We start from the raw sequence: 105,581 nt of genomic DNA on the forward strand, positions 1-105,581 counted from the left end.
CGTAATGCGTATGGGCGATCACGACCGTCAGGCGATCCCGGCTATCTCCACTGGCTCTCTGGGTCTGGACATCGCGCTCGGCATTGGCGGCCTGCCAAAAGGCCGTATCGTTGAAATCTACGGTCCTGAATCTTCCGGTAAAACCACCCTGACCCTGTCGGTGATTGCCCAGGCACAAAAAATGGGCGCCACCTGTGCGTTCGTCGATGCCGAGCACGCCCTGGATCCAGAGTACGCCGGCAAGCTGGGCGTCAACGTTGACGACCTGCTGGTTTCGCAGCCGGACACCGGTGAGCAAGCGCTGGAAATCACCGACATGCTGGTGCGCTCCAACGCCATCGACGTGATCGTCATCGACTCCGTGGCAGCCCTGGTTCCCAAGGCTGAAATCGAAGGCGAAATGGGCGACATGCACGTAGGCCTTCAAGCCCGTCTGATGTCCCAGGCCCTGCGTAAAATCACCGGTAACATCAAGAACGCCAACTGCCTGGTGATCTTCATCAACCAGATCCGGATGAAGATCGGCGTGATGTTCGGCAGCCCGGAAACCACCACCGGTGGTAACGCGCTGAAGTTCTACGCTTCGGTCCGTCTGGACATCCGTCGTACCGGCGCGGTGAAGGAAGGTGACGAGGTTGTAGGTAGCGAAACCCGCGTCAAAGTCGTGAAGAACAAGGTGGCTCCGCCGTTCCGTCAGGCCGAGTTCCAGATTCTCTACGGCAAGGGTATCTACCTGAACGGCGAGATGATCGACCTGGGCGTGCTGCACGGTTTCGTCGAGAAGTCCGGTGCCTGGTATGCCTACAACGGCAGCAAGATCGGCCAGGGCAAGGCCAACTCGGCCAAGTTCCTGCAGGACAACCCTGAGATTGCCACGGCGCTTGAAAAGCAGATCCGCGACAAGCTGCTGACCCCGACGGCCGACGTCAAATCGACGTCTACCCGGGAAACGGCTGACGACATGGCTGACGCTGACATCTGAGCCAAACGATGAGCGTTGTACTGGATACACCCGTCGCCGTAAGGCGCACTGCAATGGACCTGCTCGCACGACGCGAGCATGGTCGAGTCGAGCTGACGCGAAAACTGCGTCAGCGCGGCGCAGATCCCGAGATGATCGATGCTGCCCTTGACCGTTTGACGGAAGAAGGGCTGTTGTCCGAATCCCGTTACCTTGAGAGTTTTGTGTCCTACCGAGCCCGATCCGGCTATGGCCCCGCGCGAATTCGCGAAGAGCTAAGCCAGCGTGGCCTGCAACGTGCTGACATCGAACTTGCCTTGCGTGAGTCCGGTATCAGTTGGCAGGCGCAGTTGGAAGATACCTGGCGTCGCAAGTTTGCCGGGCATCTGCCTATTGATGCGCGGGAACGTGCCAAGCAAGGTCGCTTCCTGAGCTATCGCGGATTCTCGATGGAGATGATCAGCCGCTTGTTGAGCGGTCGGGATATGGATGACTGAAAGTGGCGCCTGGTAAATGGGCTCCTCTGGTTATTGCGGAGCTTGGTGTGGCGAGGGAGCTTGCTCCCGCTGGGCTGCGCAGCGGCCCCAACCTGCGACATCGTTCTACCTGACACAACCAAAAAGGCCCGCTATGAAAATAGCGGGCCTTTTTTGCGTTTCAGGGGCAGGTCACGCCGTCTCCGTCACCCGCTGCTGCGTTTTCCCCTGGGCCTGTGCCCAGTTCTCCGGCAAGTTGATGTAATCCACCAACTCCCGCAACCGCCCCTGGTCGCGCCCGTTGAAGTTGAACACCAGCCGCGTCAGATGGCTGAAGCTTGGCTCGTCGTGCTCCTCGCCAATGTACGCAGTTTGTTGGAACTCCCCACTTAGGCGAAGGCTGGCAAATGCTTCCTGCAAGTGAGCCAGCGCATGGTCACTCAACGGATGATGCATGCGAATCACAAACTGGCGCTTCAGCCAGCGGGTGGAGTGGAAGTTGGCGTAGAACTGGTTGATTTCGTCCACCGCCTCTTCAGCGCTGTACACCAGGCGCACCAGCTTGAGGTCGGTGGGCAAAATGTAGCGATTGGCTTCAAGCTGGCTGCGGATAAAGTCCAGGGCACCTTGCCAGAAGCTGCCACCCGGTGCGTCGAGCAGTACCACTGGCACCAGCGGGCTTTTGCCGGTCTGGATCAGGGTGAGTACTTCGAGCGCTTCATCCAGGGTGCCGAAACCGCCCGGGCACAGTATCAAGGCATCGGCTTCCTTGACGAAGAACAGCTTGCGGGTAAAGAAGAAGTGGAAGGACAGCAGGTTCTCGGTGCCATCGATGGTCGGGTTGGCATGCTGCTCAAAGGGCAGGGTAATGTTAAACCCCAGGCTGTGTTGCAGGCCGGCGCCTTCGTGGGCCGCCGCCATGATGCCGCCGCCACCGCCGGTGATCACCATCAGGTCCGAGCGCGCCAGAACCGCGCCCACTTCCCGCGCCAATGCATACAGCGGGCTTTCGACCGGCGTGCGCGCCGAGCCGAACACCGTGACTTTGCGTCGTCCCTTGAACTGTTCCAGTACACGGAAAGCGTGGTCCAGCTCATGAATCGCCTGCAAGGTGATCTTGGCGTTCCAACGGCTGCGGTCGTCCTGGGCCATGCGCAGCACGGTGAAGATCATGTCGCGATAAAGGGGAATGTTCGGGCTGTTGGGCGCAATCAGGTGGAGTTGCGCGTCGACCTGCTGCGTGAGGTCGGTGCCGTTTTCTTGAAATTGACGGATCAGGAGTTCATTCGGTTCGTAAGGCATTCAACTTCTCCTTCTTCACAGAACCCTGGGTGCCGGCGAGAAATTCGTCGGGACCACGACACTGCATGTGTCGTTGCCTCTGATTAACGAGGTGGGCGAAACCGGTTCTGTATATTCCTTATGATTAAAAACCTTTGCACTGCACGCTCAGGAGGGCAACCCTCTTTTGCCCTGAAAGTGTTACAAAACCGTGTGAAAACCCGATGTTCAAGGCTTTCAAGATGAATTGATCATGAGCCTATAAAGTCTTGGCTGGCAACCGCTTATTGATCACTTGTGAGGGAGTTTAGACGCTGCCGCGAACGGGCAATGGCGGATAGTTCAGAGGGGGCATATTGCGCGCCGCTGATCAGCGGCGCGCGACAGGGGGCATCGCTTACTTTTTCTTCTTCGCAGCAGCCGGCGCCGGGCAATCTGCTTCCTGGAACTTAACCGACGCCACCGGGCGGTTGGTTTTGTTCTCGGTGATTTCGTAGCGCATCACTGCACCCTTGGCCATCAACTCGCGATAGCCCTTGTTCAAGCACACGCTTTGCCCCAGCTGGAAGTACACAGCCTTGGGATTGGCGCGCATTTGCTCAGCGCGGTCAGGCTGTACGCTGAGATGGTCAATCAACTGCAAACCTTCAACGGTGTAGGCCACTTCCAGGGTCTTGTCGTCAATTTCCCGGGGCAGGTCTTTATTGCTTTCCTCTGCGACGCTTTGCAGCTTCTTGTTCAGTTGAGCCTCCAGCAGCGAGGCCGCTTGGGCACCCAAAGGCAAGATCAGCGCCAGGGCGACGGACGGAACTAGAACACGTGGCATAAGACGCAGCATGAAACTCTCCTGATTCGGTTACTGGTGCATAGACCAGCCACTGCGCTGTGCGTTCAGTGGCGCGCGATTATAGGTGACCGGTTGCCACTACGGCCAGCGTATTGCCGGGAAGTACAGGTAGGCGCGGGCGGCTCTGGTAAACTGCGGTAACTTTTGCCTTCCCGAGTTCTGTCCGTGTCGATTCCCACTTTCCTGCGGCGCACCCGATGAGCCACGCCGTCTCCCGTTTGCGCACCCAGCGCCTGGCCCGCGCCGTAAAGCCGTTTGTTGCACGGGGCTCGCGTGCCGAACGCTGCCCCGGCTGCCGGGTGATTCCCGAGTATTGCCTGTGCGCCTGGCGGCCCAAGGTCGAGGCGAAATCCGGCATGTGCCTGCTGATGCATGACGTAGAGCCGATGAAACCCAGCAACACTGGCTGGCTGATTGCCGATGTGATCAACGACACCACGGCGTTTCCCTGGTCGCGGACTGAAGTTGAGCCCGAGTTGCTGACCTTGCTGGCCGACCCGCAATGGCAGCCGTACATCGTGTTTCCCGGCGAATTCGTGGCACCGCAGCGGGTGGTCAGCCAGGTCAAGCTGGAGGAGGGCAAGCGCCCGCTGTTCATTCTGCTGGACGGTACCTGGAGTGAGGCGCGCAAGATGTTCCGCAAGAGCCCGTACCTGGAGCACTTGCCGGTGTTGAGCCTGGCGCCCGAGCAACTGTCGCGTTACAAGCTGCGCCGCTCCAAGCGCGATGACCACTTCTGCACCGCCGAAGTGGCCGCCCTGTGCCTGGAACTGGCTGAAGACCTGGCAGCCAGCGAGGTGCTGGATGCCTATCTAGACGTGTTCAGCACCCACTATCTGGCCGCCAAGTTTCAGTTGGCGCTGGACCCGGCCGATAGCGTCCATACTCGCCTTGCACCTTATCTATAGGCGTCATGGCCAGCAGACCTTGGCATGATGGCCGCGCAAATGCGCAGCCCGCTAAAATGGCCGCGGGCGTAGCGCTTGACCACCCAGGCTACGCTGGGCATGCTTGGCGCCGATTGGGGCGCTGTCATAGATTAGAAACGTCGTTTTTTGACGTTGAGCGCGCCCTCTGGTGACTGCTGGCCTGGCAGTCACGTTGCGCGTTGGCGAGCACTGAACCCATCAGTGCCTCCATAAAAAACAGGATCATTTAATAAATGGCCACATACGAAATCCTGATTGCCGATGACCACCCGCTGTTTCGCAGCGCACTTCACCAGGCGGTCACGCTGGGCCTGGGGCCGGATGTACGCCTCGTCGAAGTCGCCAGCATTGCCGAGCTGGAAACCCGCCTAACCGAAAAATCCGACTGGGACCTGGTTCTGCTCGACCTGAATATGCCCGGCGCCTACGGTTTTTCCGGGCTGGTACTGCTGCGCGGCCAATACCCGCAGATTCCGGTGGTGATGGTGTCGGCGCAGGAAGAGGCGTCGGTGGTGGTGCGCTCCAAGGAGTTCGGTGCCAGCGGTTTCATTCCCAAATCCAGCTCTATGGAAGACATCCAGAAAGCCGTGCGCACGGTGTTGGACGGTGATGTCTCCTGGCCGCCGCAAGCCTTTGAAGAGATCAATGTCTCCGACGAAGCCAAGGCCGCCCGCGATGGCCTGGCCAGCCTGACGCCCCAGCAGTTCCGCGTATTGACCATGGTGTGCGAAGGCCTGCTGAACAAGCAGATTGCCTACGAATTGAGCGTGTCGGAAGCGACCATCAAGGCCCACGTCACGGCGATCTTCCGCAAGCTGGGTGTGCGCACGCGAACCCAGGCGGCGTTGCTCTTGCAACAACTTGAGTCAATTTCGCAGCATTAAGACGCTGTTCATTCACGTTTTTTTGACTTTGCTTGCTCTAGTTTCCCCCCACCTTTTTGCTCAGTTGCCTACTCTATGTCGCCTTTCAAAGGTCAAACCGGTATCAAACGTATCTTCAACGCGGGGGGATATTCCCTGGATGGCCTGCGTGCGGCTTTCACCGGCGAGGCGGCTTTTCGTCAGTTGGTGTTGCTCAACGTCATCCTGATCCCGCTGAGTTTCTTCCTGAATGTCAGCCGGGTGGAGCGGGCGTTGCTGATTGCCGTGTGCCTGCTGGCGTTGATCGTTGAGCTGCTCAACTCCGCGGTGGAAGCGGCGATTGACCGTATCTCCCTGGACCTGCACCCCTTGTCGAAAAACGCCAAGGACATGGGCAGCGCCGCTCAGTTCGTCGCGCTGACCATCATCGCTCTGGTGTGGGCCGTCATCCTGATCTAGGCAATGGTCGGCAGCACAATCTCGTCGCTGCGCTGCACCCCGGCGGTGAAGGAACGGCACAGCTCGAGGAATTCGCGCATGGCCGAGGTCTGGTATTTCTGCTTGTGCCAGATGAAGTAGAACTGCCGGGCCAGGTCCAGGTCCGGGGTTTCCACCGGTACCAGGCTGCCGCGCCGGAACGCGTCGCGCAGTGCCAGCCGAGAAATGCAGCCAATCCCCAATCCTGATTCCACCGCGCGTTTGATCGCTTCGGTGTGTTCCAGCTCCAGGCGGATATTCAGCGCGCTGCGGTGATGACGCATGGCTTGGTCAAAGGTCAGGCGCGTGCCGGAGCCTTGTTCCCGCAGGATCCACGCCTCATGGGTCAGCTCTTCCATGGTCGCCTGGCCGCGCTTGGCCAGGTGATGCTGGGGCGCGCAGAACACCACCAACTCGTCTTCCACCCAGGTTTGCACCTCGATGTCCGGGTGGCTGCAGTCGCCTTCGATTAGACCCAGATCAATTTCGTAGTGCGCCACCTGATGCACGATATGCGCAGTGTTCTGCACATGCAGCTTCACCTGGCTCTCGGGGTGCTGCTGCATGAAGCTGCCGATCAGCAGCGTGGCCAGGTAATTGCCGATGGTCAGCGTGGCGCCGACCGCCAGGGAGCCGAAGCCCGACTTGCCGTTGAGCAGGTCCTCGATCTCCTTGGCCTGGTCCAGCAGCGCCACCGCCTGGGGCAATAGCTGGTGACCGAGGGCGTTCAGGCTCAGGCGTTTACCGGCGCGGTCGAATAATTGGCAGCTGGATTGGCGCTCCAGCTCGGTAATCGAGGTGCTGGCGGCGGATTGAGATAAGGCCAGAAGGCCAGCAGCGCGCGAGACGCTTTCCTGCTGGGCGACGGCGACGAAGACTTGCAGTTGACGTAGAGTAAATCGCATATCGATATAACCGATAACCCTTATCTTAATAATCCAGTTAACAGATATTGTCGCCGCCATTAGAATGCTGTGCAATCGCGCATCCAACAGTTGGCGCAGACCCATTTCCAGGAGTTCCCCGTACATGAGCAACATGAACCACGAGCGTGTCCTCAGTGTTCATCACTGGAACGACACTCTGTTCAGCTTCAAGTGCACCCGCGATCCGGGCCTGCGCTTCGAGAACGGTCAGTTCGTGATGATCGGCCTGCAACAGCCTAATGGCCGCCCGCTCATGCGCGCTTACTCCATTGCCAGCCCGAACTGGGAAGAGCATCTGGAGTTCTTCAGCATCAAGGTGCCTGATGGCCCGCTGACTTCCCAATTGCAGCACTTGAAGGAAGGCGACGAGATCATCATCAGCAAAAAACCGACGGGCACCCTGGTGCTCGACGATTTGAAGCCTGGCAAGCACCTGTACTTGCTCAGCACCGGTACCGGCCTGGCGCCGTTTATGAGCGTGATCCAGGACCCGGAAACCTACGAGCGTTTCGAAAAAGTGATCCTGTGCCACGGCGTGCGTTACGTCAACGAAGTCGCCTACCGCGAATTCATCACCGAGCACCTGCCGCAGAACGAGTTCTTCGGCGAGGCCCTGCGTGACAAGTTGATCTACTACCCGACCGTGACCCGCGAGCCGTTCGAAAACGAAGGCCGCCTGACCGACCTGATGCGCAGCGGCAAGCTGTTCAGCGACATCGGACTGCCGCCGATCAATCCTGAAGACGACCGCGCCATGCTGTGCGGCAGCCCGAGCATGCTGGATGAAACCAGCGAAGTGCTGAACAGCTTCGGCCTGAAGGTTTCCCCGCGCATGCGTGAGCCGGGTGACTACCTGATTGAGCGTGCGTTCGTCGAGAAATAAGCGCGACGCAAAAAAATGTGGGAGCGGGCTTGCTCGCGAAGGCGGTGTAACAGTCACCAGATGTATTGACTGATCCACCGCCTTCGCGAGCAAGCCCGCTCCCACAGTTGTTTCCGGCTTATCCAGCCGACACCACTTCCAGCACACAAATCATCCCGGCCTCGGGATAGTGCCAGCGCACATCCACATCCCAGAACTGCGCCCCATATTCCCGTTCAGGCCCCGGCGTCTGGTACGCAGGCCGTGGATCCTGTGCCAGACACTGCTCGATCAACGCCACCAATGGCTCCTCAAGGCGCTGAGCATGGCCCTCTGCCTGTTGCAGTGCAGTCTTCAGCCACTGCACGGGAATCAGCTGCGGCGCGGCGCTGGCGATGCTGTTGCTGGCTGTGTCAACGATGTCTGCGTACGGCACATACGGTTTGATGTCGAGAATCGGTGTGCCATCCAGCAGATCGATGCCGGAAATCCAAAGACGGCCGTCTTCCACCTTGTCCAGCTTGACCACCGATTGGCCAATCCCATTGGGCCGGTGGGTCGCGCGGGTGGCAAATACGCCCATGGACTTGTTGCCGCCCAGACGCGGCGGGCGCACTTTCAGCCGTGGCTTATCTTCCAGCGCCTGGTGGAACAGGAACAGCAGCCACACATGGCTGACCTGCTCCAAACCCTGCACCGCCTCACCCTGATCGAACGGTGCCACCAATTCCAGCACGCCCCGGGCAGCAGGCGCCAGTTGTGGCTGGCGCGGGATGGCGAACTTCTCCTTGAAACAGGAGCGGACAAAACCGATGGGCGAAACACTGTAGGTCATGGTCTGGCGTCGAAGCGGGGTGAGGCGGGCATGATAACCCGAGCCACGGCCCTCAGAGGCTGAAGCCGCCATCCAGTGGAATAATATTGCCGGTCATGTAGGCGCCCGCAGTGCTCGCCAGGCTGATGGCGAGTGCTGCCATCTCTTCCTCTCGCCCCCAGCGTTTCATCGGGATCAGTGCGGTGTCCTCCGCCAAAGCCTGCTCATCATTGCCGATATGCTGGGTCATCTTGCTCGGAAAGCGCCCGGGAGCGATCACGTTGACGTTGATGTGCTGGCTCACCAATTCCCGCGCCAGAATCCGCGACAGCTGGTGCAGCGCCGCCTTGCTCGGCCCGTAGGCATACGCCTGCTCACCAAACGAGGAAATACCTGCCACCGAGCCGATATTGATGATGCGCGCCGGATTGGCTTCAGCCCCGGCCTTGCGCAACAGCGGCAGCAACTGCTGGATACAGTTGAACACCGACGTCACGTTCAGTTGCATGACCTTCTCCCAGCCCTTCACCGGGTAGCTTTCCAGTGGCGCCCCCCACGTGGTGCCAGCGTTGTTCACCAGAATGTCCAGTTGGCCGATACGCTCAGCCAGGTGCGCAGCTAATTGCGCAACGCCTTCTTCCTGGGCCAGGTTGGCCGCCAGGCCATGGCACTCGCCAAATGCACTCAATTCGATGGCGGTTTGCTCGCAGGCCTGGGCATCACGGGCACACACGTAAACGATGGCGCCGGCCTCGACAAACGCCTTGGCGATCATCTTGCCGATACCACGGGTGCCGCCGGTCACCAGGGCGGTGCGGCCTTGCAGGGAGAAGTAAGGGTGCATGGGCGATCCTGAACGAAAGGGTAAGAGGGTTCACCCTAGTCGCCAGCCGCCTTGAGCGGAGCCACTATTTTTCTACGGAATGGACGGTCATGCGTGCCTGCGGGGCCCGAAGGCCGCCGCAAGCCCATCACTCAGGCGCGAACGCGCAGGGTCAGGCCCTTGAGGAAGTTGCGCAGTAACTGGTCACCGCAGGTGCGGTAGTTGGTGTGGCCGAACTTGCGGAACAGTGCGCTCAGCTCTGGCTTGGATACCGGAAACTCGGAAGCCTTGAGGATCGCGTGCATGTCGTCTTCCTTCAGTTCGAAGGCCACGCGCAGTTTCTTCAGGATGATGTTGTTGGTCACCGGCAGTTCGATCGGCTGCGGTGGGCGGCTTTCGTCCTTGCCGCGCTTGAAGATCACCAGGCCATCGAGGAAATGCGCCATGACTTCGTCCGGGCAGAACACGAAGCCTTCTTCCTCGTCTTTCTTGAGGTAGGTCAGCAGGTCGTCCTTGGTGACTTCCATGCCGCCGAGCTTGGTGATCTCGACCATCTTGTTGTCGCTGATGTCGAGCATGTAGCGCACGCTGCGCAGTACGTCGTTGTGAATCATGTGGGCAATCCTGGTCATTCAACTGTGGACACCGCCCAGGCAGGCGGTATCGAGAGATTCGGCGGCGGAAAAAGTCTTAGAACTTTTCTTTGCCGGACAGATAGCGCCATTGGCCTACCGGCACTTTGCCGATGGACACTCCGCCGATGCGGATGCGTCGAATGGCGACGACTTTCAGGCCAACGGCTTCGCAGAACAAGGCAATCACACCCGGTTGCGGGTTTTTCAACGCAAAGCGCAGGCGGTTCTCGTTCTGCCAGCTGGCTTTCACCGCTGGCAATTCCTTACCTTTGTAGGTCAGGCCGTGGTTCAGGCGGTTCAGGCCGTGGGCGACCATGTCGCCGGACACCTCCACCACGTATTCCTGTTCGATCTTGTTCGCGTCAGCGGTCAGCTTGCGCAAAATTTTCCAGTCCTGAGTGAACACCAACAGGCCGCTGGCCTTGGCTTGCAGGTCGCTGCTGGCGGTCAGGCGCAGGAAGTGGCCTTTGAGCGGGCGCTTGCTGAAGCGGTGTTCTTCCGACAGGGTCTCGGCGTTGATCGACGCCATGGCCGTCTCGGCATCCACGCCAGCGGGGGCGTGGAACAGAATGGTCACCGGCTCCGGCGCAGTGGCCTTGGCCTCAGGGTCAAGCTCGACCTTCTGGGTGGTGACCTTGAACTGCGGCTCGTCGATCACTTCGCCGTCCACCGTGACCCAGCCGCCTTCGATGAACAGCTCAGCCTCCCGACGGGAGCAACCGACCAGTTCGATGAGGCGTTTGGAGAGGCGTAGGGGTTCAGTCATGACAAGGGCCGAAACAAAAGGGGGCGGCTATTGTACCTGTGTGGCGCCGGTTAATCCCGGCTCCATTTCATTTAGCCGCGGCGCGCCTGTTGCTGCGCCTGGCGTAAACGCATGTGCAGCAACGGATAAGGCTGGCCCATGCCGTCATGCTCCGTGCGTCCGATCACTTCAAAGCCCTGCTTGAAGTAAAAGCCCAGGGCCTGCGGGTTCTGTTCGTTGACGTCCAGTTGATCGGCGTTCATGGATTCGATGGCATAGCGCAGCAATTGCCGGCCCAGGCCCTGGCCACGGTGCGCGGGGTCGATAAACAGCATCTCGACCTTGCCTGCGGCCACCCCGGCAAACCCGGTGATGCGCTGGCGCGAGTCCTTGGTGCAGATCAGCATCACCGCATCGAGGTAGCGGGTCAGCACCAGGTTTTTCAGCAACTCGATGTAGCTGTCCGGCAGGAAGTCATGGGTGGCCCGCACTGACGCCTCCCAGATACGGGTCAGTTCCTGATAGTCGCTGGATTTGGGTGTATGGATAACCGAATGCTGACGCATGCCCGCCGCCCCTGCCTGGATTTACGTTGATGGGCAAAACGATAGACCTAAAAAAGCCCCGCATCTTGTCCAGAGGCAGGGCTTTTTCAATTCTTTACATCTTATGCGCGCTTTTCAGCCCACAGGTCGTACTCGTCGGCGTCGGTCACGGTGCACCAGACCTTGTCGCCCGGCTTCAGGTCGCTGGCATCGTCGATGAATACGTTACCGTCGATTTCCGGGGCGTCGAAGAAGCAACGGCCTACAGCGCCTTGTTCGTCGACTTCGTCGATCAGTACTTCGATCTCACGGCCGATGCGCAGTTGCAGGCGCGCCGAGCTGATGGCCTGTTGATGCGCCATGAAGCGCTCCCAACGGTCTTGCTTGACGTCGTCGGGAACAATGGCAGCGTCCAGCAGGTTGGCCGGAGCGCCTTCAACCGGCGAGTACTGGAAGCAGCCGACGCGGTCCAGTTGGGCCTCGGTCAGCCAGTCCAGCAGGTACTGGAAGTCTTCTTCGGTCTCGCCGGGGAAGCCGACGATGAAGGTGGAACGGATGATCAAGTCCGGGCAGATCTCGCGCCAGTTCTTGATGCGCGCCAGGGTCTTGTCTTCGAAGGCCGGGCGTTTCATGGCCTTGAGGATTTTCGGGCTGGCGTGCTGGAACGGGATGTCCAGGTACGGCAGGATCTTGCCGGCGGCCATCAGCGGGATCAGCTCGTCAACGTGCGGGTACGGGTAAACGTAGTGCAGGCGCACCCAGACGCCGAGGCTGCTCAAGGCTTCGCAGAGTTCGGTCATGCGGGTTTTCACCGGCGCGCCGTTCCAGAAACCAGTGCGGTACTTGACGTCGACGCCGTAGGCGCTGGTGTCCTGGGAGATCACCAGCAGCTCTTTCACGCCGGACTTGACCAGGCGCTGGGCCTCGTCCAGTACGTCGCCCACCGGGCGGCTCACCAGCTTGCCGCGCATCGAGGGGATGATGCAGAAGCTGCAGCTGTGGTTGCAGCCTTCGGAAATCTTCAGGTAGGCGTAGTGGCGCGGGGTCAGCTTGATGCCTTGTGGTGGCACCAGGTCGATCAGCGGGTTGTGGTCCTGGCGCGGCGGCACCACTTGGTGCACGGCGTTGACCACTTGCTCGTACTGCTGCGGGCCGGTCACGGCCAGCACGCTTGGGTGCACCTTGCGGATGTTGCCTTCTTCCACGCCCATGCAGCCGGTGACGATCACCTTGCCGTTTTCCTTGATGGCTTCGCCGATCACTTCCAGGGACTCAGCCTTGGCCGAGTCGATGAAGCCGCAGGTGTTCACCACCACCACGTCCGCGTCCTGGTAGGTGGACACGACGTCGTAGCCTTCCATGCGCAGTTGCGTAAGGATGCGTTCGGAGTCGACCAGAGCCTTTGGGCAACCCAGGGATACAAAGCCGACCTTGGGGTTGGCTTTTGCGATGGTGGTGGACATGTCTAACCTCGGTATTGAATGACGCCGCCAGTCGTGCATGAAAGGCTGCGGACGGGCGCTTGGTGCGCCTCTGATCAAAAAGTGCGCAATTCTATCGACGGGAATCGCTCTTGACCAGCTTTATGCAGGGAAATACGACGAGTGCTGCGCTATGCTTCGCGCCGTTGCACCTGAGTGAATTTCCTCGGTCAATAAATCGTCTGTAACGAGAAGTAAAACAGCGCATGCTGTGGACAGCATAGGCGCCCGCAGCAGGCGCGCTGTTTATAAAAGACCGCAGGTCAAAGGGCAGGAGTGGTTGATGGGTCAGGCAAGTAGTCAGGCAGCAGGTGCCGAGCATTCCAACGCAAAGCCGATCGGCATGCTGGTGGCGGCGGTGGGGGTGGTTTACGGCGATATCGGCACCAGCCCGCTCTACACCCTTAAAGAGGTGTTTGCTGGCGGTTATGGGGTTCAGGTCAATCACGACGGGGTCTTCGGGATCCTGGCGCTGATTTTCTGGTCGCTGATATGGGTCGTTTCGATCAAGTACGTGCTGTTTATCCTGCGCGCCGACAACCAGGGCGAGGGCGGCATCATGGCCCTGACGGCACTGGCCCGGCGCGCGGCGGCGCCGTATCCCAAGTTACGTTCGGTGCTGGTGATTCTCGGCCTGATCGGTGCGGCGCTGTTTTACGGCGACAGCATGATCACCCCGGCGATCTCGGTATTGTCGGCGGTCGAGGGCCTGGAACTGGCGTTTGATGGCCTTGAGCGCTGGGTGGTGCCGCTTTCGTTGGTGGTGCTGGTGGGGCTGTTCCTGATCCAGAAGCACGGCACTGACCGCATCGGCAAGCTGTTCGGCCCGGTGATGGTGGTGTGGTTTCTGGTGCTCGGGGGGCTGGGTGTGCATGGCATCAGTCAGCACCCTGAAGTGCTCAACGCGCTGAACCCGGTATGGGGCGTGCGCTTCTTTACTGCCCACCCTGGCATGGGTGTGGCGATTCTCGGCGCCGTGGTGTTGGCGCTGACCGGTGCTGAAGCGCTGTACGCCGACATGGGCCACTTCGGGCGCAAGCCGATTGCCCGTGCCTGGTTCGCCTTGGTGTTGCCAGCGCTGGTGCTCAACTACTTCGGCCAGGGCGCGCTGCTGCTGGACAACCCGGACGCAGCCCGTAACCCGTTCTATCTGCTGGCACCGGAATGGGCCTTGGTCCCGCTGGTGGCGTTGTCGACCCTGGCCACTGTGATCGCTTCCCAGGCGGTGATCTCCGGGGCGTTCTCCCTGACCCGCCAGGCAATCCAGCTCGGTTACATCCCGCGCATGCACATCCAGCACACTTCCAGCGCCGAGCAAGGCCAGATCTACATCGGCGCGGTGAACTGGTCGCTGATGGTGGGTGTGATCCTGCTGGTGCTGGGCTTCGAATCTTCCAACGCCCTGGCCTCGGCCTACGGGGTGGCGGTGACAGGCACCATGTTGATCACCAGCATCCTGGTGTCGGCGGTGATGCTGTTGCTGTGGAAATGGCCACCCGTGCTGGCGATCCCGGTGTTGATCGGGTTCCTGCTGGTGGACGGGCTGTTCTTCGCCGCCAACGTGCCGAAGATCGTCCAGGGTGGTGCCTTTCCGGTGTTGGCGGGGATTGTGCTGTTTATCCTCATGACAACCTGGAAGCGCGGTAAAGAGCTGTTGGTGGATCGCCTGGATGAAGGCGGGCTGCCGTTGCCGATCTTTATCAGCAGTATTCGCGTGCAGCCGCCGCACCGCGTGCAGGGCACGGCAGTGTTCCTGACTGCGCGCCCGGACGCCGTGCCCCACGCCTTGTTGCATAACCTGCTGCATAACCAGGTGCTGCATGAGCAGGTGGTGCTGCTGACGGTGGTCTATGAAGACATCCCGCGTGTGCCGGCCCAGCGTCGCTTCGAGGTCGATTCCTATGGCGAAGGTTTCTTCCGGGTGATCCTGCACTTTGGTTTCGTCGACGAGCCGGACGTGCCCGAGGCGCTGAAGTTGTGCCATCTGGATGACCTGGACTTCAGCCCGATGCGCACCACCTACTTCCTCAGCCGCGAAACCGTGATTGCCTCGCGCATCAAGGGCATGGCGCGCTGGCGCGAGGGGTTGTTCGCCTTCATGCTCAAGAACGCCAACGGCAACCTGCGCTTCTTTAAGCTGCCGGTTAACCGGGTGATCGAACTGGGTACCCAGGTAGAAATGTAAGCCCAACAAAAAGCCCCCGGTGCCTTGCGGCAGCGGGGGCTTTTTTGTGGGCGCTTATTCGGCCGGGGTCTTGCCCTGGCGCTTCTCGATGATGTCTACCAGGCGCTTGGCCAGCGCCGGGTAGTTCTCGTCGAAGTGATGGCCGCCAGGCAGCTTCACCGCCTCGCCGACTGCAGTCTTCTCGGTGCAGCCGCTCTCGTCGACTTCTTCGGCACCGTAGATGCACACCACCTTGTCGGCGGGCAGCTTGGCCATTTCCGGGCCGGTAGCGGCTTCTTTACCGGCATTGCCCAACCAGCCTTCCACTTCAATTTCGAAGCTGCCGGTGCGGGCGAAGGCCAGCAGGATGATCGCGTCTACACGCTGCTGCTCGCTTTCCGGCAGGCGGTTGTAGATGGCCGGCAATACATCGGCGCCGAACGAGTAACCGGTCAGCACAAAGCGCTTGGTGCCCCATTTCTGCCGGTAATGCTGCATCAGCTCGGAGAGGTCTTTGGCGCTTTGTTCCGGGCTCTTGTGCTGCCAGTAGTAGCGCAGGGTGTCGATACCGACCACCGGGTAGCCGATCTTGGCCATTTCCCCGGCCACGTCGCGGTCCAGGTCACGCCAGCCGCCGTCACCGGAGAGGAACAGGGTGACAGTGTCCTTGGCCTGGCCGGCAGGCACTTCGACCACCGGGATCGCCAGGCCGCCGTTGTCCGAACCCACCAATTGCTTGCGCAGTTCGTTGTTCAGCACTTGCGGGTAGTGAACGTCGTAGTCGCTGATGCTGGTGGTGGCGCGCGGCGTGTCGCGTACGAAACTGGCAGCATCATCGTCAGGGTTATCGTTCCAGGCCACCAGCCAATTGCCGTGGGCCGAGGTTTTCGGCAGTGGGTCGTTGCAGCCAGGTTGTACCAGCGCGAAGCCGACGGAGATGGCGTTGGCCTTGTCATCGTTCTGTGCGGCCAGCCAGCGCCAGGCCAGGGCTGCGCCAGGGCCGATGCCGCTGACCAGGGTCGCCGGGCCGGCAAGCTGGCCCAGGGCGGTTTGCAGGGCCTGTTCCTGCAGCTTGCAGTCGTCCTTCGGCAGGATCACCTGAACGATCTGCGCTGCGCCGCCCTGGCTTAGGGCGATCAATTGGCTGTCGGTCAGGGTTTCGTCGGCCAGCACGGCCACGGCCACCCGGGCCTTGGGTGCGGTGCCCGGGGTTACGCGGGTCAGGACGGTGCCGTCGGCCTGTGGCAGTTGTTCCAGAGTCGGTTGCGGTGCAGGGCGGTTCCAGTACCAGTAACCGCCACCAAGGATCAGTGCCAGTACCACCAAAAATGCCAATACATACCGCCAGGAGCGTCGAATCATCAGCGTTTCACCAATCCAGTCAAGCCGCCCGCAATCAGGGCGGCGGTGTCGGCCAGTGCCACCAGCGGATCAAGTCCTGCGGGCACGGCCATATAACGGGGTTCCCAGTCAGGCTGGAACTTGTCTTTGAAGCGGCGCAAGCCTTGGAAGTTATACAGTTGCTCGCCACGGCGGAACACCATCGAGCCCAGGCGTTGGGTCAGCGGGGCGCCACGTCGTGGTTGCAGGCCCGACAACGGCACCATGCCGAGGCTGAAGCGGGCGTAGCCATGGTTCTTATAATGTTGAATCAGGCCGACCATCATGAATTCCATGGTCAACTTCGGCGCGTCCGGGTGCGCACGCATCAGGTCGAGACTGGCCAGGTCGTGGCTGTAGGTCTCAAGCAGGTTCGCAAACGCTACCGGGTGCCCTTCGAAGCGAATGATCGCAATACGAAAGTGCTTGAGGTAGTCGTCGCTGAATCGTCCGAGGGAAAAGCCTTTTTCCCGCACGTTCTTGCCGGTCAGCCACGCGTCGGAGATGACTTTCAGCTCCTCCATCGGGGCCTGGCCGGGCTCGTGGATCTCCAGGGACAGGCCGTCGCGGGTCCCGCGGTTCCAGGTGTAGCGCAGGTCCTTCATCTCTTTGCCCTTGGCTTCCAGGTCAAAGCGTTTCAGGTCTACCCGGGCTTCTTCGCCCAGCTTGATCGCGGTCAGGCCGATGTCCATGTAGTACGGCAGGTTCTCCGCGCGCACCTGGTAGAACACCGGACGGGCGTGGTGAATGTCGCACAGGTCACGGAACTGCCAGATCATCTCGGCCCGTTGCAGGGTCGGGCCGATCGGGTCATACAAGGCCACCAGGCTGCGACCGCGACGAGCGTACATCAGGAACGCCTCGTCGTTGGGGTGAAACAGCAGGGCTTTGTCGCCGGTCAGCGCCAGGCCGCCATCGGGTTGCGCCGAGTTCATCAGGATCTTGGTGGCGCGTTCCAGCTCGTCGGGTGTCGGCAAGTGGATGATCGGGCGTGCGGTGCGCAGCAGCCAGGTCAGCGAGACAACCACCAGCACCACGGCAGCGCCCAGCAGCGAGCGCAGGCCACGCGGGGCGTTCGCGTCGAGGGTGAACTGCCACCAAAGCTGATGGCTGTAGGGCACGTCCTGGTAGGCGAACAGCAGCAGCCAGATCGACGCACCCAGCACGCACACGCTGGCCACCAGGTACAGCGGCGAGAACGGCAGCTCAGTCAGGCGGCTGGCGCGATAGAACGAGCGCCGGAAGATCGCCAGCAGCACGGCGGTCATGGTCATCAGGCTGGCTTCTTCCCAGTCGAAACCCTTGAGCAGCGAGAGCAGGGCACCGGTCAGCAGCAGCACCATGGTCAGCATCCACGCGGCCGACAACCGGCGACGCAGGCCCTGGGCCAATAGCAGGCAGAGCACGCCGATCAGGCTGGCACCAAAGTGCGAAGCGTCAATCAGGCGATGAGGAATCAGGAAGCCGATGTTTTCCAGGCGTGAGTCGATCTCCGGGGTTGCGCCGGAAAACAGCAGGACCACGCCGGACAAAAAAACCAGTACGGCCAGGATCGGTGCAGCGAGGCCCGAGGCCGCCCGCAGGCTTTGTTGTGTCTGGAACAGGCGCTGGGCTTCATTGACCAGCAGGAACACACAGGCGATCAACAGCGGCAGCACCACATAGATCATCCGGTACAGCAGCAATGCGGCGGCCAGTGGTGCGGCGCCGAGCTTGTCGGCAAAGGCCGCCAGCAGAATCGCCTCGAACACGCCGACACCGCCCGGTACATGGCTGAGCACGCCGGCGGCCAGGGCCAGCAGGTACACCAACAGGAACGGGCCAAAGGGCGGCGCTTCCGGTAGCAGCAGATACAGCACGGTAGCGGCAGCGGCGACGTCGAGGGCGGTGATGATCAGTTGCAGGAAGGTCAGGCGACGGCCCGGCAGGCGCAACGTGCGGCGCCCGGCCTTGACCAGCAGGTTGTCCGGGTAAGGTTGTTCCGGCAGGCGGCGGCGGTAAATGCCGATGCACAGCGCTGCGGTCAACAACAGCACAGCGCCTGCGATACCACCGAGCAGGCCGGCCGGTAAATGCAACGCGTTGGACGCGGCGGGCAAGTTGCTCAAGGTGGCCAGCGCAGCGAGTGGCGGCAGGGCGCAACCGAGGGCCAGGCTGGCAAACACGGTCATGCGCGCCACTTCGGAGGCACCGATGCCATAGCGTGCATATAAACGGTAGCGTACCGAACCGCCCGAGAGCATCGACAGGCCAATCGCGTTGCCGATGGCGAATGCGGTAAAGCCGCCGTAGGCCAAGGTCTTGGCAGGCAGCTTCACACCGGCATAGCGGGCGCCGGAAAACTCATAGCCCAACAAAATGATAAAGCCTGCGACCGCGGCACCGAAGGCACCCAGCAGTGCAGGCTTGGGCACTTCCAGGATCGAATCGTGGAGCGCGTACAGGTCCAGCTCAAGCAGCAGGTGGCGACAAGCGATAAGGGCGATTGCGAACAGCAACAAGGTGACGGCCAGCCCGATGGGTTGGCGGTATTTGCTCAACAGATCCAGCCAGCGCAAACGGGTGGGAGTGATCGGTTGTGTCGCTGTGACAGTGTCTTGTGGTTCAGACGAGTTGGCGCGCATCAATCACCTCTTGGATTGTGCGCGACAGGATGGAGGTATCCAGCCAAGTTACCAATCCCTATGGACAAAATAATTACAAATATTAACGCGTATCGCGCGGTGCAGCGACAGCGCCCATTGGTCGTAGAAGGACAGTGCTTGAAGACTTAGCATAGCTTGCAATGAGATGGACTCTACAAACCGTGTACGGTTTCATGAAAGATGCCATGCCATTGTTTCAAAAGGGCTTTTTCGTCAGATACAAAAAAGGCCACTCTTTCGAGCAGCCTTTTTTGATGTTTGGTTGCGGGAGCCGGATTTGAACCGACGACCTTCGGGTTATGAGCCCGACGAGCTACCAGACTGCTCCATCCCGCGTCTGTGTGGCGGCATTCTACAGAGCAACGGCGGGGTGTCAACCGTTAATCGGCCAATGGGTCAAATAAGTGCAAATTAGCCTTGGATTGTCACGCGCGAGCGCTAAGTGCGCGATTGGGAAAGGTTTTTTGTCAGACAATCGAAAAGAGGGATAAAACAGACACGCACAAAAAAGGCCACTCTTTCGAGTAGCCTTTTTTGATGTTTGGTTGCGGGAGCCGGATTTGAACCGACGACCTTCGGGTTATGAGCCCGACGAGCTACCAGACTGCTCCATCCCGCGTCTGTGTGTCGGCATTCTACAGAGGAACGCGAGTGTGTCAACCGCTGATTCAAAGAAAAGCGCTTGTGGTTCAATCGGTTAGCTCTCCAAGGCGGCCCCTTGATAGGGCTCGGGGCCAGTCTGGCCAAGGCTTTCAGCTCTATTGGGGGGTGGGTTTCGATTGATAAAATGAATTCATCTCTGAATTTTCCTACCGCTTAGGCGGAAGATTCAAACTACTGGTGCTATATACAGGTGTGAGTGAGATACTGCCCGCCTGTTCGTTTTCTGCCCTGAACCACTGCCTTATATATGACGCAGCGCAAAATCATCCACGTCGACTGTGATTGCTTCTACGCCGCCATCGAGATGCGCGACGACCCGACCCTGGCGCAAAAGCCCTTGGCGGTTGGTGGCTCGGCAGACCGTCGTGGCGTGATCGCGACCTGCAACTACGAAGCCCGGGCGTACGGGGTGCGCTCAGCCATGTCGTCCCGGCACGCCTTGAAGCTGTGCCCGGACCTGACCATCGTCAAGCCGCGCATGGATGCTTATAAAGAGGCATCAAAGGAAATCCAGACGATCTTTCGCGATTACACCGACCTGATCGAGCCGTTGTCGCTGGACGAGGCCTACCTGGACGTCTCCGACAGCCCGCATTTTGGCGGCAGCGCCACGCGCATTGCCCAGGACATTCGTCGGCGGGTCTCCAACCAATTGCACATCACCGTTTCTGCAGGCGTGGCGCCGAACAAGTTTCTCGCCAAGATCGCCAGCGACTGGAAAAAGCCCAATGGGCTGTTTGTGATCACCCCGGACCAGGTCGAAGACTTCGTCTCGGCGCTGCCGGTGAAAAAGCTCCACGGCGTGGGCAAGGTGACCGCCGACAAGCTGACGCGGCTGGGGATTGAGGATTGTCTGCAACTGCGCGAGTGGAACAAGCTGGCGCTGGTGAGGGAATTCGGCAGTTTTGGCGAACGCCTCTGGAGCCTGGCCCGTGGGATCGATGACCGTGTGGTGCAGAACGATAGCCGCCGGCAATCCATCAGTGTGGAAAACACCTACGATGTCGACCTGCCGGATTTGCCCAGTTGCCTGGAAAAACTGCCTGAACTGATGGACACCCTGGCCGGGCGCATGGCGCGCATCGACAGCAGCTATCGGGCGGGCAAGCCGTTCGTCAAAGTGAAGTTCCACGACTTTACCCAGACGACCCTGGAGCAGGCCGGGGCAGGGCGGGATCTGGAGAGTTACCGGCAGTTGCTGACCCAGGCGTTCAATCGCGGCGGCAAGCCGGTGCGATTGCTGGGGATAGGCGTGCGTTTGCTGGATTTGAGCAACGGCAATGAACAGCTGGAGCTGTTCAGCCGTTAACTACCTTGCCCCGGGGTCCGCCACCAGGCGACCAGCATCCTTGGTCAATGCCTGCAAGAATTCCTGCTGCAACTCCGGATCATTGCGGGTCAGCTCGATCAGGCTTTGCTCCAGCTCGCTGGCTTCTTCTTCCAGGCCCAACTCCGACAGACGCTTGACCCGGTGCACCCACTCGTTGACCTCGTCGTCTTCCAGGTCGTCGTAGATCAACCCGTGAGCTTCGAGCAATTTGCCCCGCAGGGTGCTGCTGATGGCCAGGGATGAGTCCGAGTGCACGTCATCCTGGGCATCTTCAACACTGATCTTCAGGGTGCTGATGCGGTTCAGGTCCTGCTCGGCAAACGGGCTGTCCAACAGGTTGAGGCGCAGTACACCATTACGGTCGGTGGTCAGCTCATGGGTTTGCTTGCCAGCCGTTACCTGTACCGGGCGCTCGCTCCAGGGCAGGCTCGAATACTCCACGCGCTTGTCGCGCTGGACTTCATCGATACCTGCCAGGTTCTGCTGCGCACGACCGTTGGATTGCACGTTCATGAACGGGTTAATCCCGTCCACGCCGTAGCTGAGCCAATCGCGGGTCATGCTGGCAGGCAGGTTGCCCAGGGCGAAGATATTCGCCACGTTGGCGCCGACGCCCGCCACCAGCGCGACCGCGCCAAAGGGCATCTCATAGAGTTTGCGCCAAGGCTGGTAGGGCGTGTAGCGGTCGTAGCGACGGCTGACTTCGAATTCGGTGACCTCAAAGGTCTTTTGCTCGTGAATGCGCACCCGGCGTTGCGGCAGCTCCAGCACTTTGGGTTCGCCCACATCGATCTGCAGGCTGTGATCGAGCAATTTGCGCTCGATGCGTTCCTCGTGCTCGCTGCGTTGGGACATTTGGTTGGCGCAGCCGCTGACCAGCAGGGCGCCACATAACGTGGCGCCCCCCAGGGCTATGGTGTTTCGCTTGAACATGACGACTCTTGATCTGGTTTTCAGCGACGAATACGCGCCTGAAGGAAAGACAGCACGTCAGCCACCGGCAACGGTTGGGCTTCGGCTTCGGTCCGGCTCTTGTATTCCAGATTGCCATCGGCCAGGCCGCGGTCACTGACCACGATCCGGTGCGGGATGCCAATCAGTTCCATGTCGGCGAACTTGATGCCCGGGCTGGTTTTCTTGTCCCGATCATCCAGCAACACTTCAAAACCGGCAGCCGTCAGTTCGGCATACAGTTTGTCGGTGGCTTCGCGTACTTGCTCGGTTTCGTAGCGCAGCGGTACGAGGGCAACCTGGAATGGCGCCAGGGCGTCGCTCCAGATGATGCCTTTCTCGTCGTTGTTCTGCTCGATGGCAGCTGCAACCACGCGGGATACGCCAATACCGTAGCAACCCATTTCGAGGGTGATCGGCTTGCCGTTCTCGCCCAGCACTTCGCACTTCATCGCCTTGCTGTACTTGTTGCCCAGCTGGAAGATGTGCCCGACTTCGATGCCGCGCTTGATTTCCAGGGTGCCCTTGCCATCCGGGCTTGGGTCGCCTGCAACCACGTTGCGCAGGTCGGCCACGGTCGGAACCGGCAGGTCACGTTCCCAGTTCACGCCGAAGTAGTGTTTGTCATCGATGTTGGCACCGATGCCGAAGTCGCTCATCAGCTCGACCGAACGGTCGATGATGATCGGCAGCGGCAGGTTCAGCGGGCCCAAAGAGCCAGCACCGGCGCCAATGGCGTCGCGCAGTTCGGAGTCGGTGGCCATGACCAGCGGGCTGGCAACGCCTGGCTGCTGGGCGGCTTTGATTTCGTTGAGCTCGTGGTCACCACGGATCACCAGGGCGATCAGCTTGCCTTCTTCCTCGGCACGCACGATCAGGGTCTTGATGGTCTTTTCAATCGGCAGATTGAATTTCTCCACCAGGGCCGCGATGGTCTTGGTCTCAGGCGTGTCCACCAGGCGCAGCTCTTCGCTTGGCGCAGGGCGGGAGGTTTCCCGTGGCACGGCTTCGGCTTTCTCGATGTTCGCCGCGTAGTCGGAACCGTTGCTGAACACGATATCGTCTTCACCGGATTCGGCCAGCACGTGGAATTCGTGGGAGCCGGCACCGCCGATGGAACCGTTGTCTGCTTCAACCGGGCGGAACTTCAGGCCCAGACGAGTGAACACGTTGCAGTAAGCGGTGTGCATGCGGTCGTAGGTGACCTGCAGGGACGCCTGGTCCGGGTGGAACGAATAGGCGTCCTTCATGATGAATTCGCGGCCGCGCATCAAACCGAAGCGTGGGCGGATTTCGTCACGGAATTTGGTCTGGATCTGATACAGGTTGAGGGGCAGTTGTTTATAGCTGCTCAACTCGTTGCGCATCAGGTCAGTGATCACTTCTTCGTGGGTCGGGCCGGCGCAGAAATCGCGGCCATGACGGTCCTTGAAACGCAGCAATTCAGGGCCGTACTCTTCCCAGCGCCCGGATTCCTGCCACAGCTCAGCCGGTTGGGTGCTCGGCATCAACACTTCCAGAGAGCCGGCAGCGTTCATTTCTTCACGAACGATGGCTTCGACCTTGCGCATCACCTTCAAGCCCATGGGCAGCCAGGTGTACAGGCCCGAGGCCAGTTTGCGGATCATGCCGGCGCGCAGCATCAGCTGATGGCTGATCACAACCGCGTCGGAAGGCGTTTCTTTCTGTGTGGCGAGCAAATATTGACTGGTGCGCATGGTAGGCCGTTGTCGGTTGCTTGGACTTGAAATGACGTTGGATTGTACGGGCGCAAACTGCCGACGTACAGGTATCAGACTGTAGGGCTGTTTGTAGGAGCGAGCTTGCTCGCGAAGATCGTCAACGATTACACGGGAAACCAGGATAAACGCGGTGCCTGTGAATTCTTCGCGAGCAAGCTCGCTCCTGCAGGGCTCAGCTTTCTTCGGGAGGATTCAACCGAATCCGCCGGCTTTCCTGAAACCAGTGCAAGGCAATCAGGATCAGCGTCGGCACACCCAGCAGGCAGGTGATCAGGAAGAAGTTGTGGTAACCGAACTTCTCGACCATCACCCCCGAATACCCGCCGATCAAACGTGGCAGCAGCAACATGATTGAACTGAGCAAGGCGTATTGGGTGGCGGAGAATTTCAGGTTGGTCAGGCTCGACAAATACGCAACAAACGCCGAGGTCGCCATCCCAGAGCTGAAGTTATCCAGGGAAATGGTGAAAATCAGCATCTGCAGGTCTGGGCCCATGTCCGCGAGCATCACGAACAGCAGGTTGGTACCGGCCGATGCGATGCCGCCGATAAACAGGATCGGCAGGATGCCGAACCGCACGATCAGCAGCCCACCCATGCCAGCACCCAGCAGCGTCATGATCAGGCCGAAGACCTTGCTGACGCCGGCGATCTGGTCCTTGGTGAAACCCTGGTCGATATAGAACACGTTGGCCATTACGCCCATCACCGTGTCCGACATGCGATAGGTGGCAATCAGCCCCAGCAGCAGGAAGGCCTGCCAGCGGTAGCGCAGGATAAAGTCGTTGACCGGTGTGAGCACCGGCGCCAGGCCCCGGCGGCCCATGGCCGACAGGCACAGGGTGGTCAGGATGATATAGAGGATGGCCCGCAGGAACGCGCGGTCTTCCAGCAGCAGATCGAGCAGGCTGACGCCATGGAACAGCACGCTGGCGAAGTCAGTGTTGTATAGCTGGGTAAACATCGCCGGTACTGACACCAGCAGCACGATCAACACGAACACCGACACCAACTGGTGAGCAAAGCTGTAGCGCCCGGCCTGCAATTGGGTGCGCAGTGGCACATTGGGTTCGCGCATGAACAGGGTGGTCAGTAACGCAGGCACCATCAGCGCGCCAAACAGCACATACGTGCCGGCCCATGCCGAGTGCTTGTAATTGAAGCCGGTGGAGCCGAAGCCTTCAGCGAAAAACAGTGCGCCGGCGGTGGCCAGCAGCGCGGCAATTCGATAGCCAGACATATAGCTGGCGGCCAGCGCAGCCTGGCGGCTGTCGTCGGCGATTTCCAGGCGGTAGGCGTCTACGGCGATATCTTGGGTGGCGGAAGCGAAAGCGACGATAACGGCAATGGCGATCAGCCAGGACAGGTGCTTTTGTGGATCGCAGAAGCCCATGCCGATCAATCCGAGGATCACCAGCGTCTGGGACAGTACCAACCAGGACCGACGACGTCCGAGCTTGCCGAGCAGCGGCAGGCGCCATTGGTCGAGCAAGGGCGACCAGACCCACTTGAAGGCATAGGCCAGGCCGATCAGGCTTGCGTAACCGATGGTTTCGCGGGCCACGCCGGCCTCGCGCAACCATACCGAGAGCGTCGAGAACACCAACATGTAAGGCAAGCCGGCAGCAAAGCCGAGCAGCAACAGCACTAACGTCGAGGGGCTGGCATAGGCGGCGAGCGCGGCGCGCCAGGTTTTACGGGGCATGGGCTGGAGTCTGCCTCAGAATTACGCAAATAAAGCGCGCACTCTAACCGCTGTGCTCTACCGGGCGCCAGCCATGACGCTGAATATCAACGCGATTATTCAGGATGCTGATGCCTTCGCCGCGCAAACGCGCGCGTTGCTCGTCACCGGAGGCACTGCCCACCGGCAGACTTATCCGACCACCGGCACCCAACACGCGGTGCCAAGGCAGTTTGGTGCCCTCGGGCAGTTGGCTCAGAGTGCGGCCCACCCAGCGTGCGGCACGACCCAAACCGGCCAGGTGCGCCAGCTCCCCGTAGCTGATTACGCAGCCTTCGGGCACTTGGGCGAGGGTCAGGTACAGCACGGTGCGGCGCATTTCAGCGGGGCTTTGCGGGGCGTCGGTCGTTTCGTTCACGGTGGGCATATCCGATGAAAATATCCGGCTATTCGTAGGAAATGTCTGCAAATGTAACGCTGAGAGCGGAACTCGATGCAAATACCCGAGTCAGTCTTTGCTAAGAAGTTATCCACCCCGATAATGCCCGTTTTTTCGCCAAACTCGAGCCCCATATCTGCTTATGTTGTCCAGAACCCTGCTATGCCTCGCTGTTTTCAGCGCCTCCACGCCGCTGCTCGCCGATACCGTCTGGTTGAAGAACGGTGACCGCCTGACCGGTAAGATCAAGGTTTTCGACGGTGGCAAGCTGCTGATCCAGACCGATTACGCCGGAGCCATCCCGGTGGATTGGAAGCAGGTCAAAACCCTGGAAAGCGATCAGGAATTGCTGGTCAAGCAGGATGCCTACACCGGTGAGAAGGCCAAGTCCCTGCAGGCCGCCGACGATGGCAAGGTCACCCTGGCCAATGGCGAGGCGCCCAAGACCGTCGAGCTGGCCAGCATCCAGCAGATCATCAAGCCCAAGCCTGTGATCGAGGACCTGGTGTGGAAGGGCAATGTCGACATGGCGCTGGACTACAAGCGCGCGGAAAAAGACACCAACGACTACGACATCGACTTCAAGACCACCGCGCGTCATGGCCAGTGGCGTCATACCGCCCAGGGCGAGTACAACCGCGAATTCCAGGACGATGTAACCACCACCGACAACTGGGCGCTGGAATACGACCTGGACCGGTTTCTCACCGAACACTGGTTTTGGCAGGGTCGCCTGACCTACAAGCGCGACAAGGTCGAAGACCTGTCCCGCCAGCGCACCGTGGGCACCGGCCCGGGCTATCAATTCTGGGATGATGAACTGGGGGCATTCTCCCTTGGCTCGTTGGTTAACCGCACCGATTACGAATATCAGGATGGCGGCACCGATAACTTCTATTCGCTGGCCATGAAGTGGAACTACAACCGCTATCTGGTGGGCAAGAGGGTGGAATTCTTCACCAACGGCGAACTGGGCAAGCCGCTGTCAGGGCCGTCCTCCTATTCCCTGGACGCTGAAATGGGGCTGCGCTACAAAGTCACCGAGTGGGCCTCCCTCAACCTCAAGGCCGAGCGCGACATTATTAGTGGCGACTCGGAAAGCGCGTTGAGCAAGACCCGCTATACCGCAGGTTTCGGCGTCACCTGGTAATTAAAGGCGCAACCCGCCGTCCTCTTCTCCAGCGCCTCGGGCCCCTGCACAGATAGGCCCGGGCCGTCACCCGTGGGCCTGGCAGGCGGCCACCGCCTGGTCGAGTTTTTCCTGATTGAGGTCCACCAGCGCCAGGTGCGCGCCTTTGGCTGCAAAATACTCGGCCCTGGAACGGCCCAAACCCTGGCAACCGCCGATGATAATGATTACTTTGTCGTTGAGATGCATTCGCAAGTCCTGCGTGCAGTATCAAGCGGCTTTCCAAGTTTGTTTTTTGACGGAATTTAGCAAAGGAGTCATAAGTTGAGCGCGCACGTTGCCAAGAATGCCCGAGAACTACTGCTCAAGGAATACCGTGGGGCACTCGCCACCTTGTCCAAGGCCATGCCCGGTTTTCCGTTTGGCTCAGTGGTGCCGTACTGTCTGGACGCCGAGGGCCGGCCGCTGATTCTGATCAGCCGTATTGCCCAGCACACCCATAACCTGCAGAAAGACCCCAAGTGCTCCTTGTTGGTCGGTGAGCGTGAGGCGGACGATGTGCAGGCAGTAGGGCGCCTGACCTACTTGGCCGAGGCGGAAAAACTCGAAGACACTGCTGCGATTGAAGCCGCCGCGGAGCGTTATTACCGCTATTTCCCGGACTCGGCGAACTACCACAAGGCCCATGATTTTGACTTCTGGGTGCTCAAGCCGGTACGGCACCGTTATATCGGTGGTTTCGGCGCGATCCATTGGGTCGACCAACTGACCCTGGCCAATCCGTTCGCCGGCAAGGCCGAGCTGAGCATGATCGAGCACATGAACAGCGACCACACCAAGGCCATCGCCCACTATGTCGAACTGGCCGGCCTGCCGACCTCCGAGCCTGCGCAAATGGCCGGTATCGACAGCGAAGGCATGCACCTGCGCATTGGCCAGGCACTCTATTGGCTGCCGTTTGCCGAGCCTTGCAACACTCCGACACAAGTACGCGAAGCCTTGGTTTTCCTGGCTCACGCCGAGGTCTGGCCGAAAAAAGCAGCCGCTGAAGCTTGAATTCACGAAACGGCGACGTCATCTAAGGTGAAGTAGCAAGGCATTCTTGCGTTGAGGAACCATTTGATGCGCCCTTTTTTGTTGCTCTTTTTGTTGTTTCCGGTGCTGGAACTGTTCGTATTCGTACAAGTCAGTGGGGCAATCGGGTTTTTCCCGGCGCTGCTGCTGATCATTCTCGGCTCGATGCTCGGCGTTCTGGTGCTGCGCGTCGCCGGCCTGGCCACGGCGCTGCGTGCCCGTGAAAGCCTGAATCGTGGCGAACTGCCTGCCCAGACCATGCTCGAAGGCCTGATGATGGCTTTGGCCGGTGGCCTGTTGATCCTGCCGGGTTTTATCAGCGACGTGGTTGGCTTGGTGATGTTGCTGCCGTTCACCCGCAAGCTGCTGGCGGGCAAGATGCGCCAGCGTGCCGAAGAGGCGGCGATCCGCCAGCGTGCCTTCGCCGACGACCTGCAACCCCGTGGTGGCCCGGCCCCGCGCCAGCCCCTGGGGCGTGAGGGTGACGTGATCGAAGGCGAGTTCGAACACCGCGACCCCAAGTAATCCCCTCACTGGCACGGCACCTGCGGGTGCCGTGCAGCTTTTAAAGACACCCCCGACACAAAAATTTTCATCTCTGCACCCTTGTAATAAGCTTATGCGCCCTTATGTAACGGTCACCGCAAGGTTTCTGGTGGCGACACCAGACAGACTTCCGCGTTTCGCGCCGCGAACCGCGACCGGCACCGCCGGAATTTAACCTGCCGGAATTGACACCGGCCGATGAAAAACACAATTAGGAGAGATCGACAATGAGCAAGCTTCGTCCTCTGCATGACCGCGTCGTCATCCGTCGCAGTGAAGAAGAAAAGAAAACCGCAGGCGGGATCGTTCTGCCAGGTTCGGCTGCTGAAAAAGCCAACCACGGTGTGATTCTCGCTGCTGGCCCAGGCAAAACCCTGGAAAACGGTGAAGTACGTGCGCTGGCTGTGAAAGTGGGTGACAAGGTTGTTTTCGGCCCTTACTCCGGCAGCAACACTGTGAAAATCGACGGCGAAGACCTGCTGGTAATGGCTGAGAACGAGATTCTCGCTGTTCTGGAAGGCTGATTTCCCCGCTCATCTTCCCGTTACTATAAAGTATTTAAGGAATATCGATCATGGCTGCTAAAGAAGTTAAATTCGGCGATTCCGCCCGTAAAAAAATGCTCGCCGGTGTCAACGTCCTGGCTGACGCAGTAAAAGCGACCCTGGGCCCTAAAGGCCGTAACGTGATCATCGAGAAGAGCTTCGGCGCTCCGACCATCACCAAGGACGGCGTATCCGTCGCCAAAGAAATCGAGCTGAAAGATCGCTTCGAAAACATGGGCGCGCAGCTGGTCAAAGACGTTGCCTCCCGTGCCAACGATGACGCAGGCGACGGCACCACCACCGCTACCGTCCTGGCTCAGTCGATCGTCAACGAAGGCCTGAAAGCCGTCGCTGCCGGCATGAACCCGATGGACCTGAAACGCGGCATCGACAAGGCGACCATCGCCATTGTCAAAGAGCTGAAGTCCCTGTCCAAGCCTTGCGCTGACACCAAGGCAATCGCTCAGGTCGGCACCATCTCGGCCAACTCCGACAGCTCCATCGGCGACATCATTGCCGAAGCCATGGAAAAAGTCGGTAAAGAAGGCGTGATCACCGTTGAAGAAGGCTCGGGCCTGGAAAACGAACTGTCGGTTGTTGAAGGCATGCAGTTCGACCGTGGCTACCTGTCCCCGTACTTCGTCAACAAGCCAGACACCATGACCGCCGAGCTCGACGGCCCGCTGATCCTGCTGGTTGACAAAAAGATCTCCAACATCCGTGAACTGCTGCCAGTTCTGGAAGCTGTTGCCAAAGCCGGCCGCCCACTGCTGATCGTTTCCGAAGACGTTGAAGGCGAAGCCCTGGCGACTCTGGTTGTGAACAACATGCGCGGTATCGTGAAAGTGGTTGCCGTGAAGGCGCCAGGTTTCGGCGATCGTCGCAAGGCCATGCTGCAGGACATCGCTGTTCTGACTGGCGGTACCGTTATCTCCGAAGAGATCGGCCTGAGCCTGGAAAGCGCTACCCTGGAACACCTGGGTAATGCCAAGCGCGTCACCGTGACCAAGGAAAACACCACCGTGATCGACGGTGCTGGTGTTGAAGCTGACATCCAGGCACGTGTTACCCAGATCCGCGCTCAAGTGGCTGATACCACTTCCGACTACGACCGTGAAAAACTGCAAGAGCGTCTGGCCAAGCTGTCCGGCGGCGTTGCAGTGATCAAGGTTGGCGCTGGTTCCGAAGTTGAAATGAAAGAGAAGAAAGCCCGCGTTGAAGACGCCCTGCACGCTACCCGTGCAGCCGTTGAAGAAGGCGTGGTACCTGGCGGTGGCGTGGCACTGGTTCGCGCTCTGCAGGCTATCTCCGAGCTGAAAGGCGACAACGCTGACCAAGACGTTGGTATTCAATTGCTGCGTCGTGCTGTTGAAGCACCGCTGCGCCAGATCGTTGCCAACTCCGGCGACGAGCCAAGCGTAGTTGTCGACAAGGTCAAGCAGGGTTCGGGTAACTTCGGTTACAACGCTGCTACCGGCGAATACGGCGACATGATCGAAATGGGCATCCTGGACCCAGCTAAAGTGACTCGTTCGGCTCTGCAAGCGGCAGCTTCGATTGCCAGCCTGATGATCACCACTGAAGCAATGATCGCCGAGATCAAAGATGACGCTCCAGCTGGCGGCGGTATGCCAGACATGGGCGGTATGGGTGGTATGGGCGGCATGATGTAAGCCAGCCTTACCCCGATACTGAAAAACCCCGCCTGCAGCGATGCAGGCGGGGTTTTTTTATGGGTACGATTTCTTGGCGTACATATCCGTTATTTTTGTACTGGCCGATATTGGTTTCGCTCTTGCAGCGAGTCTCTTTTGGAAGAGCGCCAAAAGTAACCCAAAACGCTCCTGCCTCGACCTGTCGACGGCCCGTCGCGGCTAAACCGGCGTCCTGCCGGTTTAGCCGCTCCTCAATACCTACGTTCGGCCTCGGGCTGAATAGGGCGGTCAGATCAAAATCAAAAGCTGCTCGTCTGTAGGAGCGAGCTTGCTCGCGAAAAACCTGAGGGCGTCGCGTTCATTCAGACCGCCAACGTCATCGTTAACGACCTTCGCGAGCAAGCTCGCTCCTACAGTAGTGGACCGCGGCTGCGTTTGATTTTCAAAAGTGCCCCGCCGTAAGGGCGCAACCCATAGCGGGCCTAACCGCAATAACGGATATTCACCCCGCCTTAACCGCAACCTTCTGCGGCCGGTACAGCAGAAAGTAATACGCCCCCAAACAAATCACCCAGCTGAAAATCGCCGTCCACACGTTATGCGAAAGAAAATGCGCGCCCTGCATCGTGCGGCTCACTGAAAGCACCGTGCCCAGGCCCAGCGCAAACATGAATGCCGAGCGCGCCATTCGCGGCCGGCGATCCCGCAGTGCAAAAAACAGTGCAAACAACGCAAACCCAGTCGCGGCATGCCCGCCCGGCCAGCAACGCCCCGGCTTGTCCGTAGGCGGCCGGGGGCTAAGCAGTTCGCTGTAAGTCTCCTGGCCACCAAACTCCTTGACGCTCCACGGGCATTGCACCCCGGTCACCGTCTTCAATGGCGAAACAAACGAAGTGGCCAGCGCCAACGACAGCACCAGGCAACCCAGTTCCCGGCGATAGGGTTTAAGCCGCTCAACAACAAACGCCCCGGCAAACCCGGCGATCGCCAACACCGAAAACACGATCACCATCTGCTTGGCGCGATCGTGAAGAATGTCCTCCAGAAAGAAACTATGCCGGCCCACAAAGCCGCCTTCGGAGGCGTTGTAAAACAATTTGGCCACGTCCATGTCCAGCGACGTCAGCTCCAGCAGCAGCATGGCTACCGCCAGAATGGCAGGCACTCCCAGGCACAGCCAAAAGTTGAGGGGTTTGGAAACCGGGCGAACAGCGATTGTTTGCATGGTGAACTCGGACTTTAAAAAAAAGCCCCGGTCAGACCTGGCCGGGGCATTTTGGTTAGCGTGTACTCACCGCAGGAGCCTCAGCCTTGGGCACCCTCCAGCTCAGCAACTGTTGTTTGTAGCCGTAACTGGCGCCTTGGTAGTAGGTGATGGCCCGCTGGATCAACGGGTCATCGCTGCCAACCCGGGTTTCATGGCTGTCGCCCAGTGCCTGGTCATGGCGACGCAGGCCTTGGCGTGGGCTGAGAATCGCCAGGTCCTTGCCGTCGAACAAGCCCAGGTACTGGTAGTTACCGACCACCACACGTGGCGGCAGCGGGTTGTCTAGCAGCAGGTTGCGGCCAAAAAACGTCGACTCGTAGCTCAGGTTGAGCAAGCCCAGCAGCGTCGGCGCCAGGTCGATCTGGCTCGCCAACTTGGCGTTTTCCCCGGCCTCGATCAACTTGGGTGCGTAGATGAACAGCGGGATCTGGTAATTGACCATGGGCAGGTCCTCCTTGCCCGCGCTGCCGGCCGTGTGGTCGGCGACGAAAATAAAGATCGTGTTATCGAACCATGGCTTCTGGCGCGCCGCCTCCAGGAACTGGCCGATGGCGTAGTCGGTGTACTTCACTGCGCCATCGCGACCGTCGCCGGATTTGATATCAATGCGGCCTGCCGGGTAGGTGTACGGGCGGTGGTTGGAGGTGGTCATCAGTTGCAGCAGGAATGGTTGCTGCTTGGCGTAGTCGGCGTCTGCCAGTTTCAGCGTCTGTTTATAGAGGTCTTCGTCGGCCATGCCCCAGGCGTTTTTGAAGCTGATTTCGGCTTCAGGCACGCTACTCTGGTCGACCACGCGGTAACCGTTGCCGCTGAAAAACGCGTTCATGTTGTCGAAGTAGCCACGGCCGCCATAGACAAACACGCTGTCATAGCCAACGGCATTGAGCTGTTGGCCCAGGCTCCCGAAGCCGCTTTCCCGGCCGATGCGTTTGACGATGGAGCGCCCGGGCGTTGGCGGGATGGCCAGGGTGATTGCTTCCAGGCCACGGTCGGTGCGGGTACCGGTGGCGTAGAAGTTATTGAAGTACAGGCTCTGTTTGCGCAGCGCGTCGAGGTTGGGTGTGAGGTTATTCGCGTCGCCGTTACTGCCCATGTACTTGGCACTGAAGCTTTCGATGGTCACCAGCACAATATTGGGTTTGCGCAGTGTGCCCGGGTTGGTAATGGTGCGACGGATATCCAGCGGGTCAGTGCCGATAAACTTTGCATTGGGTTCGCTGAGTTCGGCGCGCAACTGCTTGGCGACCACGTCGGCCGGCAGGCTCTTGTAGAACTGGTTGTAGTCCAGCTCGTTGTTACGGAAGGCGGCGAAGAACTGATAGGGGCCATTGCTCGCCAGTTCATTGTTGTAGGCGTTGCCGCCCTGGCTGCGCGGGCTGTCCTGATTGATCAGTTGCAGGCTCAGGCCGGCCACCAACAACAGGCTGAGGGCGTTGAGCAGGCGTTTGCGCATCGCAGGCAATGGCGCAGTCATGGCCGCGTTGAACGGCTTACGCAAGGCCAGGCTCAAGACGATCGCCATCACCGCCAGCAGGCTCAGCAGTTTGCCAATCGGGTAAGACTCCAGCAGGTTATTCAGCACCTCTTTGGAGTAAACGAGGTAATCCACGGCAATAAAATTGAAGCGCACGCCGAACTCGTCCCAGAACAACCATTCGGCCACGCTGGTGAAGAGCATGGCGAACAGGCTGACGGTCAGTACCGCTTGCAGGAACCAGCGATGGCCCCGGCGGCGCCATAACGCCGGCGGGCACAGCAACAGGTACAGTCCCAGGGGCAGGGCGGCATAGGCCAGGAAGCCGAGGTCATAGAGCAGCCCCACGCCGAATACCGGCAGCAGGTTACCGCTCACTTCGTCCAGGTGGGTCACCAGCAGCAGAATGCGGGTCAGTAGAAAAATAACCAGCCAGGCACCGGTCACCAACAGCAAATAGCGCATTGGCGCCGTTTTTGGAAAACCCATGTCAACGTTCCTTATTTTCGATGGGCGCGATCTTCGCGCTGACACTGTAGTCAGGTTGTGAACCTATAGTGAAAAACTCGTTAAGTCCCGCAATTGGTTGAAAACAGTAATCGACGCGGCCTTCAGGCCTAGCCGTGAGCCATACTTGGCCTTAAGCTGCGCGAGCCAACACGGCCGTTACCGCGTACGGAGACACTGCCCATGCGAATTTTATTGGTTGAAGACAACCGCGATATTCTGGCCAACCTGGCCGATTACCTGGGGCTGAAGGGCTACACCGTAGACTGTGCGCAGGACGGTTTGTCGGGCCTGCACCTGGCTGCCACTGAACATTACGACCTGATCGTGCTCGACATCATGCTGCCTGGCATTGATGGCTACACCCTGTGCAAACGCCTGCGTGAAGACGCACGCCGCGACACGCCGGTGATCATGCTCACCGCCCGCGACCAATTGGATGACCGGCTGCAGGGCTTCAAGTCCGGCGCCGATGACTACCTGCTCAAGCCGTTTGCGCTGTCGGAATTGGCCGCGCGCATCGAAGCGGTGCTGCGTCGTGCCCAGGGCGGCGGTCGCCGTGCCTTGCAAGTCGGTGACCTGAATTACGACCTCGACACCCTGGAAGTCACCCGCGAAGGGCGCCTGCTCAAGCTTAACCCGGTCGGCCTGAAGCTGCTGGCGGTGCTGATGCAAAAAAGCCCTCACGTGTTGCGCCGCGAAATTCTCGAAGAAGCCCTGTGGGGCGATGACTGCCCGGACAGCGACAGCTTGCGCAGCCACGTCCATCAACTGCGTCAGGTGATTGATAAACCCTTCGCCAAACCGTTGCTGCAAACGGTGCACGGTGTGGGTTATCGCTTGGCCGAGGGTCGTGATGGAGTTTAAGCAAAGCCTTGCCCAACGGATCATCATTGCCTTTGCCTTGATGAGCGCATTGGTGGCGGGGGCCTTCGCCATGGGCATCGTCGCTACCGTGCACCTGGTGGAAGAAAAACTCATTTCGGCAGGCCTGGGCGGTGATTTGCAACGCCTGCTGCTGATGGACAGCGTCGAGGACTGGAGCCATCGTCCCGAGCCAGACCAGTTGTTCTACTTCAGCGGCGGCCCCGGTGATTTCGAGCTGCCCAAGGACTTGCGTCACCTGGACGCAGGTTTTCATGAGGTGTTCCGCGAGCAGCTTTCCTACCACGCGATGGTCGAAATCGTCGACGGCCGCCGCTATGTCCTGCTGCAAGACCAGAGCGATTTCGAAGAACGCGAGCGCGTGCTATTTGCCGTAGTGCTGGTGGGTTTCGTGCTCAGCCTGGCGCTGGCGGTATTCCTCGGCTGGATACTGGCCCGTAAGGTAATGGCACCGGTGGTTCGCCTGGCTCGCCAGGTGCGTCATCGAGACCAATTACTCGGCCTGGCGCCGCCCCTGGCCCCGGATTACGCGGCGGATGAAGTGGGTGAGTTGGCAGTGGCCTTCGACGCGACCCTGGGCCGCTTGCGCCAGGCATTGTCCCGGGAGCAACTGTTTACCAGCGACGTCAGCCACGAGTTGCGCACCCCGTTGATGGTGCTCGCCAGTTCCTGTGAACTGTTGCTGGAGAACCCGGCGATTGATCAGCGCGGCCGCAACCAGGTCGAACGCATCGCCCGGGCCTGTGAAGAAATGCGCGAACTGGTGCAGACCTTCCTGATGCTGGCCCGTGCCCAGCGCGAAGAGGCCGGCATGTCGCCCCAGGCTAACCTGGCGCAGGTGGCCGACGATCTGCTGGGGATCTGGCGTGAGCAGATCGAGGGCAAAGGCCTTGAGCTGGTTTATCAACCGGGTAATCCCCTGGATACCCGCTACAACGCGACCTTCCTGCACGCGGTGATGGGCAATCTTCTGCGTAATGCGCTGCATTACACCGAGCACGGCTTTATCCGTCTCACCCTCGAGCCGAGCGGCTTTGTGGTGGAGGACTCCGGTGTCGGGATTCCTGAAGACAAGCGCGAAGCGATGTTTGAGCCGTTTGTGCGCGGCAGTGAAAAACGCGGCGAAGGCCTGGGCCTGGGTTTGTCCCTGGTCCAGCGCATTTGCGAGAACCAGGGCTGGAGCGTCAGCCTCAGTACCATGGAGCCCAACGGCTGCCGCTTTCATGTCGAGTTGAGTCAGGTCAAAGCCTGATGCCTACCCTGCCGCTATCGTGCGGCAGACTCCCCGTTTTTCGCCGAAGATGGCACCATGCCACGACTTGTATCTGCAAAGTTTTGTAATGTATACGATTCGACAGGACAAGTTTTTCACAATGTGTTGACCTGTTGATCACAGGGTGCTGCTTAAGGTTGTAGGCATTAGTAACTGGGGACCCGTTGATGCCTACTCCGATCAAGCTCGAATTTTCCGAAAAGTACGACGATCAGCACGCGCAGAATTATTTGCTCAAACATCAGGACAATCTGGCTCGCCGGTTGTCCCACAAACGCGACGAGCAATTGGCGCGTGGTGCATTGGCCATGGCCGGTGAGCCTGGCCTGGTGCTGGACTTGCCCTGTGGGGCCGGGCGTTTCTGGCCGCTGCTGGCAGAAAAGCCCAACCGCGTGATCATCGGCGCCGACAATTCAGAGTCGATGTTGAAGATCGCCACCGTCGCCCAACCGGCGGATGTGGTGAAGCGGGTACGCACCTTGCAAACGTCTGCCTTTGATATCGATTTGCCGGATAACGCGGTCGACAGCATTTTTTGCATGCGCTTGATGCACCACATTGGTGACCCCGAGCACAGGCTGGCGATACTGCGTGAATTTCAGCGTGTTACCCGTGACAGCGTGATTATCTCGCTGTGGGTGGACGGCAACTTCAAGGCCTGGAAACGCAAACGTGCCGAAGTGCGGCGTCGGATCAAAGGTGAGCAAGAGGGTTACCAAAATCGGTTCGTGTTACCGGCTGCTACTGTTGAGGCAGAGTTTGAACAGGCCGGTTTCCGTGTTCATGAATCACTGGACTTCATACCGCTCTACGCCATGTGGCGAGTGTATGTATTGCGCAAGAGGTAACAGGATGGCTGTCGAGTGTTTAGCAGGTAGTGAAGTGGCTCCCGAGGAGCGATTTGATTATTTCTGGCGCCAGCAGGGCGAGTGGGTCGAGGAACCCAATCGTCGTCGTGGCGGTGAAAGTGGTGTGCAACGGGTGATGGGCACCAATGGTCGTTTGCTCTACAGCAAGCGCCAGACCGGCCATATCTACCGCAGTTGGCTTCATCCTTTTGGGCGTCCCACCGTGTTACGCGAGCGTGATGCAATCAATGGTTTGCGTTTGCTGGATGTACGCGTGCCGGAACTGGTGTTCTGCGAAGCCCGCCGCGACCCGGAGCACCAATGGAAGGCGTTGTTGGTGACGGCGTCGCTGGACGGTTTCGACGAGATCGAAAACTGGTACGCCGCTGGTGGTCGTGAGCAGTATGGCGAGCTGGTGCACGAGCGCCTGCTCAAGGAACTGGCCGGAACCCTGGCGCGTATGCACAAGGGCCGTTGGCAGCATGGTTGTCTGTATGCCAAGCATATTTTCGTACGCGTGACGGGCAAGGGCGACTCGGCCAAGGTTGAAGTGGCGCTGCTGGATTTCGAGAAGTGCCGCCAGCGTTTGACCGCTTTGCGGGCGGCTCGGCATGACATGTTGCAGTTGCGCCGCCATTCGTCGTGGAACTCTACGGACTGGCAGAAACTGAGCTACTTTTACGAGACGGCGTTTGGCAGCGCTATCAAGGGTTTAACGTAATGAAGCTAGAAATTGCACGAGGTTTGTTTCTGTTGGGGGCTTTGGGCATAGCTGCCCTGGCCCTGGCTGCTTGGGAGCAGCCCCGGACACAAGTCCTCAGTGCGGTGCAGGGTGTCGGGCAGCAATGCCCGATGCCGCGGATCGCCAAGGTCGGTGTTGCGGCCAAGCCTGATCATGAGTTGTTGTTGTTCATGTTTGGGATGTCCCAAGGGATGAGGCCACAAAGTTGAAGAGATTGAAGCCCAAATAAAAGGCCTCGCTAGTTCGAGGCCTTTTATTTGGGCTTGGGTTTTGGGGTTGGTTGATCGTGTACATATCCGTTACTGCGGTAACGGCTTCTTATGGTTTCGCTCTTACAGCGAGTCACTTTTTTACAAACGCCTAAAAAAGTAACCAAAAAACGCTTTGCCCCACCACTCGGTGCCTCGCCTAGGCTCGGCATGCCGGAACGAAGGCCATCGTGGTTGATGGGGCCCGCAGATCAAGATCAACAGCAGATCAAGAACACGGAGGCCTGAAAGCCGACCTGAGTGTTAGAAGCAAGGGCAAGGGCAAGGGCAAGGTCCAGAGCGAAAGCAGAGCTGCTTTTATGTGGGAGCGGGCTTGCTCGCGAAAAACCTGAGGGCGCCGCGTTCATTCAGGATGCCAGCGTCATCGTTAACGACCTTCGCGAGCAAGCCCGCTCCCACATTTGGACCGTGCCCGCTTTAGCTTTTGATTTTGCTTTTGCTCTACACCACTCAAGCCGGCCGGTAGGCCGCTGTGTTCTTGATCTGCTGTTGATCTTGATCTTAGGCGCCCCGTTAAACCACGCTGGCCGAACGCAGGTAGTACGGAGCGGGTAAACCGGCAGGACGCCGGTTTAGCCGCGACGGGGCAGGGACGCCCCGTCGCGGCGGCCCGCGTAGTACTACCGGAGCTGAGGGCACACCGAGCCCAAGCGAGGTGCCGAGTGGTGGGGCAAGAGCGTTTTGCTTACTTTTGCGCTGTTCAAAAGTGAGCCGCTGTAAGAGCGGAACCCATATCAGCCCTTACCAAAAAAACGGATATGTACTCCGTTCAAAAAGCCCGATAAGCCCGCATAAACAACCCCACCACCTCCTGCACATGCTCCTCAGCCGCCTCAGCACTCAACTGCCCGCCACACCCATACAACAAACAAAAATTCGCCGTGCCCTTGAGCAAGCAAAAAAAGTGCTCGGCGGCGGTCAGCGGCTTGGGAATACTCAGTGCGCCACTCTGATCAATCTTGCCGAGGAGCCGCTCCATCCCCTGCAACATGCGCATCGGCCCGGCCTCGAAAAAGATCTGCGACAACTTCGGATCCTGGCTGCCGGAGGTCATCATCAGGCGATGCAGATTCACCGATTCCTCGCTGTTGATCAGCACATGAAACCCGCGAGCAATATTGAGCAGCACCTTTTCCACCGGCATACCCTCGGGCAGCTCGAAATACATCACCGGTAACTGCTCTTCGCACTTGGCAACCACCGCCGCCGAGAACAGCGTCTCCTTGTCGGTGAAATGGCTGTACACGGTCAGCTTCGACACCCCGGCCTCCACCGCCACAGCATCCATGCTGGTGCTGGCATACCCATTACTCAAAAACAGGATCTTCGCCGCATCGAGGATCGCCTGGCGTTTTGCCATGTCCTTGGGACGCCCGGGGCTATTGGTATTTACAGGATTGTCGGACATTTTCACTTTATTACTGGACTGGTGAGTTTGGTATTAATAACATACTGGCCAGTATAATTATTCCTAGCACCATTAGCGAAAGGTCCTTCAGCATGCGCAGCTATTTCCTGCCACTCGCGTTGCCTGCCAGCTTGCTACTCCTGTTGGCTGCCTGTGGCCATGAAGAAGCCGCTCAAACCACCGTCCGCCCGGCCATGGTGGTTCAGCCAGAGCCTTCGGCGCAGGCGTCCGATAGCTACCCGGGCGAGGTGCGTGCCCGCTACGAACCCGACCTGGCCTTTCGCATTGGCGGCAAAGTCAGCCGACGACTGGTCGAGGAGGGCGAGCGCGTCAAGGCCAACCAGGCGCTGGCAGAACTCGATCCCCAGGACGTGCGCCTGCAACTGGAAGCTACCCGCGCCCAGGTCGCCGCCGCTGAAGCCAACCTGAGCCTGGTGCGCGCCGAGCGTGACCGCTACAAGACCCTGATGGACCGTCAGATGGTCAGCCGCTCCCAGTACGACAATTCCGAAAACCTCTACCGATCCGGTGAGGCTCGCCTCAAGCAGATCAAGGCCGAATTCGACGTGGCCAATAACCAGGCCGGTTACGCGGTGCTGCGGGCGCCCCAAGATGGCGTCGTTGCCAAGCGTGCGGTGGAAGTGGGCCAAGTGGTGTCTGCCGGGCAGACGGTGTTTACCCTGGCCACCGACGGCGAGCGGGAAGTATTGATCAGCCTGCCGGAGCAAAGCTTCGGGCGCTTCAAGATTGGCCAGCCGGTATCCGTAGAGTTGTGGAGCCAGCCCGACCAGCGCTTTAACGGCCGCATCCGCGAACTGTCGCCCGCCGCTGATCCAAAGTCGCGAACCTTCGCCGCCCGTGTCGCCTTCACCGGTGGCAAGGTGCCTGCGGAACTGGGGCAGAGCGCCCGCGTATTCATACAGGCTGACGGCCTGATTCCCCTGGCGGTGCCGCTGTCTGCCCTCAGTGCGGAGAACGGTGCGTCCTACGTCTGGGTGGTGCAGCCCGACAATACCCTCAAGCGTACACCGGTGCGCATCGGCGCCTTTGGCGAGAAAACCGTGCCGGTGCTGGAAGGCTTGAACCCTACCGATTGGGTGATCGCAGCCGGTGTGCATGTACTCCATGAGGGCCAGCAAGTGCGCCCGGTGGATCGCGCCAACCGAGTGGTAAGTCTGGCGGCCAAGGAGTAGTCCCCGATGGGTTTCAATCTTTCCGAATGGGCGTTGCGTAATCGCCAGATCGTACTGTTTCTGATGATCCTGCTGGCGGTGGTCGGTACCTTGTCCTACACCAAGCTGGGACAAAGCGAAGACCCGCCGTTTACCTTCAAGGCCATGGTGATCAAGACCAACTGGCCAGGGGCGACCGCCCAGGAAGTCTCGCGCCAGGTCACCGAGCGTATTGAGAAGAAACTGATGGAGACCGGCGACTACGAGCGCATCGTGTCCTTCTCGCGCCCCGGCGAATCCCAGGTCACTTTCATGGCCCGGGACTCGATGCATTCCGCGCAGATCCCGGACCTGTGGTACCAAGTGCGCAAGAAGATCAGCGATATTCGCCAGACCTTGCCGCCGGATATTCAGGGCCCGTTTTTCAACGATGAATTCGGCACCACCTTCGGCAATATCTACGCCCTGACCGGTGACGGTTTCGATTACGCCGTGCTCAAGGACTACGCCGACCGCATCCAGATTCAACTGCAACGGGTGCCGGATGTGGGCAAGGTCGAGTTGCTGGGTCTGCAGGACGAGAAGATCTGGATCGAGCTGTCCAACCTCAAGCTAGCCACCCTCGGCTTGCCGCTGGCAGCGGTGCAACAGGCGCTGCAGGAACAGAACGCGGTGTCCACCGCCGGCTTCTTTGAAACCCCGAGCGAGCGTGTGCAGTTAAGGGTTTCCGGCAACTTCAAAACGGTTAAAGAAATTCGCGACTTCCCGATCCGCGTCGGTGATCGCACGTTCCGCATTGGTGATGTGGCCGAGATTCATCGCGGCTTCAACGACCCACCGGCGCCGCGCATGCGTTACATGGGCGACGACGCCATCGGCTTGGCCGTGGCCATGCGCGATGGCGGCGATATCCTGGTACTGGGCAAGGCCCTGGAAGGCGAATTCGCGCGCTTGCAGAAGAACCTTCCTGCCGGCATGGAGCTGCGCAAGGTGTCGGACCAACCGGCGGCGGTGAAAACCAGTGTCGGCGAATTCGTCCAGGTGCTGGCGGAAGCGCTGGCGATCGTGTTGTTGGTGAGCTTCTTCTCACTCGGTGTGCGCACGGGCATGGTGGTCGCCCTGGCGATTCCGCTGGTATTGGCTATGACCTTTGCCACCATGTATTACCTCGGCATCGGCCTGCATAAAATCTCCCTTGGCGCGTTGGTGCTTGCACTGGGCCTGCTGGTAGACGACGCGATCATCGCCGTGGAAATGATGGCGATCAAAATGGAGCAGGGTTACGACCGGCTCAAGGCCGCCAGTTTTGCCTGGACCAGCACCGCCTTCCCGATGCTCACCGGTACGCTGATCACGGCGGCGGGTTTCCTGCCGATTGCCACGGCGCAATCGAGCACCGGCGAATACACCCGTTCGATCTTCCAGGTGGTGACCATCGCGCTACTGGCTTCCTGGGTCGCGGCGGTGGTGTTTGTGCCGTACCTGGGGGAAAAACTCCTGCCGGACCTGGCGAAGATTCATGCGGCCAAGCATGGCACCGATGGTCCGGATCCCTACGGCACGCCGTTCTATCAGCGCGTAAGACGCCTGGTGGAGTGGTGCGTGCGTCGGCGCAAGACGGTTATCGTTCTGACCTTGCTGCTGTTTATCGGCTCGGTGGCACTGTTCCGTTTTGTGCCCCAGCAGTTCTTCCCGGCTTCCGGGCGACTGGAACTGATGGTCGACCTGAAACTGGCTGAAGGCGCGTCCCTGAGCAACACGGCTGACCAGGTCAAACGCCTGGAAGGTCTGCTCAAGGAACATGCTGGCATTGAAAACTATGTTGCCTATGTCGGTACGGGCTCGCCACGTTTCTACCTGCCGCTGGACCAGCAACTGCCGGCCGCCAGCTTTGCGCAGTTTGTGGTGTTGGCCAAGACCATCGAGGAGCGCGAAAGCCTGCGCACCTGGCTGATCGAGACCCTCAACGAACAGTTCCCGGACCTGCGCTCGCGGGTCACGCGCCTTGAAAACGGCCCGCCGGTTGGCTACCCCGTGCAGTTCCGGGTGACCGGCGAGCACATCGAAGAAGTCCGGGCCCTGGCGCGGAAAGTGGCGGCCAAGGTTCGCGAAAATACCCACGTGGTCAACGTGCACCTGGACTGGGAAGAACCGAGCAAAGTCGTCTACCTCAACGTCGACCAGGACCGTGCCCGCGCCCTCGGTGTGAGCACCGCCAATCTGTCGAAATTCCTCCAGAGTTCCCTCACCGGTTCCACCGTCAGCCAGTACCGCGAGGACAACGAGTTGATCGAAATCCTGCTGCGCGGCACCGTTCACGAGCGCACTGAACTGTCGCTGCTACCAAGCCTGGCGGTGCCGACCGACAACGGCAAAAGCGTCGCGCTGTCGCAGATCGCGACCCTGGAATACGGCTTTGAAGAAGGCATCATCTGGCACCGTAACCGCCTGCCGACCGTGACCATCCGCGCCGATATCTACGGCAAGGAACAACCGGCAACCCTGGTGCAGCAGATCCTGCCGACGCTGGAAGGCGTGCGCGCTGAACTGCCGGACGGTTATCTGCTGGACGTCGGTGGTACGGTGGAGGATTCCGCCCGTGGCCAGAACTCGGTCAAGGCCGGTGTGCCGCTGTTTATCGTGGTGGTGCTGACCTTGCTGATGCTGCAACTGCGCAGCTTCTCGCGCACGGCGATGGTCTTTCTGACGGCGCCGTTGGGGTTGATCGGGGTAACGCTGTTCCTGCTGGTGTTCCGCCAACCCTTTGGGTTCGTGGCGATGCTGGGGACCATCGCACTGTCGGGCATGATCATGCGTAACTCGGTGATCCTGGTGGACCAGATCGAGCAGGACATCAAGGCCGGCCTGGCACCCTGGCAGGCGATTATCGAGGCGACGGTGCGCCGCTTCAGGCCGATCGTATTGACTGCCCTGGCGGCGGTATTGGCGATGATCCCGCTGTCACGCAGCGTGTTCTTCGGGCCGATGGCGGTGGCGATCATGGGCGGGTTGATTGTGGCGACGGCGTTGACGCTGTTGTTCCTGCCGGCGTTGTATGCGGCCTGGTTCAGGGTTCGCAAAGACGCGGCGTGAAGGCCTTGGCGTATCGGGCGAAGGAACCATTGCGGCCCAATTGCCACATAGGGGTTACCTGATAGGCAGGTGATGTCTTCTGGCGAACAGGTCGCAGAGGATGGGTCCACAGACAGATATCAAGGGGTATGTATGCTGTTAAATTTACTGACATTGCCATTGCAACTGATGGGTTTGGCGAATGGGTTTGGTCGCCACCATTCAAATCGCAACCCTGATGTGAACATCACTATCAACAATGACAATAACAACCTGAACAGCAACGCGATCTCTGTAACCTCGCAATCGCACGCCAGCAGGCCGATTCGCTACTGAAAATGGCACTGTGCCCGGGTGTGGTGGATTGAGGTCCGGCAGACATGAAAACGCCCTGAATCGTTCAGGGCGTTTTTATTGGCCTGCGTTACGTTTTACAGCGCGCCAAAGACTTTCTTCGCCAAGCTGGTAGCGGCCGCTGCCGGGTTCTTGCGAATGGTCTCTTCCTGCTGGGCGATCATCTTGAACAACCCGTCCAGTGCCTGCTCGGTCACGTAGCTTTCGACGTTTGCACTCTTGGCATCAATCGCGCCAAAGGTGGCCGCCTTGCCCGCGAGGGCGTTGTACTGCTGGGCAACGCCGACCTTGTCGGTGGCGGCCTTGACGATCGGCAGGAACTTGGCCCGGATCTCGTCGCGGCTGCTTTTGTTCAGGTACTGGGTTGCCGAGTCCTGGCCACCGGTGAGGATGCCCTTGGCGTCGGTCACGCTCATGTTTTTCACAGCGTTTACCAGGATCGGCTGAGCCTGGGTCACGGCAGACTCGGCGGCCTTGTTCATGCTGGCTTCAAGTTGGTTGACCTGGTCACCCATGCCGAACATTTTCAACTTGTCGGCGACTTTGCCCAACTTGCCCGGCAGGCCGATCTTCACTTCGGGGTTGTTGCTGAAACCACCGGGCACGCCCAGTTGTTTGACGGCAATCTGCGCGCCTTGGGTCAGTGCGTCCTTGAGGCCGCCGGTGGCGTCACCCTGGGACAGGCTGCCGAGGGACAAGGCCATCGCGTTGGCGCCGAGCAGCAGGCCGGCGCACAGGGCAGTGAGGCGAAGGGAGTTACGGAGCATGGGCGCTTCCTTATGTTCGATTTTTAATCAGTGTGCAACCGCATCCACGCGTACGCGCAGCGGTTGTGGGTCCTGGCCGTTCAACTGCACAGAGTGCCGTTCGGTGGTAATAAACAGTAGCTTGCCATCCAGTTCGATGCGAGCGCTGACCGAGTAACTGTGGCCAGGTTTGACCTGGGCCGGATCGTAGCTCAGGTGGAAGGGGAGCGGCACCTGGCCTTTCACCGGGCCTTTCTGCTCGGCCAGGGTCACGGCCGGGGCGTCCATCAAGGACACGTCTTGCAGGGTCACACTCAAGGTGGCGGCGGGCGGCAGGGCGATGCGTTGCAGGTAGAACACTTCGCCATCGAGGCTGGCTTTGGGCGCGGGGCTCATGGTCTGGCAGGCTCCCAGTAGGGCGGTCAGACCCAGGAGGATGATTTTTTTCATGGTGCAGCTCCTTGTCAGCGGCGCCAGAAACACCCTGGCGCCTCGGTCACTCTAGTGCGTTTCTTCTGGTACGACGGGCGTGTCGGCCGCGTCTTCATTGCGATGCAGGGCCACCTGGCGAATCGACAGGCGAATCTCCGCCGGCAACACGCGCTTGGCCGCGCCTTCGGCCAGTTCACCCAGCAGCGGGTGATAGCTCAGCTTGCCGGCCTCGTCGCGGCGCAGCACATCTTGCTCCAGCAACGTCTGGATAAAATGTCGGAAAAGGCTCTTGTCGAAGAACTCCGGGGCGTTCAGGCCGTGCAGGATCGACAGGCGCTGGGCCATGACGGTGCACAAGTCTTCCAGCTCTTCGGCGCTGATGCTGTTCTGGCCGCTGTTGAGCAGCAGCGAGATGGCCATGTAAAAGCGTTGCAGGGTCTGGGCGATGCTTTTGGACAGCAGCGTCAGCAGCACAAAGTGCCGTGAGCTCGGGGCCGGGCGCAGGTACACCTCGTTCTCGAAGCGCAGCAGGCCTTGTTCGACGAAGGCTTCCAGCCACTGGTCGACCACCGCGTCCAGCTCGTCCAGCGACCAGCGGATAAACAGCTCTGATTGCAGGTACGGGTAGAGTGCGCGGGTGTAGCGCAGGATCTGTTCGCGGCTCATGCGCGAGCTGCTTTGGAAGAAACTCGCCAGCAGCGCCGGCAGGGCGAAGATGTGCAGCACGTTGTTGCGGTAGTAGGTCATCAGGACGGCGTTTTGCTCGTCCAGATAGAGGATCTTGCCGAGGGCATCACTCTGTTCCGACAGCAGGTCCATGTCCTTGACGTGATTGATCAGCGCCTGGCCATCACCTTCGGGCAAGGTGGTATGGGGCGAATAGGGCACCTTGCGCAACAAGGCCAGATAGAGGTCAAGCTGGCGCGCCATGGCTTGGTCATCCAGGGCCAGACGGGTGGTGGACAGCAGCGCCAGCGCCACCAGGTTCACCGGGTTGATCGCCGCCGCTTCGTTCAAGTGTTGCGCCACGCGCTCGCCGAGGCGGTTGGTGGTTTCGTTGAGCCACGCCGGCTTGTAGTTCGGGCCCAGTTCCTGGGAGCGCCAGTCGGGCTGCTCGCTGTCGAGGAACTCAGCCAGCTTGATCGGTTCGCCGAAGTTCACCGCGACCTGGCCAAAACGCTGCTTGAGGGCGCCGACCACTTTGAAAATATCGAAAATCGACTCTTTTTTCTTGCTCGCGCCGCGCAGCTCGCCCAGGTAAGTGCGGCCTTCCAGCACCCGTTCATAGCCGATGTACACCGGCACAAACACGATGGGCATGCGTGAGGAGCGCAAGAAGCTGCGCAGGGTAATCGCCAGCATTCCGGTCTTGGGTTGCAGCATGCGCCCAGTGCGCGAACGTCCGCCCTCGACGAAGTACTCCACCGGGAAACCCTTGGTGAATAGGGTGTGCAGGTATTCGTTGAATACCGAGGTGTACAGCGGGTTGCCCTTGAAGGTGCGGCGCATGAAAAACGCCCCGCCACGGCGCAACAGGCTGCCGATCACCGGCATGTTCAGGTTGATCCCGGCGGCGATGTGCGGCGGGGTCAGGCCGTTCTTGAACAGCAGGTACGACAGCAGCAGGTAGTCGATATGGCTGCGATGGCACGGCACATAGATCACCTCGTAACCCTGGGCGACTTTTTGCACACCTTCGATGTTGTTGACCTTGATGCCGTCGTAAATCTTGTTCCAGAACCAGCTCAGCACCACTTCCAGGAAGCGGATGGCGGTGTAGGTGTAGTCCGAGGCGATCTCGTTGCCGTAGCGCAGGGCCTGGGCCTTGGCTTTTTCAGGGGTGATTTTCTCGCGTTCGGCTTCGTCGAGGATCGCCTGGCGCACCAGCGGCATGTTGACCAGGCCTTTGACCAGGTTGCGCCGGTGGGACAGGTCGGGGCCGATCACTGCGGTTTTCAGGTTGCGAAAGTGCACCCGCAGGATGCGTTGGGCCATGCGCACCGTGCGTTCGTGGCCTTTATTGTGCTCGATCAATTCACGCAGGTTGATGGGCGCGGAGAATTGCACTCGGGTCTTGCGGCCCAGGATCAGGATGCTCAGCAGCCGGCGCAGGCGGCCGGTGACCGCCCAACTGTCGGCAAACAGCAGTTTCCAGGGGCTGGACTCGCTGTCGGGCGATTGGCCCCAGAACACGCTGACTGGAATGATCTGTGCATTCTCTTCGGCGTGTTCAGTGAGCACGTCCACCAGGCGGGTCAGGGTGGGTGGTGCGCCACGCTTGTCCTGGCGGCCGAGCCAGTCGGGGTCGGGCGTCAGGTAGAAGAAGGCCGCCGGCTCCATCAACGGGCCCACCGATACCGGCAGCACCGGGCGCGGCAGGCCGGCCTTGGTACATTCGGTATCAACCACCGCCAACTCGGTGAGGGACGGGGATTGCAGGACGTAAAACACCGGACGGCTGCGGTCGAGGTTCAGGGTAAGGGACGACTGGTTGATCGTCTCTGAGCGAACCCAGAGGTACAACAGCCGGCGCAAGGTGCCAAATACCAGACGGCGAAAGGGAGAACGGGTCATACGTCTTCTGCTTTAGTGGGAAAAACCGAGCAGATGCTCGGGGCGCTAGTGTGCAGTATTAGCCGAAAATCGGCAAAAAAGCGGCGAAGTAATCTTGAGTTGAAGCTTTTTGAGCCTGTCTTATACTCGGCAGTTCAACTGCGACGACTCAACAATAAACGTACTTATAAAAAGCATGTGGGAGCAAAACAGATGGCAACGCGCGAAACCGGTAATGTGAAGTGGTTCAACGACGCCAAGGGCTACGGCTTTATTCAGCGGGAAGACGGCAAGGACGTGTTTGTGCACTACCGCGCCATTCGCGGTGACGGGCACCGTTCGTTGGCTGAAGGCCAGCAGGTGGAATACGCCGTGGTGACGGGCGAGAAGGGCTTGCAGGCTGAGGATGTGGTTGGGCTGTAAACAATTGCAGCGACACCGCATAACCCCTGTGGGAGCGGGCTTGCTCGCGAAAGCGGCGTGTCAGTTGATACTCAGGTGACTGACACACTGCATTCGCGAGCAAGCCCGCTCCCACATTTTTGATTGGGTTCACAGCGTCAGATCAGGCGGTTTTCCAGGTGATCTGCTCTTCACCGTCTTCGCTGATACGAATCCAGGTATCCGCGCTTTCTTCACCTTCTTCCTCAACCCAGCTACCCGGCGCGCAACGCACTTCGACGTTCAGCGCGGCAAAAGCTGCGCGGGCGCAGGCGATGTCGTCTTCCCACGGGGTCTGGTCGCTTTCCAGGTACAGGCTGTTCCATTTGCCTACGGCTTTGGGCAGCCAGGTGACCGGCACGCTGCCGGCGGTGCACTTGTAGGTCTGGCCGCGCTGGACCCAATCGGTGCACGGGCCCAGTGCGGCGCCCAGCCAGGCGGCGATGGCCTTGTGGTCGACGTCGGCGTCCTTGAGGTAAATCTCGATATCAGGTTGGCGCATGGATGTTCCTCATTGCGGGATTTTGAAAATCCATTCGCGGGTTCAGCGCAGGCCCCAGAGGCCCACAAAATAATGGGTTATTGAAGCACGAAATAGTCGTAGCGCATCGACACAGTGACCAGCAGCGGTTCGGCGGCCTCGATCACCTGGGCCCGGCGTTCGGCACTGGCACGCCAGCCGTGGGGTGTCATGGCCAGCAGATTGGCGCGATCCTTGGGGTCGGCCAGGCTGAGCGTGAACTCCAGGGTTTCGCTGTGTTGCAGGCTCATGCCGTCCGGTACCAGCGCCAGGTGTTTGTCGTCGGTGTACTCGCGCACTTCGTCGTACAAACGCTCGCGCAGTTCCATCAGGTGGCCGCGGGTAGGGCCGACCTTCATCAAGCCGCCGCCCGGGCTGAGCAGGCGCTTGGCCTCCAGCCAGTCCAGCGGGCTGAATACACTGGCAAGGAACTGGCAGCTGGCATCGGCCAACGGCACACGGGCCATGCTGGCGATCAACCAGGTCACCGTGGGGTTGCGTTTGCAGGCGCGCTTGACCGCTTCCTTGGAAATATCCAGGGCGTAGCCGTCGGCGCGCAGCAGGGCATCGGCGATCTGTGCGGTGTAGTAACCCTCGCCACAGCCGATGTCGAGCCAGCGTTGGGGTTTGCGTTCAGCGGCCAGTTCGGCCAGGCGCTTGGCCACCGGGGCGTAATGCCCGGCGTTGAGAAAGTCGCGGCGCGCTTCCACCATCGCCAGGTTATCGCCCGGGTCGCGGCTGTTCTTGTGCTGCACCGGCAACAGGTTCAGGTAACCCTGGCGCGCGCGGTCGAAACGGTGCCCTACCGGGCAGGCCACGCCGTTGTCCACTTCATGGAGCGGTGCGCTGCAAATGGGGCAAGCGAGCATCAGGCGAGCAACTTGATCAGGGTCTGGTAGTAGATTTCGGTCAGCACATCGAGGTCGCTGGCCAGAATGCGCTCGTTGACCTGATGGATCGTCGCGTTGACCGGGCCCAGTTCCACAACCTGGGTGCCGAGGGTCGCAATGAAGCGCCCGTCAGAGGTGCCGCCGCTGGTGGACGCCTTGGTCTCGCGGCCGGTGACGGCCTTGATGCTGGCGGCTACCGCATCGAGCAATGCGCCCGGCTCGGTGAGGAACGGCAGGCCCGACAGTGCCCACTCCACATGCCAGTCCAGGCCATGCTTGTCGAGAATCGCCGCGACCCGCTGCTGCAGGCCTTCAACCGTGGACTCGGTGGAGAAACGGAAGTTGAACACCGCCGTCAGGTCACCCGGGATCACGTTAGTGGCGCCGGTGCCGGAATTGAGGTTGGAGATCTGGAAGCTGGTGGGCGGGAAGAAGGTGTTGCCATCGTCCCAATGCTCGGCGGCCAATTCGGCCAGGGCCGGAGCGGCCAGGTGGATCGGGTTCTTTGCCAGGTGCGGGTAGGCCACGTGGCCTTGCACGCCGCGCACGGTCAGGGTGGCGCCGAGGGAGCCACGACGGCCATTCTTGACCACATCGCCCACCAGGGTGGTGCTCGACGGTTCGCCGACGATGCACCAGTCCAGGCGCTCCTTGCGGGCCGCCAAGCGTTCGATCACGGCCTTGGTGCCGTGGTGCGCCGGGCCTTCTTCATCGCTGGTGATCAGGAATGCCACCGAACCCTTGTGGTCCGGGTAGTCGGTCACGAAGCGCTCGGAGGCGACCAGCATCGCAGCCAGGCTGCCTTTCATGTCGGCCGCGCCACGCCCGCACAGCATGCCGTTTTCATCGATCAGCGCGTCGAACGGATCGTTCTGCCAGGCCTTTACCGGACCGGTCGGCACCACGTCGGTGTGGCCGGCGAAGCACAATACCGGGCCTTCGTGTTTGCCGTGGGTGGCCCAAAAGTTATCCACATCCTCGATGCGCATCGGCTCAAGCGCAAAACCGGCGTCGCCCAGGCGCTGCATCATCAGCTTCTGGCAATCGGCGTCGATCGGCGTCACCGACGGGCGACGGATCAGGTCGATAGCGAGTTGGAGGGTCGGCGAAAGGTCGGCGTGGGCCGTCATGAAAATAACTCCGGAAGCATGTCTGGGCTCATGTGGGAGCGGGCTTGCTCGCGAATACAGGCAACTGGGTCTGCCAGCCAGACCGAGGTGATGCATTCGCGAGCAAGCCCGCTCCCACAAATGGCCGTTATCTTATAGCAAAACGGCGGCCAGAGGCCGCCGTTTAGTGCATTGCGCGAGATTTTACGCCGCCGGGGCGGGCGCAGGCTCTGGTGCTGCCGGTTTCGGCAGCGACGACAGGAACGCCATGATCAGCGCCGCCACATACGGCAGCGACTGCACCAGCAACATCACCACCCAGAAGCGCATGTCGTTGCTCGGCAGGCCCTGCACCAGGTAAATCCCCAGTGCCGCGCCCCACAGCAGCAGCATGATGAACATCTCTTCCCGGGCTTCGGAAATCGCGACCCAGAAACCGTGGTTATCGGCGTTTTTCGGTGTGCGAAAGAACGGAATGCTGGTGGTGAAGAAGCCATACAGCACCGCCTTGGCGATGGTGTGGGACAACGCCAACCCGGCCAGCGCCGCACAGAACGCATCTTTCAGGTTCACACCCACCGCACGACGGTAGAGGAAGATGATCTTGCCGACCTTGAACACGAACAACGCCAATGGCGGGATCGCGAAAATCAGCAGCGGCGGGTCAACCCGCGTCGGCACGATAATCATCGCCGCCGACCACAACAGGGCGCCCACGGTGAAGAAGATGTTCATGCCGTCTGCCACCCACGGCAACCAGCCCGCGAGGAAGTGGTAGCGCTGGCCACGGGTCAGCTCGGTGTCCTTGCCGCGCAAGAGGCTTGCGGTGTGACGCTTGATGATCTGAATCGCCCCATAGGCCCAGCGGAAACGCTGTTTCTTGAAGTCGATAAAGGTATCGGGCATCAGGCCCTTGCCGTAGCTGTCGTGGTAATACGCCGCCGACAGGCCTTTCTCGAATACCCGCAGGCCCAGCTCGGCGTCTTCGCAGATGCACCAGTCAGCCCAGCCCAACTCTTCCAGGACCGAACGGCGGGTCATGGTCATGGTGCCGTGCTGGATGATCGCGTCACGGTCGTTGCGGGTGACCATGCCGATATGGAAGAAGCCTTTGTATTCCGCGTAGCAGAGCTTCTTGAAGGTGCTTTCGTTCTGGTCGCGATAATCCTGTGGCGACTGCACCACGGCGATTTTCGGATCGGCGAAGTGCGGCACCATGTGCTTGAGCCAGTTCGGCGACACGCAGTAATCGGAGTCGATCACCGCGATCACCTCGGCATCCTTGGCGGTATGCGGGATCAGGTAGTTCAGCGCGCCGCCCTTGAAACCGGCCAGGGGCGAGACGTGGAAGAACTTGAAGCGCGGGCCCAGGGTTTCGCAGTAGTCGCGCACCGGCTCCCATACGGCCGGGTCCTTGGTGTTGTTGTCGATGATCAGGACTTCGTAGTCCGGATAGTCGAGGGCGGCCAGGGCGTCGAGGGTCTGTTTGACCATCTCCGGCGGCTCGTTGTAGCACGGCACGTGGATCGAGACTTTCGGGCGGTAGTCCGAGTCCCCTTCAACCGGCAGGAATTCACGCCGGCGTTTGTGGGTCCAGACCGCTTCCGCCAGTTCATGTGCCTCGGTCAGCAACACGATAAACACGCCCAGGGCGCCGAGTGCCAGCAGGAAACCCACCGTCAAACTGAACCAGGTGCTGTATTGCTGGCTGTAGTCGTAGCCGATCCACACCAATACCGAGCCGCACAGGAAGGCGATAAAGGTCAGGAACGTACGGCCACGCTGGCGCAGGGCCGAGCCGTCGATCATCAGCAAGGTCAGGGACAGCAGCGCAAGCACCACCGAGCCGATCGCCAGCACTCGCCATTGCGGGATCGCAACGACCGGGCCATCAAAGTTGAATTTCTGCTGGCGCGCGGCGTTGAACACGCCCCAATAGGCGCCCACCGAACCTTCGTCGCTGGCTTTCCACGGCTGGTCAAACGCTTCGATCACGAAGTAGTTGTAGCCCTGGCGGTTCAGCTTGTTGACCAGCGTGCGCAGGTAAATCGCCTGGTCAGCCGGGGAGGCGTCAGAACCGCCACGCATCCGCCCGTTGCTCGGCCAGCCAACCTCCGACAGCAGCAGCGGCTTTTTCGGGAAGGTCTTCTTCAGGTCCCGTGCGCGGTCGAGGACGAACTGGCCGGCCTTGTCCACCGGGATATGTTCCCAGTACGGTAGGATGTGCGCGGCGATCAGGTCGACGTGCTTGGCCAGTTGCGGGTTGTGTTCCCAGATGTGCCATTGCTCGGACGTGGTCACCGGCACTTTCACGGCCGCGCGCACACGGTCCAGCAGCACGATCAGCGCTTCGGGAGTGATTTCTTCACGGAACAACGCTTCGTTACCCACCACCACGCGCACTACGCTGCGCGAACTGTTGGCGATCTCGATGGCGCGCTGTATCTCGCGTTCGTTGCGCTCAAGGTCCGGGCTGATCCAGATCCCCAGCGTCACCCGCAAACCGAACTCTTCCGCCAGCTTGGGAATATCACCCAAGGTGCCGTCGACCGAGTAGGTACGGATGTTGTCCGTCAGCTTGCTCATGATCGCAAGGTCCTGACGCATTTGATCGTCGGTCGGATACTGGTCTTTCTGTGGGTACTGGCCTTGCTGGAACGGCGAGTACGAAAAACCGGAGATCTGCTCAGGCCAGTTAGGGGCATTGACCGGGCGGTTGATCAGCGCCCAGAAGCCGGTGAACAGCGCGGCAATTGCCAGCACCACCACCAGGTTGAGTCCAAATTTACGCGATGACATGGCTATTTCGGGTTCCAAAAGGTGTGGAACGAAAAGAGGTGTCGGCCTACGCCGAACGGCGCGCATCCTACACCGGCCTTTCACTGACCGTACAGCAGGCCGAGAAAAACCGGACATTGGGCAGCGAAAGTTCACCTAAGTTCTTTACTTGTAGCTGGATGCGTCGAACTTGTCGCGGCAACGCCCTATAATGCGCGCCGGTTTTTGGGGTAATGGTCATGAGTACAGAAGATCCACGGTTTGCCGGCGTCGCCCGCTTGTATGGCATTGAAGGCCTGGAACGCCTGAAGGCGGCCCATGTGGCCATCGTCGGCGTGGGCGGTGTGGGCTCCTGGGCGGCGGAAGCCATCGCCCGCTGCGGCGTGGGCGAGATTTCGCTGTTTGACCTGGATGATGTGTGCGTCAGCAACAGCAACCGTCAGTTGCATGCGCTGGACAGCACGGTGGGCAAGGCCAAGGTCGAGGTCATGGCCGAGCGTCTGAAAGGCATCAACCCGGACTGCACCGTGCATGCGGTGGCGGATTTCGTCACTCGCGAGACCATGGCTGAGTACATCACGCCCAATATTGACTGCGTGATCGACTGCATCGACAGCGTTAATGCCAAGGCCGCGCTGATTGCCTGGTGCAAGCGCCGCAAGATTCAGATCATCACCACCGGCGGCGCGGGTGGGCAGATTGATCCGACGCTGATTCAGGTGTGTGATTTGAACCGTACGTTCAACGATCCGCTGGCGTCGAAAGTGCGCTCCACCCTGCGCCGCGACTACGGTTTCTCCCGCACCGTGACCCGCCATTACAGCGTTCCCTGCGTGTTCTCCACCGAACAACTGCGTTATCCCAAGCCGGACGGCAGCATTTGTTTGCAGAAAAGTTTTGTCGGTGATGGCGTGAAGCTGGACTGCGCCGGCGGGTTTGGCGCGGTGATGATGGTTACCGCGACGTTTGGCATGGTGGCGGCGACCAAGGCGGTGGACAAGATTGTGGCCGGGGTGCGCCGGCCTTCGGATCGGGTCAAGGCGTCGTAGCTGAACTCAGTTGCCGCATCCGCTGCAACACCGCATTCAACCCATTGCTGCGCGACGGCGATAACTGCCGCGACAGGCCCAGTTGGTCAAACCAGCCGGGCAAGTCGACGGCTTGCAGTTCGGCGGCAGACAAGCCGTTAACCCGCGCCAGCAACAACGCCACCAGCCCGCGAATCAGCCGTGCATCGCTGCTGGCGGCAAACTGCCAGTGGCCGTCCTGCAAGCGCCCCACCAGCCACACCAGGCTTTCACAGCCTTGTACCAGGTTCGCGTCGACCTTGTCTTCATCCGGCAAGACGGGCATTCGCTCGCCCCATTGCATGAGCAGGCGGGCCCGTTGTTCCCAACTGCCGACCGCCTGAAACGCTTCCAGCGCGACAACGGCTTCCGTCGGCAAGCTCATCGCAACATATCCAGTGCCTGATCCAGCGCTTCAAAAAAGCGCTCCAGGTCATCGGAATCGTTGTACAGCGCCAGCGACACCCGAATCGCCCCCGACAATCCCATCTGCTTGAGCAGCGGCATCGCGCAATGATGGCCGGCGCGTACGGCAATCCCTTGTTCGGTCAGCAAGTGGGCGAGGTCGGCATTGTGTACGCCGTCCACCACAAAGCTGGCCAGGGCCACCTGCGGCGAACCCAGCAGCCGCACGCCATTGCGCGCTTGCAAGCCGCGCAACAGGTAGTCGTGCAGGGCGGCTTCGTGGGCCGTCACCGCTTGCTGGTCCAGGGAACTCAGGTAATCCAGGGTTGCCCCCAGGCCGATGACGCTGGCGATTGGCGGTGTGCCGGCTTCGAAGCCCAGGGGCGCGGGGCGGAAGCTGGCGCTTTGGTAGTCAGCCAGTTGCACCATCTCGCCACCAAACTGCCAATGGCGCAGGTGATGCAAGGCTTCAGTGCGGCCATACAGCACGCCGACGCCGTCCGGGCCGTAGAGTTTGTGGCTGGAAAACACATAGAAGTCGCAGCCCAGCGCCTGCATGTCATGGCGACCATGGACGATGCCTTGGGCGCCATCGACCACTGTTAGTGCGTCGTGGGTCTTGGCCAACGCCAACAGCTGCGGCAACGGCTGCCACGCGCCAAGCACGTTGGACAGTTGGCTCACCGCCAGCAACCGGGTACGCGGGCCTATCAACTCGGCGGCAACTTTCAGGTCGATCAAGCCGTCATCGTTAAGCGGCAAAACCACCAGTTCCAGCCCGCGACGTTTGGCCAGTTGCTGCCATGGCAGCAGGTTGGCGTGGTGCTCCAGGGCGCTGATGACAATCTCGTCGCCCGGCTTGAATAGGTGCTCCAGGCCATAAGCCAGGAGGTTCAGCGCAGAAGTCGCGCCGTGGGTGAAGATGATTTGCCCGTCGTCGCCGACGTTCAGCCACTGCGCCACCTTGCTGCGACTGTCCTCGAAGGCCTGGGTCGCATGGGCGCCCGGCAAATGCTGGGCACGGTGCACATTGGCTGCGCCATTGGCGTAGTAATGGCTGATGGCGTCCAACAAGGCTTGAGGTTTTTGCGTGGTGGCGGCGTTGTCCAGATAGGTCTGGTCTTGCCGTTGCAGGGTGGCGATGGCCGGAAAGTCAGCGCGCCAGGGAGAGGGCACAAGCATGGTGATCAAAGCTCGTATAAACGGCCCGCACCCTGAAGGTGTGGGCCGTTAGTGGCATCGAGTCGCTGCTTAGTTGTGAGCGTGCAGCGCTGCGTTCAGTTCGATGGCCGATTTGTGGGTTTTGCACTCCACGGCACCGGTCTCGGAGTTGCGGCGGAACAGCAGGTCCGGTTGGCCGGCCAGCTCACGCGCCTTGACCACTTTGACCAGATTGTTCTGCTCGTCCAGCAGCGCAACCTTGGTGCCGGCGGTGACGTACAGGCCCGATTCCACGGTGTTGCGGTCGCCCAACGGGATACCGATACCGGCGTTGGCGCCGATCAGGCAGCCTTCGCCCACCTTGATCACGATGTTGCCGCCGCCCGACAGGGTGCCCATGGTGGAGCAACCGCCGCCCAGGTCCGAACCCTTGCCGACGAACACGCCAGCCGACACGCGGCCTTCGATCATGCCCGGGCCTTCGGTGCCGGCGTTGAAGTTGACGAAACCTTCGTGCATCACGGTGGTGCCTTCGCCCACGTAGGCGCCCAGGCGGATCCGCGCGGCATCAGCGATACGCACGCCGCTCGGTACCACGTAGTCGGTCATTTTCGGGAACTTGTCCACCGAGAACACTTCCAGCAGCTCGCCACGCAGGCGGGCTTCCAGTTGACGCTCGGCCAGCTCATTGATGTCGATCGCGCCCTGGCTGGTCCAGGCCACGTTGGGCAGTTGCGGGAACACACCGGCCAGGTTCAGGCCGTGTGGCTTGACCAGGCGATGGGACAGCAGGTGCAGCTTGAGGTAGGCCTCAGGCGTGGAGGTCAGCGCGGCGTCTTCGGCCAGCAGCGTGGCAACCAGCGGGGTGTGGCTTTCAGCCAGGCGGCTCAACAGCGCAGCTTGGGCGGCGTCGACACCTTTGAGCGCGTCAGCCAGTTGCAGGGCCTGGGTGACGGTGAAAGTGATCGCCTGGTTACCTTCGCTGTAACCGAGGATAGGCGCGATGGCAGCGATGATTTCAGCCGATGGATTGAGCAGCGGTTGTGCGTAAAACACTTCCAGCCAAGCACCTTGGCGGTTCTGAGTGCCGACGCCGAAGCCCAGGCTGAACAGGGAATTGGACATGCTGTTACCTCTACAAAAATGGAGTGGGCTGGCCTACTTGAGGGCCGCCGAATAACTATCTGGCTTGAAGCCAATCAGGGTTTTGTCACCGAGATCAAGCACGGGTCGCTTGATCATCGAGGGTTGCGCGAGCATCAATTCAATGGCTTTCGCTTGGTCGAGATCGGCTTTGCGTTCGTCTTCGAGTTTGCGAAAGGTGGTGCCCGCACGGTTCAAAACCACCTGCCAACCGTGCTCATTGCACCATTGGGTCAAGTGTTCGCGGTCGATACCGGCCGTTTTGTAATCATGAAACTCATAGCTGACAGCGTGTTCATCGAGCCAGGTGCGCGCCTTTTTCATGGTGTCGCAGGCTTTGATGCCGAAAAGGTGCAACGTTTTGCTTGAATCGGTCAAGGAATTGCCCCCCTTTGGGCTGACACAGATGAAAGGTCACGGATTATGCCATGGCCAGCGGCTTTCGGCGCCGCTCGTCACAACTGCGTGTTGCCCCGTGCGACTTTTGTGCAAAGGCCATCGCGCAGCATAGGCGGCTAATATGGCACTTCAATGGCGAGTTGTTGCCTGATGTGTGTTGTTGCACGTTGATTGTCTGGGAATCCCGCGTTATGCAAACCGCCTACACCGTACTCATCCTGTTGATGCTGGTCAGCGTTTCGCGCCTTGTCGGGCGTGTCATCCCACTGCCGTTGCCACTGGTGCAGATTGCCGCCGGTGCCTTGTTGGCGTGGCCGACGCTCGGCCTGCATGTAGCCCTCGACCCCGAATTGTTTCTTTTCCTGTTCTTGCCGCCGCTGCTGTTCTCCGACGGTTGGCGCATGCCCAAGCGTGAGTTATGGCGCCTGCGCGGGCCGATCCTGACGCTGGCGGTGGGTTTGGTGCTGTTTACCGTGGTCGGTGCTGGCTACTTCATTCACTGGCTGTTGCCGAGTATTCCGCTGCCGGTAGCCTTCGCCCTGGCGGCCGTGTTGTCGCCTACGGATGCCGTGGCGGTGTCGGCGATTTCCCAGAATCGCCTGCCAACGCCCTTGATGCACATGCTTCAGGGCGAGGCATTGATGAACGATGCGTCGGGCCTGGTGACGTTCAAGTTTGCCCTGGTGGCGGCGGTGACCGGGGTGTTTTCCCTGGCCAATGCCAGCCTGACATTTGTACTGGTGGCCGTCGGTGGCCTGGCCATTGGTGTGGGCCTGAGTTGGCTGGTAGGTCGCTTGCGATCCTGGATGATCGCCCGGGGCTGGGACGACCCGGCGACGCACGTGGTGTTCATGTTGCTGCTGCCGTTTGCCGCTTACGTGCTGGCGGAACGCCTTGGCGCATCGGGAATTTTATCGGCGGTGGCAGCGGGCATGATGCAAAGCTGGCTCGATCTGCTGCCGCGCCAGACCAGCACTCGGCTGCTCAATCGCAGCGTCTGGTCGCTGCTGGAATTCGCATTTAACGGCCTGATTTTCCTGTTGCTGGGCCTGCAACTGCCAGACATCATCAAGGCGGTGGTCAGCCATGAGCCGACGGTGTGGCCGACGTTGCTGTATCGCTGCCTGGACGTGATCGCGATTTTCCTGGTGCTGGTGGTGTTGCGGTTTATCTGGGTGCAAAGCATCTGGCGCCTGTCGGGATTGCTGCGGCGCTTGCGTGGGAAAAGTGAGCTGACGCTGGTGCCCACCGCCCGTTCCTGCTGGTTGTTGACCGTGGGCGGGGTGCGCGGTGCGGTGACGTTGGCGGGTGTGATGTCGGTGCCGTTGCTGCTGGCGCCCGGTGAAGCGTTCCCGGAGCGCGACCTGCTGATCTTCATTGCGGCGGGCGTGATCCTGCTGTCACTGGTTGCTGCGTGTATAGCCTTGCCGTTGCTGCTGCGGGGCATTGAAAAGAGTCCGGACGACAGGCGTCGCAGCGAAGTACGCGATGCCTGGAAGAAAACTGCGGAAGCTGCGATCCATGCCTTGGAGGCAGAAGACGCAGGACCCCAGGACGCAGCCCAGGCTGCACTGGCCACCGAACTCAAGGCGCGGATCATGTCGGAATACCGTCATCAGCTTGAAGTATTCAATGATTCCGCCGAAGCGCAGGCCGTGGCGCTCCAACTGGATCAGTTGGAGCGCCGTTTGCGGCTCAAAGCCCTGCGAGCCCAACGGCTTGAGCTTTACAGTCTCAGCCGCCACCACGCGATTGGGGATGATGTGTTGCGCGAGGTGTTGGCTGATCTGGATTTGAGTGAAGCTAACCTTGGGAAGGAGAAGTAGCCGCGGGCACAGGTTATATCGGTTTGGGATAGGCCTGTTTCATCTGGGCAATATCGCCATCGCTGATCTCCCAGCTTTCCGATTGAGCCCAGTCCATGGACGTCCACTGGGACCTTATTCCGTAATGCATCACTGAGTTGCCGTCGTAAGATTGGTAGCGATGCTGACCGTTTCGCGCCAGGGGGAGGATATTCTTGTCGACAGTGTCCTTGTCCCAGCCAAAGCGCTGGTAGCTGTCGTTATAGGTCTTCTGTTTGTCCCAGGGGATGTTTGAATCCGGGTGCTGATGGGCATGCAGCGCTCCCAGGGCGTGCCCGAACTCATGCAGCGCAACGTAGCGGAATCTGGGCGAAAGGGTATCGCCCGGCAGGATTATTGTGGGCAGGTACGCCGGGATGTTTTTCGCGTCTGTTCCCAGTGCGCTGCCGTAACTCTCATCGAAATGGTTGAGAACGATCCGAATGTCGCCCTCATCGCCGGAGACGAAATCAAACTTGAGGTTAACGTGTGGTAACCATTCGTTGATCGCGTCCTTGATTGCCTCTGCCATTTCTCCGTCGGTGTCGTAGAGGGCAATCTTCAGTGTCGAGCCATTGGGCCAGAGCTTTGCGTCGTCGTGCACATTGCGTTTGGCCCGCACCGGGCTGACGGATTGAGTGCCCGTGTTTGAAAGGGTGTCAGTGGAGGCGGGGCCTCTGAACGAGGCTCCCTGGTTGGCAAGGTTGATCATTAGAGTTTTCGCCGAAAGACCCTGGGAGCCTTTGGGTGGTGCCCATGCCGCCCGGAGTTCCCTGTCCGGGCGGGTCTTGGTCAGCCATCAAGCGGCATCAACGGTTTCGGGTGATGAAGTCGCGAATCCGCGTCGCTGCTTCCACGCATTCTGCCAGCGGCGCAACCAGTGCCAGGCGCACACGCCCGGCGCCCGGGTTGAAGCCGTCCACTTCCCGTGACAGGTACGAGCCCGGCACCACGGTCACGTGCTCTTCCACATACAAATCCCGGCAGAAAGCGGCGTCATCACCTTTGACATTCGGCCACAGGTAGAAACCGCCGTCGGAGTTTTGCACGTCCAGCACCGGCTTCAGGATCGCCAGCACAGCGTCGAATTTTTCCCGGTACAGATCACGGTTGGCCTGTACGTGGGCTTCGTCCTGCCAGGCGGCAATGCTCGCCAGTTGGGTTTGCACCGGCATCGCGCAGCCGTGGTAGGTGCGGTACAGCAGGAAGCCCTTGAGGATCTCGGCATCGCCGGCCACAAAACCCGAGCGCAGGCCCGGCAGGTTGGAGCGCTTGGACAGGCTGTGGAACACCACGCAGCGCTTGAAATCCTGGCGACCCAGCTCCACGCAGGCGCTGAGCAGGCCCGGCGGCGGGGTTTGTTCGTCGAAATACAGCTCGCTGTAGCACTCATCGGCAGCGATCACGAAGTCGTATTCGTCGGCCAGGGCGATCAGTTTTTTCAGGGTGTCGACGGGGATCAAAGCACCGGTCGGGTTGCCGGGCGAGCACAGGAACAGGATCTGGCAGCGTTTCCAGATGTCCGGCGACACCGCGTCGAAATCCGGATTGAAGGCGTTTTCATCCAGGCACGGCAAGTAATATGGCTTGGCCCCGGCGAGAAAGGCTGCACCTTCATAGATCTGATAGAACGGGTTTGGGCTGACCACCAGCGCGTCATCGCCACGGTTGACCACGGTCTGGGTGAAGGCAAACAGCGCTTCACGGGTGCCGTTCACTGGCAGGATATTGCGCGCCGGGTCCAGCCAGCCCTTGGGCACGCTGAAGCGACGTTCGCACCACGCGCCAATGGCCTCACGCAGGGCGGGAATGCCCAACGTGGTCGGGTATACCGCCATCTTGTCCAGGTTGTCGGCCAGCGCGTCGGCGACGAACTGCGGGGACTTGTGCTTCGGCTCGCCGATGGAGAGGGCGATCGGGCGTTTGTCCGGGTTGGGCGTGACACTGCCCAGCAGGACGCGCAATTTCTCGAACGGGTAGGGCTGCAACTGGTTCAGGGCGTTGTTCATCGGTGGATCTCGTTCAATTCATTGGAAGCTGAAAATGGGGTGTCGGTCAGATGCTCAAGCGTGACATCTCGACGCCAGTCTCCTGGTTGACGCTCAACTGCTGGACGATGGCTTCCTGCAAGCGTCGGCACAGTTCAGGGTCGGAAAGCGGCTGGTTGTCGGCATCAGTAATAAAGAACACGTCTTCCACCCGTTCGCCCAGGGTCGCAATCTTGGCGTTCTGTAGCGACAGGTCGAACTCCAGGAAGATCGTGCCGATCCGCGCCAACAGGCCTGGGCGGTCCGGCGCACTGAGTTCCAGCACCGTCACCGGGCGGTGGGCGTCGTTGTGGATGGTCACCTCGGGGGCAAACGCAAAGTGCTTGAGCTGGCGCGGTACCCGGCGCTGGATAATGGTCGGGTAGTCGTCGGGGTCGCGCAGGGCGTCGGTGAGGCCCTTGCGGATCTTTTTCACCCGCTCCGGGTTGTCGCCGATGGACTCGCCTTCAGTGTCGAGCACGATGTAGGTGTCGAGGGTGAACTGGCTGCTGGAGGTGATTACCCGGGCGTCATGAATGTTCAGGTTGAGCTGGTCCATCGCGGCCACGGTCACGGCGAAGAAGTCGTGCTGGTCCGGTGCGTAGATGAAGATCTGCGTGCCACCCTCGAACTCGCGCTGGGTGGTTTCCTTGATCAATACCAGTGGCCCGCCATCGGCCGGTTGCTGCAGGATCGCGTCGCTGTGCCAGGCCACGTCGCCGGCGGTGTGGCGCAGGAAGTAGTCGTCCCCCAGTTGCGACCAGAGTTGCTCGACGTCGTCCGGGTCATTGCCACCACGCACCAGGATATCCAGGGCCGCGCTTTGTGTGCGGCGGATCTGTTCTTCGCGGTCCACCGGGTTCTCCAGGCCACGACGCAGTGCACGCTTGGTCTCGGTGTAGAGCTGGCGCAACAGGCTGGCGCGCCAGGAATTCCAAAGCGTCGGGTTGGTGGCGTTGATGTCGGAGACGGTGAGCACGTACAGGTAGTCAAGACGGGTTTCGTCGCCAACGGCCTGGGCGAAATCGTGGATCACCTGCGGGTCGGACAAGTCCTTGCGCTGGGCCGTGGTGGACATAACCAAGTGGTTTTGCACCAGCCACACAATCAGGCGGCTGTCCCACAGTGGCAACTGGTGACGCTGGCAGAACGCTTCGGCGTCCACTGCACCAATTTCCGAGTGATCACCGTGCCGGCCCTTGCCGATGTCGTGGTACAAGCCAGCCAGGTAAATCAGTTCGGGCTTGGGCAGGCGTGCCATAAGCTTGCTGGCCAGCGGGAATTTCTCTGACACCTGGGTGTACTGCAACTTACGCAGGTGCTTGATCAGGTTCAGGGTGTGGGCGTCCACCGTATAGATGTGGAACAGGTCATGTTGCATCTGCCCGACGATAAAGCCGAACTCCGGCAGGTAGCGCCCCAGAATCCCGTAGCGGTTCATGCGCCGCAGGTTGCGGTGAATGCCGATCTTGCACTTGAACAGCTCGATAAACAGGCTGGTATTGCGGATGTCGTTGCGAAAATCGTCGTCGATCAGGTGACGGTTTTCCCGTAGCAAGCGAATGGTGTCGGCGCGCACGCCTTTGATTTCCGGCTGCTGGGCCATCAGCACGAAGATTTCCAGCATGGCAAACGGCGTGCGTTTGAACACGTTGTCGTTGCGCGCCTCGATGTAGCCATCGTGCAACTGGAAGCGCGAGTTGATCGGCTGCGGCGGTGCTTCATCTTCCGGGGCCAGGATCACTTCTTCGAAGTGCTGGATGATCAGGTCGCTGAGCTGGGCAATGCTCATCACCACCCGGTAGTACTGCTGCATGAAGCTTTCGATGCTGGTCTTCGCGTCTTCGCCTTCAAACCCCAGCAGGGTGGCGATGGAGCGCTGGTGATCGAACAGCAGGCGGTCTTCGGAGCGCCCGGCCAGCATGTGCAACGCGTAGCGCACTTTCCACAGGAATTCCTGGGAGGAGGCCAGCAGGGCGTTTTCGCTCTCCACCAGAAAGCCTTCCCCGGCCAGCGCCCGCAGGTTCAGGGTGCCGTACTGGCGACGCGCGACCCACAAAATGGTCTGGATATCCCGCAGCCCGCCAGGGGAGCCTTTGACGTTGGGCTCCAGGTTGTATTCGGTGTCGTTGTACTTGTGGTGCCGGGCTTTTTGCTCGGCGCGCTTGGCCAGGAAGAAATCCTTACTCGGCCACATGTGTGCGGTACTGGTGACCTCCAGCATGCGCTGGCGCAGGCGCTCGGGACCGGCGATGGTGCGGCTTTCCATCAGGTTGGTGATCACCGTCAGGTCGGCGCGGGCTTCCTGGGCGCACTCGTCCACCGAGCGCACGCTTTGGCCGACTTCCAGGCCGATGTCCCACAACAGCGTCAGAAAACGCTCGATGGAATCGCGAAAAATCTCGTGGTCGGCGCTGTCGAGCAAAATCAGCAGGTCGATGTCGGAGTAGGGGTGCAGTTCGCCACGGCCGTAGCCGCCGACCGCGACCAGGGCGATATCGGCGTCTTCACTCCAGCTGAACTGTTCCCAGGCCTTTTGCAGGATGTTATCGACGAACCAGGCGCGGTCCTCGATCAGCCGGCGGATGTCCCGGCCGGTGCGAAAACGCTCGTCGAGCACCTCGCGGGCTTGACGGATGGCCTTCTTGAAGGCGGCGATGGGGCTTGCCTTCAGCGCCAGTTCCGCCTGGAACTGGCCACGGTCAAAGAGTTCGGGGTCCACCTGGGGCATCGATCGGTTTTCCTTTCTATCTATTGGGGCACGGCGTCGCTATTAGAAAACCGGTACAAACATTACGCCGAAACGCGAGGAATCGTGTCGTCGGCGCGCAGGGTGAAAATCTCGTAGCCGGTGTCGGTTACCAGCAGGGTGTGTTCCCACTGTGCCGAGAGCTTGCGGTCCTTGGTGATAGCGGTCCAGCCGTCGCCCAGCACCTTGGTGTCGGCCTTGCCCTGGTTGATCATCGGCTCGATGGTGAAGGTCATGCCTGCCTTGAGCTCCATGCCGGTGCCGGCGCGGCCGTAGTGCAGGATCTGCGGCTCTTCGTGGAACACCTTGCCGATGCCGTGGCCGCAGAATTCACGCACCACCGAGAAGCCGTTCTTTTCAGCGTGCTTCTGGATCACTTCACCGATGTCACCCAGGCGGCAGCCGGGCTTGACGATCTCGATGGCCTTGTACATGCATTCCTGGGTGACTTGCGACAGGCGCTCGGCCCACACCGGCACGCTGCCGACGTGGAACATGCGGCTGGTGTCGCCGTGGTAGCCATCCTTGATCACGGTGACGTCGATGTTCAGGGTGTCGCCGTCTTTCAGTGGCTTGTCGCCGGGAATCCCGTGGCACACCACGTGGTTGATCGAGGTGCAGATCGACTTGGGGAAGCCCTTGTAGTTCAGCGGCGCAGGGATGGCTTTTTGCACGTCGACAATATAGTCGTGGCAGATGCGGTCCAGTGCTTCGGTGGTGACGCCGGGCTTGACGTGTTCGGCAATCATTTCCAGCACGTCGGCAGCCAGTTTGCCGGCAACGCGCATGCCAGCGATGTCTTCGGCGGTTTTGAGGGTGACGGTCATACAGGCTCTCTCTAGCGCGACGCGCTGAAATCAATACGGTTTACGGGTGTGCGACAAAAGGTTGCAGAATTCGCACAAGCCCAAAAAACGCGATTCTAACAGACGCAGGGGGCAAACCATGAGCGTCTGGCGATCGCTTGTCTCTATAAGGTGGGGGTATTTTGGCTCGATTCAAAGGCTTGCGCAAAAGCGACTGACGGCAAATGTGATTGCGGGTTTCGTTTTTGCCAGCCCTGTGGTATAAAATGCGCCGCTTTCCGGGGATACCCCGCAAAGCTTAAATCCACACACGTGTCGACACGATGACCTGGGTGCCGGAGGCGAATGCCACTGGTTGGTCATTGGGATACGTGGAGGCCAAACCCGACTTATTAAGGAACTATCATGTCCCAAGTCAACATGCGCGATATGCTGAAGGCCGGTGTGCACTTCGGTCACCAGACCCGTTACTGGAACCCGAAAATGGGTAAATACATTTTCGGCGCGCGTAACAAGATCCACATTATCAACCTTGAAAAAACCCTGCCAATGTTCAACGAAGCTTTGACTTTCGTAGAGCGCCTGGCCCAGGGCAAAAACAAGATTCTGTTCGTCGGCACCAAGCGTTCCGCTGGCAAGATCGTTGCTGAAGAAGCAGCGCGTTGCGGTTCGCCGTACGTCGATCATCGCTGGTTGGGCGGCATGCTGACCAACTTCAAAACCATCCGTGCTTCCATCAAGCGTCTGCGTGACCTTGAAGTGCAAGCCGAAGACGGTACTTTCGCCAAGCTGACCAAGAAAGAGGCGCTGATGCGCACTCGCGACCTGGAAAAGCTCGATCGTTCCCTGGGTGGTATCAAGGACATGGGCGGTCTGCCTGACGCACTGTTCGTTATCGACGTTGATCACGAGCGCATCGCGATCACCGAAGCCAACAAGCTGGGCATCCCGGTTATCGGCGTAGTCGATACCAACAGCAGCCCGGAAGGCGTTGACTACATCATCCCAGGCAACGATGACGCAATCCGCGCTATCCAGCTGTACATGGGTTCGATGGCTGACGCTGTAATCCGTGGCCGCAACCACGTTGCTGGCGGCACCGAGCAGTTCGTTGAAGAAGCTCCGGTAGCAGCAGCTGAGTAACTGACGCCTTGGCGTTGACTCAGTAAGCAAAAAGGGGGCTTGGCCCCCTTTTTGCCACCTCGAAAACCATTTGTCGGCAGCGCAGCTACAACACTTGTAACGTGCAGCGGCCTACAAGGGTGGTTCGGGAAGAATTGATCGCCCGTTCAATCGGGTGGAATGGTTGAAAACCTATCCAAGAGGATTTTGAAAATGGCAGAGATTACTGCAGCGTTGGTTAAAGAACTGCGTGAGCGTACCGGCGAAGGCATGATGGATTGCAAAAAGGCCTTGACCAAGGCCGGCGGCGACATCGAAAAAGCCATTGATGACATGCGTGCTTCGGGCGCCATCAAGGCTGCCAAGAAAGCAGGCAACGTGGCTGCTGAAGGCGCAATCGCTCTTAAAGAAGACGGTAAAACCGCCGTTCTGCTGGAAGTGAACTCGCAGACCGACTTCCTGGCTCTGCAGGACGACTTCAAGGCATTTGTTGCTGCAAGCGTTGAGAAAGCGTTCGCTGACAAGCTGACTGACGTCGCTCCGCTGATCGAAGCTCAAGAAGCTGCTCGCCTGGTACTGGTCGGCAAGGTTGGCGAAAACGTCAACATTCGTCGCCTGGCTCGCGTTGAAGGTGATGTTGTCGGTGGTTACCTGCACGGTAACAAGATCGGTGTTGTGGTTGCCCTTAAAGGCGGCAACGTTGAACTGGCCAAAGACATCGCTATGCACGTAGCGGCCAGCAACCCTGAATTCCTGCTGCCATCGGAAGTGTCCGCTGAAGCAATCGAACGCGAAAAAGCCGTGTTCCTGAGCCTCAACGCTGACAAAATCGCCGGCAAGCCGGAAAACATCGTTGAAAACATGATCAAAGGCCGTATCAGCAAGTTCCTGGCTGAGGCTTCCCTGGTTGAGCAGGCGTTCGTCAAGAACCCTGAAATCAAGGTTGGCGAACTGGCCAAGAAAGCCGGTGCTGAAATCGTTTCCTTCACCTACTACAAAGTAGGCGACGGTATCGAGAAGCCGGTCGACAACTTCGCTGAAGAAGTTGCTGCCCAGCTGGCTGCCGCCAAGCAGTAAGACGGTTTTTAACTGTCGCCCAAAAGAGGCTGCCCGCTTACGCGCGCAGCCTCTTTTCAAATGGGGTGATCAATTTTTATTGGTTTCCCATTGGAACTGGCTTACAAAGCCGTGTTCCGATGGCGCTGTGACAGCGTCAAGCTAGAGTGAACGCAGGCCGTAAACGGCTTGCCAAGAATTTTCAAAAATACGCCGCAGGAGAGATTCGCAATGGCTCAGCAGGGCAGTGGTTATCAGGCTCGCTATAAACGCATTCTACTCAAGCTTAGCGGCGAGGCCCTGATGGGCTCGGAAGAGTTCGGGATTGATCCCAAAGTACTCGACCGCATGGCGCTGGAAGTTGGCCAACTGGTCGGTATCGGTGTTCAGGTGGGCCTGGTGATCGGCGGCGGGAACCTGTTCCGCGGTGCGGCACTGAGCGCTGCTGGCATGGACCGTGTAACAGGCGACCACATGGGCATGCTGGCCACTGTGATGAACGCCCTGGCCATGCGTGATGCCCTCGAGCGCGCCAATATCACCGCTATCGTCATGTCGGCTATTTCCATGGTTGGCGTAACGGATCACTATGATCGGCGCAAAGCCATGCGTCACCTGGATGCCAAAGAGGTGGTGATTTTTGCTGCTGGTACCGGCAATCCGTTCTTCACCACCGATTCGGCTGCGTGCCTGCGCGGTATCGAGATCAACGCGGACGTGGTGCTCAAGGCCACCAAGGTTGACGGGGTTTACACTGCTGACCCATTCAAAGACCCGCATGCCGAGAAGTTCGATCATCTGACTTATGATGAAGTGCTGGATCGCAAGCTGGGCGTGATGGACCTGACGGCTATTTGCTTGTGCCGCGATCACAAGATGCCGCTGCGCGTATTTAACATGAACAAGCCCGGCGCCCTGCTGAACATCGTACATGGCGGCGCGGAAGGGACTCTGATCGAGGAAATCGAACAATGATCAACGAAATCAAAAAAGACGCTCAAGAGCGCATGCAGAAATCCCTGGACTCTCTGAGCCATGCATTTGGCCAGATTCGTACCGGCAAGGCCCACCCAAGCATCCTGGGCAGTGTGATGGTGCCGTACTACGGCGCTGACACCTCGATCACCCAAGTGGCCAACATCACTGTAAAAGATTCGCGCACCCTGCAGGTCGTGGCTTTTGAGCGCAACATGCTCGGCGCCGTCGACAAGGCCATCCAGAGCGCCGGCTTGAACCTCAATCCGACCAACCTGGGCGAATTGCTGCTGATCTCCATGCCTGCCCTGACCGAAGAAACCCGCAAGGGCTTCACCAAGCAGGCGCGCAGCGCAGCTGAAGATGCGCGTGTTGCGGTGCGCAACATCCGTCGTGATGCCTTGGGTGACCTGAAGAAGCTGGTCAAGGACAAAGAAATCAGCGAAGACGAAGAGCGTCGTGCCGTCGCCGATATCGATAAGCTGACCAAAGATGCCGAGGCCCAGATCACCAAGGCCACGGAAGATAAAGAAAAGGACCTGATGGCCGTATAAGGGGTCAGGACGCCTTCATGGAAAAGACCAAGCAGACTGTACCCTCTGTGGTGCCGCGCCATGTCGCGATCATCATGGACGGGAATAATCGCTGGGCGAAGAAGCGCTTTATGCCGGGTGTTGCCGGGCATAAAGCGGGTGTCGATGCTGTGCGTGCCGTGATCGAGGTGTGCGCTGAGGCCAAGGTCGAGGTGTTGACCCTGTTCGCGTTCTCCAGTGAAAACTGGCAGCGCCCGGCCGAGGAAGTCAGTGCCTTGATGGACCTGTTCTTCAAGGCTCTGCGTCGCGAGGCCAAGCGCCTGAACGAGAACAACATCAGCCTGCGCATCATCGGCGACCGCTCGCGGTTCCACCCGGAGTTGCAAGCAGCGATGCGTGAAGCCGAGGCGATCACTGCCGGCAGCAACCGTTTTGTGCTGCAAATTGCAGCCAACTACGGCGGCCAGTGGGATATCGCCCAGGCAGCGCAGCGTCTGGCGCGTGAAGTGCAAGCCGGTCATTTGCGCCCGGAAGACATCACGCCCGAACTGTTGCAAACCTGTCTGGTGACCGGCGACCTGCCGTTGCCGGACCTGTGCATTCGTACCGGTGGCGACCACCGCATCAGCAACTTCCTGTTGTGGCAGTTGGCCTATACCGAACTGTACTTCTCCGACCTGTTCTGGCCGGACTTCAAACACGATGCCATGCGCAATGCGCTGGCCGATTTCGCTTCCCGTCAGCGTCGCTTCGGTAAAACGAGCGAGCAGATCGAAGCTGGAGCCCGGGTTTAATGCTTAAACAACGAATCATCACGGCGCTGATCCTGCTGCCTATTGCCCTGTGCGGGTTTTTCCTGCTTGAAGGTGCAAATTTCGCGCTGTTCATTGGCCTGGTGGTGACACTGGGGGCCTGGGAATGGGCGCGCCTGGCCGGCTTTGCCGCACAGTTGCCTCGTGTGGTGTACGCCGCTGTCGTGGCGCTGTTGATGTTCCTGATGTACATCCTGCCGGACGTGGCGCCTTGGGTGCTGGGCGCGGCTGTGTTGTGGTGGGCGCTGGCGACCTATCTGGTACTGACCTTTCCAGTCACCAGCAGCCATTGGTCCAGTGTTGCCTGCAAGCTGGTGATCGGTCTGTTGATCCTGCTACCCGCCTGGCAGGGCCTGGTCTACATCAAGCATATGCAGTTGGGTAACTGGCTGATCATGGCCGTGATGGTGCTGGTGTGGGGTGCCGATATCGGTGCCTACTTCTCCGGTCGTGCTTTCGGCAAGCGTAAGCTGGCGCCGGCTGTCAGCCCGGGCAAGAGCTGGGAAGGCGTGTATGGCGGCCTGGCGTTGACCTTGCTGATCACCGTTGTGGTCGGTGTGGTGCGTGGCTGGACCGTCAAGGAAATGCTCCTGTCCCTGGTGGGCGCGGCCGTGGTCGTGTTCATCTCGGTAGTCGGTGACCTGACCGAAAGCATGTTCAAGCGCCAGGCCGGGATCAAGGACAGCAGTAACCTGTTGCCGGGTCACGGTGGCGTGCTGGACCGTATCGATAGCCTGACGGCCGCGATCCCGATCTTTGCCGTACTGCTGTGGATGGCTGCCTCGTGAGCCGTCTGCAACAGGTCACCGTGCTGGGCGCTACCGGCTCGGTGGGGCTGAGCACGCTGGATGTGATTGCCCGTCATCCCGAGCGGTATCAAGTATTCGCATTGACCGGTTTCAGTCGCCTGAGTGAGCTGCTGGCACTGTGTGTGCGGCACTCGCCGCAATACGCAGTCGTGCCGCAAGCCGCTGCAGCGCGTGGTTTGCAGGATGATCTGCGCGCCGCGGGTCTGGCGACTCAGGTATTAGTGGGGGAGGAGGGGTTGTGTCAGGTTTCGGCTGACCCTGATGTCGACACTGTGGTCGCCGCGATTGTCGGTGCGGCCGGCTTGCGTCCGACCCTGGCCGCCGTTGATGCAGGCAAGAAAATTCTGTTGGCCAATAAAGAAGCCCTGGTGATGTCCGGTGCGCTCTTTATGCAGGCGGTGCGCAAAAGCGGCGCCGTGCTGTTGCCGTTGGACAGCGAGCACAACGCGATTTTCCAGTGCATGCCCGGTGATTTTGCCCGTGGCCTGAGCCAGGTCGGCGTACGCCGGATTCTGCTGACTGCCTCCGGCGGCCCGTTCCGACAGACGCCGCTGGCCGATCTGGAGCATGTTTCCCCTGATCAGGCGTGTGCGCATCCGAACTGGTCTATGGGCCGCAAGATCTCGGTGGACTCGGCGAGCATGATGAACAAGGGCCTGGAGCTGATCGAGGCCTGCTGGCTGTTCGACGCCCGGCCGGACCAGGTAGAGGTGGTGATCCACCCGCAAAGTGTGATTCATTCCCTGGTGGATTACGTGGATGGCTCGGTACTGGCCCAGTTGGGTAACCCGGATATGCGCACGCCGATCGCCAATGCCCTGGCTTGGCCGGAGCGGATTGATTCGGGTGTTGCGCCGTTGGATCTGTTTGCCATTGCCCGTCTGGATTTCGAAGCGCCTGACGAGCAGCGCTTCCCTTGCCTGCGTCTTGCGCGGCAAGCTGGCGAGGCGGGTAACAGTGCGCCGGCGACGCTGAATGCGGCGAACGAAGTCGCTGTGGCGGCGTTTCTTGACCGGCGCATCCGCTTCCCGCAGATCGCGAGTATCATCGAGGACGTTTTAAACCTTGAGCCCGTCGTCGCCGTAAATGATCTGGGCGCGGTGTTCGAGGCGGATACAAAGGCCCGGGCCTTGACCGAGCAATGGTTGAACCGCAACACGCGTTAGCCTATGGGCGTGTTTGAGCCTTCAGGCACTGGATTGAGATGCGGAGAAATTAGATGAGTGCGCTCTACATGATTGTCGGCACCCTGGTTGCTCTGGGTGTGCTGGTCACCTTCCACGAGTTCGGCCATTTCTGGGTCGCGCGTCGTTGCGGCGTCAAGGTACTGCGCTTCTCCGTAGGCTTCGGCATGCCGTTGCTGCGCTGGCACGACCGTCGTGGTACCGAGTTTGTGATCGCGGCCATTCCGTTGGGCGGCTACGTCAAGATGCTCGATGAGCGCGAAGGCGAAGTGCCGGCTGATCAGTTGGACCAGTCCTTCAATCGCAAGACCGTTCGTCAGCGCATTGCCATCGTCGCGGCAGGCCCGATCGCCAACTTTCTGTTGGCTATGGTGTTTTTCTGGGTTCTGGCCATGCTGGGCAGTCAGCAGGTGCGTCCGGTTATTGGTGCGGTCGAGGCGGACAGCATGGCGGCCAAGGCTGGCCTGACCGCCGGACAAGAAATTGTTGCAGTTGATGGCGAACCAACCACCGGTTGGGGGGCGGTCAATTTGCAGTTGGTGCGTCGCCTGGGTGAAAGCGGCATCGTGAAGCTGGTGGTGCGTGAGCAGGATTCCACCACCGAAACCCCGCGCGAGCTGACCCTGGACCACTGGCTGCAGGGCTCCGATGAGCCTGATCCGATCAAATCCCTGGGCATTCGCCCTTGGCGTCCGGCCTTGCCGCCGGTACTGGCAGAGCTGGATCCGAAGGGGCCGGCCCAGGCCGCAGGTCTGAAAACCGGCGACCGCCTGCTGGCGCTCGATGGCCAGGCGCTGGGCGACTGGCAGCAAGTGGTCGACCTGGTGCGTGTACGCCCTGATACTAAAATTGTGCTGAAAGTTGAGCGTGATGGTGCTCAAATCGACGTCCCTGTGACCCTGGCGGTGCGCGGGGAAGCCAAGGCGGCCGGGGGGTACCTGGGCGCCGGCGTCAAAGGTGTCGAGTGGCCACCGTCGATGGTGCGAGAGGTCAGTTTCGGGCCGTTGGCGGCAATTGGCGAGGGTGCGAGACGCACCTGGACCATGAGTGTGCTGACCCTCGATTCCCTCAAGAAAATGTTGTTCGGCGAGCTCTCGGTAAAAAACTTGAGTGGACCGATAACCATTGCTAAAGTGGCGGGCGCTTCTGCCCAGTCGGGCGTTGTAGATTTCCTGAATTTCCTGGCTTATCTGAGTATTAGCCTTGGGGTTCTGAATTTGTTGCCCATTCCAGTATTGGATGGGGGGCATCTGTTGTTTTATCTGGTCGAGTGGGCGCGTGGTCGCCCCTTGTCGGATCGGGTGCAGGGTTGGGGGATACAGATCGGTATCAGTTTGGTGGTCGGGGTGATGTTGTTAGCCCTGGTCAACGATCTGGGACGACTGTAACGCTTCGCTGAATTGCGAATCTGCCGCATTTTGCGGCAGTTTGTTTATTGCCAGTTGGAATAAGAAAGGACTTCATGAAACGTCTGCTGCTAACTGCGGTTCTCACCGTATTGATGATCGCCGAAGTTCACGCCGAGTCCTTCACCATCTCCGATATTCGCGTCAACGGCCTCCAGCGGGTTTCCGCGGGTAGCGTCTTTGGTGCCTTGCCGTTGAACGTCGGGGAACAGGCTGATGACCGTCGCCTGGTGGAATCCACTCGTGCGCTGTTCAAAACCGGGTTCTTTCAAGATATCCAACTGGGTCGCGAAGGTAACGTCCTCGTCATCACTGTCGTCGAGCGACCTTCTGTCGCCAGTATCGAGATCGAAGGCAACAAGGCGATCTCCACTGAAGACTTGATGAAAGGCCTCAAGCAATCTGGCCTTGCCGAAGGCGAGATCTTCCAGCGTGCCACCCTCGAAGGCGTGCGTAACGAGCTGCAACGCCAGTACGTTGCCCAGGGCCGTTACTCGGCGACCGTCGAGACCGAAGTGGTGCCGCAGCCGCGTAACCGCGTCGGCCTGAAGGTCAACATCAACGAAGGCACCGTGGCGGCGATCCAGCACATCAACGTGGTGGGTAACACCAAGTTCTCTGATGATGACCTGGTCGACCTGTTCGAACTCAAGACCACCAACTGGCTGTCGTTCTTCAAGAACGACGACAAGTACGCTCGCGAAAAACTGTCCGGTGACCTGGAGCGCCTGCGTTCCTACTACCTGGACCGTGGCTATATCAACATGGATATCGCTTCGACCCAGGTGTCCATCACCCCGGACAAGAAGCACGTCTATATCACTGTCAACGTCAACGAAGGCGAGAAGTACAAGGTTCGTGACGTCAAGCTCAGCGGCGACTTGAAAGTGCCTGAAGACCAGGTCAAGTCCCTGTTGCTGGTGCAGAAAGACCAGGTGTTCTCGCGCAAGCTGATGACCACCACGTCCGAACTGATCACCCGCCGCCTGGGTAACGAAGGCTATACCTTCGCTAACGTCAACGGCGTACCGACCCCGCACGATGAAGACCACACTGTAGACATCACCTTCGTCGTCGACCCGGGCAAGCGTGCCTACGTGAACCGCATCAACTTCCGTGGCAACACCAAGTCGGCTGATGAAGTGCTGCGCCGTGAAATGCGTCAGATGGAAGGTGGCTGGGCGTCGACTTACCTGATCGACCAGTCCAAGGTTCGCCTTGAGCGCCTGGGCTTCTTTAAAGAAGTCAACGTCGAAACCCCGGCTGTACCGGGTGTGGATGACCAGGTTGATGTGAACTACGCCGTAGAAGAGCAAGCCTCCGGTTCGATTACCGCCAGTGTCGGTTTCGCCCAGAGTGCCGGCCTGATCCTCGGTGGTTCGATCACCCAGAACAACTTCCTCGGTACCGGTAACAAGGTTTCCATCGGCCTGACCCGAAGCGAATACCAGAGCCGCTATAACTTCGGTTATGTCGACCCCTACTGGACTGCTGACGGTGTGAGCCTGGGCTACAACGCCTTCTACCGCACAACCGACTACAAAGACCTCGACGTTGACGTTGCAAGCTATGCAATCGACAGCTTGGGTGTTGGCGCCAACATTGGTTACCCGATCAGTGAGACCTCGCGTCTGACCTTCGGCCTGACCGCGCAACAAGACAAGATCAAGACCGGTGTGTACACCGTGGATGAGATCTTCAACTTCGTGCGTAAAGAAGGCGACCAGTTCCTGAACTTCAAGGCTTCGGCCGGCTGGTCGGAATCGACCCTGAACAAAGGGGTGCTGGCGACCCGTGGTCACTCCCAGAGCCTTACCCTGGAAGCAACCACGCCTGGCAGCGACCTGTCGTTCTTCAAGCTTGACTACCGTGGCCAGCTGTTCCAGCCATTGAGCGAAAACTACACCATGCGCCTGCACACTGAGCTGGGTTATGGCGATGGTTACGGTTCGACCAACGGCTTGCCGTTCTATGAGAACTACTATGCTGGTGGTTTCAACTCGGTACGTGGCTTCAAGGACAGCACGCTGGGTCCTCGTGGTACTCCTAGCCGTGGCGTGGGTGTGACCGGTAACCAGGGTACTGTGGCTGACTCGGACAACGACCCGCTGCCGTTCGGTGGTAACGTCCTGATCCAGGGTGGTGCGGAGATTCTGTTCCCACTGCCATTCGTCAAGGATCAGCGTTCCCTGCGTACTTCGGTCTTCTGGGATGTGGGTAACGTGTTCGACTCCAAGTGCGAACAGGTCACCAACCCGAACGGGTCGAAGTCCAACACGCAGTGCAACGACATCAGTCTGAGCAACCTGGCAAGTTCGGTAGGTGTGGGCGTGACCTGGGTGACGGCGCTGGGCCCATTGAGCTTTGCTCTGGCCATGCCGATCAAGAAACCGGATAACGCTGAAACCCAGATTTTCCAATTCTCCCTCGGCCAGACGTTCTAAGCGTCTGACCCAAGATAACGACAACGGATTCTGTAGGAGTGCATCGTGCGTAAGTTGACTCAATTGGTTCTCCTGGCGACTGTCCTGGTAGCGACCCCGGCTTTTGCCGAAATGAAGATTGCTGTTCTGAACTATCAGATGGCTCTGCTGGAATCCGACGCGGCCAAGAAATACGCCGTGGATGCCGAGAAGAAGTTCGGTCCGCAATTGACCAAGCTGAAGACTCTGGAAAGCAGCGCCAAGGGTATCCAGGACCGTCTGGTAGCCGGTGGTGACAAGATGCAGCAAGGCGAGCGCGAGCGTCTGGAGCTTGAGTTCAAGCAAAAGGCCCGCGACTACCAGTTCCAGTCCAAGGAGCTGAACGAAGCCAAGGCTGTTGCTGACCGTGAAATGCTCAAGCAGCTCAAGCCGAAACTCGACAGCGCCGTTGAAGAAGTCATCAAGAAAGGTGCCTTTGACCTGGTGTTTGAACGCGGCGCAGTCATCGACGTTAAACCTCAGTACGACATCACCCGTCAGGTGATCGAGCGCATGAATCAGCTGAAGTAAGCCATGACTGCGACTATCAAGCTCGGCCAGTTGGCCGAGTTTCTGGGGGCCACCTTGCGTGGCTCTCCGGAGAAGGAAATTACTGGGCTAGCCACCTTGCAGGAGGCTGGCCCAGCTCAGTTGAGCTTCCTGGCAAACCCCCAATACCGTAAATACCTGGGCGACAGCCGCGCTGCAGCCGTGTTGCTGAAGGCCGCTGATGCCGAAGGGTTTACCGGGGACGCGCTGGTTGTTGCCGACCCGTACCTGGCGTATGCCCGGGTGTCCCACCTGTTCGATCCAAAACCCAAGGCCGCTGCCGGTATCCATCCTACAGCGGTGATCGCCGATGACGCACAGGTTGACCCTGCTGCGAGCATCGGTGCATTTGCGGTGATCGAAAGTGGCGCACGCATCGGGGCGGATGTAACGGTAGGTGCTCAATGCTTTATCGGCGCCCGCTGTGAGATTGGTGCCGGTGGTTGGCTGGCTCCGCGCGTGACCCTTTATCACGACGTGCGCATTGGCGAACGTGTGGTGATTCAGTCGGGTGCCGTGATCGGTGGCGAGGGCTTCGGCTTCGCCAACTCGAAAGGTGTTTGGCACAAGATTGCCCAAGTGGGCGGCGTGTTGATCGGCGATGACGTTGAAATTGGCGTCAATACCGCTGTTGACCGCGGGGCCTTGGCCGATACCATCATTGGTAACGGCGTGAAACTGGATAACCAGATTCAGATCGCCCACAACGTGCAGATCGGCGATCACACCGCCATGGCCGCCTGCGTGGGGATTTCCGGCAGCACCAAGATTGGCAAGCATTGCATGCTCGCCGGCGGTGTTGGCCTGGTGGGTCATATCGAAGTGTGCGACAACGTATTCATCACCGGCATGACCATGGTCACCCATTCGATTACCGAACCTGGGGCCTATTCATCCGGTACGGCCATGCAGCCTGCGGCCGAATGGCGCAAGAGCGCGGCGCGTCTGAGGCAGCTCGACGATATCGCTCGGCGCCTGAAACATCTGGAAAAGCGTGTTGGGGACGTGACCCCTGGCGGTAATGCTTCATCAGATGGCTGATACCATTTCCATATCAAGTGTGCACAGCCGCTAGACTGCCTCCTTGATTTGCTAGAGGGGCGTGCCTTAGTCCGCACGCTCCCAATCTTTATTACAGGCTTCCCCCCGAAATGATGGACATCAACGAGATTCGCGAATACCTGCCTCACCGTTACCCGTTCCTGCTGGTGGACCGGGTAACGGACCTCAATGTTGAGGAAAAGCGCATTCGTGCCTACAAGAATGTCAGCATCAACGAACCGTTCTTCAACGGTCACTTCCCTGCGCATCCCATCATGCCAGGCGTATTGATCATCGAAGCGATGGCCCAGGCTGCCGGTATCCTTGGTTTCAAAATGCTCGACCTGAAGCCTGCCGATGGCACGCTCTACTATTTCGTGGGCTCCGACAAGCTGCGCTTCCGCAACCCGGTTACCCCGGGTGACCAGTTGATCCTGGAAGCCAAGTTCATCAGCTGCAAGCGCCAGATCTGGAAGTTCGAATGCCAGGCCTCGGTCGACGGCAAGCCGGTGTGCTCGGCTGAAATCATCTGTGCGGAACGCAAACTATGAGTTTGATTGACCCTCGCGCAATCATCGATCCGACGGCCGTACTGGCCGCCGACGTTGAGGTCGGCCCTTGGTCGATCGTCGGCGCAGGTGTGGAAATCGGCGAGGGGACAGTCATCGGGCCGCACGTGATCCTCAAAGGCCCGACGCGGATTGGCAAGCACAACCGCATCTATCAGTTTTCATCGATAGGCGAAGACACCCCGGACATGAAGTACAAGGGTGAAGAAACGCGCCTGGTAATCGGTGATCACAACATCATCCGTGAAGGCGTGACCATTCACCGCGGTACCGTCCAGGACCGCGCCGAGACCACCCTGGGTGATCACAACCTGGTGATGGCCTATGCGCACATCGGCCATGACAGCGTAATCGGCAACCATTGCATCCTGGTCAACAACACCGCGTTGGCTGGCCACGTGCACGTTGACGATTGGGCGATCCTGTCCGGCTTCACCCTGGTGCATCAGTACTGCCATATCGGTGCCCACAGCTTTTCCGGCATGGGTACCGCCATCGGCAAGGACGTTCCGGCGTTCGTCACGGTATTCGGTAACCCGGCCGAAGCCCGCAGCATGAACTTCGAAGGCATGCGCCGTCGGGGTTTCAGCGAAGACGCGATCCACGCCCTGCGCCGTGCCTACAAGGTGGTTTACCGCCAAGGGTTGACGGTCGACCAGGCCTTGACCGAACTGACGGAGCCGGCTGCATTGTTTCCCGAAGTCGCGATATTCCGTGACTCGATCCAGTCGTCGACTCGCGGCATCACCCGCTGATCATGGCCAAGCTGCGTATAGCGTTGGTGGCCGGAGAAGCTTCCGGCGATATTCTCGGTGCAGGCCTGATGCGCGCCCTCAAGGTTCAGCATCCGGCGGTTGAATTCATCGGTGTTGGCGGTCCGCTGATGCAAGCTGAAGGCCTGACGTCCTACTTTCCCATGGAGCGCTTGTCGGTCATGGGGCTGGTGGAGGTGCTGGGCCGTTTGCGCGAGCTGCTGGCCCGCCGCAAGAAGCTGATCCAGACCCTGATCGAAGAAAAGCCCGAGGTCTTTATCGGAATCGACGCGCCGGACTTCACCCTCAATATCGAACTCAAGTTGCGTCAGGCCGGGATCAAGACCGTGCATTACGTCAGCCCGTCTGTGTGGGCGTGGCGGCAAAAGCGTGTGCTGAAGATTCGCGAAGGCTGCGACCTGATGTTGACCCTGCTGCCGTTCGAGGCCCGGTTCTACGAAGAGAAGGGCGTGCCGGTGCGGTTTGTCGGTCACACCCTGGCCGACACCATCCCGCTGCAGGCGGACCGTGCTGCCGCTCGCGCCGAGTTGGGCTTGCATGACGGGCCGTTGGTGGCCTTGATGCCGGGTAGCCGTGGTGGTGAAGTCGGTCGTCTCGGCGCGCTGTTTTTTGATGCTGCCGAACGTCTGCAAGCCCTGAAGCCGGGCGTGCGCTTTGTACTGCCGTGCGCCAGCCCTCAGCGCCGTGCGCAAATTGAAGCGTTGCTGGTAGGGCGCAACTTACCGTTGACCCTGCTCGACGGCGGCTCGCACCTGGCCCTGGCCGCGTGCGATGCGGTGCTGATCGCCTCCGGCACCGCGACCCTGGAGGCCTTGCTCTACAAGCGCCCGATGGTCGTGGCCTATCGCCTGGCGCCGCTGACCTACTGGATTCTCAAGCGTATGGTCAAAAGCCCCTACATCTCCCTGCCCAATTTGCTGGCTCAGCGTCTGTTGGTACCCGAATTGTTGCAGGACGATGCGACGCCTGATGCCCTGGCGCAAACCCTTTTCCCGTTGATCGACGGCGGCGAAGAGCAAACCCGTGGTTTCGACGAAATTCACCGCACCTTGCGCCGTGATGCGTCGAACCAGGCGGCGGATGCCGTGCTGACCTTGATCGGCCATAAACAGGAAGCCCTATGAAGACGCAAATGGGCCTGGATTTCAGCCTGGTCGCCGACGCCCTTGATCTGGTGGCCGGTGTCGACGAAGTCGGTCGCGGCCCGCTGTGTGGCGCGGTCGTCACCGCAGCCGTGATTCTCGACCCGAACCGCCCGATCCTTGGCCTCAACGATTCGAAGAAACTCACCGAAGCCCGTCGCGAAAAGCTCTACGACGAGATCTGTGAAAAGGCCCTGAGCTGGCACATCGCCCGGGCCGAAGTCGAGGAAATCGACGAACTGAACATCTTGCACGCCACCATGCTGGCCATGCAGCGCGCCATTGAAGGCCTGCACATCACGCCAAAAATGGCGATGATCGACGGCAACCGCTGCCCCAAGCTGACGATGCCGGCAGAAGCGGTGGTCAAGGGCGACAGCAAGGTGCCGGCGATTGCTGCTGCATCGATCCTGGCCAAGGTCAGCCGTGACCGTGAAATGGCGGCTTTCGAATTGATCTACCCTGGCTACGGCATCGGCGGGCACAAAGGCTACCCGACGCCCGTTCATCTGGAAGCTTTGGCTCGCCTGGGCCCGACCCCGATTCACCGCCGCTCGTTCGCCCCGGTTCGCCAGGCTTACGAGGCCCGGGAAAGTCTCAGCGAGGTTTAGTCGCGAGGCTGATGTTTTGCTCAAGGCCCGGTACAATCCGGGCCTTGTTGTCTCCACGTTTTTAGACAGGATCACTATGCCGGCTTCATTCGTTCACCTGCGCCTGCACACTGAATACTCCCTGGTCGACGGCCTGGTACGGATCAAACCCCTGGTCAAAACCCTGGTGGGCATGAACATGCCTGCCGTGGCGGTGACCGACCAGAACAACATGTGTTCCCTGGTCAAGTTCTACAAGGCCGCCATGGGCGCCGGCATCAAGCCGATTTGCGGCGCCGACTTGTGGCTGTCGAACAAAGACCCGGATAACCCACTGAGCCGCATCAGCCTGTTGGCGATGAACGGCGTCGGTTATCGCAACCTCACCGAACTGATTTCCCGTGGTTTTATCGATGGCCAGCGCAACGGCTCGATCATCATCGAGCGCGAGTGGGTGGCTGAAGCCAGCGAAGGGCTGATCATGCTCTCGGCGGCCAAAGAGGGTGAAATCGGTATCGCGCTGTTGGGCGGCAATCCCCAGGAGGCGCAAGTGCTCGCCCGCGAGTGGATGGACGTCTTCCCCAACCGTTTCTACCTGGAAATCCAGCGCACCAACCGCCCCAACGATGAAGAGCAGTTGCACGCCGCCGTGGCCCTGGCTGAAAAGCTCGGCGCGCCGCTGGTCGCAACCAACGATGTGCGCTTTATCAAGAAGGAAGACTTCGAGGCCCACGAAACCCGCGTATGTATCGGCGAAGGCCGGGCGCTGGACGATCCGCGCCGCTCGAAAAACTACAGCGAAGAGCAGTACCTCAAAAGCGCCGATGAAATGGCCGAGCTGTTCAGCGACCTGCCTGAGGCCCTGGAAAACTCCGTCGAAATTGCCAAGCGCTGCAACATTGAAGTGAAGCTGGGCAAGCACTTCCTGCCCAACTTCCCGATTCCCGATGGCATGACCATCGATGAATACTTCCGCAAGGTCTCGTTTGACGGTCTGGAAGACCGTTTGAGCGTCCTGATGCCCAAGGACACCACTGAAGATTACGAAGCCAAGCGCCAGGTCTACGTCGACCGGCTGAATTTCGAGCTGGATATCATTATCCAGATGGGGTTCCCCGGTTACTTCCTGATCGTAATGGACTTTATCCAGTGGGCCAAAAGCAACGGCGTGCCGGTGGGCCCCGGCCGTGGGTCGGGTGCCGGGTCGCTGGTGGCCTATGTGCAGAAGATCACCGACCTCGACCCGCTGGAATATGACCTGCTGTTCGAACGTTTCCTTAACCCGGAACGGGTCTCGATGCCCGACTTCGACGTCGACTTCTGCATGGATGGTCGCGACCGGGTCATCGAATACGTGGCCGAGAAATACGGCCGCAACGCCGTAAGCCAGATCATCACATTCGGTTCCATGGCGGCGAAAGCGGTGATCCGTGACGTGGCCCGGGTGCAGGGCAAGTCCTACGGCTTGGCTGACCGCCTGTCGAAGATGATTCCGTTTGAAGTCGGCATGACCCTGGAAAAAGCCTACGAGCAGGAAGAAATCCTGCGGGACTTCATCAAGATCGATGAAGAAGCGGCCGAAATCTGGGACATGGCGCGCAAGCTCGAAGGCGTGGTGCGTAACGTCGGTAAACACGCCGGTGGTGTAGTAATCGCTCCTACCAAGCTGACCGACTTTTCGCCTATCTACTGCGATGAAGAAGGCGACGGCCTGGTCACCCAGTTCGACAAGGACGACGTGGAGGCGGCCGGCCTGGTGAAGTTCGACTTCCTCGGCCTGCGTACCCTGACGATCATCGACTGGGCGCTGAAGACCATCAACCGCGAGCGCGCGAAGATCGACGAGCCGCCGCTGGATATCGCCTTTATCCCGCTGGACGACAAACCGACGTACCAGTTGCTGCAAAAAGCCGAAACCACGGCGGTGTTCCAGCTTGAATCGCGCGGCATGAAAGAGCTGATCAAAAAGCTCAAGCCCGACTGCCTGGAAGACTTGATCGCACTGGTGGCCCTGTTCCGTCCGGGCCCGCTGCAATCGGGCATGGTGGATGACTTCATCAACCGCAAGCACGGGCGTGCCGAGCTGGCTTACCCGCACTCCGACTACCAGTACGAAGGCCTCAAGCCCGTATTGGCACCGACCTACGGCATCATCCTGTATCAAGAACAGGTAATGCAGATTGCCCAGGTCATGGCCGGCTACACCCTCGGCGGTGCGGACATGCTGCGTCGAGCCATGGGTAAGAAAAAGCCCGAGGAGATGGCCAAGCAGCGCGGCGGTTTCATTGAAGGTTGCGCCACCAACAACATCGACGCGGACCTGGCCGGTAACATTTTTGACCTGGTAGAGAAATTCGCCGGTTACGGCTTCAACAAATCCCACTCCGCTGCCTACGGCCTGGTGTCTTACCAGACCGCGTGGTTGAAAGCTCACTACCCGGCGCCGTTCATGGCCGCGGTACTCTCTGCGGATATGCACAACACCGACAAGGTCGTGACCTTGATCGAGGAAGTGCGCACCATGAAGCTGCGCCTCGATGCGCCGGACGTGAACACGTCCGAGTTCAAGTTCACGGTGAACGACGAAGGCCGCATCATTTATGGCCTCGGCGCGATCAAGGGCGTGGGCGAAGGCCCAGTGGAGGCGATTACCGAAGCGCGTCAGGACGGGCCGTTCAAGGACCTGTTCGACTTCTGCGCCCGGGTCGACCTCAAGCGCATCAACAAACGTACCCTCGACGGCTTGATCCGCAGCGGCGCCCTCGATCGCCTGGGCCCGTACTTCCACGACGAGCCGAAGGCTTACCAGGCCAACATCGACCGCAACCGCGCAGTGCTGCTGACCGCCATGGAAGAAGCGATCAAGGCTGCCGAGCAGACCGCGCGCACCCATGACAGCGGCCACGCCGACCTGTTTGGCGGGTTGTTCGTCGAAGAAGATGCCGACGTTTACGCTAATCACCGCAAGGCCAAGGACCTGACCCTCAAGGAACGCCTCAAGGGCGAGAAGGACACTTTGGGCCTGTACCTCACCGGTCACCCGATTGACGAATACGAAGGTGAAATCCGGCGTTTCGCCCGTCAGCGCATCATCGACCTGAAGCCGGCGCGCGATACCCAGACCGTCGCGGGCATGATCATTGCCCTGCGGGTGATGAAGAACAAAAAGGGCGACAAGATGGGTTTCATCACCCTCGACGACCGCTCGGGCCGGATCGAGGCCTCCTTGTTTGCCGATGCATTCCATTCCGCCCAGTCGCTGTTGCAGACTGACGCGATGGTGGTAGTGGAAGGGGAGGTCAGCAACGATGACTTCTCCGGCGGCCTGCGCCTGCGGATCAAGCGCGTGATGAGTATGGAAGATGCCCGTACCAACCTGGCTGAAAGCCTGCGTCTGAAAGTGCGCACCGATGCGCTCAAAGGCGATCAGCTACGCTGGTTGGGTGACTTGCTCAAGCGTCACCGCGGCGCATGCCCGGTGACCATGGAGTACACCGGCAACGATGCCAAGGCCATGCTGCAGTTCGGCGAAACCTGGAGAATCGACCCGGCGGATGGCTTGATTCAAGCATTGCGTGACCAGTTCGGGCGTGACAACGTCTTCCTCCAATACCGTTGACGGCCAGGCGATATCAAAACGCCTGATCTCGACCGAACATTTAATCTCGACCTAAACGCGCCTCTCCCTTAAGGTAGGGCGCGAATAGACAACCGGCTGGCCAGGCACTCCTTGGCCGTCGACCCAAGACGGACGCTTATGAACCCGAATTTTCTTGATTTCGAACAGCCGATCGCTGACCTGCAAGCCAAGATCGAAGAACTGCGCCTGGTCGGCAATGACAATTCGCTGAATATCGGCGATGAAATCTCTCGCCTGCAAGACAAGAGCAGCACGCTCACCGAAGACATCTTCGGCAAGCTGACCAGCTGGCAGATCGCGCGCCTGGCCCGCCACCCGCGCCGTCCATACACCCTGGACTACATCGACCACATCTTCACCGAGTTCGACGAACTGCACGGCGACCGACACTTCTCCGACGACGCAGCCATCGTGGGCGGTATCGCTCGCCTGGACGACCAGCCAGTGATGGTGATCGGTCACCAGAAAGGCCGTGAAGTGCGCGAGAAAGTTCGCCGCAACTTCGGCATGCCGCGCCCCGAAGGCTACCGCAAGGCTTGCCGCCTGATGGAAATGGCCGAGCGCTTCAAGATGCCGATCCTGACCTTCATCGACACCCCGGGCGCCTACCCGGGTATCGACGCTGAAGAGCGCAACCAGAGCGAAGCGATTGCCTGGAACCTGCGCGTGATGGCTCGCCTGAAGACGCCGATTATCGCTACCGTGATCGGTGAAGGCGGTTCCGGCGGTGCATTGGCTATTGGCGTCTGCGACCAGCTGAACATGCTGCAATATTCGACCTACGCGGTGATCTCGCCGGAAGGTTGCGCCTCGATCCTGTGGAAAACCGCCGAAAAAGCGCCGGATGCCGCTGAAGCCATGGGCATCACTGCTGATCGCCTGAAAGGCCTGGGTATCGTGGATAAAGTGATCGCCGAGCCATTGGGCGGCGCTCACCGTGACCCGGCTGCTGCTGCCGCGTCCATTCGTGCTGAACTCAGCTCGCAACTGGCGATGCTCAAGAAGTTCGACAACGAGGCGCTGCTGGCCCGTCGTTACGAGCGACTGATGAGCTACGGCCTCTAAGTCGACGCGGTACTAAAATGTGGGAGCGAGCTTGCTCGCGAAGGCGGTGGTTCAGTCAATATAGTTGGCGACTGACACACCGTATTCGCGAGCCAGCCCGCTCCCACATTTGCTTTGTGTATGCTGGGTTATCGCATTCCAGATTGATGGCGTACTTTGCTATGAAGCCCACCTTAACCGCCAAACTTCTGCAAGCCCTCGCGCCCTGGCGCAACGCCCCGGCCTGGCATATCGCCTTCTCCGGCGGTCTCGACTCCACCGTCCTGCTGCACCTTCTGGCCACTCTGGCCAAAACAGACAATCTCCCACCACTCAGTGCGCTGCATGTTCATCATGGGCTGCAAGCTGCGGCTGATGCGTGGCCGGCTCATTGCCAGGCCGTGTGCGACGCCTTGGGCGTGCCCCTGCAAGTGATCCGGGTGCAAGTGCAGCCTGGCGCAAGCCTGGAGCGTGCCGCCCGTGAGGCGCGGTATCAGGCGTTTGCCGAGGTCATTGGGGCAGGGGAGTTGCTACTCACGGGCCAGCACCGCGACGATCAGGCCGAAACCTTGTTGTTTCGCCTGTTGCGTGGGGCTGGTGTGCGTGGGCTGGCGGCAATGCCCGCGCAGCGTCCACTGGCGGGCGGCTATCTGGTGCGGCCTTTGCTGGATGTATCCCGCGCCGACCTGGAAACCTACGCCCGCGAGCAACAATTAACCTGGATTGAAGACCCGTCCAACGCTGATTCGCGTTTCTCGCGCAATTACCTGCGCCATCATGTTTTCCCGCAGCTGACCGAACGCTGGCCCCAGGCTGTCAGCACCATGGCACGCAGCGCCGAACATTTGAGTGAGGCCCGGGGCCTGCTCGACGAACTGGCGCAGATGGACCTGCTGGCCGCCAGCCAGCCCTCAATGTTTCCCTGGCTGGCGTTGCCGTCGCTGGCCCTTGAGCCGCTTTGCACGCTCTCCGAGGCGCGCCAGCGTAATGCGTTAAGGCACTGGCTGGCACCACTGACACGCTTGCCCGACAGCGAGCATTGGGCGGGCTGGCAGGCCTTGCGCGATGCCAAGGCAGACGCGCAGCCATTGTGGCGCCTGGCCGACGGTCAATTGCACCGTTGCGGTGGGCATATCTGGTGGTTACCCGCCAGTTGGTCGGAATTTTCTGACACATCGGTGAGCTGGTCACGCCCCGAAAACCCACTACAGTTACCCGGTAACGGCCAATTGCATTTCAGCGGCAGCGCACCCGAAGGTCATCTGAGCATCCGTTATCGCCAAGGCGGCGAAATCATGGAATTGCCAGGCCGGGGGCGGCGCGACCTGAAGCGGTTGCTTAACGAAAGTGCGATACCAGGCTTCATCCGTGGCAGATTGCCGCTGCTGTATCAGGGCCAACAATTGCTGGCTGCGGCCAACCTGCCGGGGCTTACAGCAGGTGGCCATGCCGGCTGGCAATTACATTGGATGCCACCAACCTGCGATCAAGGTTTGAGCTGATAGAGCCTTTCCGGTAGACTACGCTCCCTTCTTGATACAACTTCTGTGGATTCGCCTGAATCGCAGCAGTTGCCGATTACCAAGCAGTCTTTGCTGGGCGATTCCAAAAAATGTGTAGCGATCAACGTACCGGTGCTTCATTGCTGGTCTGTCACAACGCGGCGGTTTTTTTGAAAGGTGCACTGTGATTAATGCAGGTGATCGGGGGCTTCGGCCTTCCTTCGCTTTCCCCGGCGGCTCGGACCGCTTTAACGCAGACTTCTAGGGTTTTTCATGACGCGCTACATATTCGTCACGGGCGGTGTTGTTTCTTCATTGGGGAAAGGCATTGCCTCCGCTTCATTGGCGGCCATCCTGGAGGCGCGGGGACTTAAGGTCACCATGCTCAAGCTGGACCCGTACATCAACGTTGACCCGGGCACCATGAGCCCGTTCCAGCACGGTGAAGTGTTCGTCACCCACGACGGCGCCGAGACTGACCTGGACCTGGGCCACTACGAGCGGTTCATCCGCACGACCATGACCCAGAACAACAACTTCACCACCGGCCGTGTCTACGAGCACGTGCTGCGCAAGGAGCGCCGTGGTGACTACCTGGGTGCAACCATCCAGGTGATCCCGCACATCACCGACGAAATCAAGCGCCGCATCATCAAGGGTGCAGGCGATGCCGACGTGGCAATGGTCGAGATCGGTGGCACCGTAGGTGACATCGAATCCCAGCCGTTCCTCGAAGCCATCCGCCAGTTGCGTTTCGAAGTCGGCGCCAAGCGCGCGATGCTGATGCACCTGACACTGGTGCCGTACATCGCCACCGCCGGCGAAACCAAAACCAAGCCTACCCAGCACTCGGTCAAGGAACTGCGTTCCATCGGCCTGCAGCCGGACGTGCTGGTCTGCCGCTCCGACCACGCGATCGACATCGCCTCGCGTCGCAAGATCGCCCAGTTCACCAACGTTGAAGAACGTGCGGTGATTGCCCTGGAAGACGCCGACACCATCTACAAGATCCCGGGCATCCTGCATTCCCAGGGCCTGGATGATTTTGTCGTCGAGCGTTTCGGCCTGCAGTGTGGCGGCGCCGATCTGTCCGAGTGGGAAGCCGTGGTCGACGCCAAGCTCAACCCTGAGCATGAAGTGACCATCGCCATGGTCGGCAAGTACATGGAGCTGCTGGACGCCTACAAGTCGCTGATCGAAGCGATGAGCCACGCGGGCATCAGCAACCGTACCAAGGTCAACCTGCGCTACATCGACTCCGAAGACATCGAGAACCAGGGCACTGCGCTGCTGGAAGGCGTTGACGCCATCCTGGTTCCGGGCGGCTTCGGTCTGCGTGGCGTGGAAGGCAAGATCACGGCCGTTCAATACGCTCGTGAGAACAAGGTGCCGTACCTGGGCATCTGCCTGGGCATGCAAGTGGCGGTCATCGAGTTCGCCCGTAACGTGATGGGCTGGAAAGACGCCAACTCCACCGAGTTCGATCGCACCAGCGGCCACCCGGTCGTGGGCCTGATCACCGAGTGGGAAGATGCCACCGGCGCCGTTGAAACCCGTACTGAAACCTCCGACCTGGGCGGCACCATGCGCCTCGGCGCGCAGGATTGCCTGCTGGAACCGGGTTCCCTGGTTCACGATTGCTACGGCAAGGACGTGATCGTCGAGCGTCACCGTCACCGCTACGAAGTGAACAACAACCTGCTGCCGAAAATCATGGAAGCCGGCCTGAAAATCTCCGGTCGCTCCGGTGATGGCGCGCTGGTTGAAGTGGTTGAAGCACCGGATCATCCATGGTTCGTGGCTTGCCAGTTCCACCCGGAGTTCACCTCGACCCCGCGCGACGGTCACCCGTTGTTCAGCGGCTTCGTTAAAGCAGCACTGACGCAACATCAGAAGAAGGCGTAAACCTGATGGCCCAGAAGATCATTCGCGTAGGCGACATCGAGATTGCCAACGACAAGCCCATGGTGCTGTTCGGCGGCATGAACGTGCTGGAAAGCCGCGACATGGCGATGCAGGTCTGTGAAGAGTACGTGAAGGTGACCGAGAAACTCGGTATCCCTTACGTGTTCAAGGCCAGCTTCGACAAGGCCAACCGTTCGTCCGTGACCTCCTATCGCGGCCCGGGCCTTGAAGAAGGCATGCGGATCTTCCAGGACATCAAGCAAGCCTTCGGCGTGCCGATCATCACCGACGTCCACGAGCCGGAACAAGCGGCCGTGGTCGCCGAGGTGTGCGACATCATCCAGTTGCCGGCCTTCCTGTCGCGCCAGACCGACCTCGTGGTCGCCATGGCCAAGACCGGCGCGGTGATCAATATCAAGAAAGCCCAGTTCCTCGCGCCCCAGGAAATGAAACACATCCTGAGCAAGTGCGTAGAAGCGGGTAACGACCAGTTGATCCTCTGCGAGCGTGGTTCGAGCTTCGGCTACAACAACCTCGTGGTGGACATGCTCGGTTTCGGCATCATGAAACAGTTCGAATACCCGGTGTTCTTCGACGTGACCCACGCGCTGCAAATGCCCGGTGGTCGCGCCGATTCCGCTGGCGGGCGCCGTGCCCAGGTATTGGACCTGGCCAAGGCCGGCATCAGCCAGTCCCTGGCAGGCCTGTTCCTGGAAGCCCACCCAGACCCGGACAACGCCAAGTGCGACGGCCCATGCGCCCTGCGCCTGGACAAGCTGGAGCCATTCCTGGCCCAGTTGAAGCAGTTGGACGACCTGGTCAAGAGTTTTCCGACGGTAGAGACCGCGTAAGCGTCGTTTCTCCGGTAGACTTTCCCTCGTTTTACGCTCAGGCCCACGGGTCTGAGCCTTGTCGCCTGCAAGCCTGCCCCGTTGTTCCACCCTTGCGGTCGGTCAAAAGATTTCCTTCAGCTGCGTCGTTTTCGTCAACTTTGGAGTGTTTACAACAATGGCAAAAATCGTCGACATCAAAGGTCGTGAAGTTCTCGACTCCCGTGGCAACCCTACCGTCGAAGCCGACGTGCTTCTCGATAACGGCATCATCGGTAGCGCCTGCGCGCCGTCCGGTGCTTCCACAGGTTCCCGCGAAGCGCTGGAACTGCGTGATGGCGACAAGAGCCGTTACCTGGGCAAGGGTGTACTCAAGGCGGTCGCCAACATCAATGGCCCGATCCGTGACCTGCTGCTGGGCAAGGACCCTGTTGACCAGAAAGCCCTCGATCACGCGATGATCAAGCTCGACGGTACCGAAAACAAAGGCAGCCTGGGCGCCAACGCCATCCTCGCCGTGTCCCTGGCGGCTGCCAAGGCCGCTGCACAGGACCAGGACCTGCCGCTGTACGCCCACATCGCCAACCTGAACGGCACCCCGGGTGTTTACTCGATGCCGGTTCCGATGATGAACATCATCAACGGTGGCGAGCACGCTGATAACAACGTCGACATCCAGGAATTCATGGTTCAGCCGGTTGGCGCCAAGACCTTCTCCGAAGGCTTGCGCATGGGCACCGAGATTTTCCATCACCTCAAGGCTGTGCTGAAGGCCCGTGGCCTGAGCACTGCCGTGGGTGACGAAGGTGGTTTCGCGCCAAACCTGGCGTCCAACGAAGATGCACTGAAAGTGATCTCCGAAGCTGTGGCCAACGCTGGCTACAAGCTGGGCACCGACGTGACCCTGGCCCTGGACTGCGCGGCCAGCGAATTCTACGAAGACGGCAAATACAACCTGTCCGGTGAAGGCCACGTATTCACCTCCGAAGGTTTTGCTGACTACCTCAAAGGCCTGACCGAACGCTACCCGATCATCTCCGTTGAAGATGGCCTGGACGAGTCCGACTGGGCTGGCTGGAAGATCCTCACCGACAAGATCGGCGAGAAGATCCAACTGGTAGGCGACGACCTGTTCGTGACCAACACCAAGATCCTGAAAGAAGGCATTGACAAGAAGATTGCCAACTCGATCCTGATCAAGTTCAACCAGATCGGCACCCTGACCGAAACCCTGGAAGCCATCCAGATGGCCAAGGCTGCGGGCTACACCGCTGTGATCTCCCACCGCTCCGGCGAAACCGAAGACTCGACCATTGCCGACCTGGCCGTGGGCACTTCGGCAGGGCAGATCAAGACCGGTTCCCTGTGCCGGTCCGATCGCGTTTCCAAGTACAACCAATTGCTGCGTATCGAAGAGCAACTGGGCGGCAAAGCCAAATACAACGGTCGCAGCGAGTTTCGCGGCTGATTGTTAAATGGTAAAAGGTCAGCGGATTACGTCGGAAAAATCACGACAGCGTGAATTTCGACGCTAATCTCATGACTAACAAGCACAAGCCTGGTTATTCCAGGCTTCGTGCTATCAGTTGCTTTAAAAGTTTTGCATGGCTGTCTTTTTTCACTGGATACCCGATATTCGATGCGCAGTCCCAATTGGTTGTTCCTCGTCTTGCTCTTGCTGCTGGCTGGCCTGCAGTACCGCCTTTGGGTGGGGAATGGCAGCTTGGCGCAGGTCACCGAACTGACCCAGCAAATTGCCGCACAGCACGCCGAAAACGAGGTGTTGCTGGAGCGCAATCGCGTGCTCGATGCTGAAGTGCTTGAACTGAAAAAAGGCATGGAGACCGTTGAAGAACGGGCTCGTCATGAGTTGGGCATGGTCAAGGAGGGCGAGACCCTCTACCAGTTGGCCCAATGAGCATTCCGTCACCGGCCTTCTGGGCCGTGATTCCTGCCGCGGGCGTTGGTGCCCGTATGGCTGCCGACCGTCCCAAGCAATATCTGCAACTGGGCGGGCGCACTATTCTCGAACACAGCCTTGGCTGTTTCCTCGACCATCCGGACCTCAAGGGTTTGGTAGTCTGCGTTGCTGTTGATGACCCTTATTGGCCGACCCTGGCCTGCGCCACCGACCCGCGCATCGTGCGTGTGGACGGCGGCGAAGAGCGCTCGGGCTCGGTGCTCAACGCCTTGCTGTACCTGCATGGCCAGGGCGCCAGCGATGACGACTGGGTGCTCGTGCACGATGCGGCCCGACCGAACCTCAACCGCGATGACCTCGACAAGCTGCTCGGTGAGCTGGCCGGCGACGCTGTCGGCGGGCTGCTGGCGGTGCCGGCGCGGGATACCCTCAAGCGCGCCGACAAACACGGCCGCGTCCTTGAAACCGTTGACCGCAGCGAAATCTGGCAAGCCTACACACCGCAGATGTTCCGCCTCGGCGCCTTGCATCGGGCCCTGGCCGACAGCCTGGTGTCGGACGTGGTGATCACCGACGAAGCGTCAGCCATGGAATGGGCCGGGCACGCGCCACGCCTGATCGAAGGCCGTAGCGACAACATCAAGGTCACCCGCCCGGAAGACCTCGAATGGCTGCGCCAGCGCCGGGCTCATCAGCCGTCCTGACCTCTTCCATTCCGGGGCTGGCCTTGAGCCCGTCCACCAGCGCCTGAAGACTGCCGAAGGATTTATCGTCCACCGGCGACCCCGGGACCTGGACAGAAAACTTGCTGCCCTGTTGATTGACCCTGAAGCTCTGGATATCCCCGCGCCGTGAGCGGCGGTGGATCTGCGCTGCCGTCGTGGGCGTGGCCGCCGTGAGCATGAATTGGCCCGGTTTGGTCAGCAGGGTTTGCGGCGTTTTCGCTATCCAGCACTTTGCGGACGAAGTGATTGATGCGTTGGATCTGTCGGGCGTTGGCGCTCATGGGGTGGCCTGGCTGTGCAATGAAGGCCGCTATTTACGACCTTGTCGGCAATCACCAGGCGTTATTTATAGATAGACCGGGTTTTTACTCAGCCCGTCCTTGAGGAAATCCACGAGCTTTCGCACCTTCGGCGAAAGATGACGTTGTTGCGGATACAGCGCCCACACCGCGGTGTTGGGCGGTTGATGCGCCTCAAGCAAGGACACCAGGGTGCCGTTTTTCAGATGTTCCAGTACGTAGTAGTCGGGCAATTGGCACAAGCCGACCCCTTGCAAGGCGGCATCCAGCACCGCTTGCCCGCTGTTGCAACGCCAGTTTCCCTGCACCCTTTGGGAGAATTCCCGCCCGTCCTGCTCCAATTGCCAGATATCGGAACTGCCGATCAGGCAATTATGCCGGCTCAGTTCCGACAAACTGTGTGGGCGCCCATAACGTTCGAGGTAGGACGGCGACGCGCACAGGTACATGCGTCGCGGCGCCAGGCGGCTGGCAACCATGCGTGAGTCGGAAAGCCGCCCGAGGCGAATCGCCAGGTCCAGGCCTTCGTGAACCAGGTCCAACTGGCGGTTGCTCAGCTCAACGTCCACCCGCAATTGGGGGTACAGCCCCATGAATCGTGTTACCAAGGGCACGATAAACCGTTCGCCGTAGGCCACCGCGCAGGTCATGCGCAACATGCCTTTTGGCTCACTGGCCAGGTCGCCCACCGCGCGCAAGGCTTCCTCGCGGCCATCCTGCAAGCGCTGGCAATGTTGCAGGAAGGTCTGGCCGGCCTCCGTCAGCGTCACCCGTCGTGTACTGCGATACAACAAGCGGGTTTGCAGGCGTTCTTCGAGGCGCGCGACCTGGCGACTGATATGCGAGGACGACACCCCTAGGCGTTCGGCGGCCGCCGTAAATTGGCTGCACTCAGCCACAGCAACGAACTCGTCGATGCCTTCCCAGCGGTTTTCCAACATGCTTATTATCCCTGGACAGCAATAATGTTTTGCTTTGGCTTGGATTATTAATCAACTGGTGATGTTTTACACTGTCGATCTTACGTTTTTAACCCCATGGAGAAACCGGATGATCAAGTCCCGCGCGGCCGTAGCCTTCGAAGCCAAGAAACCTCTCGAGATCGTTGAAGTGGATGTGGCCATGCCCAAGGCTGGCGAAGTGCTGTTGCGGGTGGTGGCCTCCGGCGTTTGCCATACCGATGCGTACACGCTGTCGGGCGCTGACCCGGAAGGCATCTTCCCGTCGATCCTCGGTCACGAAGGCGGCGCCGTGGTTGAAGCCATCGGCGAAGGCGTGACGTCGGTGGCAGTGGGCGACCATGTGATCCCGCTGTACACCCCAGAATGCGGCAAGTGCAAATTCTGCCTGTCGGGCAAGACCAACCTCTGCCAGGCCATTCGTGCGACCCAGGGCAAAGGCCTGATGCCGGACGGCACTTCGCGCTTTTCCTACAAGGGCCAGCCGATTTTTCACTACATGGGCACCTCGACCTTCTCCGAATACACCGTGCTGCCGGAAATCTCCGTGGCCAAGATTCCTAAAGAAGCGCCGCTGGAAAAAGTCTGCCTGCTGGGCTGTGGCGTCACCACCGGCATCGGTGCGGTGATCAACACCGCCAAGGTCAAGCCGGGCGACACCGTGGCCATCTTCGGCCTGGGCGGCATCGGCCTGTCGGCGGTGATCGGCGCGGTGAAAGCCAAGGCCGGCCGCATCATTGCCGTTGACATTAACCCGGCCAAGTTTGAAATCGCCAAGCAACTGGGCGCCACCGACTGCATCAACCCGAAAGACTACGATCGCCCGATCCAGGACGTAATCGTCGATTTGACCGATGGCGGCGTCGACTTTTCCTTCGAGTGCATCGGCAACGTTCAACTGATGCGTGCGGCCCTTGAGTGCTGCCACAAAGGGTGGGGCGAGTCGGTGATCATCGGCGTGGCCGGTGCTGGCCAGGAAATCTCTACCCGTCCGTTCCAACTGGTGACTGGCCGCGTCTGGCGCGGTTCGGCGTTTGGTGGCGTGCGTGGTCGCAGCGAATTGCCAAGCTACGTGGAAATGGCCCAGACCGGCGAAATCCCGCTGGATACCTTCATCACCCACACCATGGGCCTGGAAGATATCAACAAGGCGTTTGACCTGATGCATGAAGGCAAGAGCATCCGTACCGTCATTCACTTCTGAGGTCGGCCATGAGTCTGGAAAACCTGTCGTGCCAGAAAAGCTTCGGCGGCTGGCACAAACGCTACAAGCACCATTCCGACGTACTCGGCTGCGACATGACGTTCGCCGTGTACCTGCCGCCGCAAGCGGAGCAGGGCGGCAAGTTGCCGGTGCTGTACTGGCTGTCGGGGCTGACCTGCACCGATGAGAACTTCATGCAGAAGGCCGGCGCCCAGCGCATGGCGGCCGAGCTGGGGTTGATCATCGTGGCGCCAGACACCAGCCCGCGCGGGCCCGGTGTGCCGGGTGACCCGGACAACGCCTGGGACTTTGGCCTCGGCGCCGGCTTCTACCTGAACGCCACCCAGGAACCCTGGGCCCAGCACTATCGGATGCATGACTACGTGGTGCAGGAATTGCCGGCATTGGTCGAGGCGCATTTCCCGGCTTCGGCCAAACGCGGGATCAGCGGCCACTCCATGGGCGGTCATGGCGCGCTGGTGTGTGCCTTGCGCAACCCGGGGCGCTATCAGTCGGTGTCGGCGTTCTCGCCGATCAACAACCCGATGGATTGCCCGTGGGGCCAGAAGGCGTTCTCGCGCTACCTCGGCGAAGAACGCTCGAAATGGCGCGAATGGGACGCCTGCGTGTTGATCAGCGAAGCCTCGGAAAAGCTGCCATTGCTGGTAGACCAAGGCGATCGCGACGATTTCCTCGCCGTGCAGCTTAAGCCTGAGGCCTTGCAGCAAGCGGCCAAGGCGGCCAACCATCCGCTGGAGCTACGCCTGCAACCGGGGTATGACCACAGCTACTTCTTTATCGCCAGCTTTATCGAAGACCATTTACGCCATCATGCACGCGCTTTGCTCGGTTAATGTGAGGCAAAAGTAGGTAGAATCACGCCCTGAATTAAATCGGGGCGTTTTTTTATGCGTATTGGCCACGGCTATGATGTGCACCGTTTCGCCGAAGGCGATTTCATCACCCTGGGCGGCGTGCGGATCGCGCACCACCACGGGTTGCTGGCTCATTCCGACGGCGACGTTGTGCTGCATGCCTTGAGTGACGCCTTGCTCGGCGCCGCTGCGTTGGGCGACATCGGCAAACACTTTCCGGACACCGACCCGACGTTCAAGGGCGCGGACAGCCGCGTGCTGCTGCGTCACGTGGTCGGTTTGATCCACGCCAAGGGCTGGAAGGTCGGCAACGTCGACAACACCATCGTCGCCCAGGCGCCAAAGATGGCCCCGCATATCGAATCGATGCGCGCGCTGATTGCCGCGGATCTTCAAGTTGAGTTGGATCAAGTGAACGTAAAAGCCACCACCACCGAAAAGCTCGGGTTTACCGGTCGCGAAGAGGGCATTGCCGTGCACTCCGTTGCCTTGTTGCTGCGCGCATGAATGATCTGCAACTGCTGGGCCCGCGTGCCTATGGCGAGGCCCTGGGCAGCGCCGTTCTGAAGGCTACCGCTGAAGACTTCCAGGTGGATGAAGTGCTGGATATCCCGCTGACCGGCGAGGGTGAACACCTGTGGTTGTGGGTGGAAAAGCGCGGCCTGAATACCGAAGAAGCCGCGCGGCGGATTGCCAAGGCGGCGGGTGTGTCGTTGCGCACCGTCAGCTACGCCGGGCTCAAGGACCGCCAGGCGCTGACCCGCCAGTGGTTCAGCGTGCAGTTGCCGGGCAAGGCTGATCCGGATCTGAGTGGGGCGGAAAACGACACCCTGAAGATCCTCAAGACCGGCCGCCACAAGCGCAAGCTGCAGCGCGGCGCGCATTCGGCCAACGGTTTTACCTTGCGCCTGACCCAGTTTGCCGGCGATGCCGCTGCCATCGAAGCGCGCCTGCAACTGATCGCCAAACAAGGTATCCCCAACTATTTTGGCACCCAGCGTTTCGGCCATAACGGCGGCAACGTCGTCGATGCCCGCGACTGGGCCGCGCGCAAGGCCTTGCCGGAGCAGCGCAATGTGCGTTCGCGCCTGCTCTCGACGGCGCGCAGCTTCCTGTTCAATAAAGTGTTGGCGGCGCGGGTGGCCGACGGTTCCTGGCAGCGCGCTCAGGTCGGCGACTTACTGGCGTTTACCGACAGCCGCAGCTTTTTCCCGGCGGGGGAGGCTGAATGCAGCGACCCGCGCCTGGCGATCCTGGACCTGCATCCCACCGGGCCGCAGTGGGGCGAGGGCGATTCGCCTGCCGCCGGTGCTACGCATGCGTTGGAACAGGCGATCGCCGACGGTGAAGCCGACCTGCGCGATTGGCTGGTGAATGCCGGCATGAGCCAGGAACGTCGCATTCTTCGACTGCCCATTGGCGGGTTGACGTGGCATTATCCCGAACCTGACATTCTGCAATTGGAATTCGTCCTGCCGGCTGGATGCTTCGCCACTGTCTTGGTGCGCGAGCTTGTAGATCTGGTGCCGGTGGGGCAGACGGACAGCCCATGCGTATTCTGATATCTAACGACGACGGGGTCACCGCACCCGGCCTTGCCGCGCTTCATGCTGCGCTGGCGGATTACGCCGAGTGCGTAGTGGTTGCCCCGGACCAGGACAAAAGCGGCGCCAGCAGCTCGCTGACGCTCGACCGTCCGTTGCATACACAGACGTTGCCCAACGGCTTTATCAGCGTGAACGGCACGCCGACCGACTGCGTGCACCTGGCAATCAACAGCTTGCTGGAGCGCGAGCCGGACCTGGTGGTTTCCGGGATCAACCTGGGCGCCAACCTGGGCGATGACGTGCTGTATTCCGGCACTGTGGCGGCGGCCCTTGAAGGGCGCTTCCTCGGTCGGACCTCGTTCGCCTTTTCGTTTGCTTCCCGTCAATTGGACAACCTGGCGACCGCGGCGTATTTCGCCCGCAAGCTGGTGCAAGCCCATGACACATTGGTCTTGCCGCCGCGCACGGTGCTCAACGTCAATATCCCCAACCTGCCCCTGGACCATATTCGCGGCATCCAGCTGACCCGTCTGGGCCATCGTGCCCGTGCGAAAGCGCCGCTGAAGGTGGTCGACCCGCGTGGCAAGGAGGGTTATTGGATCGCCGCTGCCGGCGATGCCGAAGACGGCGGCGAGGGCACGGACTTTCATGCGGTGATGCAAGGTTATGTCTCGATTACCCCGTTGCAACTTGATCGCACCTTCAGTGATGCCTTCAGTAGCCTCGATGGCTGGCTGGAGGGGCTGCGCTGATGGCTCGTGAACAAGACGACCTGCTGCGCCGGGGCATCGGGATGACCTCCCAGCGCACCCGCGAGCGTTTGATCCAGCGCCTGTATGAAGAAGGGCTGTCCAACGCCCAGGTGCTGGAAGTCATCCGGCGTACCCCGCGTCATCTGTTTGTCGATGAAGCCCTGGCGCACCGCGCCTATGAAGACACGGCCTTGCCCATCGGCCACAACCAGACCATCTCCCAGCCTTATATGGTGGCGCGGATGAGTGAACTGCTGCTGGCGGCAGGCCCGCTGGATAAGGTGCTGGAAATCGGTACCGGCTCCGGCTACCAGACGGCCGTGTTGTCGCAGTTGGTGGAACGGGTGTTTTCCGTCGAGCGCATCAAGGTTCTGCAGGACCGGGCCAAGGAACGCCTGGTGGAGTTGAACCTGCGTAACGTGGTGTTCCGTTGGGGCGATGGGTGGGAAGGCTGGCCGGCGCTGGCGCCGTACAACGGCATCATTGTCACCGCCGTTGCGACCGATGTGCCCCAGGCCTTGCTCGACCAACTGGCGCCCGGTGGGCGGCTGGTGATTCCGGTGGGCTCCGGCGAAGTGCAACAATTAATGTTGATCATTCGCGAGGAAGAAGGCTTTTCCCGGCATGTGCTTGGCGCCGTGCGTTTTGTGCCGTTGCTTAACGGTCCACTGGCCTGATCAATTATTCCTGTGCACTGAATTCTATTGCCGGGTATGTGTCTTACGGCGGGGTCTATTGAGTCAACATGATCAGCCGTAGGAATTAAACATGGTGAATTTTTCTTTAGAATCGTGTTTCCAGTAAAAATCCAACGGCCAGTTATACTTGCGTCATATTTCAAGCCTGATACAGGCGTTCATAGTCAGCCACCACAAAGGGAGCGGCGGGTGAGTCTCACGGTCATTGCACAGCGTATGAGTCAAACAAGCTTTCAGCGACTGGTGATTGGCCTTGTCTTGAGTTCCTTGTTGGCGGCTTGCTCAAGTACGCCATCCGGTGCGCGGGTGGTTGATCGCAATAATGCGGTACCGCAAAAACCTACCGTTACCACCGGGCAATATGTAGTGCGCAAGGGCGATACGATGTTCTCGATCGCCTTCCGTTATGGGTGGGATTACAAAGCGCTGGCCGCCCGTAACAACATTCCTGTGCCTTATACGATACATCCGGGTCAGACGATCCGTTTCGATGGGCGAACCGGTTCAGCACCGACCGCCGTTGTCACAAATACGGCGTCGTCGCCGTCGTCGTCGAGCAAAACTACAATCATCACCCGGCCTGCAGGCACCGCCGCGCCTAGCGTTGCGAGCAAACCGGCACCTGCGCCACTGCCGCCCGCAGGGCCTGCACCGACCGGTTGGGGATGGCCTTCAAATGGTGTTTTAATTGGAAAATTCTCTTCAAACGGTAGTTTGAATAAAGGCATTGATATCGCCGGGGATTTGGGACAGCCTGTTTTGGCTGCGTCTGATGGGACAGTGGTGTACGCCGGGAGTGGTTTACGGGGCTACGGCGAGCTGGTCATCATCAAACACAGCGATACCTACGTTAGTGCCTACGGTCACAACCGCAGGCTGTTGGTTCGGGAGGGACAGCAGGTCAAAGTCGGACAGACAATTGCCGAAATGGGGTCAACTGGTACAGACCGGGTGAAACTGCACTTTGAGATTCGCCGCCAAGGGAAGCCTGTTGATCCGCTGCAATTCCTTCCCCGTCGTTGATGTGTTGTTACCAGCCTGTTCCCTCACGTAGAAGGAACAGGCTCCAGCGTTGCCAAGGATAAAGGCGTCGCTTGAGCTTGAGGTCGAACTCACCAAAGGACTATAACAATGGCTCTCAGTAAAGAAGCGCCGGAGTTTGACATCGACGATGAGGTTCTCCTTATGGAGACTGTCATCGATACGGAATCGATGTCGAATGAGGGACCTGCTGTACCTTCAGTTCGCACCAAGTCCAAAAACTCCACCGCGTTAAAGCAACACAAATACATTGATTACACGCGGGCGCTCGACGCGACCCAGTTGTACCTCAATGAAATCGGCTTTTCCCCTCTGCTCACTCCCGAAGAAGAAGTCTTTTTTGCGCGCTTGTCGCAAAAGGGCGATCCGGCTGGGCGCAAGCGCATGATTGAAAGCAACCTGCGACTGGTGGTGAAAATCGCCCGACGCTATGTTAATCGTGGGCTGTCCCTGTTGGACTTGATCGAGGAAGGCAATCTCGGCCTGATCCGGGCGGTGGAGAAGTTCGACCCAGAGCGGGGCTTCCGCTTTTCGACCTACGCCACCTGGTGGATTCGTCAGACCATCGAACGGGCGATCATGAATCAAACCCGAACGATCCGGCTGCCGATCCATGTGGTCAAGGAGCTCAACGTCTACCTGCGGGCGGCGCGTGAGCTGACACAAAAACTCGATCATGAACCTTCGCCTGAAGAAATCGCCAACCTGCTGGAAAAACCGGTGGGAGAGGTCAAGCGCATGCTCGGTCTCAATGAGCGGGTGTCTTCAGTCGATGTCTCGCTGGGTCCGGATTCGGATAAAACCCTGCTGGACACCCTGACCGATGATCGTCCTACGGACCCTTGTGAGTTGCTGCAGGACGACGATCTGTCGCAAAGCATCGACCAGTGGCTCTCGGAGCTGACGGACAAACAGCGTGAGGTGGTGATTCGCCGCTTCGGGCTGCGTGGCCACGAAAGCAGCACCCTGGAGGATGTTGGCCTGGAGATTGGCTTGACCCGTGAGCGGGTGCGGCAGATCCAGGTAGAGGGCCTCAAGCGCTTGCGTGAGATCCTGGAGAAGAATGGCCTGTCGAGCGAGTCGTTGTTTCAGTAACGACCTGTAGGCAGCTATGAAAACGCCCGGTGCATGTGAATGCACCGGGCGTTTTGATTTGTGCCGATCATTCCCACGCGGAGCGCGGTAACGAGCGGGCACAAAAAAGCCCCGCTTTTAAGGGCGGGGCTTTTCGACTAAATCAGTACAAGTTAGATAACTTGAACTTCTTCAGCTTGCATGCCTTTCTGACCGCGGGTAGCGATGAAAGAAACCTGTTGGCCTTCTTTCAGGCTTTTGAAGCCGTCGGATTGGATAGCTTTGAAGTGAACGAACAGGTCGTCACCGGATTGTGGAGTGATGAAGCCGAAGCCTTTTTCATCGTTGAACCACTTAACGGTACCAGTTTGGCGATTAGACATGGTGTATCTCCTTGGACAAAGTTAACTGCGACTCAGGAAAAGCCCTGGCCGAGACTGAGTGCAAAGAGCAGGAAAAATTCTTGGAGATGGTTGGATCGAAATTCAACATATCGTGTAGAGATTCTCAGTGACACAAGCAGCACAGTGGCGCCACCTTAACCCTTTTTCCGGAACGTGCCAATGGTATTTCCGAAGGTTTCTCTATTTTCGTGACTGGCGGCAGCCTGATACCGCACCAACATCCCCTAATTGAAGGTGCGCCCCGCCCAGCAGGGGCTGCACGGCGGCAAGAAAAACAGCCGCCCCTTTGAACCACGGGGCCAGCCCCGGTAAGATGCCCAACAGAATTTTTTCACCTCGCTATTCAGGACACCCGCCATGAGCATCAAATCGGACAAGTGGATTCGCCGCATGGCGCAAGAGCACGGCATGATCGAGCCCTTCGTGGAGCGCCAGATGCGCGGCGAAGGCGCTGAGCGGCTGATTTCGTTCGGGGTTTCCAGCTACGGCTACGATGTACGCTGCGCCGATGAGTTCAAGGTGTTCACCAACATCAACTCGGCGACCGTCGATCCGAAAAACTTCGACGAAAAAAGCTTCGTCGACGTCAAGAGCGACGTCTGCATCATCCCGCCAAACTCCTTTGCGCTGGCGCGCACCGTCGAGTTCTTCCGCATCCCGCGCAACGTCCTGACCATCTGCCTGGGCAAAAGCACCTACGCGCGCTGCGGCATCATCGTCAACGTGACGCCGCTTGAGCCGGAATGGGAAGGGCACGTGACCCTGGAGTTCTCCAACACCACCACCTTGCCGGCGAAAATCTACGCCAACGAAGGCGTGGCACAGATGCTGTTCTTCGAATCCGACGAAGAGTGCGAAGTGTCCTATAAGGACCGTGGCGGCAAGTATCAGGGCCAGCGCGGCGTCACTCTCCCACGTACCTGATTGAATCGTCTTACAGGCTAAGGGAATTTGTCAGCGGGCAGGCACTCTATTGGGTGTACTGCCCCGACGCGTGCACAACGCGCCGGGCCACGCTTGAGGAGTCCCCTATGAAGCTCGATCCGCGAATCAGCGCCGAACTCGCCCGGCTTGAACCCAACCAGATTGGTGTTTTGGCCTGGTCCTTGATGGCCGATCCCGCCGCAGGCGGCATTCCCGGCCAGCCCGGCCCCGATGATCCCTGGCCCAACCAGCCTGAAGAACCGGGTGAGCCCACTCTCCCAGACGAACCGCCTCCCGCCCCCGTGGCTTGATTTCCCGCACTTGTCGCCAATGGTCAGTTGCTCAACGCACTGGCCATACTTCGTGGTCTGCGATCACAAATATCTGGCTGTCTTTTTCCTGAGTCACGGCATAACCCCCCGTAAATGCTCCGAACGCGGGCAACAGGCTGACCTGGGTGCCAAGCAGGAAGCACGGCAGGCGCAAGCTTTGCCGGCCCTTGCCCCGCAGGCGATACACCGGATGCACGTGCCCGGCCAGTACATGGTGGCTCGCATGGGCGTCCGGTTCGTGCTGCAAGGCAAACGGCCCCATTAGCAGCGGTTCGGGCACCACCTCAATGTTCAGATCCCCAGGCGGGTCGCCTGCGCGTTTGTCGTGATTGCCGCGAATCAGCGTCAGCTCGACACCAGAATGACGCTCACGCCAGGCTCTGAGGGCGTTCAGGGTGCCACTGGCGTGAGAGCCGGGCCCATGGAGAAAATCGCCGAGAAAGATCACCTGCGCGCACGGGAAAGCCGTCAGCAGCCGGTCCAGGCGCTGAAGGTTATCCGTCGTCGTGCCCTGTGGCACCGGCTGGCCCAGGCTGCGATAGGCCGATGCCTTGCCAAAATGCGCATCGGCGATCAGCAGGCACTTTCTCGCGGGCCAATAGACTGCCTTGTCCGCCAGCAACCACAGCTCTTCGTCTGCCAGAGGTATCGGGTAATGAGCGGGCATCAGTTCTTCCCGTTATCGGCGACTTTTTCCAAGTCCTTGACCATCCGCGCAATACGCTCCGAGAGCTTTTCCGAACTCAGGCTTTCCCGAAAACGCTCCACCAGTAGCGGAAAGGCCAGTGGCGTAGGTCGTTTGATGCGATGCAGGTCCAGTTTCAATCCCGACAAGTGGCGCAACGTCTCTTCCAACCGACGAATATCCAACTCTTCGCGCAGGACTTCTTCCCCGGCCTGGGTCAGCAACAGGTTTTGCGGGTCGTACTGTTTGAACACTTCAAAGAACAAACCGCTGGAGGCCTGAACCTGACGCGTACTTTTCGGCGCCCCTGGGTAGCCGGCGAACACCAGCCCGGCGATCCGTGCGATCTCACGAAAGCGCCGCAGGGCCAGCTCACCGGCATTCAGGCTCGCTATCACGTCATCCAGCAGATGATCCGCACTCAGCAATTGCCCGTTCAATAACTCAGGCCAATCCATCTCGGTCGCGCTTAGCAGTTCCAGCCCGTAATCATTGACCGCAATCGAAAACGTCACCGCCTGTTGCTGGCTGACCCGCCAAGCCAGCAGGCTTGCCAACCCCAAGTGCACCTGGCGCCCGGCGAACGGATACAGAAACAGGTGCCAGCCTTCCCGGGACTTCAGCGCCTCGGCCAGCAAATGCTCGCGGGTCGGCAGCCCGGACCAGCGCAACTGGGTTTCCAGCAACGGTTGCACCGCTTGCATCTCCGGGCCGAGGAATTGACCGTGGGCGGCCGCATCAAAGCGCTCGACCACCGCCTGGGCCAGCTCGTTGGAAAGCGGCATACGTCCACCATTCCAGCGCGGTACGGCGGCCTTTTTCGCGGTACTGCGCCGTACATAAGCGGTCATGTTTTCCACCCGCACCAATTCCAGCAAACGCCCGGCGAACAGGAAGCCATCTCCTGGCTTCAGGCGCGCAATAAAGCCTTCCTCGACACTGCCCAGGGTCTTGCCGCCGCCGCCCTTGCTCCAGAATTTCAGCTGGATGCTGGCGTCGCTGACGATCGTGCCCACGCTCATGCGATGGCGTCGCGCCAGCCGCGCATCGGGCACGTGCCAAACGCCGTGTTCGTCTGGCTCAACCCGGCGATAATCCGGGTAGGCGGTCAGCGACAGGCCGCCATGGCGCACGAAACCCAGGGCCCACGCCCAATCCGCGTCGCTCAGGTCACGATAGGCCCAGGCTGTACGTACCTCCGCCAGCAGCGCATCCGGCACAAAGCCGCCGCCCAGCGCCATGCTCACCAGATGCTGCACCAGCACGTCCAGGGGCTTTTGGGGCGATTGACGGGCTTCGATGCGCCGCTGGGCAATCGCATCCTGCGCGGCAGCCGCCTCCACCAGTTCCAGGCTGTGAGTTGGCACCAGCGTCACCCGCGACGGTCGTCCCGGCGCATGGCCAGAGCGCCCGGCGCGTTGCATCAGGCGGGCTACACCCTTGGCCGAGCCGATTTGCAGCACCCGTTCCACCGGCAGAAAATCCACCCCCAAGTCCAGGCTGGAGGTACACACCACCGCCTTCAGTTGCCCATCCTTCAAGGCGCGCTCGACCCAATCGCGTGTCTCCCGGGAAAGCGAGCCGTGGTGCAGGGCAATCACTCCGGCCCAGTCGGGGCGAGCGTCGAGCAAGGCCTGGTACCAGATCTCTGATTGCGCGCGCGTGTTGGTAAATACCAGGCAACTGCTGCTGGCATCGACCTCGGCGACCACCTGCGGGAGCATTTTCAGGCCGATATGGCCGGCCCATGGGAAGCGCTCGATCACCGGTGGCAGGAGGGTGTCTACCTGCAATTGTTTAGTGGTTTGGCCTTGGATGTTGATCCCGGCGCCTTGTGGGATCAACACCTCCAGCGCGTGGGCTTGATTGCCCAAGGTTGCGGAAATGCCCCACACAATAAGATCAGGGTGCCATTGCCGCAGGCGGGCGAGGGCGAGTTGCAGTTGCACGCCGCGTTTGTTGCCGATCAGTTCGTGCCATTCGTCCACTACCACCATGCGCAGATGGGACAGGCTGGTTTGGCTGTCGGCGCGGGCGAGCATCAGCGTCAGGCTTTCCGGGGTGGTGATCAGGGTGGTGGGCAGGCGGCGGCTCTGGCGGGCGCGCTCGCTGTTGCTGGTGTCGCCGGTGCGCAGGCCGACGCTCCAGGGGATGTTCAGGGATTGGAGCGGTGCTTCAAGGGCGCGTGCGGTGTCGGCGGCCAGGGCGCGCATGGGGGTTATCCACAGGACTGTCAGCGGCTCGGCGGGTGCTTTGCGTTTACGGGGAGTGTCTTCGGTGATGGCGAAGCGGTTGAGGGCGGCGAGCCACAGTGCGTAGGTTTTCCCGGCGCCGGTGCTGGCGTGGAGCAGTCCCGATTGGCCTTCTTTGACTGCCTTCCATACGTGTTTCTGGAAGGCGAACGGGGTCCAGCCCTTGGTGGTGAACCAGTCTTTGGCGAAGTTGGGGGATTTGGCCATGCTTGGGGCTCTGGGGGTGTATTTCAGAGACCTTTGCGGTGGGGGAAAGGTTTAACTGCGATTGGCAGGGGGGCCCGTGCCGGGCTGACCATCTCATTAGGGCTCTGCCCCGCCTGTCGGCGCCTCGCTTAGGCTCGGCGTTCCCGAACAAAGGCACCGCGAAGCGGGCCGCCGCGCTGGGCCATCCTTGGCCCAGCGCGGCTAAACCGGCGTCCTGCCGGTTTACCTGCTCCGCAATACCTGCGTTCGGTCTCGGGCTGAATGGAGCAGGCAGATCAAAATCAACAGCAAAAGCACAGCGGCCTACCGGCCGGCTTGAGTGTTAGAAGCAAGGGCCAGATCCAGAGCGAAAGCAGAGCTGCTTTTCTGTGGGAGCGGGCTTGCTCGCGAAAAACCCGAGAACGCCGCGTTGAATCAGGATGCCAACGTCATCGTTAACGACCTTCGCGAGCAAGCCCGCTCCCACATTTGAACCGTGCCCGCTTTAGCTTTTGATTTTGCTTCACCACACTCAAGCCGGCCTGTAGGCCGCTGTGCTCTTGCTTTTGATCTTGATCTTAGGCGCCCCGTTAAACCACGCTGGCCGAACGCAGGTAGTACGGAGCGGGTAAACCGGCAGGACGCCGGTTTAGCCGCGACGGGGCAGGGACGCCCCGTCGCGGCGGCCCGCGCAGTAATACCGGAGAGAGGGCACACCGAGCCCAAGCGAGGTGCCGAGTGGTGGGGCAAGAGCGTTTTGCTTACTTTTGCGCTTTTCAAAAGTGAGCCGCTGTAAGAGCGGAACC

93 protein-coding genes, 2 tRNA genes and 1 pseudogene (1 of these 96 running past the window's edge) are annotated in these 105,581 nt (G+C 59.9%); 56 read left to right on the forward strand and 40 right to left on the reverse strand.

Annotated features, from left to right (window positions below):
• A protein-coding gene (recA, locus tag CEC48_RS06265) for a recombinase RecA (RefSeq protein WP_076015387.1) crosses the window boundary here: on the forward strand, nt 1-982 show its 3' portion. It extends 71 nt beyond the left edge of the window; the window shows 982 of its 1,053 coding nt (coding positions 72-1,053); its start codon lies beyond the left edge, outside the window; the stop codon is at nt 980-982.
• A gap of 8 nt (nt 983-990) precedes the next feature.
• On the forward strand, nt 991-1,458 hold the full coding sequence (recX, locus tag CEC48_RS06270; protein ID WP_076015386.1) for a recombination regulator RecX: 468 nt from the start codon (nt 991-993) through the stop codon (nt 1,456-1,458).
• A gap of 171 nt (nt 1,459-1,629) precedes the next feature.
• On the opposite strand, the gene CEC48_RS06275 is transcribed toward recX, so the two are convergent.
• Both CEC48_RS06275 and CEC48_RS06280 read right to left on the reverse strand, forming a co-directional pair.
• Nucleotides 1,630-2,739 carry a TIGR00730 family Rossman fold protein gene (locus tag CEC48_RS06275; RefSeq protein ID WP_088422957.1) on the reverse strand — a complete coding sequence of 370 codons (1,110 nt, stop codon included), beginning with the start codon at nt 2,737-2,739 and terminating at the stop codon, nt 1,630-1,632.
• A 376-nt stretch (nt 2,740-3,115) separates the two neighbouring features.
• On the reverse strand, nt 3,116-3,556 hold the full coding sequence (locus CEC48_RS06280) for a PA3611 family quorum-sensing-regulated virulence factor (RefSeq protein ID WP_088422958.1): 441 nt from the start codon (nt 3,554-3,556) through the stop codon (nt 3,116-3,118).
• 206 nt (nt 3,557-3,762) lie between these two features.
• Here CEC48_RS06280 and CEC48_RS06285 point away from each other — a divergent pair, with 206 nt between their 5' ends.
• From CEC48_RS06285 to CEC48_RS06295, 3 genes are all read left to right on the forward strand, one after another.
• Nucleotides 3,763-4,473 (forward strand): tRNA-uridine aminocarboxypropyltransferase, encoded by a 711-nt coding sequence (locus tag CEC48_RS06285; protein WP_088422959.1) that lies wholly within the window; start codon nt 3,763-3,765, stop codon nt 4,471-4,473.
• A gap of 254 nt (nt 4,474-4,727) precedes the next feature.
• The gene (erdR, locus tag CEC48_RS06290) at nt 4,728-5,378 is read left to right on the forward strand and encodes a response regulator transcription factor ErdR (protein ID WP_003208636.1); all 651 of its coding nucleotides are present in this window, start codon (nt 4,728-4,730) and stop codon (nt 5,376-5,378) included.
• A gap of 75 nt (nt 5,379-5,453) precedes the next feature.
• The gene (locus CEC48_RS06295; protein ID WP_088422960.1) at nt 5,454-5,816 is read left to right on the forward strand and encodes a diacylglycerol kinase; all 363 of its coding nucleotides are present in this window, start codon (nt 5,454-5,456) and stop codon (nt 5,814-5,816) included.
• On the opposite strand, the gene CEC48_RS06300 is transcribed toward CEC48_RS06295, so the two are convergent.
• On the reverse strand, nt 5,813-6,739 hold the full coding sequence (locus CEC48_RS06300; protein WP_003208633.1) for a LysR family transcriptional regulator: 927 nt from the start codon (nt 6,737-6,739) through the stop codon (nt 5,813-5,815). The two genes, CEC48_RS06295 and CEC48_RS06300, sit on opposite strands and share 4 nt — an antisense overlap.
• Before the next feature lie 124 nt (nt 6,740-6,863).
• On the opposite strand from CEC48_RS06300, the gene fpr reads away from it, so the two are divergent.
• Entirely contained in the window at nt 6,864-7,643 is a 780-nt protein-coding gene (fpr, locus tag CEC48_RS06305; protein WP_003189055.1) for a ferredoxin-NADP reductase, read from the forward strand.
• 118 nt (nt 7,644-7,761) lie between these two features.
• Here the strand turns inward: fpr and tsaA are convergent, their stop codons facing one another.
• From tsaA to rimO, 6 genes are all read right to left on the reverse strand, one after another.
• A complete protein-coding gene (gene tsaA / locus CEC48_RS06310; protein ID WP_088423028.1) occupies nt 7,762-8,457 on the reverse strand; it encodes a tRNA (N6-threonylcarbamoyladenosine(37)-N6)-methyltransferase TrmO in 696 nt (231 codons plus the stop codon).
• A 52-nt stretch (nt 8,458-8,509) separates the two neighbouring features.
• A complete protein-coding gene (locus tag CEC48_RS06315) occupies nt 8,510-9,280 on the reverse strand; it encodes an SDR family oxidoreductase (RefSeq protein WP_088422961.1) in 771 nt (256 codons plus the stop codon).
• Nucleotides 9,281-9,411: 131 nt separating this feature from the next.
• Nucleotides 9,412-9,873 carry a DUF1456 family protein gene (locus CEC48_RS06320; protein ID WP_088422962.1) on the reverse strand — a complete coding sequence of 154 codons (462 nt, stop codon included), beginning with the start codon at nt 9,871-9,873 and terminating at the stop codon, nt 9,412-9,414.
• Between the two features lie 76 nt (nt 9,874-9,949).
• The gene (locus CEC48_RS06325) at nt 9,950-10,660 is read right to left on the reverse strand and encodes an rRNA pseudouridine synthase (RefSeq protein ID WP_003208627.1); all 711 of its coding nucleotides are present in this window, start codon (nt 10,658-10,660) and stop codon (nt 9,950-9,952) included.
• 71 nt (nt 10,661-10,731) lie between these two features.
• Complete coding sequence (locus CEC48_RS06330) at nt 10,732-11,205, reverse strand: GNAT family N-acetyltransferase (RefSeq protein WP_088422963.1); 474 nt, start codon at nt 11,203-11,205, stop codon at nt 10,732-10,734.
• Nucleotides 11,206-11,306: 101 nt separating this feature from the next.
• On the reverse strand, nt 11,307-12,647 hold the full coding sequence (rimO, locus tag CEC48_RS06335; RefSeq protein WP_088422964.1) for a 30S ribosomal protein S12 methylthiotransferase RimO: 1,341 nt from the start codon (nt 12,645-12,647) through the stop codon (nt 11,307-11,309).
• 301 nt (nt 12,648-12,948) lie between these two features.
• Between rimO and CEC48_RS06340 the strand changes: the two genes are divergently transcribed.
• The gene (locus tag CEC48_RS06340; RefSeq protein ID WP_088422965.1) at nt 12,949-14,850 is read left to right on the forward strand and encodes a potassium transporter Kup; all 1,902 of its coding nucleotides are present in this window, start codon (nt 12,949-12,951) and stop codon (nt 14,848-14,850) included.
• A 54-nt stretch (nt 14,851-14,904) separates the two neighbouring features.
• On the opposite strand, the gene CEC48_RS06345 is transcribed toward CEC48_RS06340, so the two are convergent.
• The 4 genes from CEC48_RS06345 to CEC48_RS06360 form a co-directional block, all read right to left on the reverse strand.
• Nucleotides 14,905-16,191, reverse strand: a complete 1,287-nt coding sequence (locus CEC48_RS06345) for a virulence factor family protein (protein ID WP_088422966.1) — start codon at nt 16,189-16,191, stop codon at nt 14,905-14,907.
• A complete protein-coding gene (gene mprF, locus CEC48_RS06350; protein WP_088422967.1) occupies nt 16,191-18,833 on the reverse strand; it encodes a bifunctional lysylphosphatidylglycerol flippase/synthetase MprF in 2,643 nt (880 codons plus the stop codon). The genes CEC48_RS06345 and mprF overlap by 1 nt, the downstream gene beginning before the upstream one ends.
• A 280-nt stretch (nt 18,834-19,113) precedes the next feature.
• Nucleotides 19,114-19,190 (reverse strand) — tRNA-Met (locus CEC48_RS06355).
• Between the two features lie 206 nt (nt 19,191-19,396).
• Nucleotides 19,397-19,473, reverse strand: a tRNA-Met gene (locus tag CEC48_RS06360).
• 291 nt (nt 19,474-19,764) lie between these two features.
• Here CEC48_RS06360 and dinB point away from each other — a divergent pair.
• Nucleotides 19,765-20,826, forward strand: a complete 1,062-nt coding sequence (gene dinB / locus CEC48_RS06365; RefSeq protein ID WP_088422968.1) for a DNA polymerase IV — start codon at nt 19,765-19,767, stop codon at nt 20,824-20,826.
• On the opposite strand, the gene CEC48_RS06370 is transcribed toward dinB, so the two are convergent.
• The 4 genes from CEC48_RS06370 to CEC48_RS06385 form a co-directional block, all read right to left on the reverse strand.
• The gene (locus tag CEC48_RS06370; protein WP_088422969.1) at nt 20,827-21,780 is read right to left on the reverse strand and encodes a hypothetical protein; all 954 of its coding nucleotides are present in this window, start codon (nt 21,778-21,780) and stop codon (nt 20,827-20,829) included.
• A gap of 20 nt (nt 21,781-21,800) precedes the next feature.
• Nucleotides 21,801-23,516 (reverse strand): proline--tRNA ligase, encoded by a 1,716-nt coding sequence (locus CEC48_RS06375; protein WP_088422970.1) that lies wholly within the window; start codon nt 23,514-23,516, stop codon nt 21,801-21,803.
• A gap of 196 nt (nt 23,517-23,712) precedes the next feature.
• A complete protein-coding gene (locus CEC48_RS06380; RefSeq protein WP_088422971.1) occupies nt 23,713-25,245 on the reverse strand; it encodes an AmpG family muropeptide MFS transporter in 1,533 nt (510 codons plus the stop codon).
• Between the two features lie 43 nt (nt 25,246-25,288).
• Nucleotides 25,289-25,651: an MGMT family protein gene (locus tag CEC48_RS06385; RefSeq protein ID WP_088422972.1), complete on the reverse strand. Its 363-nt coding sequence runs from the start codon at nt 25,649-25,651 to the stop codon at nt 25,289-25,291.
• A gap of 154 nt (nt 25,652-25,805) precedes the next feature.
• Between CEC48_RS06385 and CEC48_RS06390 the strand changes: the two genes are divergently transcribed.
• Nucleotides 25,806-26,813 (forward strand): DUF481 domain-containing protein, encoded by a 1,008-nt coding sequence (locus CEC48_RS06390; RefSeq protein ID WP_088422973.1) that lies wholly within the window; start codon nt 25,806-25,808, stop codon nt 26,811-26,813.
• Nucleotides 26,814-26,859: 46 nt separating this feature from the next.
• Here CEC48_RS06390 and CEC48_RS06395 read toward each other — a convergent pair.
• A pseudogene (locus tag CEC48_RS06395) lies at nt 26,860-27,041 on the reverse strand (SDR family NAD(P)-dependent oxidoreductase); the annotation flags it as partial.
• Nucleotides 27,042-27,116: 75 nt separating this feature from the next.
• Between CEC48_RS06395 and CEC48_RS06400 the strand changes: the two are divergent.
• The 4 genes from CEC48_RS06400 (at nt 27,117) to groL (ending at nt 30,630) form a co-directional block, all read left to right on the forward strand.
• Nucleotides 27,117-27,848: a HugZ family protein gene (locus CEC48_RS06400; protein WP_088422974.1), complete on the forward strand. Its 732-nt coding sequence runs from the start codon at nt 27,117-27,119 to the stop codon at nt 27,846-27,848.
• A gap of 66 nt (nt 27,849-27,914) precedes the next feature.
• Nucleotides 27,915-28,391, forward strand: coding sequence for an FxsA family protein (locus CEC48_RS06405; RefSeq protein WP_008433587.1), 477 nt, complete (start codon nt 27,915-27,917; stop codon nt 28,389-28,391).
• Nucleotides 28,392-28,639: 248 nt separating this feature from the next.
• Nucleotides 28,640-28,936: a co-chaperone GroES gene (gene groES / locus CEC48_RS06410; protein ID WP_003208599.1), complete on the forward strand. Its 297-nt coding sequence runs from the start codon at nt 28,640-28,642 to the stop codon at nt 28,934-28,936.
• A 50-nt stretch (nt 28,937-28,986) separates the two neighbouring features.
• Complete coding sequence (groL, locus tag CEC48_RS06415) at nt 28,987-30,630, forward strand: chaperonin GroEL (RefSeq protein WP_088422975.1); 1,644 nt, start codon at nt 28,987-28,989, stop codon at nt 30,628-30,630.
• A 484-nt stretch (nt 30,631-31,114) separates the two neighbouring features.
• Here groL and CEC48_RS06420 read toward each other — a convergent pair whose 3' ends face one another.
• Together CEC48_RS06420 and CEC48_RS06425 are read right to left on the reverse strand one after the other, a co-directional pair.
• The gene (locus CEC48_RS06420) at nt 31,115-31,837 is read right to left on the reverse strand and encodes a phosphatase PAP2 family protein (RefSeq protein ID WP_088422976.1); all 723 of its coding nucleotides are present in this window, start codon (nt 31,835-31,837) and stop codon (nt 31,115-31,117) included.
• A 55-nt stretch (nt 31,838-31,892) separates the two neighbouring features.
• The gene (locus CEC48_RS06425) at nt 31,893-33,842 is read right to left on the reverse strand and encodes an LTA synthase family protein (RefSeq protein ID WP_088422977.1); all 1,950 of its coding nucleotides are present in this window, start codon (nt 33,840-33,842) and stop codon (nt 31,893-31,895) included.
• A 201-nt stretch (nt 33,843-34,043) separates the two neighbouring features.
• Here CEC48_RS06425 and colR point away from each other — a divergent pair, with 201 nt between their 5' ends.
• The 5 genes from colR (at nt 34,044) to CEC48_RS06450 (ending at nt 37,817) form a co-directional block, all read left to right on the forward strand.
• Nucleotides 34,044-34,727, forward strand: a complete 684-nt coding sequence (gene colR, locus CEC48_RS06430) for a two-component system response regulator ColR (protein WP_003208587.1) — start codon at nt 34,044-34,046, stop codon at nt 34,725-34,727.
• A complete protein-coding gene (locus tag CEC48_RS06435) occupies nt 34,717-35,997 on the forward strand; it encodes a HAMP domain-containing sensor histidine kinase (RefSeq protein WP_088422978.1) in 1,281 nt (426 codons plus the stop codon). Before colR ends, CEC48_RS06435 begins: the two co-directional genes overlap by 11 nt.
• Before the next feature lie 188 nt (nt 35,998-36,185).
• The gene (locus tag CEC48_RS06440) at nt 36,186-36,866 is read left to right on the forward strand and encodes a class I SAM-dependent methyltransferase (RefSeq protein WP_088422979.1); all 681 of its coding nucleotides are present in this window, start codon (nt 36,186-36,188) and stop codon (nt 36,864-36,866) included.
• A 4-nt stretch (nt 36,867-36,870) separates the two neighbouring features.
• Nucleotides 36,871-37,587: a lipopolysaccharide kinase InaA family protein gene (locus CEC48_RS06445; RefSeq protein ID WP_088422980.1), complete on the forward strand. Its 717-nt coding sequence runs from the start codon at nt 36,871-36,873 to the stop codon at nt 37,585-37,587.
• A complete protein-coding gene (locus CEC48_RS06450; protein ID WP_008433604.1) occupies nt 37,587-37,817 on the forward strand; it encodes a hypothetical protein in 231 nt (76 codons plus the stop codon). The genes CEC48_RS06445 and CEC48_RS06450 overlap by 1 nt, the downstream gene beginning before the upstream one ends.
• 829 nt (nt 37,818-38,646) lie before the next feature.
• Here the strand turns inward: CEC48_RS06450 and CEC48_RS06455 are convergent.
• Nucleotides 38,647-39,285, reverse strand: coding sequence for a TetR/AcrR family transcriptional regulator (locus CEC48_RS06455; RefSeq protein WP_088422981.1), 639 nt, complete (start codon nt 39,283-39,285; stop codon nt 38,647-38,649).
• A gap of 92 nt (nt 39,286-39,377) precedes the next feature.
• On the opposite strand from CEC48_RS06455, the gene CEC48_RS06460 reads away from it, so the two are divergent.
• Nucleotides 39,378-40,478, forward strand: coding sequence for an efflux RND transporter periplasmic adaptor subunit (locus CEC48_RS06460; RefSeq protein WP_088422982.1), 1,101 nt, complete (start codon nt 39,378-39,380; stop codon nt 40,476-40,478).
• Nucleotides 40,479-40,484: 6 nt separating this feature from the next.
• Nucleotides 40,485-43,550 carry an efflux RND transporter permease subunit gene (locus tag CEC48_RS06465; RefSeq protein WP_088422983.1) on the forward strand — a complete coding sequence of 1,022 codons (3,066 nt, stop codon included), beginning with the start codon at nt 40,485-40,487 and terminating at the stop codon, nt 43,548-43,550.
• 410 nt (nt 43,551-43,960) lie between these two features.
• Here CEC48_RS06465 and CEC48_RS06475 read toward each other — a convergent pair whose 3' ends face one another.
• From CEC48_RS06475 to plsB, 3 genes are read right to left on the reverse strand one after another with little or no spacing between them, the layout of a single operon-like run.
• Entirely contained in the window at nt 43,961-44,650 is a 690-nt protein-coding gene (locus CEC48_RS06475; protein WP_088422985.1) for a DUF4197 domain-containing protein, read from the reverse strand.
• A gap of 27 nt (nt 44,651-44,677) precedes the next feature.
• Nucleotides 44,678-45,079, reverse strand: a complete 402-nt coding sequence (locus tag CEC48_RS06480) for a YbaY family lipoprotein (protein ID WP_017479432.1) — start codon at nt 45,077-45,079, stop codon at nt 44,678-44,680.
• 51 nt (nt 45,080-45,130) lie between these two features.
• The gene (gene plsB / locus CEC48_RS06485) at nt 45,131-47,635 is read right to left on the reverse strand and encodes a glycerol-3-phosphate 1-O-acyltransferase PlsB (protein WP_088422986.1); all 2,505 of its coding nucleotides are present in this window, start codon (nt 47,633-47,635) and stop codon (nt 45,131-45,133) included.
• Between the two features lie 192 nt (nt 47,636-47,827).
• On the opposite strand from plsB, the gene CEC48_RS06490 reads away from it, so the two are divergent.
• Nucleotides 47,828-48,037: a cold-shock protein gene (locus CEC48_RS06490; protein ID WP_032891681.1), complete on the forward strand. Its 210-nt coding sequence runs from the start codon at nt 47,828-47,830 to the stop codon at nt 48,035-48,037.
• A gap of 142 nt (nt 48,038-48,179) precedes the next feature.
• On the opposite strand, the gene CEC48_RS06495 is transcribed toward CEC48_RS06490, so the two are convergent.
• From CEC48_RS06495 to CEC48_RS06510, 4 genes are all read right to left on the reverse strand, one after another.
• Nucleotides 48,180-48,557, reverse strand: coding sequence for a hypothetical protein (locus CEC48_RS06495; RefSeq protein WP_010176770.1), 378 nt, complete (start codon nt 48,555-48,557; stop codon nt 48,180-48,182).
• Between the two features lie 77 nt (nt 48,558-48,634).
• Nucleotides 48,635-49,444, reverse strand: coding sequence for a putative RNA methyltransferase (locus CEC48_RS06500; RefSeq protein WP_088422987.1), 810 nt, complete (start codon nt 49,442-49,444; stop codon nt 48,635-48,637).
• Nucleotides 49,444-50,595: a succinyl-diaminopimelate desuccinylase gene (gene dapE, locus CEC48_RS06505; protein WP_088422988.1), complete on the reverse strand. Its 1,152-nt coding sequence runs from the start codon at nt 50,593-50,595 to the stop codon at nt 49,444-49,446. The genes CEC48_RS06500 and dapE overlap by 1 nt, the downstream gene beginning before the upstream one ends.
• Before the next feature lie 183 nt (nt 50,596-50,778).
• Complete coding sequence (locus CEC48_RS06510; protein ID WP_088422989.1) at nt 50,779-53,373, reverse strand: glycosyltransferase; 2,595 nt, start codon at nt 53,371-53,373, stop codon at nt 50,779-50,781.
• A gap of 218 nt (nt 53,374-53,591) precedes the next feature.
• Here CEC48_RS06510 and tcdA point away from each other — a divergent pair, with 218 nt between their 5' ends.
• A complete protein-coding gene (tcdA, locus tag CEC48_RS06515; protein ID WP_176438679.1) occupies nt 53,592-54,401 on the forward strand; it encodes a tRNA cyclic N6-threonylcarbamoyladenosine(37) synthase TcdA in 810 nt (269 codons plus the stop codon).
• Here tcdA and CEC48_RS06520 read toward each other — a convergent pair.
• From CEC48_RS06520 to CEC48_RS06535, 4 genes are all read right to left on the reverse strand, one after another.
• Entirely contained in the window at nt 54,388-54,804 is a 417-nt protein-coding gene (locus CEC48_RS06520; protein ID WP_088422991.1) for a SufE family protein, read from the reverse strand. The genes tcdA and CEC48_RS06520 overlap by 14 nt on opposite strands.
• The gene (locus CEC48_RS06525; RefSeq protein WP_088422992.1) at nt 54,801-56,006 is read right to left on the reverse strand and encodes an aminotransferase class V-fold PLP-dependent enzyme; all 1,206 of its coding nucleotides are present in this window, start codon (nt 56,004-56,006) and stop codon (nt 54,801-54,803) included. Before CEC48_RS06525 ends, CEC48_RS06520 begins: the two co-directional genes overlap by 4 nt.
• Before the next feature lie 69 nt (nt 56,007-56,075).
• On the reverse strand, nt 56,076-57,110 hold the full coding sequence (dapD, locus tag CEC48_RS06530; protein WP_088422993.1) for a 2,3,4,5-tetrahydropyridine-2,6-dicarboxylate N-succinyltransferase: 1,035 nt from the start codon (nt 57,108-57,110) through the stop codon (nt 56,076-56,078).
• 33 nt (nt 57,111-57,143) lie between these two features.
• Nucleotides 57,144-57,506 (reverse strand): ArsC family reductase, encoded by a 363-nt coding sequence (locus CEC48_RS06535; protein ID WP_088422994.1) that lies wholly within the window; start codon nt 57,504-57,506, stop codon nt 57,144-57,146.
• A 212-nt stretch (nt 57,507-57,718) separates the two neighbouring features.
• Between CEC48_RS06535 and CEC48_RS06540 the strand changes: the two genes are divergently transcribed.
• Entirely contained in the window at nt 57,719-59,353 is a 1,635-nt protein-coding gene (locus tag CEC48_RS06540; protein ID WP_088422995.1) for a Na+/H+ antiporter, read from the forward strand.
• Between the two features lie 13 nt (nt 59,354-59,366).
• On the opposite strand, the gene CEC48_RS06545 is transcribed toward CEC48_RS06540, so the two are convergent.
• The 4 genes from CEC48_RS06545 to map all read right to left on the reverse strand — a co-directional run bounded on the left by CEC48_RS06545 (nt 59,367) and on the right by map (nt 64,974).
• Nucleotides 59,367-60,083, reverse strand: a complete 717-nt coding sequence (locus CEC48_RS06545; RefSeq protein WP_088422996.1) for a M12 family metallopeptidase — start codon at nt 60,081-60,083, stop codon at nt 59,367-59,369.
• A gap of 97 nt (nt 60,084-60,180) precedes the next feature.
• Entirely contained in the window at nt 60,181-61,380 is a 1,200-nt protein-coding gene (gene dapC / locus CEC48_RS06550) for a succinyldiaminopimelate transaminase (protein ID WP_088422997.1), read from the reverse strand.
• Nucleotides 61,381-61,426: 46 nt separating this feature from the next.
• Nucleotides 61,427-64,129: a [protein-PII] uridylyltransferase gene (locus CEC48_RS06555; protein WP_088422998.1), complete on the reverse strand. Its 2,703-nt coding sequence runs from the start codon at nt 64,127-64,129 to the stop codon at nt 61,427-61,429.
• Between the two features lie 62 nt (nt 64,130-64,191).
• A complete protein-coding gene (gene map, locus CEC48_RS06560; protein ID WP_088422999.1) occupies nt 64,192-64,974 on the reverse strand; it encodes a type I methionyl aminopeptidase in 783 nt (260 codons plus the stop codon).
• A 384-nt stretch (nt 64,975-65,358) separates the two neighbouring features.
• Here map and rpsB point away from each other — a divergent pair, with 384 nt between their 5' ends.
• The 23 genes from rpsB (at nt 65,359) to ispD (ending at nt 91,522) form a co-directional block, all read left to right on the forward strand.
• Nucleotides 65,359-66,096, forward strand: a complete 738-nt coding sequence (gene rpsB, locus CEC48_RS06565; protein WP_003219330.1) for a 30S ribosomal protein S2 — start codon at nt 65,359-65,361, stop codon at nt 66,094-66,096.
• A 192-nt stretch (nt 66,097-66,288) separates the two neighbouring features.
• Entirely contained in the window at nt 66,289-67,152 is an 864-nt protein-coding gene (gene tsf / locus CEC48_RS06570) for a translation elongation factor Ts (protein ID WP_088423000.1), read from the forward strand.
• A 210-nt stretch (nt 67,153-67,362) separates the two neighbouring features.
• The gene (gene pyrH / locus CEC48_RS06575) at nt 67,363-68,106 is read left to right on the forward strand and encodes a UMP kinase (RefSeq protein ID WP_071487452.1); all 744 of its coding nucleotides are present in this window, start codon (nt 67,363-67,365) and stop codon (nt 68,104-68,106) included.
• A complete protein-coding gene (frr, locus tag CEC48_RS06580) occupies nt 68,103-68,660 on the forward strand; it encodes a ribosome recycling factor (protein ID WP_088423001.1) in 558 nt (185 codons plus the stop codon). The genes pyrH and frr overlap by 4 nt, the downstream gene beginning before the upstream one ends.
• 17 nt (nt 68,661-68,677) lie before the next feature.
• The gene (gene uppS / locus CEC48_RS06585; RefSeq protein WP_003219323.1) at nt 68,678-69,433 is read left to right on the forward strand and encodes a polyprenyl diphosphate synthase; all 756 of its coding nucleotides are present in this window, start codon (nt 68,678-68,680) and stop codon (nt 69,431-69,433) included.
• On the forward strand, nt 69,433-70,239 hold the full coding sequence (locus CEC48_RS06590) for a phosphatidate cytidylyltransferase (RefSeq protein ID WP_088423002.1): 807 nt from the start codon (nt 69,433-69,435) through the stop codon (nt 70,237-70,239). Before uppS ends, CEC48_RS06590 begins: the two co-directional genes overlap by 1 nt.
• A complete protein-coding gene (gene ispC / locus CEC48_RS06595) occupies nt 70,236-71,426 on the forward strand; it encodes a 1-deoxy-D-xylulose-5-phosphate reductoisomerase (RefSeq protein WP_088423003.1) in 1,191 nt (396 codons plus the stop codon). Before CEC48_RS06590 ends, ispC begins: the two co-directional genes overlap by 4 nt.
• 53 nt (nt 71,427-71,479) lie before the next feature.
• Nucleotides 71,480-72,832 carry a sigma E protease regulator RseP gene (gene rseP / locus CEC48_RS06600; RefSeq protein ID WP_088423004.1) on the forward strand — a complete coding sequence of 451 codons (1,353 nt, stop codon included), beginning with the start codon at nt 71,480-71,482 and terminating at the stop codon, nt 72,830-72,832.
• Between the two features lie 74 nt (nt 72,833-72,906).
• Nucleotides 72,907-75,294: an outer membrane protein assembly factor BamA gene (gene bamA, locus CEC48_RS06605; protein WP_088423005.1), complete on the forward strand. Its 2,388-nt coding sequence runs from the start codon at nt 72,907-72,909 to the stop codon at nt 75,292-75,294.
• 45 nt (nt 75,295-75,339) lie between these two features.
• The gene (locus CEC48_RS06610) at nt 75,340-75,843 is read left to right on the forward strand and encodes an OmpH family outer membrane protein (RefSeq protein ID WP_003219314.1); all 504 of its coding nucleotides are present in this window, start codon (nt 75,340-75,342) and stop codon (nt 75,841-75,843) included.
• A gap of 3 nt (nt 75,844-75,846) precedes the next feature.
• Nucleotides 75,847-76,902, forward strand: a complete 1,056-nt coding sequence (lpxD, locus tag CEC48_RS06615) for a UDP-3-O-(3-hydroxymyristoyl)glucosamine N-acyltransferase (RefSeq protein ID WP_088423006.1) — start codon at nt 75,847-75,849, stop codon at nt 76,900-76,902.
• A gap of 110 nt (nt 76,903-77,012) precedes the next feature.
• On the forward strand, nt 77,013-77,453 hold the full coding sequence (gene fabZ / locus CEC48_RS06620; protein ID WP_003219309.1) for a 3-hydroxyacyl-ACP dehydratase FabZ: 441 nt from the start codon (nt 77,013-77,015) through the stop codon (nt 77,451-77,453).
• Nucleotides 77,450-78,226 carry an acyl-ACP--UDP-N-acetylglucosamine O-acyltransferase gene (gene lpxA, locus CEC48_RS06625; RefSeq protein WP_088423007.1) on the forward strand — a complete coding sequence of 259 codons (777 nt, stop codon included), beginning with the start codon at nt 77,450-77,452 and terminating at the stop codon, nt 78,224-78,226. Before fabZ ends, lpxA begins: the two co-directional genes overlap by 4 nt.
• 2 nt (nt 78,227-78,228) lie before the next feature.
• Nucleotides 78,229-79,368: a lipid-A-disaccharide synthase gene (lpxB, locus tag CEC48_RS06630; protein WP_088423008.1), complete on the forward strand. Its 1,140-nt coding sequence runs from the start codon at nt 78,229-78,231 to the stop codon at nt 79,366-79,368.
• Nucleotides 79,365-79,997 (forward strand): ribonuclease HII, encoded by a 633-nt coding sequence (rnhB, locus tag CEC48_RS06635; RefSeq protein ID WP_088423009.1) that lies wholly within the window; start codon nt 79,365-79,367, stop codon nt 79,995-79,997. The genes lpxB and rnhB overlap by 4 nt, the downstream gene beginning before the upstream one ends.
• Nucleotides 79,998-80,073: 76 nt before the next feature.
• The gene (gene dnaE, locus CEC48_RS06640) at nt 80,074-83,595 is read left to right on the forward strand and encodes a DNA polymerase III subunit alpha (protein ID WP_088423010.1); all 3,522 of its coding nucleotides are present in this window, start codon (nt 80,074-80,076) and stop codon (nt 83,593-83,595) included.
• 138 nt (nt 83,596-83,733) lie between these two features.
• The gene (locus tag CEC48_RS06645) at nt 83,734-84,681 is read left to right on the forward strand and encodes an acetyl-CoA carboxylase carboxyltransferase subunit alpha (protein WP_088423011.1); all 948 of its coding nucleotides are present in this window, start codon (nt 83,734-83,736) and stop codon (nt 84,679-84,681) included.
• A 161-nt stretch (nt 84,682-84,842) separates the two neighbouring features.
• Complete coding sequence (gene tilS / locus CEC48_RS06650; protein ID WP_088423012.1) at nt 84,843-86,162, forward strand: tRNA lysidine(34) synthetase TilS; 1,320 nt, start codon at nt 84,843-84,845, stop codon at nt 86,160-86,162.
• Between the two features lie 273 nt (nt 86,163-86,435).
• Nucleotides 86,436-88,067 (forward strand): CTP synthase, encoded by a 1,632-nt coding sequence (locus CEC48_RS06655; protein WP_076015820.1) that lies wholly within the window; start codon nt 86,436-86,438, stop codon nt 88,065-88,067.
• Nucleotides 88,068-88,072: 5 nt separating this feature from the next.
• On the forward strand, nt 88,073-88,918 hold the full coding sequence (gene kdsA, locus CEC48_RS06660; RefSeq protein WP_088423013.1) for a 3-deoxy-8-phosphooctulonate synthase: 846 nt from the start codon (nt 88,073-88,075) through the stop codon (nt 88,916-88,918).
• Nucleotides 88,919-89,075: 157 nt separating this feature from the next.
• Nucleotides 89,076-90,365 (forward strand): phosphopyruvate hydratase, encoded by a 1,290-nt coding sequence (gene eno / locus CEC48_RS06665; RefSeq protein WP_088423014.1) that lies wholly within the window; start codon nt 89,076-89,078, stop codon nt 90,363-90,365.
• Between the two features lie 171 nt (nt 90,366-90,536).
• A complete protein-coding gene (gene ftsB, locus CEC48_RS06670) occupies nt 90,537-90,815 on the forward strand; it encodes a cell division protein FtsB (protein WP_003219292.1) in 279 nt (92 codons plus the stop codon).
• Entirely contained in the window at nt 90,812-91,522 is a 711-nt protein-coding gene (gene ispD, locus CEC48_RS06675; protein ID WP_088423015.1) for a 2-C-methyl-D-erythritol 4-phosphate cytidylyltransferase, read from the forward strand. The genes ftsB and ispD overlap by 4 nt, the downstream gene beginning before the upstream one ends.
• A 367-nt stretch (nt 91,523-91,889) precedes the next feature.
• Here ispD and CEC48_RS06680 read toward each other — a convergent pair whose 3' ends face one another.
• Nucleotides 91,890-92,783: a LysR substrate-binding domain-containing protein gene (locus CEC48_RS06680; protein WP_088423016.1), complete on the reverse strand. Its 894-nt coding sequence runs from the start codon at nt 92,781-92,783 to the stop codon at nt 91,890-91,892.
• 109 nt (nt 92,784-92,892) lie between these two features.
• On the opposite strand from CEC48_RS06680, the gene CEC48_RS06685 reads away from it, so the two are divergent.
• From CEC48_RS06685 to rpoS, 8 genes are all read left to right on the forward strand, one after another.
• Nucleotides 92,893-94,005, forward strand: a complete 1,113-nt coding sequence (locus tag CEC48_RS06685; protein ID WP_088423017.1) for an S-(hydroxymethyl)glutathione dehydrogenase/class III alcohol dehydrogenase — start codon at nt 92,893-92,895, stop codon at nt 94,003-94,005.
• A gap of 8 nt (nt 94,006-94,013) precedes the next feature.
• On the forward strand, nt 94,014-94,859 hold the full coding sequence (fghA, locus tag CEC48_RS06690) for an S-formylglutathione hydrolase (RefSeq protein WP_088423018.1): 846 nt from the start codon (nt 94,014-94,016) through the stop codon (nt 94,857-94,859).
• 54 nt (nt 94,860-94,913) lie between these two features.
• Nucleotides 94,914-95,387 (forward strand): 2-C-methyl-D-erythritol 2,4-cyclodiphosphate synthase, encoded by a 474-nt coding sequence (gene ispF / locus CEC48_RS06695; RefSeq protein ID WP_010176739.1) that lies wholly within the window; start codon nt 94,914-94,916, stop codon nt 95,385-95,387.
• Nucleotides 95,384-96,442, forward strand: coding sequence for a tRNA pseudouridine(13) synthase TruD (truD, locus tag CEC48_RS06700; protein ID WP_088423019.1), 1,059 nt, complete (start codon nt 95,384-95,386; stop codon nt 96,440-96,442). Before ispF ends, truD begins: the two co-directional genes overlap by 4 nt.
• The gene (gene surE, locus CEC48_RS06705) at nt 96,430-97,179 is read left to right on the forward strand and encodes a 5'/3'-nucleotidase SurE (RefSeq protein ID WP_088423020.1); all 750 of its coding nucleotides are present in this window, start codon (nt 96,430-96,432) and stop codon (nt 97,177-97,179) included. Before truD ends, surE begins: the two co-directional genes overlap by 13 nt.
• Nucleotides 97,180-97,220: 41 nt before the next feature.
• Nucleotides 97,221-97,856 carry a protein-L-isoaspartate(D-aspartate) O-methyltransferase gene (locus tag CEC48_RS06710; protein ID WP_010176736.1) on the forward strand — a complete coding sequence of 212 codons (636 nt, stop codon included), beginning with the start codon at nt 97,221-97,223 and terminating at the stop codon, nt 97,854-97,856.
• 210 nt (nt 97,857-98,066) lie between these two features.
• Complete coding sequence (locus CEC48_RS06715) at nt 98,067-98,900, forward strand: peptidoglycan DD-metalloendopeptidase family protein (protein ID WP_088423021.1); 834 nt, start codon at nt 98,067-98,069, stop codon at nt 98,898-98,900.
• A 108-nt stretch (nt 98,901-99,008) separates the two neighbouring features.
• Nucleotides 99,009-100,013, forward strand: a complete 1,005-nt coding sequence (gene rpoS / locus CEC48_RS06720) for an RNA polymerase sigma factor RpoS (RefSeq protein ID WP_088423022.1) — start codon at nt 99,009-99,011, stop codon at nt 100,011-100,013.
• A gap of 152 nt (nt 100,014-100,165) precedes the next feature.
• On the opposite strand, the gene CEC48_RS06725 is transcribed toward rpoS, so the two are convergent.
• Entirely contained in the window at nt 100,166-100,375 is a 210-nt protein-coding gene (locus CEC48_RS06725; RefSeq protein ID WP_002554837.1) for a cold-shock protein, read from the reverse strand.
• A gap of 378 nt (nt 100,376-100,753) precedes the next feature.
• Between CEC48_RS06725 and dcd the strand changes: the two genes are divergently transcribed.
• Both dcd and CEC48_RS06735 read left to right on the forward strand, forming a co-directional pair.
• Nucleotides 100,754-101,320 carry a dCTP deaminase gene (gene dcd / locus CEC48_RS06730; RefSeq protein WP_003219273.1) on the forward strand — a complete coding sequence of 189 codons (567 nt, stop codon included), beginning with the start codon at nt 100,754-100,756 and terminating at the stop codon, nt 101,318-101,320.
• 107 nt (nt 101,321-101,427) lie between these two features.
• Nucleotides 101,428-101,631, forward strand: coding sequence for a hypothetical protein (locus tag CEC48_RS06735; RefSeq protein WP_088423023.1), 204 nt, complete (start codon nt 101,428-101,430; stop codon nt 101,629-101,631).
• A 31-nt stretch (nt 101,632-101,662) separates the two neighbouring features.
• Here CEC48_RS06735 and pdeM read toward each other — a convergent pair whose 3' ends face one another.
• Both pdeM and CEC48_RS06745 read right to left on the reverse strand, forming a co-directional pair.
• The gene (pdeM, locus tag CEC48_RS06740) at nt 101,663-102,319 is read right to left on the reverse strand and encodes a ligase-associated DNA damage response endonuclease PdeM (RefSeq protein WP_088423024.1); all 657 of its coding nucleotides are present in this window, start codon (nt 102,317-102,319) and stop codon (nt 101,663-101,665) included.
• Entirely contained in the window at nt 102,319-104,796 is a 2,478-nt protein-coding gene (locus tag CEC48_RS06745; protein ID WP_088423025.1) for a ligase-associated DNA damage response DEXH box helicase, read from the reverse strand. Before CEC48_RS06745 ends, pdeM begins: the two co-directional genes overlap by 1 nt.
• Nucleotides 104,797-105,581 lie beyond the last annotated feature (785 nt).

The organism is Pseudomonas sp. K2I15 (assembly GCF_002204795.1).
Taxonomy (GTDB): domain Bacteria; phylum Pseudomonadota; class Gammaproteobacteria; order Pseudomonadales; family Pseudomonadaceae; genus Aquipseudomonas.

What these genes read in the sequence shown, in the direction of transcription:
- truD (WP_088423019.1), top strand. Translation starts at nt 95,384, where the DNA reads ATGAATGATCTGCAACTGCTGGGCCCGCGTGCCTATGGCGAGGCCCTG.
- uppS (WP_003219323.1), top strand. Translation starts at nt 68,678, where the DNA reads ATGGAAAAGACCAAGCAGACTGTACCCTCTGTGGTGCCGCGCCATGTC.
- plsB (WP_088422986.1), bottom strand. Translation starts at nt 47,635, where the DNA reads ATGACCCGTTCTCCCTTTCGCCGTCTGGTATTTGGCACCTTGCGCCGG.
- CEC48_RS06295 (WP_088422960.1), top strand. Translation starts at nt 5,454, where the DNA reads ATGTCGCCTTTCAAAGGTCAAACCGGTATCAAACGTATCTTCAACGCG.
- CEC48_RS06445 (WP_088422980.1), top strand. Translation starts at nt 36,871, where the DNA reads ATGGCTGTCGAGTGTTTAGCAGGTAGTGAAGTGGCTCCCGAGGAGCGA.
- CEC48_RS06385 (WP_088422972.1), bottom strand. Translation starts at nt 25,651, where the DNA reads ATGCCCACCGTGAACGAAACGACCGACGCCCCGCAAAGCCCCGCTGAA.
- CEC48_RS06275 (WP_088422957.1), bottom strand. Translation starts at nt 2,739, where the DNA reads ATGCCTTACGAACCGAATGAACTCCTGATCCGTCAATTTCAAGAAAAC.
- CEC48_RS06745 (WP_088423025.1), bottom strand. Translation starts at nt 104,796, where the DNA reads ATGGCCAAATCCCCCAACTTCGCCAAAGACTGGTTCACCACCAAGGGC.
- colR (WP_003208587.1), top strand. Translation starts at nt 34,044, where the DNA reads ATGCGAATTTTATTGGTTGAAGACAACCGCGATATTCTGGCCAACCTG.
- dnaE (WP_088423010.1), top strand. Translation starts at nt 80,074, where the DNA reads ATGCCGGCTTCATTCGTTCACCTGCGCCTGCACACTGAATACTCCCTG.
- dinB (WP_088422968.1), top strand. Translation starts at nt 19,765, where the DNA reads ATGACGCAGCGCAAAATCATCCACGTCGACTGTGATTGCTTCTACGCC.
- CEC48_RS06450 (WP_008433604.1), top strand. Translation starts at nt 37,587, where the DNA reads ATGAAGCTAGAAATTGCACGAGGTTTGTTTCTGTTGGGGGCTTTGGGC.
- ispF (WP_010176739.1), top strand. Translation starts at nt 94,914, where the DNA reads ATGCGTATTGGCCACGGCTATGATGTGCACCGTTTCGCCGAAGGCGAT.
- frr (WP_088423001.1), top strand. Translation starts at nt 68,103, where the DNA reads ATGATCAACGAAATCAAAAAAGACGCTCAAGAGCGCATGCAGAAATCC.
- CEC48_RS06480 (WP_017479432.1), bottom strand. Translation starts at nt 45,079, where the DNA reads ATGAAAAAAATCATCCTCCTGGGTCTGACCGCCCTACTGGGAGCCTGC.
- CEC48_RS06285 (WP_088422959.1), top strand. Translation starts at nt 3,763, where the DNA reads ATGAGCCACGCCGTCTCCCGTTTGCGCACCCAGCGCCTGGCCCGCGCC.
- tsf (WP_088423000.1), top strand. Translation starts at nt 66,289, where the DNA reads ATGGCAGAGATTACTGCAGCGTTGGTTAAAGAACTGCGTGAGCGTACC.
- groL (WP_088422975.1), top strand. Translation starts at nt 28,987, where the DNA reads ATGGCTGCTAAAGAAGTTAAATTCGGCGATTCCGCCCGTAAAAAAATG.
- CEC48_RS06420 (WP_088422976.1), bottom strand. Translation starts at nt 31,837, where the DNA reads ATGCAAACAATCGCTGTTCGCCCGGTTTCCAAACCCCTCAACTTTTGG.
- rnhB (WP_088423009.1), top strand. Translation starts at nt 79,365, where the DNA reads ATGAAGACGCAAATGGGCCTGGATTTCAGCCTGGTCGCCGACGCCCTT.
- lpxA (WP_088423007.1), top strand. Translation starts at nt 77,450, where the DNA reads ATGAGTTTGATTGACCCTCGCGCAATCATCGATCCGACGGCCGTACTG.
- lpxD (WP_088423006.1), top strand. Translation starts at nt 75,847, where the DNA reads ATGACTGCGACTATCAAGCTCGGCCAGTTGGCCGAGTTTCTGGGGGCC.
- bamA (WP_088423005.1), top strand. Translation starts at nt 72,907, where the DNA reads ATGAAACGTCTGCTGCTAACTGCGGTTCTCACCGTATTGATGATCGCC.
- mprF (WP_088422967.1), bottom strand. Translation starts at nt 18,833, where the DNA reads ATGCGCGCCAACTCGTCTGAACCACAAGACACTGTCACAGCGACACAA.
- CEC48_RS06325 (WP_003208627.1), bottom strand. Translation starts at nt 10,660, where the DNA reads ATGACTGAACCCCTACGCCTCTCCAAACGCCTCATCGAACTGGTCGGT.
- fghA (WP_088423018.1), top strand. Translation starts at nt 94,014, where the DNA reads ATGAGTCTGGAAAACCTGTCGTGCCAGAAAAGCTTCGGCGGCTGGCAC.
- CEC48_RS06390 (WP_088422973.1), top strand. Translation starts at nt 25,806, where the DNA reads ATGTTGTCCAGAACCCTGCTATGCCTCGCTGTTTTCAGCGCCTCCACG.
- CEC48_RS06655 (WP_076015820.1), top strand. Translation starts at nt 86,436, where the DNA reads ATGACGCGCTACATATTCGTCACGGGCGGTGTTGTTTCTTCATTGGGG.
- CEC48_RS06555 (WP_088422998.1), bottom strand. Translation starts at nt 64,129, where the DNA reads ATGCCCCAGGTGGACCCCGAACTCTTTGACCGTGGCCAGTTCCAGGCG.
- CEC48_RS06370 (WP_088422969.1), bottom strand. Translation starts at nt 21,780, where the DNA reads ATGTTCAAGCGAAACACCATAGCCCTGGGGGGCGCCACGTTATGTGGC.
- dcd (WP_003219273.1), top strand. Translation starts at nt 100,754, where the DNA reads ATGAGCATCAAATCGGACAAGTGGATTCGCCGCATGGCGCAAGAGCAC.
- eno (WP_088423014.1), top strand. Translation starts at nt 89,076, where the DNA reads ATGGCAAAAATCGTCGACATCAAAGGTCGTGAAGTTCTCGACTCCCGT.
- CEC48_RS06680 (WP_088423016.1), bottom strand. Translation starts at nt 92,783, where the DNA reads ATGTTGGAAAACCGCTGGGAAGGCATCGACGAGTTCGTTGCTGTGGCT.
- CEC48_RS06460 (WP_088422982.1), top strand. Translation starts at nt 39,378, where the DNA reads ATGCGCAGCTATTTCCTGCCACTCGCGTTGCCTGCCAGCTTGCTACTC.
- CEC48_RS06345 (WP_088422966.1), bottom strand. Translation starts at nt 16,191, where the DNA reads ATGATTCGACGCTCCTGGCGGTATGTATTGGCATTTTTGGTGGTACTG.
- ispD (WP_088423015.1), top strand. Translation starts at nt 90,812, where the DNA reads ATGAGCATTCCGTCACCGGCCTTCTGGGCCGTGATTCCTGCCGCGGGC.
- CEC48_RS06710 (WP_010176736.1), top strand. Translation starts at nt 97,221, where the DNA reads ATGACCTCCCAGCGCACCCGCGAGCGTTTGATCCAGCGCCTGTATGAA.
- CEC48_RS06465 (WP_088422983.1), top strand. Translation starts at nt 40,485, where the DNA reads ATGGGTTTCAATCTTTCCGAATGGGCGTTGCGTAATCGCCAGATCGTA.
- erdR (WP_003208636.1), top strand. Translation starts at nt 4,728, where the DNA reads ATGGCCACATACGAAATCCTGATTGCCGATGACCACCCGCTGTTTCGC.
- dapD (WP_088422993.1), bottom strand. Translation starts at nt 57,110, where the DNA reads ATGTCCAATTCCCTGTTCAGCCTGGGCTTCGGCGTCGGCACTCAGAAC.
- CEC48_RS06425 (WP_088422977.1), bottom strand. Translation starts at nt 33,842, where the DNA reads ATGGGTTTTCCAAAAACGGCGCCAATGCGCTATTTGCTGTTGGTGACC.
- map (WP_088422999.1), bottom strand. Translation starts at nt 64,974, where the DNA reads ATGACCGTCACCCTCAAAACCGCCGAAGACATCGCTGGCATGCGCGTT.
- CEC48_RS06315 (WP_088422961.1), bottom strand. Translation starts at nt 9,280, where the DNA reads ATGCACCCTTACTTCTCCCTGCAAGGCCGCACCGCCCTGGTGACCGGC.
- CEC48_RS06405 (WP_008433587.1), top strand. Translation starts at nt 27,915, where the DNA reads ATGCGCCCTTTTTTGTTGCTCTTTTTGTTGTTTCCGGTGCTGGAACTG.
- lpxB (WP_088423008.1), top strand. Translation starts at nt 78,229, where the DNA reads ATGGCCAAGCTGCGTATAGCGTTGGTGGCCGGAGAAGCTTCCGGCGAT.
- dapC (WP_088422997.1), bottom strand. Translation starts at nt 61,380, where the DNA reads ATGAACAACGCCCTGAACCAGTTGCAGCCCTACCCGTTCGAGAAATTG.
- CEC48_RS06500 (WP_088422987.1), bottom strand. Translation starts at nt 49,444, where the DNA reads ATGCTCGCTTGCCCCATTTGCAGCGCACCGCTCCATGAAGTGGACAAC.
- tsaA (WP_088423028.1), bottom strand. Translation starts at nt 8,457, where the DNA reads ATGACCTACAGTGTTTCGCCCATCGGTTTTGTCCGCTCCTGTTTCAAG.
- CEC48_RS06725 (WP_002554837.1), bottom strand. Translation starts at nt 100,375, where the DNA reads ATGTCTAATCGCCAAACTGGTACCGTTAAGTGGTTCAACGATGAAAAA.
- CEC48_RS06525 (WP_088422992.1), bottom strand. Translation starts at nt 56,006, where the DNA reads ATGCTTGTGCCCTCTCCCTGGCGCGCTGACTTTCCGGCCATCGCCACC.
- CEC48_RS06320 (WP_088422962.1), bottom strand. Translation starts at nt 9,873, where the DNA reads ATGATTCACAACGACGTACTGCGCAGCGTGCGCTACATGCTCGACATC.
- CEC48_RS06475 (WP_088422985.1), bottom strand. Translation starts at nt 44,650, where the DNA reads ATGCTCCGTAACTCCCTTCGCCTCACTGCCCTGTGCGCCGGCCTGCTG.
- CEC48_RS06495 (WP_010176770.1), bottom strand. Translation starts at nt 48,557, where the DNA reads ATGCGCCAACCTGATATCGAGATTTACCTCAAGGACGCCGACGTCGAC.
- tcdA (WP_176438679.1), top strand. Translation starts at nt 53,592, where the DNA reads ATGAGTACAGAAGATCCACGGTTTGCCGGCGTCGCCCGCTTGTATGGC.
- CEC48_RS06375 (WP_088422970.1), bottom strand. Translation starts at nt 23,516, where the DNA reads ATGCGCACCAGTCAATATTTGCTCGCCACACAGAAAGAAACGCCTTCC.
- CEC48_RS06540 (WP_088422995.1), top strand. Translation starts at nt 57,719, where the DNA reads ATGCAAACCGCCTACACCGTACTCATCCTGTTGATGCTGGTCAGCGTT.
- fabZ (WP_003219309.1), top strand. Translation starts at nt 77,013, where the DNA reads ATGATGGACATCAACGAGATTCGCGAATACCTGCCTCACCGTTACCCG.
- CEC48_RS06520 (WP_088422991.1), bottom strand. Translation starts at nt 54,804, where the DNA reads ATGAGCTTGCCGACGGAAGCCGTTGTCGCGCTGGAAGCGTTTCAGGCG.
- CEC48_RS06590 (WP_088423002.1), top strand. Translation starts at nt 69,433, where the DNA reads ATGCTTAAACAACGAATCATCACGGCGCTGATCCTGCTGCCTATTGCC.
- dapE (WP_088422988.1), bottom strand. Translation starts at nt 50,595, where the DNA reads ATGACGGCCCACGCCGACCTTTCGCCGACCCTCCAACTCGCTATCGAC.
- CEC48_RS06645 (WP_088423011.1), top strand. Translation starts at nt 83,734, where the DNA reads ATGAACCCGAATTTTCTTGATTTCGAACAGCCGATCGCTGACCTGCAA.
- CEC48_RS06685 (WP_088423017.1), top strand. Translation starts at nt 92,893, where the DNA reads ATGATCAAGTCCCGCGCGGCCGTAGCCTTCGAAGCCAAGAAACCTCTC.
- CEC48_RS06510 (WP_088422989.1), bottom strand. Translation starts at nt 53,373, where the DNA reads ATGTCATCGCGTAAATTTGGACTCAACCTGGTGGTGGTGCTGGCAATT.
- rseP (WP_088423004.1), top strand. Translation starts at nt 71,480, where the DNA reads ATGAGTGCGCTCTACATGATTGTCGGCACCCTGGTTGCTCTGGGTGTG.
- fpr (WP_003189055.1), top strand. Translation starts at nt 6,864, where the DNA reads ATGAGCAACATGAACCACGAGCGTGTCCTCAGTGTTCATCACTGGAAC.
- CEC48_RS06280 (WP_088422958.1), bottom strand. Translation starts at nt 3,556, where the DNA reads ATGCTGCGTCTTATGCCACGTGTTCTAGTTCCGTCCGTCGCCCTGGCG.
- CEC48_RS06490 (WP_032891681.1), top strand. Translation starts at nt 47,828, where the DNA reads ATGGCAACGCGCGAAACCGGTAATGTGAAGTGGTTCAACGACGCCAAG.
- CEC48_RS06735 (WP_088423023.1), top strand. Translation starts at nt 101,428, where the DNA reads ATGAAGCTCGATCCGCGAATCAGCGCCGAACTCGCCCGGCTTGAACCC.
- kdsA (WP_088423013.1), top strand. Translation starts at nt 88,073, where the DNA reads ATGGCCCAGAAGATCATTCGCGTAGGCGACATCGAGATTGCCAACGAC.
- CEC48_RS06545 (WP_088422996.1), bottom strand. Translation starts at nt 60,083, where the DNA reads ATGATCAACCTTGCCAACCAGGGAGCCTCGTTCAGAGGCCCCGCCTCC.
- groES (WP_003208599.1), top strand. Translation starts at nt 28,640, where the DNA reads ATGAGCAAGCTTCGTCCTCTGCATGACCGCGTCGTCATCCGTCGCAGT.
- pyrH (WP_071487452.1), top strand. Translation starts at nt 67,363, where the DNA reads ATGGCTCAGCAGGGCAGTGGTTATCAGGCTCGCTATAAACGCATTCTA.
- CEC48_RS06300 (WP_003208633.1), bottom strand. Translation starts at nt 6,739, where the DNA reads ATGCGATTTACTCTACGTCAACTGCAAGTCTTCGTCGCCGTCGCCCAG.
- surE (WP_088423020.1), top strand. Translation starts at nt 96,430, where the DNA reads ATGCGTATTCTGATATCTAACGACGACGGGGTCACCGCACCCGGCCTT.
- CEC48_RS06330 (WP_088422963.1), bottom strand. Translation starts at nt 11,205, where the DNA reads ATGCGTCAGCATTCGGTTATCCATACACCCAAATCCAGCGACTATCAG.
- rpoS (WP_088423022.1), top strand. Translation starts at nt 99,009, where the DNA reads ATGGCTCTCAGTAAAGAAGCGCCGGAGTTTGACATCGACGATGAGGTT.
- recX (WP_076015386.1), top strand. Translation starts at nt 991, where the DNA reads ATGAGCGTTGTACTGGATACACCCGTCGCCGTAAGGCGCACTGCAATG.
- CEC48_RS06380 (WP_088422971.1), bottom strand. Translation starts at nt 25,245, where the DNA reads ATGCCCCGTAAAACCTGGCGCGCCGCGCTCGCCGCCTATGCCAGCCCC.
- rpsB (WP_003219330.1), top strand. Translation starts at nt 65,359, where the DNA reads ATGTCCCAAGTCAACATGCGCGATATGCTGAAGGCCGGTGTGCACTTC.
- CEC48_RS06440 (WP_088422979.1), top strand. Translation starts at nt 36,186, where the DNA reads ATGCCTACTCCGATCAAGCTCGAATTTTCCGAAAAGTACGACGATCAG.
- CEC48_RS06340 (WP_088422965.1), top strand. Translation starts at nt 12,949, where the DNA reads ATGGGTCAGGCAAGTAGTCAGGCAGCAGGTGCCGAGCATTCCAACGCA.
- tilS (WP_088423012.1), top strand. Translation starts at nt 84,843, where the DNA reads ATGAAGCCCACCTTAACCGCCAAACTTCTGCAAGCCCTCGCGCCCTGG.
- CEC48_RS06455 (WP_088422981.1), bottom strand. Translation starts at nt 39,285, where the DNA reads ATGTCCGACAATCCTGTAAATACCAATAGCCCCGGGCGTCCCAAGGAC.
- ftsB (WP_003219292.1), top strand. Translation starts at nt 90,537, where the DNA reads ATGCGCAGTCCCAATTGGTTGTTCCTCGTCTTGCTCTTGCTGCTGGCT.
- rimO (WP_088422964.1), bottom strand. Translation starts at nt 12,647, where the DNA reads ATGTCCACCACCATCGCAAAAGCCAACCCCAAGGTCGGCTTTGTATCC.
- pdeM (WP_088423024.1), bottom strand. Translation starts at nt 102,319, where the DNA reads ATGCCCGCTCATTACCCGATACCTCTGGCAGACGAAGAGCTGTGGTTG.
- CEC48_RS06435 (WP_088422978.1), top strand. Translation starts at nt 34,717, where the DNA reads ATGGAGTTTAAGCAAAGCCTTGCCCAACGGATCATCATTGCCTTTGCC.